Origin of the sequence: Stenotrophomonas sp. AR029, from assembly GCF_047520695.2 — a bacterium.
GTDB classification, from domain to species: domain Bacteria; phylum Pseudomonadota; class Gammaproteobacteria; order Xanthomonadales; family Xanthomonadaceae; genus Stenotrophomonas; species Stenotrophomonas sepilia.
Genome location: NZ_JAXBQQ020000003.1, coordinates 1 through 92,142, shown reverse-complemented (window position 1 = coordinate 92,142; position 92,142 = coordinate 1). Strand labels below are relative to the sequence as shown.

At 67.1% G+C, this 92,142-nt stretch carries 79 protein-coding genes; 36 read left to right on the top strand and 43 right to left on the bottom strand.

Going from position 1 to position 92,142, the window contains the following annotated elements; genetic code table 11:
* Nucleotides 1-215 precede the first annotated feature (215 nt).
* Nucleotides 216-1,208 carry a patatin-like phospholipase family protein gene (locus ACM0PB_RS12690; protein ID WP_053496711.1) on the top strand — a complete coding sequence of 331 codons (993 nt, stop codon included), beginning with the start codon at nucleotides 216-218 and terminating at the stop codon, nucleotides 1,206-1,208.
* Nucleotides 1,209-1,247: 39 nt separating this feature from the next.
* Here ACM0PB_RS12690 and ACM0PB_RS12685 read toward each other — a convergent pair whose 3' ends face one another.
* Nucleotides 1,248-1,733 (bottom strand): Lrp/AsnC family transcriptional regulator, encoded by a 486-nt coding sequence (locus ACM0PB_RS12685; RefSeq protein WP_005411782.1) that lies wholly within the window; start codon nucleotides 1,731-1,733, stop codon nucleotides 1,248-1,250.
* 125 nt (nucleotides 1,734-1,858) lie between these two features.
* On the opposite strand from ACM0PB_RS12685, the gene phhA reads away from it, so the two are divergent.
* Nucleotides 1,859-2,752: a phenylalanine 4-monooxygenase gene (phhA, locus tag ACM0PB_RS12680; RefSeq protein WP_053496712.1), complete on the top strand. Its 894-nt coding sequence runs from the start codon at nucleotides 1,859-1,861 to the stop codon at nucleotides 2,750-2,752.
* A gap of 105 nt (nucleotides 2,753-2,857) precedes the next feature.
* Here phhA and ACM0PB_RS12675 read toward each other — a convergent pair whose 3' ends face one another.
* Nucleotides 2,858-3,913, bottom strand: coding sequence for a LacI family DNA-binding transcriptional regulator (locus tag ACM0PB_RS12675; RefSeq protein ID WP_065179060.1), 1,056 nt, complete (start codon nucleotides 3,911-3,913; stop codon nucleotides 2,858-2,860).
* A gap of 239 nt (nucleotides 3,914-4,152) precedes the next feature.
* Between ACM0PB_RS12675 and ACM0PB_RS12670 the strand changes: the two genes are divergently transcribed.
* The 4 genes from ACM0PB_RS12670 to ACM0PB_RS12655 all read left to right on the top strand — a co-directional run bounded on the left by ACM0PB_RS12670 (nucleotide 4,153) and on the right by ACM0PB_RS12655 (nucleotide 7,160).
* Nucleotides 4,153-4,743, top strand: a complete 591-nt coding sequence (locus ACM0PB_RS12670) for a cysteine dioxygenase family protein (protein ID WP_065179059.1) — start codon at nucleotides 4,153-4,155, stop codon at nucleotides 4,741-4,743.
* Between the two features lie 111 nt (nucleotides 4,744-4,854).
* Entirely contained in the window at nucleotides 4,855-5,493 is a 639-nt protein-coding gene (eda, locus tag ACM0PB_RS12665) for a bifunctional 4-hydroxy-2-oxoglutarate aldolase/2-dehydro-3-deoxy-phosphogluconate aldolase (protein WP_065186797.1), read from the top strand.
* 96 nt (nucleotides 5,494-5,589) lie between these two features.
* Nucleotides 5,590-6,618 carry an alcohol dehydrogenase AdhP gene (adhP, locus tag ACM0PB_RS12660; RefSeq protein ID WP_065179057.1) on the top strand — a complete coding sequence of 343 codons (1,029 nt, stop codon included), beginning with the start codon at nucleotides 5,590-5,592 and terminating at the stop codon, nucleotides 6,616-6,618.
* A 149-nt stretch (nucleotides 6,619-6,767) separates the two neighbouring features.
* Entirely contained in the window at nucleotides 6,768-7,160 is a 393-nt protein-coding gene (locus ACM0PB_RS12655; RefSeq protein WP_065179065.1) for a hypothetical protein, read from the top strand.
* 71 nt (nucleotides 7,161-7,231) lie between these two features.
* Here ACM0PB_RS12655 and ligD read toward each other — a convergent pair whose 3' ends face one another.
* The 3 genes from ligD to ACM0PB_RS12640 all read right to left on the bottom strand — a co-directional run bounded on the left by ligD (nucleotide 7,232) and on the right by ACM0PB_RS12640 (nucleotide 11,204).
* Nucleotides 7,232-9,718: a DNA ligase D gene (ligD, locus tag ACM0PB_RS12650; RefSeq protein ID WP_065186798.1), complete on the bottom strand. Its 2,487-nt coding sequence runs from the start codon at nucleotides 9,716-9,718 to the stop codon at nucleotides 7,232-7,234.
* 3 nt (nucleotides 9,719-9,721) lie between these two features.
* Nucleotides 9,722-10,642: a non-homologous end joining protein Ku gene (gene ku / locus ACM0PB_RS12645; protein WP_065186799.1), complete on the bottom strand. Its 921-nt coding sequence runs from the start codon at nucleotides 10,640-10,642 to the stop codon at nucleotides 9,722-9,724.
* A 163-nt stretch (nucleotides 10,643-10,805) separates the two neighbouring features.
* Nucleotides 10,806-11,204, bottom strand: coding sequence for a hypothetical protein (locus ACM0PB_RS12640; protein ID WP_032954739.1), 399 nt, complete (start codon nucleotides 11,202-11,204; stop codon nucleotides 10,806-10,808).
* Between the two features lie 146 nt (nucleotides 11,205-11,350).
* Here ACM0PB_RS12640 and ACM0PB_RS12635 point away from each other — a divergent pair, with 146 nt between their 5' ends.
* Nucleotides 11,351-11,695 (top strand): hypothetical protein, encoded by a 345-nt coding sequence (locus tag ACM0PB_RS12635; protein WP_053496719.1) that lies wholly within the window; start codon nucleotides 11,351-11,353, stop codon nucleotides 11,693-11,695.
* 156 nt (nucleotides 11,696-11,851) lie between these two features.
* Here ACM0PB_RS12635 and ACM0PB_RS12630 read toward each other — a convergent pair whose 3' ends face one another.
* Nucleotides 11,852-13,945, bottom strand: coding sequence for a TonB-dependent receptor family protein (locus ACM0PB_RS12630; protein WP_414604505.1), 2,094 nt, complete (start codon nucleotides 13,943-13,945; stop codon nucleotides 11,852-11,854).
* 171 nt (nucleotides 13,946-14,116) lie between these two features.
* Here ACM0PB_RS12630 and ACM0PB_RS12625 point away from each other — a divergent pair, with 171 nt between their 5' ends.
* The 3 genes from ACM0PB_RS12625 to ACM0PB_RS12615 all read left to right on the top strand — a co-directional run bounded on the left by ACM0PB_RS12625 (nucleotide 14,117) and on the right by ACM0PB_RS12615 (nucleotide 17,497).
* Complete coding sequence (locus ACM0PB_RS12625) at nucleotides 14,117-15,319, top strand: amino acid aminotransferase (RefSeq protein ID WP_053496721.1); 1,203 nt, start codon at nucleotides 14,117-14,119, stop codon at nucleotides 15,317-15,319.
* 345 nt (nucleotides 15,320-15,664) lie between these two features.
* A complete protein-coding gene (locus ACM0PB_RS12620) occupies nucleotides 15,665-16,681 on the top strand; it encodes a class 1 fructose-bisphosphatase (protein WP_065179052.1) in 1,017 nt (338 codons plus the stop codon).
* A gap of 108 nt (nucleotides 16,682-16,789) precedes the next feature.
* Nucleotides 16,790-17,497 (top strand): 2OG-Fe(II) oxygenase, encoded by a 708-nt coding sequence (locus ACM0PB_RS12615; protein WP_414604504.1) that lies wholly within the window; start codon nucleotides 16,790-16,792, stop codon nucleotides 17,495-17,497.
* Nucleotides 17,498-17,552: 55 nt separating this feature from the next.
* Here ACM0PB_RS12615 and ACM0PB_RS12610 read toward each other — a convergent pair whose 3' ends face one another.
* From ACM0PB_RS12610 to dnaA, 15 genes are all read right to left on the bottom strand, one after another.
* Nucleotides 17,553-18,644 carry a PA0069 family radical SAM protein gene (locus tag ACM0PB_RS12610; RefSeq protein WP_005421187.1) on the bottom strand — a complete coding sequence of 364 codons (1,092 nt, stop codon included), beginning with the start codon at nucleotides 18,642-18,644 and terminating at the stop codon, nucleotides 17,553-17,555.
* A gap of 142 nt (nucleotides 18,645-18,786) precedes the next feature.
* Nucleotides 18,787-19,530, bottom strand: a complete 744-nt coding sequence (locus ACM0PB_RS12605) for a pyridoxine 5'-phosphate synthase (protein WP_005421190.1) — start codon at nucleotides 19,528-19,530, stop codon at nucleotides 18,787-18,789.
* Between the two features lie 9 nt (nucleotides 19,531-19,539).
* Nucleotides 19,540-19,809, bottom strand: a complete 270-nt coding sequence (locus ACM0PB_RS12600) for a hypothetical protein (protein ID WP_005421192.1) — start codon at nucleotides 19,807-19,809, stop codon at nucleotides 19,540-19,542.
* Nucleotides 19,810-19,849: 40 nt separating this feature from the next.
* Nucleotides 19,850-21,310 carry a cardiolipin synthase gene (gene cls, locus ACM0PB_RS12595; protein ID WP_065179064.1) on the bottom strand — a complete coding sequence of 487 codons (1,461 nt, stop codon included), beginning with the start codon at nucleotides 21,308-21,310 and terminating at the stop codon, nucleotides 19,850-19,852.
* A 182-nt stretch (nucleotides 21,311-21,492) separates the two neighbouring features.
* Nucleotides 21,493-21,906, bottom strand: a complete 414-nt coding sequence (locus tag ACM0PB_RS12590; RefSeq protein WP_005411740.1) for an ExbD/TolR family protein — start codon at nucleotides 21,904-21,906, stop codon at nucleotides 21,493-21,495.
* Nucleotides 21,907-21,909: 3 nt separating this feature from the next.
* Nucleotides 21,910-22,335, bottom strand: coding sequence for an ExbD/TolR family protein (locus ACM0PB_RS12585; protein ID WP_005421196.1), 426 nt, complete (start codon nucleotides 22,333-22,335; stop codon nucleotides 21,910-21,912).
* Nucleotides 22,336-22,396: 61 nt separating this feature from the next.
* The gene (gene exbB / locus ACM0PB_RS12580; protein WP_005411738.1) at nucleotides 22,397-23,158 is read right to left on the bottom strand and encodes a TonB-system energizer ExbB; all 762 of its coding nucleotides are present in this window, start codon (nucleotides 23,156-23,158) and stop codon (nucleotides 22,397-22,399) included.
* Between the two features lie 94 nt (nucleotides 23,159-23,252).
* A complete protein-coding gene (locus ACM0PB_RS12575) occupies nucleotides 23,253-23,921 on the bottom strand; it encodes an energy transducer TonB (protein ID WP_005421199.1) in 669 nt (222 codons plus the stop codon).
* Nucleotides 23,922-24,064: 143 nt separating this feature from the next.
* Entirely contained in the window at nucleotides 24,065-25,258 is a 1,194-nt protein-coding gene (locus ACM0PB_RS12570; RefSeq protein WP_005421200.1) for a tetratricopeptide repeat protein, read from the bottom strand.
* Nucleotides 25,259-25,390: 132 nt separating this feature from the next.
* Entirely contained in the window at nucleotides 25,391-26,197 is an 807-nt protein-coding gene (locus ACM0PB_RS12565; protein WP_005421202.1) for a M48 family metallopeptidase, read from the bottom strand.
* Between the two features lie 71 nt (nucleotides 26,198-26,268).
* A complete protein-coding gene (locus tag ACM0PB_RS12560; RefSeq protein WP_032954741.1) occupies nucleotides 26,269-27,114 on the bottom strand; it encodes a CPBP family intramembrane glutamic endopeptidase in 846 nt (281 codons plus the stop codon).
* 67 nt (nucleotides 27,115-27,181) lie between these two features.
* Nucleotides 27,182-29,641: a DNA topoisomerase (ATP-hydrolyzing) subunit B gene (gene gyrB / locus ACM0PB_RS12555; RefSeq protein WP_005421206.1), complete on the bottom strand. Its 2,460-nt coding sequence runs from the start codon at nucleotides 29,639-29,641 to the stop codon at nucleotides 27,182-27,184.
* A gap of 112 nt (nucleotides 29,642-29,753) precedes the next feature.
* The gene (recF, locus tag ACM0PB_RS12550) at nucleotides 29,754-30,848 is read right to left on the bottom strand and encodes a DNA replication/repair protein RecF (protein WP_005421208.1); all 1,095 of its coding nucleotides are present in this window, start codon (nucleotides 30,846-30,848) and stop codon (nucleotides 29,754-29,756) included.
* Between the two features lie 987 nt (nucleotides 30,849-31,835).
* Entirely contained in the window at nucleotides 31,836-32,936 is a 1,101-nt protein-coding gene (gene dnaN, locus ACM0PB_RS12545; protein ID WP_005411731.1) for a DNA polymerase III subunit beta, read from the bottom strand.
* A 275-nt stretch (nucleotides 32,937-33,211) separates the two neighbouring features.
* Nucleotides 33,212-34,543 carry a chromosomal replication initiator protein DnaA gene (gene dnaA, locus ACM0PB_RS12540; protein ID WP_014645405.1) on the bottom strand — a complete coding sequence of 444 codons (1,332 nt, stop codon included), beginning with the start codon at nucleotides 34,541-34,543 and terminating at the stop codon, nucleotides 33,212-33,214.
* A gap of 255 nt (nucleotides 34,544-34,798) precedes the next feature.
* Between dnaA and rpmH the strand changes: the two genes are divergently transcribed.
* The 6 genes from rpmH to ACM0PB_RS12510 all read left to right on the top strand — a co-directional run bounded on the left by rpmH (nucleotide 34,799) and on the right by ACM0PB_RS12510 (nucleotide 42,504).
* Nucleotides 34,799-34,939 (top strand): 50S ribosomal protein L34, encoded by a 141-nt coding sequence (rpmH, locus tag ACM0PB_RS12535; protein ID WP_005411729.1) that lies wholly within the window; start codon nucleotides 34,799-34,801, stop codon nucleotides 34,937-34,939.
* A 5-nt stretch (nucleotides 34,940-34,944) separates the two neighbouring features.
* The gene (rnpA, locus tag ACM0PB_RS12530) at nucleotides 34,945-35,439 is read left to right on the top strand and encodes a ribonuclease P protein component (RefSeq protein ID WP_072168770.1); all 495 of its coding nucleotides are present in this window, start codon (nucleotides 34,945-34,947) and stop codon (nucleotides 35,437-35,439) included.
* On the top strand, nucleotides 35,439-37,154 hold the full coding sequence (gene yidC, locus ACM0PB_RS12525) for a membrane protein insertase YidC (protein WP_005421214.1): 1,716 nt from the start codon (nucleotides 35,439-35,441) through the stop codon (nucleotides 37,152-37,154). Before rnpA ends, yidC begins: the two co-directional genes overlap by 1 nt.
* A 115-nt stretch (nucleotides 37,155-37,269) precedes the next feature.
* Nucleotides 37,270-39,939, top strand: coding sequence for a polysaccharide deacetylase family protein (locus ACM0PB_RS12520; RefSeq protein WP_065197161.1), 2,670 nt, complete (start codon nucleotides 37,270-37,272; stop codon nucleotides 39,937-39,939).
* A 3-nt stretch (nucleotides 39,940-39,942) separates the two neighbouring features.
* A complete protein-coding gene (gene mnmE / locus ACM0PB_RS12515; protein ID WP_164229743.1) occupies nucleotides 39,943-41,292 on the top strand; it encodes a tRNA uridine-5-carboxymethylaminomethyl(34) synthesis GTPase MnmE in 1,350 nt (449 codons plus the stop codon).
* A gap of 105 nt (nucleotides 41,293-41,397) precedes the next feature.
* Nucleotides 41,398-42,504: a glycerophosphodiester phosphodiesterase gene (locus ACM0PB_RS12510; protein ID WP_164093366.1), complete on the top strand. Its 1,107-nt coding sequence runs from the start codon at nucleotides 41,398-41,400 to the stop codon at nucleotides 42,502-42,504.
* A 153-nt stretch (nucleotides 42,505-42,657) separates the two neighbouring features.
* Here ACM0PB_RS12510 and ACM0PB_RS12505 read toward each other — a convergent pair whose 3' ends face one another.
* Complete coding sequence (locus tag ACM0PB_RS12505) at nucleotides 42,658-43,428, bottom strand: rhomboid family intramembrane serine protease (RefSeq protein WP_065179045.1); 771 nt, start codon at nucleotides 43,426-43,428, stop codon at nucleotides 42,658-42,660.
* Between the two features lie 106 nt (nucleotides 43,429-43,534).
* A complete protein-coding gene (locus ACM0PB_RS12500; RefSeq protein WP_065186612.1) occupies nucleotides 43,535-44,497 on the bottom strand; it encodes a TerC family protein in 963 nt (320 codons plus the stop codon).
* 346 nt (nucleotides 44,498-44,843) lie between these two features.
* Here ACM0PB_RS12500 and ACM0PB_RS12495 point away from each other — a divergent pair, with 346 nt between their 5' ends.
* Nucleotides 44,844-46,013 carry a class I SAM-dependent rRNA methyltransferase gene (locus ACM0PB_RS12495; RefSeq protein ID WP_005421231.1) on the top strand — a complete coding sequence of 390 codons (1,170 nt, stop codon included), beginning with the start codon at nucleotides 44,844-44,846 and terminating at the stop codon, nucleotides 46,011-46,013.
* Nucleotides 46,014-46,151: 138 nt separating this feature from the next.
* The gene (locus ACM0PB_RS12490; RefSeq protein WP_065179043.1) at nucleotides 46,152-47,393 is read left to right on the top strand and encodes a dipeptidase; all 1,242 of its coding nucleotides are present in this window, start codon (nucleotides 46,152-46,154) and stop codon (nucleotides 47,391-47,393) included.
* Nucleotides 47,394-47,486: 93 nt separating this feature from the next.
* Here the strand turns inward: ACM0PB_RS12490 and ACM0PB_RS12485 are convergent, their stop codons facing one another.
* The 4 genes from ACM0PB_RS12485 to ACM0PB_RS12470 form a co-directional block, all read right to left on the bottom strand.
* Nucleotides 47,487-48,914 (bottom strand): amino acid permease, encoded by a 1,428-nt coding sequence (locus tag ACM0PB_RS12485; protein WP_005421234.1) that lies wholly within the window; start codon nucleotides 48,912-48,914, stop codon nucleotides 47,487-47,489.
* A gap of 164 nt (nucleotides 48,915-49,078) precedes the next feature.
* Nucleotides 49,079-49,498 carry a hypothetical protein gene (locus tag ACM0PB_RS12480; protein ID WP_053496733.1) on the bottom strand — a complete coding sequence of 140 codons (420 nt, stop codon included), beginning with the start codon at nucleotides 49,496-49,498 and terminating at the stop codon, nucleotides 49,079-49,081.
* Nucleotides 49,495-50,124, bottom strand: coding sequence for a leucine efflux protein LeuE (gene leuE / locus ACM0PB_RS12475; RefSeq protein WP_049417162.1), 630 nt, complete (start codon nucleotides 50,122-50,124; stop codon nucleotides 49,495-49,497). Before leuE ends, ACM0PB_RS12480 begins: the two co-directional genes overlap by 4 nt.
* Before the next feature lie 14 nt (nucleotides 50,125-50,138).
* Entirely contained in the window at nucleotides 50,139-51,110 is a 972-nt protein-coding gene (locus tag ACM0PB_RS12470) for a LysR family transcriptional regulator (protein ID WP_065197167.1), read from the bottom strand.
* 91 nt (nucleotides 51,111-51,201) lie between these two features.
* On the opposite strand from ACM0PB_RS12470, the gene ACM0PB_RS12465 reads away from it, so the two are divergent.
* Nucleotides 51,202-52,209: a zinc-binding alcohol dehydrogenase family protein gene (locus tag ACM0PB_RS12465; RefSeq protein ID WP_065186609.1), complete on the top strand. Its 1,008-nt coding sequence runs from the start codon at nucleotides 51,202-51,204 to the stop codon at nucleotides 52,207-52,209.
* 70 nt (nucleotides 52,210-52,279) lie between these two features.
* Here the strand turns inward: ACM0PB_RS12465 and ACM0PB_RS12460 are convergent, their stop codons facing one another.
* A complete protein-coding gene (locus ACM0PB_RS12460; protein WP_065197168.1) occupies nucleotides 52,280-52,885 on the bottom strand; it encodes a glutathione S-transferase family protein in 606 nt (201 codons plus the stop codon).
* A gap of 45 nt (nucleotides 52,886-52,930) precedes the next feature.
* Here ACM0PB_RS12460 and ACM0PB_RS12455 point away from each other — a divergent pair, with 45 nt between their 5' ends.
* The 3 genes from ACM0PB_RS12455 (at nucleotide 52,931) to ACM0PB_RS12445 (ending at nucleotide 55,616) form a co-directional block, all read left to right on the top strand.
* Nucleotides 52,931-54,481, top strand: coding sequence for a DNA recombination protein RmuC (locus ACM0PB_RS12455; protein WP_065179038.1), 1,551 nt, complete (start codon nucleotides 52,931-52,933; stop codon nucleotides 54,479-54,481).
* Nucleotides 54,482-54,551: 70 nt separating this feature from the next.
* Entirely contained in the window at nucleotides 54,552-54,947 is a 396-nt protein-coding gene (locus ACM0PB_RS12450; RefSeq protein WP_065179037.1) for a hypothetical protein, read from the top strand.
* A gap of 123 nt (nucleotides 54,948-55,070) precedes the next feature.
* On the top strand, nucleotides 55,071-55,616 hold the full coding sequence (locus ACM0PB_RS12445) for a glutathione peroxidase (RefSeq protein ID WP_065179036.1): 546 nt from the start codon (nucleotides 55,071-55,073) through the stop codon (nucleotides 55,614-55,616).
* Nucleotides 55,617-55,701: 85 nt separating this feature from the next.
* Here ACM0PB_RS12445 and ACM0PB_RS12440 read toward each other — a convergent pair whose 3' ends face one another.
* From ACM0PB_RS12440 to ACM0PB_RS12415, 6 genes are read right to left on the bottom strand one after another with little or no spacing between them, the layout of a single operon-like run.
* On the bottom strand, nucleotides 55,702-56,715 hold the full coding sequence (locus ACM0PB_RS12440) for an MlaA family lipoprotein (protein ID WP_065179035.1): 1,014 nt from the start codon (nucleotides 56,713-56,715) through the stop codon (nucleotides 55,702-55,704).
* 1 nt (nucleotide 56,716) lies between these two features.
* The gene (locus ACM0PB_RS12435) at nucleotides 56,717-57,028 is read right to left on the bottom strand and encodes an STAS domain-containing protein (RefSeq protein WP_005421254.1); all 312 of its coding nucleotides are present in this window, start codon (nucleotides 57,026-57,028) and stop codon (nucleotides 56,717-56,719) included.
* A complete protein-coding gene (locus tag ACM0PB_RS12430; RefSeq protein WP_053496740.1) occupies nucleotides 57,018-57,680 on the bottom strand; it encodes an MlaC/ttg2D family ABC transporter substrate-binding protein in 663 nt (220 codons plus the stop codon). Before ACM0PB_RS12430 ends, ACM0PB_RS12435 begins: the two co-directional genes overlap by 11 nt.
* Nucleotides 57,677-58,201, bottom strand: coding sequence for an outer membrane lipid asymmetry maintenance protein MlaD (gene mlaD / locus ACM0PB_RS12425; protein WP_065186607.1), 525 nt, complete (start codon nucleotides 58,199-58,201; stop codon nucleotides 57,677-57,679). The genes ACM0PB_RS12430 and mlaD overlap by 4 nt, the downstream gene beginning before the upstream one ends.
* Before the next feature lie 59 nt (nucleotides 58,202-58,260).
* Nucleotides 58,261-59,010 carry an MlaE family lipid ABC transporter permease subunit gene (locus ACM0PB_RS12420; protein ID WP_005414955.1) on the bottom strand — a complete coding sequence of 250 codons (750 nt, stop codon included), beginning with the start codon at nucleotides 59,008-59,010 and terminating at the stop codon, nucleotides 58,261-58,263.
* Entirely contained in the window at nucleotides 59,010-59,798 is a 789-nt protein-coding gene (locus tag ACM0PB_RS12415) for an ABC transporter ATP-binding protein (RefSeq protein WP_065179062.1), read from the bottom strand. Before ACM0PB_RS12415 ends, ACM0PB_RS12420 begins: the two co-directional genes overlap by 1 nt.
* 189 nt (nucleotides 59,799-59,987) lie before the next feature.
* Between ACM0PB_RS12415 and recC the strand changes: the two genes are divergently transcribed.
* Genes recC through recD form a run of 3 tightly spaced genes read left to right on the top strand, consistent with a single transcriptional unit; the run spans nucleotide 59,988 to nucleotide 68,889 of the window.
* Nucleotides 59,988-63,335 carry an exodeoxyribonuclease V subunit gamma gene (gene recC, locus ACM0PB_RS12410; RefSeq protein ID WP_111126906.1) on the top strand — a complete coding sequence of 1,116 codons (3,348 nt, stop codon included), beginning with the start codon at nucleotides 59,988-59,990 and terminating at the stop codon, nucleotides 63,333-63,335.
* Nucleotides 63,332-67,012, top strand: a complete 3,681-nt coding sequence (gene recB, locus ACM0PB_RS12405; protein ID WP_414604816.1) for an exodeoxyribonuclease V subunit beta — start codon at nucleotides 63,332-63,334, stop codon at nucleotides 67,010-67,012. The genes recC and recB overlap by 4 nt, the downstream gene beginning before the upstream one ends.
* Nucleotides 67,009-68,889, top strand: a complete 1,881-nt coding sequence (gene recD / locus ACM0PB_RS12400) for an exodeoxyribonuclease V subunit alpha (RefSeq protein ID WP_414604817.1) — start codon at nucleotides 67,009-67,011, stop codon at nucleotides 68,887-68,889. Before recB ends, recD begins: the two co-directional genes overlap by 4 nt.
* Nucleotides 68,890-69,016: 127 nt before the next feature.
* Here recD and ACM0PB_RS12395 read toward each other — a convergent pair whose 3' ends face one another.
* The 6 genes from ACM0PB_RS12395 to ACM0PB_RS12370 form a co-directional block, all read right to left on the bottom strand.
* Entirely contained in the window at nucleotides 69,017-69,412 is a 396-nt protein-coding gene (locus tag ACM0PB_RS12395) for a hypothetical protein (protein WP_065186604.1), read from the bottom strand.
* A 94-nt stretch (nucleotides 69,413-69,506) separates the two neighbouring features.
* Nucleotides 69,507-71,546 carry an FUSC family protein gene (locus ACM0PB_RS12390; RefSeq protein ID WP_329844225.1) on the bottom strand — a complete coding sequence of 680 codons (2,040 nt, stop codon included), beginning with the start codon at nucleotides 71,544-71,546 and terminating at the stop codon, nucleotides 69,507-69,509.
* Nucleotides 71,547-71,549: 3 nt separating this feature from the next.
* Entirely contained in the window at nucleotides 71,550-73,019 is a 1,470-nt protein-coding gene (locus ACM0PB_RS12385) for an efflux transporter outer membrane subunit (RefSeq protein ID WP_111174917.1), read from the bottom strand.
* A complete protein-coding gene (locus ACM0PB_RS12380; RefSeq protein WP_065179028.1) occupies nucleotides 73,016-73,933 on the bottom strand; it encodes an efflux RND transporter periplasmic adaptor subunit in 918 nt (305 codons plus the stop codon). The genes ACM0PB_RS12385 and ACM0PB_RS12380 overlap by 4 nt, the downstream gene beginning before the upstream one ends.
* Nucleotides 73,930-74,139: a DUF1656 domain-containing protein gene (locus ACM0PB_RS12375; protein ID WP_025875651.1), complete on the bottom strand. Its 210-nt coding sequence runs from the start codon at nucleotides 74,137-74,139 to the stop codon at nucleotides 73,930-73,932. The genes ACM0PB_RS12380 and ACM0PB_RS12375 overlap by 4 nt, the downstream gene beginning before the upstream one ends.
* A gap of 109 nt (nucleotides 74,140-74,248) precedes the next feature.
* On the bottom strand, nucleotides 74,249-74,704 hold the full coding sequence (locus tag ACM0PB_RS12370) for a MarR family winged helix-turn-helix transcriptional regulator (protein WP_414604818.1): 456 nt from the start codon (nucleotides 74,702-74,704) through the stop codon (nucleotides 74,249-74,251).
* Between the two features lie 689 nt (nucleotides 74,705-75,393).
* Between ACM0PB_RS12370 and folE the strand changes: the two genes are divergently transcribed.
* The 4 genes from folE to ACM0PB_RS12350 all read left to right on the top strand — a co-directional run bounded on the left by folE (nucleotide 75,394) and on the right by ACM0PB_RS12350 (nucleotide 81,672).
* Nucleotides 75,394-76,005: a GTP cyclohydrolase I FolE gene (gene folE / locus ACM0PB_RS12365; protein WP_065179742.1), complete on the top strand. Its 612-nt coding sequence runs from the start codon at nucleotides 75,394-75,396 to the stop codon at nucleotides 76,003-76,005.
* Between the two features lie 112 nt (nucleotides 76,006-76,117).
* Nucleotides 76,118-77,587: a DUF3375 domain-containing protein gene (locus ACM0PB_RS12360; RefSeq protein WP_053496749.1), complete on the top strand. Its 1,470-nt coding sequence runs from the start codon at nucleotides 76,118-76,120 to the stop codon at nucleotides 77,585-77,587.
* Nucleotides 77,574-78,275, top strand: a complete 702-nt coding sequence (locus ACM0PB_RS12355) for a DUF4194 domain-containing protein (protein WP_005421303.1) — start codon at nucleotides 77,574-77,576, stop codon at nucleotides 78,273-78,275. The genes ACM0PB_RS12360 and ACM0PB_RS12355 overlap by 14 nt, the downstream gene beginning before the upstream one ends.
* A gap of 16 nt (nucleotides 78,276-78,291) precedes the next feature.
* The gene (locus tag ACM0PB_RS12350; protein ID WP_005421304.1) at nucleotides 78,292-81,672 is read left to right on the top strand and encodes an ATP-binding protein; all 3,381 of its coding nucleotides are present in this window, start codon (nucleotides 78,292-78,294) and stop codon (nucleotides 81,670-81,672) included.
* Nucleotides 81,673-81,761: 89 nt separating this feature from the next.
* Here ACM0PB_RS12350 and ACM0PB_RS12345 read toward each other — a convergent pair whose 3' ends face one another.
* Entirely contained in the window at nucleotides 81,762-82,541 is a 780-nt protein-coding gene (locus ACM0PB_RS12345) for a sulfite exporter TauE/SafE family protein (RefSeq protein ID WP_053496761.1), read from the bottom strand.
* 102 nt (nucleotides 82,542-82,643) lie between these two features.
* Here ACM0PB_RS12345 and ACM0PB_RS12340 point away from each other — a divergent pair, with 102 nt between their 5' ends.
* Nucleotides 82,644-83,036 (top strand): YchJ family metal-binding protein, encoded by a 393-nt coding sequence (locus tag ACM0PB_RS12340; RefSeq protein ID WP_032954755.1) that lies wholly within the window; start codon nucleotides 82,644-82,646, stop codon nucleotides 83,034-83,036.
* 3 nt (nucleotides 83,037-83,039) lie between these two features.
* Here the strand turns inward: ACM0PB_RS12340 and ACM0PB_RS12335 are convergent, their stop codons facing one another.
* Entirely contained in the window at nucleotides 83,040-84,320 is a 1,281-nt protein-coding gene (locus tag ACM0PB_RS12335) for a GGDEF domain-containing protein (protein ID WP_053496752.1), read from the bottom strand.
* Nucleotides 84,321-84,486: 166 nt separating this feature from the next.
* On the opposite strand from ACM0PB_RS12335, the gene egtB reads away from it, so the two are divergent.
* The 6 genes from egtB (at nucleotide 84,487) to ACM0PB_RS12305 (ending at nucleotide 90,426) form a co-directional block, all read left to right on the top strand.
* Nucleotides 84,487-85,758, top strand: a complete 1,272-nt coding sequence (gene egtB, locus ACM0PB_RS12330) for an ergothioneine biosynthesis protein EgtB (RefSeq protein ID WP_065197368.1) — start codon at nucleotides 84,487-84,489, stop codon at nucleotides 85,756-85,758.
* Nucleotides 85,755-86,729: an L-histidine N(alpha)-methyltransferase gene (gene egtD / locus ACM0PB_RS12325; protein ID WP_005421314.1), complete on the top strand. Its 975-nt coding sequence runs from the start codon at nucleotides 85,755-85,757 to the stop codon at nucleotides 86,727-86,729. The genes egtB and egtD overlap by 4 nt, the downstream gene beginning before the upstream one ends.
* An 83-nt stretch (nucleotides 86,730-86,812) precedes the next feature.
* Nucleotides 86,813-88,081, top strand: a complete 1,269-nt coding sequence (locus ACM0PB_RS12320) for a lytic murein transglycosylase (RefSeq protein WP_139728019.1) — start codon at nucleotides 86,813-86,815, stop codon at nucleotides 88,079-88,081.
* 40 nt (nucleotides 88,082-88,121) lie between these two features.
* The gene (locus ACM0PB_RS12315) at nucleotides 88,122-89,012 is read left to right on the top strand and encodes a D-hexose-6-phosphate mutarotase (protein ID WP_065186618.1); all 891 of its coding nucleotides are present in this window, start codon (nucleotides 88,122-88,124) and stop codon (nucleotides 89,010-89,012) included.
* A 26-nt stretch (nucleotides 89,013-89,038) separates the two neighbouring features.
* On the top strand, nucleotides 89,039-89,809 hold the full coding sequence (locus ACM0PB_RS12310) for a DUF2628 domain-containing protein (protein WP_065186598.1): 771 nt from the start codon (nucleotides 89,039-89,041) through the stop codon (nucleotides 89,807-89,809).
* 71 nt (nucleotides 89,810-89,880) lie between these two features.
* Nucleotides 89,881-90,426, top strand: a complete 546-nt coding sequence (locus tag ACM0PB_RS12305; RefSeq protein ID WP_065186597.1) for a DUF2628 domain-containing protein — start codon at nucleotides 89,881-89,883, stop codon at nucleotides 90,424-90,426.
* Between the two features lie 9 nt (nucleotides 90,427-90,435).
* Here ACM0PB_RS12305 and ACM0PB_RS12300 read toward each other — a convergent pair whose 3' ends face one another.
* Nucleotides 90,436-91,623, bottom strand: a complete 1,188-nt coding sequence (locus tag ACM0PB_RS12300) for a benzoate/H(+) symporter BenE family transporter (RefSeq protein ID WP_414604819.1) — start codon at nucleotides 91,621-91,623, stop codon at nucleotides 90,436-90,438.
* Nucleotides 91,624-92,142: the final 519 nt, after the last annotated feature.

The window sequence follows — 92,142 nt, the reverse complement described above, 5'->3', positions numbered from 1 at the left end:
CCAGCGGCCGGCACTACCGGGATGCGCGCCAAGGTCCATGAGGTTGCCGGCCAGCGGCCGGCAGCCCCGTGGACCGTTGCCAGTTTCCCTATGGTTGCCGGCCAGCGGCCGGCACTACCTTTATGAATGGGCGATATTTCCCACCCTGCCCGCGCCGCCGCGGCTTCGGTATGCTGGCGCCCTTTCCTGAATCCGGCGCCGCGCGCGCACTGCCGATGAGCCTGTTCCGCCCCCGCATGCTGCTGTCCGTCGCCCTGATCGGCCTGCTGGCCGGCTGCGGTGGCGATCCGGTCCGCCCCACGCCACCGCCTGCGCCGACCGTGGTCCCGCAGGCCAAGCCGGTGAAGATCGGCATCGCCCTGGGCGGCGGCGCGGCCAAAGGCTTTGCCCATATCGGCGTGATCAAGATGCTGGAGGCCAACGGCTTCGAGCCGGCCGTGGTCGCCGGCACCAGCGCCGGCAGCGTGGTCGGCGCCCTGTATGCCAGCGGCATGGATGCCTTCCAGATGCAGAGCAAGGCCGTCGCGCTGGACGAAGCCAGCATCCGCGATGTGCGCCTGTTCTCCGGTGGCCTGGTGCAGGGCCAGAAGCTGCAGGACTACGTCAACGAGCAGGTCGCCAACCGTCCCGCCGAGCGCCTGAAGAAGCCGTTCGCCGCCGTCGCCACCCAGCTCGAAACCGGCGAGCGCGCAATCTTCGTGCGCGGCAACGTCGGCCAGGCAGTGCGCGCATCGAGCAGCATCCCCGGCGTGTTCGAACCGGTGAAGATCGGCGGCCGCAACTACATCGACGGTGGCGTGGTCAGCCCGGTGCCGGTGGATGCCGCACGCCAGCTCGGCGCCGACTTCGTGATCGCCGTGGACATCTCCAGCAAGGCCAGCGGCAAGGCGCCGACCGACATGCTGGGCATCGTCAACCAGTCCATCTCGATCATGGGCCAGCGCCTGGGCGAGCAGGAACTGGCGCGCGCCGACATCGTCATCCGCCCGAAGGTACTGGACATCGGTGCCGCCGATTTCAGCCAGCGTGGCACCGCGATCCTGGAAGGCGAAAAGGCTGCGATGGCAGCGATGCCGCAGATCCGCGCCAGGATCCAGCAGCTGCAGCGCGCGCGCGCCGCAGCAGCCGCACCGGCACCGGTGGCCGCGCCGAAGTGCGAGGAAGCCTCGCGCCTGGGCAAGCTGATGGGCCGCAAGGACAAGTGCTGATCCATTGAAGTCAGGCCACCGGGCCCGCTCGGTGGTTGCTCAGGACTCCAGCTGCGACAGCGGCAACGCCTGGAAGCCCTTCACCGTGCGCAGCACGAAGCTGGAATTGGCATCGGCCACGCCACCGGCATTGAGCAGCCGGTCCAGCAGGAAGCGCGAGAAGTGCTCCAGGTCGCGCACGTAGACGTGCAGCAGGTAGTCCATGTCACCCGTCAGTGCGTGGCAGGCCACCACCTCGTCCCACGCCTGCACGCTGTCCACGAAGTGGCCGATGGCGGCCTGGTCGTGCTTTTCCAGCTGCACGCGCACGAAGGCCTGCAGGCCCAGCCGCAGCTGCCGTGGCTCCAGCCGCGCGCCATAGCCGACGATCACGCCCTCGCTTTCCAGCCGCTGCAACCGCCGCAGGCAGGCCGAAGGAGAGAGATTCACCCGCGCCGCCAGTTCGGCGTTGGTGGCGCGCCCATCCCGCTGGATTTCGGCCAGCAGGCGTATATCCGTGCGATCGAACTGGACTTCTCCGGCCATTGTTGCCCCGCAACATGGTGAGTACGCAAGGATATTGCGCCAACAAGGCCAATCGGCGCAACTTTTGCAACCCTGTTGCGCGTCCCCTGCCCTAGCATCATGGGTATCCCATCCAGGAGTGCCGCATGGACCTCGCCCAGCCCCGCCGCGTCGAACACCAGCAGACCGACAAGGGCTACGTGCCGGTGTATACCACCGCGCTCGTCGAGCAGCCATGGGACACTTACAGCGCCGACGACCACGCGACCTGGAGCACGCTTTACCAGCGCCAGCGCGAGCTGCTGGTCGGCCGTGCCTGCCAGGAGTTCCTGGATGCGCAGGACGAGATGGGCATGAGCGCACACATGATTCCGCGCTTCGACCAGCTCAACGAAGTGCTCGGCGCGGCCACTGGCTGGACCCTGGTCGGGGTTGAAGGCCTGTTGCCGGAACTGGATTTCTTCGACCATCTGGCCAACCGCCGTTTCCCGGTGACCTGGTGGATCCGCCGCCCGGACCAGATCGACTACATCGCCGAGCCGGACCTGTTCCACGATCTGTTCGGCCACGTACCGCTGCTGATGAACCCGGTGTTCGCCGACTACATGGAGGCATACGGCCGTGGCGGCGTCAAAGCCCACGCGATCGGCCCGGATGCGCTGCAGAACCTGACCCGCCTGTACTGGTACACGGTGGAGTTCGGCCTGATCGATACGCCCGAGGGCCTGCGCATCTACGGTGCCGGCATCGTCTCGTCGAAGGGCGAGTCGCTGTACTCGCTGGAATCGGCCGCGCCCAACCGCATCGGCTTCGACCTGCAGCGGATCATGCGCACGAAGTACCGCATCGATACCTTCCAGAAGACCTACTTCGTCATCGACAGCTTCGAACAGCTCATGCAGGCGACCTCGCCGGACTTCACCCCGATCTACGCGGCACTGGCCAACCAGGCGCATCTGCCGGCCGGTGAAGTGCAGGGCGACGACCGCGTGTTCCAGAAGGGCACCGGCGAAGGCTGGGCCGACGGCGGCGACGTGTAAGCACACAACGCGCACGGCTTTGCACTGAAAACGGCGCACATGGGTGCGCCGTTTTCGTTGTTGCCTGCCTGCGCCACTGCAGCGGCGCAGGCGAGGGCAGGGCACTCAGGCGTCCACGGCCCGGCAGGACCCGCGCACCATCAACTGCGGATGCACGCTGGCCGCGGTCGGCGCGTCGGGAACGTCGGCCTGGACAAGCATGGCGGCGGCGGTGCGGCCGATATCGGAGACGTGGCGACGCACCGACGTCAGCGGCGGCCACAGCCGCGATGCCAACGGGCTGTCGTCGTAGCTGACGATCGACAGCTGCTGCGGCACCGCGATGCCTGCACGCAATGCCACCTGGTACACGCCTGCGGCGATTTCGTCGTTGCCGGCGAAAATCGCACTGGGGCGTTGCTCGCCCATCAGCAGCCGTTCGGCGGCATGCACGCCGGACTCGAAGGTGTCGCCCGCTTCCAGCACGCGCTCGCCGGGCAGGGTCAGGCCGACCTGCGCCAGCCGATCAAGGAAACCATGCGTCCGTTCGCGCGCGGCACGCCGGTCACCCGGTCCGGTGATCACCGCGATGTCGCGGTGGCCAAGCGAAAGCAGGTAGCCCGCCGCAGCGGCAGCACCATCGCGGTCATGGGTGACCACGGCATGGTTCTCATCCTCCGAGGCATGCGCGTTGATGCGCACGTAGCGGCAGTCGATGTCATCGAGCATCTGCGCCAGCGCAGCCGATTCGGACGCACGCGGCCCCAGGATCACGCCGTGCAGCTTCTGCTGCTGCACGAAACGGCGCACGCCCTGCGGGCATTCCGGATCCTGGCTGTCGCAGGGGTGCACCACCAGCTCATAGCCAGTGCCGCGCAGCGCGTCCAGCGCGCCGTGCTGCAGGTCGACGATGCATTGGGCACCCGGATCGTCATACACCAGGCCGATCAGGAAGGAGCGGCGGAATGCCAGCCCGCGCGCGAGAGGATCGGGCACGTAACCGACCTCGCGCATCAACGCCTCGACCTTGTCGCGGGTGTCCTTGCGCACCAGCGGCGAGTTGTTGATGATTCTTGAAACCGTTTTCTTGGAAACTCCCGACAGTCGTGCGATGTCGTTGATCGTGGCAGCCTTGCCTTTCGATGCCGGCAACGCGGCATCGCTAATAGTTCGCACTGACATGTATAGAACCAGGTAAGTCGGAGAATTCTAGCCTTGCGCCCGTCGGGCGCGAAGTTGCGGAATGTCGCAGCGGATCTGAATCGTGTCGTGTTCGACAGGTTCTGCTGCGCAAGGTTCCATTGTGATCGCTCTACTGCTTCTGCATCTGAACCGTTCTTCCGCGCGTATTCACCCTGGATGTGGACGCGACGCGCGCGAACGCCAACATTCCCTTAACCATGCTCCGCTACATTCGAGGCATGGACCTGCAGACTTCTCCGTTTCCGCCGTTCCGCGGCCGCGACCGGTTGATCGCCGCAGTCGACGCGGCGATGAGCTCCGGTGATCCCGAGCGCATCACGGCCGACCTGCAGCTGGCGCTGCAGGAAGCCATAACCGACAACCGCATCGAGTTGCCCGAATGCGTGCATCGGCCGGTCAGTGATCATTACGCGCGACGTCCGCTGTACCACAGCCGCGAACACGGCTACAGCGTGATTGCCATGAGCTGGGGCCCAGGGCAGGGCACGCCGCTGCACGACCACGATGCCATGTGGTGTGTGGAGGGCGTGTGGTTGGGCGAGCTGGAGATCACCCGTTACGAGCTGCTGGAGTGCGCCGGCGAGCGCTGGCGCTTCCGCCGCCACGCCGCGCTGCGCGGGGGCTGCGGCAGTGCCGGCAGCCTGATCCCCCCGCATGAGTACCACACCCTGCGCAATGCCAGCGATGAGGCACTGGCGATCTCGGTACACGTGTACGAGGCGCAGATGGAGCGCTCGGCGGTGTTCGATCCGCTCGGTGGCGACTGGTACCAGCGCCGCATCCAGGCGCTGCAGGCCGACCCGGCCTGAATCCGGCGCGGTGCGGAGCAGGGCACCATCGCGGTCCGCATGGCATCATGCGCCGCTGCGCTGCCGGCACCGGCAGCATCCGCGATGCCCTGGCGGGCAAGGAGCAAGACGATGTCCAGCGCTGATCCGCGCCTGCGCGCGCTGTTGAAGCTGGCACCGGTGATCCCGGTGTACACCCCCGAAGATGTGAATGAAGCGGTCGAAGTAGCCCAGGCACTGTTCCGTGGTGGGCTGCCGGTGATCGAGGTGACCCTGCGCACGCCGCAGGCGCTGGATGCGATCAAGGCCATGGTCGAGGCCGTGCCGGACGCGGTGATCGGTGCCGGCACCGTACTCAACGCCGCGCAGATGCAGGCGGCGAAGCAGGCCGGTGCGCGTTTTGCCGTTTCCCCCGGTGCCACGCCGGCACTGTATGCGGCCGCGCGTGATGCCGATCTGCCGTACCTGCCCGGTGCTGCCACCGCTTCGGACCTGATCCAGGGCCTGGAGCACGGCGCGGACACCTTCAAGTTCTTCCCGGCCGTGCAGGCCGGCGGCGCCGCGCTGCTGGCCGCCTGGCACGGCCCGTTCGCCGATGTGCGCTTCTGCCCGACCGGCGGCATCAGCGCGCAGACCGCGCCGCAGTTCCTGCACCTGCCCAACGTGCTGTGCGTGGGCGGTTCGTGGCTGACCACCCCGGCGCTGCTGCAGACCCGCGACTGGGACGCCATCGAGCGCCTGGCCCGCGAGGCCTCGGTGCTGGCCAGCTGAACCTGCTTCGCGGATCTTCAAAGGTTTGATCGTGATCAAAGCGCCGGCCTCGCGCCGGCGTCATTCTGTGGGCAAGCGCACTACGGAGATCCGAACATGAATTCCACCATGAAGGCCGCTGTCGTGCGTGAGTTCGGCAAGCCACTGGTGATCGAGGAAGTCTCGGTACCGCGCCCGGGGGCGGGCGAGGTACTGGTCAAGATCGAGGCTTGTGGCGTCTGCCACACCGACCTGCACGCCGCCGAGGGCGACTGGCCGGTGAAACCGAACCCGCCGTTCATCCCCGGCCACGAGGGCGTGGGGCACGTCGTGGCCGTGGGAGGCGGGGTAGGGCACGTCAAGGAAGGCGACAGGGTCGGCATCCCCTGGTTGTACTCGGCGTGTGGTCATTGCGAACACTGCCTGGGTGGCTGGGAAACACTGTGCGAGACGCAGCGCAACACCGGCTACTCGGTCAACGGCGGCTTCGCCGAGTACGCACTGGCCGATGCCAACTATGTCGGCCTGCTTCCGAAGGAGGTGGGCTTCGTCGAGATCGCGCCGGTGCTGTGCGCCGGCGTGACCGTCTACAAGGGCCTGAAGGTCACCGACACCAAGCCCGGTGACTGGGTGGCGATTTCCGGCATCGGTGGCCTGGGCCACATGGCCGTGCAGTATGCCCGTGCGATGGGCCTGAACGTGGCCGCAGTGGACGTGGACGACGCCAAGCTGGCACTGGCCCGCCAGCTGGGCGCGCAGGTCACCGTCAACGCGCGCACCACCGACCCGGCCGCGTTCCTCAGGAAGGAAATCGGCGGCGCCCACGGTGCGCTGGTCACCGCGGTATCGCCGAAGGCGTTCGAGCAGGCACTGGGCATGGTGCGCCGTGGCGGCACTGTCTCGCTCAATGGCCTGCCGCCCGGCAACTTCCCGCTGGACATCTTCGGCATGGTGCTCAACGGCATTACCGTGCGCGGCTCGATCGTCGGTACCCGCCTGGACCTGCAGGAATCGCTGCAGTTCGCCGCCGAGGGCAAGGTCGCGGCCACGGTCAGCACCGACCGCCTGGAAAACATCAACGACGTGTTCGCGCGCATGCATGCGGGCACCATCGAAGGCCGCGTGGTGCTCGACTTCGCCGCCTGACCGCCTGTGCATGGCCGCCGTCGCTCCGTCCCCCTCTCCCACGGACGCGGCGGCCATGCCGATTCATCGGATCGGATCCACACACATTTCGGTAGTGCCGGCCGCTGGCCGGCATGCCGGGTTCTCCGCCGCAGCCGTACAATGCGCGCATGCCTGGCGTGCTCAAGACCCTGTTCCTGTCCCTCGTTGCCCTGATCGGCGGTGTGCTGTCGCTTGCGCTGGTCAGCAGCGTCGCCAGCTGGCTGCCACCGTTGCTGGGCCTGTCGCCGGACAACAACAGCGTGCAGCTGGGCTGGGATCTCACCTTCAGCGTGCTCGGTGGCATCGCCGGGGTTTCCTTTGCCACCTATTACGCGCCCTGCTGGCCGCGATCGCACGGCTTCTCGATCTGGTCGCTGGTCGCGCTGGGCTGTGGCTACGCCATGTGGACGGCGGGTGCGGATTTCCCGTTCTGGTTCGTCATTTCACTGCTGGCGTCGCTGCCGTTGCAACTGCTGGCCGGCTGGTGGTTCGGCCGTCGTCCCTCGCGCGATCCGCGCTGAGCGCATGCAGGTAGTGCCGGCCGCTGGCCGGCAACCTCGGCCATCCTGCCGTTGCCGGCCAGCGGCCGGCACTACCGCTTCAGCGACGGCAGCGTCTGCTTCAACTGCGCGATGCCCTGCCATGGGTCACTCTTCAGGCGTTGCGCCCTCGCCAGCGCCTTGCCCATGGGAAATGCGTCGGCGGCACTGATACGAGCCAGTTCATCCCAGCGCAGCGGTACTGCCACACCGGCGGAATCGCGCGCACGCAACGACCACGAGCACACACTGGTGGCACCCCGCGTATTGCGCAGCCAGTCGATGAAAATGACGCCGCCACGCTTGGCCTTGCTCATTGTCGCCACGTAGCGGTCGGGCGCCCGCTCCGCCATCGCCCGGGCGAACGCCTCACAGAACGCCTTGGCCTGTTCCCAGTCGGCCTTGGGCCGCAGCGGCACCACCACGTGCACGCCCTTGCCACCGGACAGCCGCACGAAACTCTTCAGGCCGACTTCCTGCAGGCGGTCACGGACATCACGCGCAGCAGCTTTCACCTCTGCCCAACCCACCCCTTCACCGGGATCGAGGTCGAACACCAAGCGATCCGGGTGCTCGGGATCGGCCACGGTCGCGCCCCACGGATGCAGCTCCAGGGTGTTCATCTGCACCAGTTGCAGCAGGCCCCGCACATCGTCGATGTAGACGTAGTCCTCGCGGCCGCTCTTCTGCTGAAGGGGCACCGCGTGCACGGCATCGCCCAGGCCGGGGCCATGGTGCTTCTGGAAGAAGCAGGCCTTGCCCACGCCATCCGGGCAGCGCAGCAGTGACAAGGGCCGCCCGACAATTTCGGGCAGGATCCAGCGCGCCACGCGCTGGTAGTAGTCCGCCACGTCGCCCTTGCTGAGCTTCTGCCTTGGGAACACCACCCGCTCTGGATGGGTGATCTGGACCTCGCCCCCGGCTTCAGCACTCGAGACGGCCACTCCCAGGTCCTCCTTCTGCTTGTCGCTGCGCAGCCGCTTGAAACTGGCCTGGCGCAGCAGGCCTTCCTTGCCCCAGCCACGGAATGCCACCTCCGCCACCGTCACCGGCTTCACCCAGCGCACGCTGGCGGCGCGGAACGGCACGTGCGCCGGCAGCTGCAGCACAGGCGTCTTCACCGCCAACGGCTGCAGCGCCTTGTGCAGCGCGCGCAGGCTTTCGTCGTCGAAGCCGGTGCCAACGCGGCCCACATAGCGCAAGGCGCCCTTGTCCGGCGTCGCCAGCAGCAGCGAGCCGAACCCCACCCGGGAGCCCTTCGGTGCCGTGTAGCCGACAATCGCGAACTCGTCGGTGTCTTCGTGCTTCACCTTCACCCAGCTGCGTGCACGGGTGTTCACGTAGGGCGCATCCACCTGCTTGCTGACGATGCCTTCGAATCCCGCCTTGCCGCTGGCATCGAATACCTGCGGGCCATGGTCGATCACGTGCTCGCTGAAGGCCAGGGTTCCGGGCGTGGGACCGATGAGATCCTTCAGCAGCGCCTTGCGCTCCAGCAGCGGTGAACGACTGATGTCCACGCCGGCCACACCCGGCAGATCGAAAACGATGTAACGCAACGGTTGCTTCGAACTCCCGTCGATCACGCGCTGCAGCGCGGCGAAGTCGCTGCGTCCATCCCGGTCCAGCACCACCAGCTCACCGTCCAGGCGCGCATCCCGCACCGGCAGTGCCTGCACGGCCTGTACCACCTCGGGGAAATCACCGGTCCAATCCAGGCCGTTGCGGGAGCGCAGCGTCACCTTGCCTTCGTGCAGATCGGCCAGCAGGCGATAGCCATCCCACTTGATCTCATGCAACCAGCGCTCGCCGTCCGGTGCACTGTCGCGATGATCGGTCAACTGTGGCTTGAAAGCACGCGGGTAGGGCGTGTCACGAGCGCCATCCAGGTTCAGCGCTCGCGCATGCCAACGCGCATCGGCCTTGCGGGTCGCCGATCGTGCAGCCGGTGCGGCGCGCGTTGACTTGCCCACCGTGCGCTTGCTCACTGCGGATGTGCGTTTCGGCATGGGGGATTGGAGCAGATCATCTGCTTCGGCATCACGCGCTTCCTCGTCGTCGCGTTTGATCAACAACCACTGTACCTGGCGTCCCTTCATCGCTGTGCGCACCAGCTTCCAGCCGCCAGCCAGACGTTGCCCATGCAGCACGAAGTCGATCTTTCCCGCTGCCAGTGCCTGCAGTGGATCGCCTTCGCAGGCCCATGTGCCGTGATCGAAGACCTCCACGTGGCCAGCGCCGTAGTGGCCTTCGGGAATATCTCCTTCGAAACCGGCGTAGGACAGCGGATGGTCTTCCACTTCCACGGCCAGCCGCTTGTCACCAGCGCGAAGCGAAGGACCCTTCGGCACCGCCCAGCTTTTCAGCACACCGTCCATCTCAAGGCGGAAGTCATAGTGCCGCGAAGTGGCATGGTGCAGCTGTATGACAAAGATCGGCCGCCGCTTCGGGTTGCCGTGTGCGGGTGTGTCGTCAGGTTCCGGTGTCTGCCCGAGGCCACCGCCAAGCCGGCGCTTTCGCCGGTACTGGTGCAACGACATGGCTCAACCTGCCTTGCGCCGTGCAGCGGTTTTCTTTGCGGCCTTCTTCGTTGCCTTCTTTGCGGCTTTCTTTACCGTCGGCTTGGTGGCTGCTTTCCGCGTTGCCGTCTTCTTCGCCGGCGTACGCTTGTTCGCGTCCAGGCTCTTCTGCAGCAGCGCCATGAAATCGACCACGTTGGTGCTGGCATCCTCGCGCGGTACAGGCTCATCCTCCACCCGGGTGGTACCGCCCTTGGACTTGATGCGCTTGTTCAGCACCTGCTGCAGGCGTTCGCGGAATTCGTCGTGGTACTGCGACGGATCCCAATCACCGGACATCGACTCGATCAACTGCTCGGCCATCGCCGTTTCCTTGCTGCTGATGCGGTAATCGGCGAGCTTTCCGGTGGGCAGCTTGTAATCTTCGGGATCCACCAGTTCCTGCGGATAGCGCAGGATCATCAGCACCAGCGCGTCCGCGTGCGGCATCACCGCGCACAGGTATTCGCGGGTACGCACCACCACCCGGGCGATGCCCACCTTGCCGGTACTGCGCAATGTCTCGCGCAGCAGCACGTAGCCCTTTTCGGCCTTCTTGCCGGGCACCAGCAGGTAGGGTTTCTCGAAGTAGCGCGGGTCGATCTGCGCGGCGTCCACGAACGATTCCACCTCCACCGCTTCGTGGCTTTCCGGTGCCGCAGACCGGATATCGCCTTCCTCCAGCACGACATAGCTGCCCTTGTCGTACTCATAGGCTTTGACGATGTCCTTCCATGGCACTTCCTCGCCGGTATCGGCGTTGACCCGCTCGAAGCGGATCGGCTTGCGGTCGCGGGAGTCGAGCATGCGGAACTGCAGATCGACCTTGCGTTCGCCTGACATCAGCGACACCGGCACGTTGAGCAGGCCAAACGACAGCGTGCCGGTCCAGATCGGGCGGGCCATGGGCGTACCTTTGGCGGGGCAGGGCATCCAGCTTCGGATGGGCGGTGTAAACCACCCGTGTCGATACCGTGCACGTGGGTTCTACGGAGAACGGCAGTGCCGGCTGCGGGCCGGCAGAGCTCGCGGCCTGAAGTTTCCTGAGGTTGCCGGCCAGCGGCCGGCACTACTGCAGCAGCGGCCTCACCGCCGCCGCAGGAATATGATCCAGCGCGCGCCAGGCGTCTTCCACCACCGGCCGTGCCTGCGACCAGCTCAACCGCGACTGCCCGCGCATCTGTTCCCAGTGTTCGGCCAGTTCCTCACAGGTATCCGCGGCGTCACCGCGCGGCCAGTCCGCAGCGTGGGTGGTCAATGCGAAGGCATAGACCGGGCATAGATCGCGCCAGTTGCGGTGGTTCTGCCCGCGACGCTCTTCGTAGTCGCTGAGCATGTACTGCAGGTAGTCCTGCGCCACCGCCTGCGGATCTTCATGGCGGCGCGTGCGGCGTTGTGCGGTGCGCTGGCCGAGCGGATCGAGCAGGGCGTTGAACACGGACGGTGCGGGTCGTTCAAGACGGGGCATGGCCGGCTCCTGCAGCGGGGGCGGGTGGGCAGGAATACGCGCGGTGCTGTTACCGGGGGGTGAGCGAGATGTTCATGACGCCGGGTTCGCGGCGGCTTTACCTGTGGCGCGGTGTAGTGGGAGCCCCGAGCGCAGGTAGCCAGACCATGAGCCGAGAGAATTCCCGAGACCCGTTGCGGGAAAACCACCCGCCCATTCCCGGTGAACAGCGCGGCAAGCGCGATGCCGACAATGCCGACTACCGCGGCACCGGCGCACCTTTCTACGACGCCGAGCACGGTGGCGACCATCTGCCGGTGAAGCACGAGGCTGAACAGGCCGCCCAGGACCGCAAGGATGGCGGCGACCGCCATCGCGGCGGCCAGGAAAGCCCGCTCAAACGTCGCGAACGCAAGCAGCGCGCCAGCGACAACCAGGACGAGGCGCTGGAGGAGACCTTCCCGGCCAGCGACCCGACCTCGCCGTTCGTACCGGCCAAGGCGCCCGACTGACGGGTAGTGCCGGCCCCTGGCCGGCAAGGTCTGGGCTGCCCTACACAGAGCGATGCCGGCCAGCGGCCCCGATTTACGGGTAGTGCCGGCCGCTGGCCGGCAACCTCCTGACGTCGTGCACGGCGCGATGCCGGCCAGCGGCCCGCACTACCCCTTTCAGCGCCACGACCATTGCAGGCCGACGTTGGCTCGCCGTCCCGGCCCCGGTTCGTAGAAGCGCCCGTTGCCGTCGTTGACGATCACCGAGCCGATGTAGGCCTGGTCCAGCACGTTCTCCAGCCGGGCGAAGGCGCGCAGCTCGCCACCTGGCAGTGTCCAGAGACGACCGGCTTCCAGGTTCAGCAACGCGTAGCCCGGCGCCCGCTCCGTGGCCACGTCGTTGACCAGGGTATCGGTGCTGGCGGCGGCCTCCAGCGCCCACTGCCAGTCGGCCGGGGTCCACTGCAGCCGGGCAAACGCCTGCTGGCGCGGTACGCCGGGCAAGCGGCTGCCAGCGGAAACCCAGGTGTTCGAGGTCAGGTACGGCGCACGCACCTGCGCCTGCAGCCAGGTCCAGGCCACCTGCAGTTCCAACTGTTCTGCCAACGGCTGCCGGTAGCGCAGTTCCACGCCCTGGCGGCGGGTGCGGCCGATGTTGCGATAGGTGCTGCGTCCGCCGATGTTGCTGGCAACTGCCAACTCATCGTCGGTATCTGCGCGGAACAGGCTGATATCGAGCTGGGTTCCGTCCTGTGCATGCCATTTGCTGCCCACCTCCAGGCTGCGGCTGCGCGCCGCCGCCAGATCCAGCGCCAGTCCCGCCTGCCCGTCGGCGCGATACCCCAGCTCGTTGAAGGTGGGCGTCTCGAAGCCACGGCCCACCGCCGCGTGCAGCCGCCACTGCGGGCTGGCCGCGAAGCTGATCCCGGCCACCGGCGTGGTGGCCTGGTAGCGGCGGTGGCCGCTGTCGTCCGGGTTGCGGGCGGTGATGTAGCGATCGTCGGATTCGAAGCGCACGGCGCTGCGACGCACGCCAGCCAGCAATGACCAGCGTGGACTCCACTGCCACCACGCCTGGGCGAACTGATCGACGTTCTGCACGGTGTCGATCTGGTCTCTGCGCAGCTGCCCACGCACGCCGAGAGCGCTGCCGATGAAGTTCTCATGGCCGGTGCGATGCTGGCGCTGGCGGTCGGCGCTGAGCCCGGCCACCAGATCCAGCGGCCGGCCGGCGAGGTCGCCGTGCCAGCCCCAGCGCGCGTCCAGCCCGCCATAGCCGCCCTCCAGGTCGATCACCCCGCCGGCATGCAACGGGCTGTTGGTCTGAGCTGCCGGCGGGATCGGCAGGTACTGGCGTACCGCGCGCTGGCCGGCATAGCCCATCAGCTGCCAACGCTGCGCCCTGGTTTCACGGGTCCAGCGCAGGCCGGCCTGCTGCTGGCGCACCGATTTACGGGTGTTGTACTGGTGCGCCACGGCGGTGGCCTGGCGCGGATCGGCCGCCACCTGGGCACGGTTCAGGCCCAGCGGGTCCTGCGCATCGGGGGCATCGAAGGCATTGAGCAGCAGCTCCAGCCGCCCCCCGCCGAGATCGCCACCGATACGCGCAGCGAGCGATTCGCGGCGGGCACGGCTGTGGTCGCGCCAGCCATCGGTGCGGAAGTGATTGGCGGCGATGTTGTAATCCAGAACACGGCCGGCACCCTTCAGTTGCGCGCCGACGCTGAGCGTGTTGTCGGCACCCGCGTTGACGCGCAGCCGCCACGGGTCGCCGGCCTGGCCCTGTGCGCTCCAGACCTGCAGCACGCCGCCGGAGGAATTGCCGTACAGCGCCGAGAACGGTCCGCGCAGCACGTCGATCCGTTCGGCACCGAGCAGGCTGGCATGCGACAGCTGGCCCTGTCCGTCGGGCATGGTCGCCGGCACCCCGTCGATCAACACCCGCACCCCACGCACACCGAAGGTCGAGCGCGCACCAAAGCCACGGATCGACAGCTGGGTGTCCTGCGCGAAGTTCTGGCGGTCACGGGCGACCAGGCCCGGGACCCCGGCCAGCGCCTCGGACAGCTGTGCGCCGGCGCCGGCGCGGCCGGCGTCGATCCAGACCGTGTCCAGGCTGGCCGGCAACGCGAACGGGTCGATGCCCGGCACCCGCGCTGCCTGCACCTGCACGCTGGGCAGGGCGGTCGGTGCGGGCCCGGCCACGGCCGCCCAGGGCGACAGCAGGAGGATGGACAACGGCAGGCAATGGCGACGTGCGGCGGGATTCATGATTCAGGTTGATGGATCAGGCGGCAACGCACGCCATGGTACGGGGCTACGGATGACGACGGCGGCGGCCAGCCCCGGCAGGCTTTGTTACGATGGGCTGTTTCCGGCTGCAAGGCCGCAGACCGCGTAGCGCACTTCCTCCCCCTTTCCGTCTACCGAACGAGTACCGCCGTGTCCTTCTTTGCAAACGTGGAACTGGTCCCAGGCGACCCGATCCTGGGCCTGACCGAGGCGTACAACGCCGACAGCCGCCCGACCAAGGTCAACCTGGGTGTGGGCATCTACTACGACGAGAGCGGCCGCATCCCGCTGCTGCGCGCCGTCAAGCAGATCGAGCAGCAGCTTGCCGCTGACGCCAAACCGCGCGGCTACCTGCCGATCGATGGCCTGCCGGCATACACGCAGGCCACGCGAGAGCTGGTGTTCGGCAAAGACTCGCCGCTGCTGGCCGCCGGCCGCGTCACCACCGCACAGACCGTCGGTGGCAGCGGTGCGCTGCGCGTCGGCGCCGACGTGCTGAAGAAGCTGCTGCCGCACGCCACCGTGGCGCTGAGCAACCCGAGCTGGGAGAACCACCGTGCGGTGTTCAGCGCGGCCGGTTTCGAGGTGCTGGATTACACCTATTTCGATCCGGCCAGCCATGGCGTCGACTTCAACGGCATGCTGGCCGACCTCGGCAAGCTGGAAGCCGGCACCGTAGTGCTGCTGCACGCCTGCTGCCACAACCCCACCGGTGCCGACCTCACGGTCAGCCAGTGGAAGCAGGTCGCGCAACTGCTGAAGGACAAGCAGCTGTTCCCCTTCATCGACATGGCCTACCAGGGCTTCGACAAGGGCATCGAGCAGGATGGCGCCGCCGTGCGCATCATCGCCGAAGCCGGCATCGACAGCTTCATCGTCGCCAACTCGTACTCCAAGTCGTTCTCGCTGTATGGCGAGCGCGTGGGTGCGTTGTCGATGGTGGCGCCGACCGCTGCTGACGCCAAGGCCGTGCAGTCGCAGGTCAAGCGTGTGATCCGCACCATCTACTCCAGCCCGTCCACCCACGGTGCCGCGCTGGTGGCCGGCGTGCTGACCAACCCGGAACTGCGCGCGATGTGGGAGCAGGAGCTGACCGAGATGCGCGAGCGCATCCACGCCCTGCGCCAGGGCCTGGTCGAAAAGCTGGCCGCTGCCGGTGCGCCGCAGTTCGGCTTCATCAACGAACAGGCTGGCATGTTCTCCTACTCGGGCCTGAGCCGTGAGCAGGTCGAACGCCTGCGCGACGAGTTCGGCATTTACGCCGTCGGCACCGGCCGCATCTGCGTGGCCGCGCTGAACCAGAACAACCTGGAATACGTCGCCAAGGCCGTGGCCACCGTCGCCAAGGGCTGAAGCAACGCACCAGTGGTTTGACAACAAAGGCGCCGAAAGGCGCCTTTGTTTTTGCTTCTGCTTTGCCTCTGCCTTTGCCACACCCTCCGCGCTCGCGGCGAACCCTGAAGCGCAGGGCGAGGTACACCGTGGCCAGGACCGTGAGGCGCATGGATGCGCCGACCGAGCCCCCATGGATGGGTTTACGGCGTGTCCTGGCCACGGTGTACCTCGCCCTGTGCCTCCATGAAGGAAGGCGCCACGAGCGCAACGCATCTGGAAACGATTACGCCTTCCCGCGCTCACGCACGCCCCCGCCAGACGGGCGACAATAGGCGTTTTCCCGCTGCCGAGACCTGCCCGACCATGTCCCGTACTTCGTTGACCCGCTTCCTGATCCAGGAACAGCACGCCGGCCGCATCAATGCCGACCTGCGCCAGCTGATCGCCGTGGTCGCCCGCGCCTGCACCAGCATTTCCATCGCCGTCAGCAAGGGCGCCCTCGGTGGCGTGCTCGGCGACGCCGGTACCGGCAACGTGCAGGGTGAAGCACAGAAGAAGCTGGACGTGATCAGCAACGAGATCCTGCTCGAAGCCAATGCCTGGGGTGGCCACCTTGCCGCCTGCGCCTCGGAGGAAATGGACCACAGCCAGCCGGTGCCGGACATCTACCCGCGCGGTGATTTCCTGCTGCTGTTCGATCCCCTCGACGGCAGCTCCAACATCGACGTCAACGTCTCCGTCGGCACCATCTTCTCCGTGCTGCGTTGCCCGACCAACGTCGAGCTGCCGGGCGATGACGCCTTCCTGCAGCCGGGCAGCAAGCAGATCGCCGCTGGCTACTGCATCTACGGGCCCAGCACCCAGCTGGTGCTGACCGTCGGCCATGGCACCCACGCCTTCACCCTGGACCGCGAGAAGGGCGAGTTCGTGCTGACCACCGAGAACATGCAGATTCCGGCGGCCACCCAGGAATTCGCCATCAACATGTCCAACCAGCGTCACTGGGAAGCGCCGATGCAGGCCTACGTCAGTGATCTGCTGGCCGGCAAGGAAGGCTCGCGCGGCAAGAACTTCAACATGCGCTGGATCGCCAGCATGGTGGCCGACGTGCATCGCATCCTGACCCGCGGCGGCATCTTCATCTACCCGTGGGACAAGAAGGATCCGTCCAAGGCCGGCAAGCTGCGCCTGATGTACGAAGCCAATCCGATGGGCCTGCTGGTCGAACAGGCCGGCGGCGCCGCCTGGACCGGCCGCGAGCGCATCCTCGACATCCAGCCCGACCAGCTGCACCAGCGCGTGCCGGTGTTCCTGGGTTCGCGCGAGGAAGTGGCCGAAGCGGTGCGTTACCACCACGCGCACGACGAAGCGCAGGGCTGACGGCTCGACGCCTGACGGCGGTCATGGCAGTTCGATGACATGACCGCAGGGTGACACCGCGGGCGGCAAACGGCACCATCAAGCCGTTGCCGCCGAAGGAATGCACGCATGCACGAGCAGGGCCCGGTCGATTTCATCGAAGTCATCCACAACGCCGTCCCCAGTGAGGTCTGCGCGGCCATCGTCGAGCGCATGCGTGCCACGCGTGGCCTGCTGCCCGGTGCGGTGGGCAGTGGCGTGTTCCCCGAACTCAAGCACAGCAAGGATCTGCGCATCAGTGGCCTGGACGGTTGGCAGGACGTCGACCAGCAGCTGCAGATCGCGGTGTTCAACGGCCTGCTGACTTATCTACGCCGTTATCCACAGGCATTGATCGCGCCGCTGATGTTGCAGATCCAGGACAGCAATAGCCAACCGCGACGCCTGTCTGCCGAGGACTTTCCCGACATGCCGCAACAGCAGCTGGCCGACCTGGCCCGCACCTGCCTTCGTCCGGGTGCGATCAACCTGCAGTGGTACGCCGCGGGCGAGGGTGGCTACCCGTACTGGCACTGCGAGCTGTACCCGAAGGATGCGCAGGCCGAGACCCTGCACCGGCATGTACTGTGGACGCTGTACCTCAATGACGACTTCGACGAGGGCGAAACCGAGTTCCTGTTCCAGGGGCGGAAGATCGCGCCGCGCACCGGCAGTTTGCTGATTGCGCCGACGGCGTTCACCCACACCCATCGCGGCAATCGGCCACAGGGTGGCGACAAGTTCATCGCCACCAGCTGGATCCTGTTCCAGAGTGCGCAGAAGTTGTTTGGGGGGTGACGCCGAACTGCTCGTCGGCCTTGATGTACAGTCGAGCCATGCTCGACTGATGGCCTCAGAACAACGACCCTTGCGGCGAATCCTTCTTCGGCGGCAACGGCTTCTGGAACCGGCTGCAATCCAGCTTCGGCCAATGGCTGTTCTGCGCATTGAATCCCAACCGCTTGCGCGCCAGCTTGAAGCGGTTGTTCAACAGATCGGCATACACGCCCTGGCCGCGCATGCGGGTGCCGAACTGGCTGTCGTAGTCCTTGCCACCACGCAGCTGCTGGATGGTACTCATCACGTGCGCGGCGCGATCGGGATGATGGGTATCGAGCCAGTCGCGGAACAGTGGCGCCACTTCCAGCGGCAGGCGCAGCAGCACGTAGCCTGCGGTACTGGCGCCTGCATCGTGCGCAGCCTCCAGCACCGCTTCAAGTTCGCTGTCGTTGATCCACGGAATCACCGGTGCCACCATCACGCCCACCGGGATACCCGCGTCATGCAGGCGCTTCATCGCGCGCAATCGTGCATGGGGTGCTGATGCGCGCGGTTCCAGCTTCGCGGAGAGATGCGGGTCCAGCGAGGTCACCGAGAAATGCACACTGACCAGGTTCTCCGCCGCCAGCGGCGCGAGCAGATCAATGTCGCGCTCGACCAGTGCGTTCTTGGTGATCAGCGAGAACGGATGCCTGGTTTCCAGCATCACTTCGATCAGCTGGCGGGTCAGCTTGAACTTGCGCTCGATCGGCTGATATGCATCGGTGTTGATGCCCAGCGCGATCGGCTGCGGCACGTAACCGGGTTTCGACAGTTCCTTGCGCAGCAGCTGAGGCGCATTGGTCTTGGCGAACAGCTTGGTCTCGAAGTCCAGGCCAGGTGACAGGTTCAGATAGGCATGGGAAGGGCGCGCGAAGCAGTAGGAACACCCATGCTCACAACCGCGATACGGATTCACCGACTGGCTGAAGCCGACGTCTGGCGAAGTGTTGCGGGTGATGATGCTGCGCGCGGTCTCGGCGCGCACCTCGGTGCGCAGGCGCGGCGCGAGGAACTCCTCGCTCTCATCGACCGCCCAGCCGTCGTCCACCGCCTCGCTGACGGTGCTTTCGAAGCGCCCAGCAAGGTGGGACGTGGAACCTCGGCCCTTGATCGCAATACCCATTGCGGCAGGGTACGTCGCCACCGTCTCAATGGCTGCGACGGCTGTCTGAAGGGTTCAGGGCAAGTCTGAGCCGAGCGTGGGCTCGGCTCTACAGTGGATACGGATACCTTGTAGAGCCGAGCCTAGGCTCGGCTGCAATGCATCAAAGCAGCGCCAAGTACCCGCGCACGGTGGCATCCAGCCCGTCATACAGTGCCTCGCCGATCAGCGCGTGGCCAATCGACACCTCCAGCACGTCCGGCACGTGGCCCAGGAAATCGCGCAGGTTGTCCTGCGACAGGTCGTGCCCGGCGTTGACGCCCAGGCCCACCGCCTGCGCCCGCCGCGCCGCAGTGGCGAACAGTTCGAGCATTGCCGCAGCGTCGCCCGCCGCATGCGCCTCTGCGTAGGGGCCGGTGTACAGCTCGATGCGGTCGGCACCGACCTCGGCAGCCTGCTCCAGCGACGGGTTGCCCGCATCCACGAACAGGCTGACCCGGCAGCCCATCGCCTTCAGTTGGGCAATCAACGGGCGCAAGCGCTCGGCGTCGCGTTCGAAGTCGAAACCGTGGTCGGAGGTGATCTGGCCATCGCCGTCGGGCACCAGGGTGGCCTGCGCCGGACGGGTCTGTTCGCACAGCGGCAGCAGCCCCGGGTACCCCTCGCGCGGCGGCGCAAATGGATTGCCCTCGATGTTGAATTCCACGCCACGCGCGCGGGTCAACGTGGACAGGGCCAGCACGTCCTCAGCGGTGATGTGGCGGCGGTCCGGCCGCGGATGCACGGTGATGCCATGCGCGCCGGCATCCAGGCAGGCCTGGGCGGCGCGCACCACGTCCGGTTCGGCACCGCCGCGCGAATTGCGCAGGACGGCGATCTTGTTGACGTTGACGCTGAGCTGGGTCATGGAACGGAACTACTTGGAAAGAGGGGACGGATCGTTGTCGTTGGCGTCATCGTTGCGGCGCGCCTGGGCCTGCTCGCGCAGGCGGCGCAGTTCCTCGGCATCGATCAGGGTGGCCGGGTCGCGCTGCAGGTCGCCGAAACGGGCCACGTAACGACCGCGTACCCAGGCCAGCAGGAAGCCGAGCGCCGCCAGCAGGCACAGGGTCATCAACCCCGCGCTCGGGGTCTTCAGCGCGAAGGCAAAGCAGCCCAGCGCCAGCAGCAGGTACAACCAGTACATAGTCGGGCTCCCCGGATGATCGCCGCAGTGTAGCGCTGCATCACAGCAGCGGCGAGGCCAGCCGGGCGAAGGCCTCGGGCAGGCGGTGCAGCCACAGCGAGCGCCCGGCCTGGTCATGCACCCGGGTGGCGCAATCGAATTCACCCTGCAGCAGCTCGGCCAGGGCCGCCACGCGGTCCCGGTCGCTGATCATCATCGACAGCTCGAAGTTCAGGCGGAAGCTGCGGTGGTCGAAGTTGGCACTGCCGACAATGCAGACGTCGTCGTCGGCGATGAACGCCTTGGTGTGCAGCATGCGCGGGCCGTACTCGTAGATCTTCACGCCGGCATGCAACAGCTCATCGAAGTACGAGCGCGCGGCCTGGGTGACGAACCACGAATCGCTCATTTTCGGTACCAGCAGGCGCACGTCCAGGCCGCCCAGCGCGGCCGAAGTCAGCGCCATCCGCGCCGCTTCACCCGGCACGAAATAGGGCGTCACCAGCCACACCCGCTCGTGCGCTTCCTGGATGGCGGCGACGTGCAGCCGGTGGATCGTCTCCCAGCCCGAATCCGGGCCGGACACCAATACCTGCGCGTTGATCGCGCCATCCCCGCGCAGCGGCATATCGGCCGGCCACAGGCGGGCGATATCCATCCGCGAGGGTTCCTGGCCACTGGCGTAGAGCCAGTCCTCGGCGAACACCAGCTGCAGACTGCGCACCACATGACCGCGGATGCGCATGTGCAGGTCGCGATAAGCGTCGGGCCTGCGGCTTTCGTCTTCCTCGTCGGTGATGTTGATGCCGCCAGTGAAGGCCAGGCGGCCATCGACAATCACCAGCTTGCGGTGCGTGCGCAGGTTCAGCCACGGGCGCTTGAACGGTTTCAGCAGCTGCCGTGGGTGGAACCAGATCGCTTCACCGCCGGCGTCGAGCAGGGGCTGCAGGAAACGGCGGGGCAGGGCGGATGAGCCCACCGCATCCAGCAGCAGGCGCACCTGCACACCGGCACGTGCGCGCTCGACCAGGGCATCGCGCAGGGCGGTGCCTGCGTGATCCGGATTGAAGATGTAGTACTCCAGATGGATGTGATCGTGCGCCTGTGCAACGGCTTCCAGCAAGGCCGCGTAGGTCGCCGCACCGTCCACCAGCCAGGTCACTTCGGTGGCACTGCTTGGGGCCAGTCCGGTCGTTGCCTGGGCAACCTTGGCCAGTTCGGTGCAGTCCGAATCGGGCGGGCAGACATCGCTGTAGTGCTCCATGCCCGAGCGTGCACGGCCACGACGCAGCCGTTGCCGCTTCACCTTCTGCGGGCCCAGCAGGTAGTAGATGAAGAGCCCCAGATAGGGGAGCAGTGCCAACGAAAGGATCCAGCTCAGCGTGGCCACCGGCTCGCGCTTCTGCAGCATGATCCAGCCCGCCAGCGCGAACAGGTACAGCAGGTAAGCCACCGCCAGGATCGTGCCGAGGTGGGCGATACCGTCGAGCCAATGGCGCAGGGAATCGAAGAGGGCAAGCATGCGCCGATCATAGCGGCGCATGCTGCCGGATGGGGTCAGATCCCTTTTCCGAAGGAAAGGCGTTCTGACCCCATCCCATGTGCCAGGACGAGATCCCATGTGCCAGGACGAGGACAAAAAAACGCCCCTGTCTCCAGGGGCGTCTGCAGTCGCGTCATGACTGTTGTGTTGCGGTGTCGCGTTTACTGCTGCACAAAACCGATCTTCTTCATCTGAGCATTCTTCGCGGCGGCCAGAACCTTGGCCATCACGTCGTACTCGGAATCCGGGCTGGCGTCGATGCGCAGTTCCGGCTGGTTGGTCGGGTCACGCTGGACCTCCTGCTCCATCCGCTGCTGCAGCTCGCTGGTATTGATCGGGCTGTTGTTCCACGAGACCTGGTTGCTGGCGTCGATCTTCAGTTCGATCGGCGGCGGCGGTTCGACCAGCTGCGGCGGTGGGTTGAGCACACGCTGCGGCAGGTCCACGGCGATCGGGTACGTCATGATCGGCGCGGTCACGATGAAGATGATCAGCAGAACCAGCATCACGTCCACGAGGGGCGTGACGTTGATGTCTGCCATGGGGCCCTTGCCACCACCACTACTGAATGCCATGGCTTATTGCCCCTTTTCTTTGGTCGCAACGAAGCCGACGTCCAGCATGCCCTGTTCCTGCGCGACCTTGGTCAGGTCGTTGATGACGCGCATCTTGGTGGTGCGGTCACCACGCAGGTTCAGCGGCGGCTGCGGGGTCTGCTGTGCGGCGGTCGCCAAGCGGGACTCGAGAGTCTGCTTGTTGATTTCTTCGTCGTTCCAGTAGATCGAGCCGTCTTCCTTGACTGCCAGCGTGATCGGGTTCGGACGCTTTTCAGCATCTTCCGGCTTCTGGATCAGGTTGGCTTCCGGCAGATCCACCTTGACCTTGTGGGACATCAGGGGCGCCGTGATGATGAAGATGATCAGCAGCACCAGCATCACGTCCACGAGGGGCGTAACGTTGATGTCGGCCATGGGGCCGCCGCTGTTACCACTACTGAAAGCCATAACGGGCTCCGTCTAGATCTTGGTGACTACTTACTTCGTCGCTGGGTGACGCGCGCCGCAATCAGCGGACGCGCGAACCGGTGGCGAAGAAGTCGTGCAGGTCGTGCGCGAAGGTATCGAACTTGCTGATGGTCGCGCTGTTGATCTTGCTGAAGAAGTTGAAGGCGAACACGGCCGGGATTGCGACGAACAGACCGATCGCGGTCATGATCAGCGCTTCACCCACCGGGCCGGCAACGGCGTCGATCGAAGCGGAGCCGGTGGCACCGATCTTGATCAGCGCGCCGTAGATGCCCCACACGGTACCCAGCAGACCGACGAACGGAGCGGTCGCGCCGACGGTAGCCAGCAGGGTCATGCCCGACTGCAGCTTGTTGCTTTCGCGGGTGACGGCCTGACGCAGAGCGCGGTCGACGAACTCCGAACGGCTCAGGTTCTCACCGACGCCGCCGGTAGCACCGCCTTCAGCGCGCTGGTGGTGGGCGGCTGCCTGGGCAGCGTCCAGGGCGATCTTCGAGAACGGCTCCGAAGCCGGCTGCTCTTCCATCGCACGGATGGCGTCCTGCGCGTTCGGGGTGTCCCAGAACAGGCTGACGACGCGATCAGCGGCGCTCTTCAGGCGGGTGGCACGGAAGATGTTGATGACGGTCCAGTACCAGGACATGGCCGACATGGCGATCAGGGTCAGCAGCACGACCCAGGAAACCGCGAAATCACCCGGCTTGGTGGTCATTTCGTGGATCAGGTGCTCGAAGCCCATCTGCGACAGGGCGTTGGACGGATTGCCCCCGGCAGCAGCGGCGATGAAAATTTCCTGCAGCATGACGCTTACCTTTGTTGTGTGTGGTGATAAAGGGTGTAGCTAAGCTAAACAATCGAACCGGGAGCGGGGGTGGCCAGGCGGACACCCGGGCGCATCAGTTCAGCGCAAAGTTGACCGGGACGCGAACGCGACCTGCCGTCTTCTTACCGCCTGCTTCAGCGGCGTTGAAGCGCCACTTGCGAGCCGCTTCCATCGCAGCACGGTCCAGGTCGCGGTTACGGCTGGACTTTTCCACCGTGACATTGGTGACGTTGCCGCTGGCATCGACATCAATGATCAGGATCACTTCGCCCTGGATACCTGCGCGGAAGGCTGCCGGCGGGTAGCGCGGCGGATTCATGGCCTTCGACGAGATGTCCACGCTGGCCTCGATCGAGGTCGGCGGTGCCGGCGGCGCCGGAGGCGACGGCGGGGTGACGATATCGTTCGGGCGCGGCTCCGGCACGTCGACAACCGGCGCCTGCGGCGGCGGCGGTACGGGCGACGGCTTCGGCGGCGACAGATTCTTCACCGGCGGTGGCGGAGTATCCTGCGGCGGCGGCGGCGGCGGCGGCGGTGGGGGCGGCGGCGGCGCGTCGACGATGGTCACCATGACGTTGCGCTCCTTCTCCGCGACGGCCTTGGGAGCCACGGCGGGAATCAGGAGCATCATGAAGGCGGCCAGATGCAGGGCAATTACAAACGCGATGCCGACGATGCGAGGCCAGCTCAGCCCCTTGTCATCGGGTTGTTCGTACCGGTGAACGACTAGTTGTTCCGTCATGCGCCAAGAGCTCAATAGTGGGGCCGGAATCCCGGGGGCGGGATCCCTGATCAGCGGTGCATGACACCGCAGGAACCTCCAAGCTTATACCAATCCTGAGCGCCTGCGCATCAACTGAGCAGGCATTCAGGCGTTATTCCTACTTACTTCAGGTTGATGATTTTTTTGGCATCAGCCTGGTTCTTCACGCCCTTCGCCAGCGCCTGCTGGGCGGCCTGCTTGGCCTCGGGGACGCGACCTTCGGCATGCAGGACGCGTGCCAGGTTCAGGTAGGTCTCACCGTCCTTGGAGAGCGGGGCGGCCTTCTGCCACGCATCGATCGCCTGCGGCACCTGGTCGGAGTAGTAGTAGGACTGGGCCAGCGCCAGGTAGACCTGGTAATCCGGCTTCAGGATGCCCTTCTGCAACCCTTCGTTGATGACCGCGATGACGTCCTTTTCCTTGTTCTCGGTGTTGGCATAGATCGAGTACAGCTGCTTGTACTCGCGCTCTTCGGTGAGCTGGCCGCTGCTGCGCAGCTTGTCCATCACCGCGGCGGCCTTCGGCATCTGGTCAGCCTGCATGTACATGTTGGCCAGATTCAGCTGGGCCTTCTTGTCCGACGGGTTCTTGGCCGCCAGCGCTTCTGCGGCCTGCACGGCCTCACCGGTCTGGCCGGCTTCGGAAAGGGCCGCCATCAGCAGCTGGTTCCAGTTGTCCTTCGGCTCGGCAGCGCCCGCGATGGCCTGCTTCAGCACCGGGATCGCTTCCTGGTAGCGCTCCAGCTGGTACAGCGCCTGGCCCTTGGCAATCAGCTCTTCCGGCTTGGTCGACTTGCTCTCGGCGAAGTACTTGTCCAGGGTGGCCAGGCCTTCGGCAGTCTGGTCTTCCTGCAGCTGCAGCTGGCCCAGCATCAGCATCGACTGGAAGTGGCCGTTGTTGTCCAGGCCGTTGAACTGGATGACCTGCTTCAGGTAGGCGATGGCGGCCGGGGTGTCGTCGGTCTGGTAGGCGGCCTGCGAGGCCAGCTGCGCGGCCAGCGACTTGTCGTACTCGTTGGAGGCGCTGTCAGCCAGGATCGCGTCAGCCTGCGTGCGCGTCTCCGGGAACTTTTCCTTGTTGTAGCTGTCGATCATTTTCTGCAGCTTGCTGCCCATCTTGGCCGAGGCCTTGGCGGTCGGCTCCTGGCGGGTCGCATTCGGGTACAGCGGTTCGGCCTTGGCCTGCTTGCTGCTGCCGCCGCGGCTGCCACGGTCGGAGGAACGCGAGGACTGCGCGAAGGCATCGGTGACCACGGCGCCGGTCAGGGCGGTCGCGACGAGGACGGAAAGCACAGCTTTGTGGTTACGGAAAATCATCGTTCACCTCGATCGAACCGCCGGATAGCGGCAAAGTCGGACTGTCAGAAAAATCTGAGCCGCCAAACGTATCAGAAACAGATGGCGTGAGAAATCGTTTTATGTGCTGCAATACAGCATAGAACTGCGCACTCATCCGCACTTTGGCCGCAGCCCGGCCGCCTGGGCCTGCTGATAGACCGGCGCCAGGCCCGGCGCGTCGCGTCGCAGCTCCTGGATCCGGTTGGCCGGATCGGGGTGGGTGGACAGCCATTGCGGGCTTCGACCGCCGCTGGCGGCCATCATGTTCTGCCACAGATCCACGGCCTGGGCCGGGTTGAATCCGGCCTGCGCCATCAGCCGCTGGCCGATCACGTCCGCCTCGCTTTCCTGGGTCCGCGAGCCGGGCAACAGGAAGGCCGCCTGCGCGCCCATGCCGCCCAGCTGATTGACCGTATTGGCGGCACCATCGCCATAGGCGGCACCGGCCAGCGCGCCCAGCACGGCCAGGCCGGTCTGCGCGCCCATCTGCCGGGTAATGCGTTCCTCGTGGTGACGCGCGATCACGTGGCCGATCTCATGACCGATCACGGCAGCCAACTGGTCCTGGTTCCTGGCGACGGTGAAGATGCCGGTGTTCACGCCCACTTTGCCGCCGGGCAGGGCAAAGGCGTTGGGTTCCTTGTCGACGAATACGGCAGTCTCCCACCGTACCCCACGGTACTGAGGCGGCAGCTGTGCGACCAGCGCATTGACCACGCACTGCACGTAGCCGTTCTGGCGGCCATCGGTGCTGATCTTCTCTTTCTGCTTGGTCTCGGCAAACGCCTGCGCACCGAGCTGGTCAAGCTGTGCCTGCGACACACCGCCCACCATCTGCCGTCGTCCGGTTGGCGAGGTGGTGGTTGCACAGGCACTGACCAAGGTGGTGATGACTAGAGCCAGCAGCAGTTGTTTCATGGGTCCGCCCCCGTGTTCATGTGCGCAGTGTGTAGCGTACCTGCTTAATCTTTCGTCAAGCGGGCACGGCGTTACGTTGACCCCAGGAACACCATCGCGGCGAGCGCAACCGCGTTGTTCAGCGCATGCGCGGCAATCGCCGCCCACAGGGTGCCGGTGCGGCGGTACAGCCAGCAGAAGGCGGCGCCCATGCCACCGTACACCAGCCACAGCTGCGCCATGCCGAGCAGCGAGTTCTTGCTGACACCGGGCACTTCATGGACCAGGGCGAACGCCAGGCTGCTGAGGATCAGGCCCAGCCAGGGGCGGCCGGCTTGCCACAGGCGCCCGAACAGGACGCGGCGAAACAGCAGCTCTTCGTAGGCGGGGGCGAGGACGACCGCAAACAGCACCAGGAACAGCGGGAAGCGAGCGATCGCGCTCTGCATCAGTTCCACGTTGGTGGGCACCGGCTCGATGCCGAACTGCTTGGAAAGGAAGGCGATGCCGTTGCTGCCGAGCACGATCAGCGTGGCCACCAGCAGGGTCCAGCCCCAGGTGGACGGCCGCAGCAACGCCTGTCGCGACGCCATGCGTTCGCCGGCGCTTGCCGGGCGTCGCCAGAAGTACAGCAGCAGCGCGGCGCCACCGGTGGCGATCAGGGCCATCAGGATCTGCGCCAGGGCACCGGGCTGGCCCACTGCCGCGCCGACAGCGTCAGGTGTCAGTCCGCCATTGGCCTCGGCGTTGGCGCGGCTGACCACGATTGCACGGTAGAAGCCCCAGAACAGGCCGGAGACCATGCTCAGGCCGACCAGGGTAACGGCGGCGATGCCCAGGTCGATGAAGAAGCCTGCCAACGGTGCCACGGCGCGCGGTGGGGTAGACACCGGCGGAACCGGGGGCGGGGCGGCGGAGACCGGGGTGGATGCGGACATCAGGTACCTGTGTTCAAGGGACGAAGGCCGGTGCAGCTCCCCGCGCACCGGCCAGGTCCCGATTGTGTCAGATATCCAGGTTGGCGACTTTCAGCGCATTGTCTTCGATGAAGTCGCGACGCGGCTCGACGACATCGCCCATCAGGGTGCTGAAGATCTGGTCGGCAGCGACCGCATCCTCGATGCGCACCTGCAGCAGGCGACGGGTCTCCGGGTTCACCGTGGTATCCCACAACTGCTCCGGATTCATTTCACCCAGACCCTTGAATCGCTGGATCTGGCGGCCGCGCTTGGCCTCCTCGAGCAGCCAGTTCTGCGCCTTCGCGAAGCTGTCGACTTCGATCGACTTGGCGCCGCGGGAAATCGTTGCACCTTCGCGCACCAGGCCGTGCAGCAGCTTGGAGGCCTGGTGGATCGCACGCAGTTCGCCACTCTCGAACGCCGACATCGGCAGCACCTGGATGTGCTCCTCGCCCATGTGGCGACGGGTCACCAGCACAGCGGCGGGGCGTTCCTCGTTGGCGTCCTGCAGTTCCAGGCTGAAACGCGGGCTGCCCAGGCTGCCCTGGTTGAGGCGCTTGGCCAGCGCATCCAGGCCTTCGCCTTCGCCCGCATTGCGCAGGCTGTCCATGTCCATCGGCACGAAATCGACCAGCGCTTCGAGCAGGTTGCGGTCATAGCGGTGCGCGTTGCGTTCGATGGAATCGAGCGCGGCGGCGTACGCCAGCAGCAGCTTCTCCAGTGCCAGGCCTTCGATGCCCGGTTCGCCGGTGGCCGGCACCAGCGCGGCGTTTTCCACCGCACTGCTGGCCAGGTAGCTGTCCAGCGCCGGATCATCCTTCAGGTACAGCTCCTGCTTGCCCTGCTTGATCTTGTACAGCGGCGGCAAGCCGATGTAGACGTAACCGCGCTCGATCAGCTCCGGCATCTGACGGTAGAAGAACGTCAGCAGCAGGGTGCGGATGTGGGCGCCGTCGACGTCGGCGTCGGTCATGATGATGATCTTGTGGTAACGCAGCTTGTCCGGGTTGTACTCGTCGCGGCCGATGCCGGTGCCCAGCGCGGTGATCAGCGTACCGACCTGGTCGGAGGACAGCATGCGGTCGAAGCGCGCGCGTTCCACGTTGAGGATCTTGCCGCGCAGCGGCAGCACCGCCTGGTTCTTTCGGTTGCGGCCCTGCTTGGCCGAGCCACCTGCCGAGTCACCCTCGACGATGAACAGTTCGGACAGCGCCGGATCCTTTTCCTGGCAGTCGGCCAGCTTGCCCGGCAGGCCGGCGATGTCCAGCGCGCCCTTGCGGCGGGTCAGGTCGCGGGCCTTGCGGGCGGCTTCACGTGCACGCGCGGCGTCGACGATCTTGCCGGCAATCGCCTTGGCTTCGTTCGGGTTTTCCTGCAGGAACTCTTCCAGGCGCGCACCGAAGGCGTTTTCCACCGCCGGACGCACGTCGGAGCTGACCAGCTTCTCCTTGGTCTGGCTGGAGAAGCTGGGATCCGGCACCTTCACCGACAGCACCGCGATCATGCCTTCGCGCATGTCGTCGCCGGTCAGGTTGATCTTGGCCTGCTTGGCGATGCCGTTCTGCTCGATGTAGTTGTTGAGCACGCGGGTCAACGCACCGCGGAAACCGGCGAGGTGGGTACCGCCGTCCTTCTGCGGGATGTTGTTGGTGAAGCAGTACATCGTCTCCTGGTAGGAGTCGGTCCACTGCAGCGCCACCTCCACGACGATGCCGTTGTGCTCGCCGGTGACGGAGATGACATTCGGGTGCAGCGGGGTCTTCAGCTGGGCCAGATGCTCCACGAAGCTGCGGATGCCGCCTTCGTAGTGGAAGTCATCGCGACGGCCGTCGCCACGCTCGTCGGCAAGGACGATCTTGACGCCGGAGTTCAGGAACGACAACTCGCGCAGACGGCGGGCCAGGATGTCGTAGTGGAATTCCACGTTGTCGTGGAAGGCGACGGTGGACGGCCAGAAGCGCACGGTGGTGCCACGCTTGGTGGTGGCTTCCAGCTTGGCGAGCGGGGTCACGGCTGCGCCGTTGCTGAATTCCTGCTGGTAGTGGGAGCCGTTCTGGAACACGTCCACCAGCAGCTTCTGCGACAGCGCGTTGACCACGCTGACGCCGACGCCGTGCAGGCCGCCGGAAACCTTGTAGCTGTTGTCGTCGAACTTGCCGCCTGCATGCAGGACGGTCATCACCACCTCGGCGGCGGAGACCTCGCGACCGAGCTTGGCGCTCATCTGCTCGTGCTTGCCGGTCGGAATGCCGCGGCCGTTGTCGGACACCGAGACCGAGCCGTCAGCGTGGATCGTCACCGCGACATGGTCGGCGTGGCCGGCCAGCGCTTCGTCAATCGAGTTGTCGACAACCTCGAACACCATGTGGTGCAGACCGGTGCCGTCATGCACGTCACCGATGTACATGCCGGGTCGCTTGCGGACAGCCTCCAGGCCTTCCAGGGCGGTAATGCTGTTGGCGTCGTAATTGCCGTTGTTTGCCGGGGTGTTCTGTTCGTCGCTCATTGCGCTTGCCGTAGGCTCCGCAGGTCGGGCACCGCTTGGGGCGATGTGCCGAGAATGAAAGGATTCCAACCCGAATTATACCAGCCGGGGTCGAGTGGCCCTGATGTGCCCACTATGGCACAGCCACGATCTGTGCATGTTCCACGTGGAACCGGGCGATCTGGGTCAATTCCTGCAGGGCCGCCGGAGGCTCAGTAGCGGTGACGAAGATCTGCGCCGGGCCGGTGAGCAGGCGCTCCAATACCCGCGCCTGGTGGGTCCGATCCAGTTCGGAGGCCAGATCGTCCAGTGCGATCACCGGCCATTCGCCGCGCTGTTCTGCATAGTCCTCGGCCTGCGCCAGCAGGCACGCCAATGCGGTCAGCTTGGCCTGACCGCGTGACAGTGCATCGCGACCAGGAATGCTGTGGAAATCCACGCTCCAGTCCGCCCGGTGCGGCCCAACCGAGGTGTACCCGGCCTGGCGGTCACGATCCCGGGCCAGAAGCAGAGCATCTGCCAGGGGAAGCTCATGCCGACGCCAGCCCGGACTGAGTTCCAGGGCCTGGATGCCGAGTTGCGGCGCCAAACTGGCAGCCAGCGCCACGGCACGCTGCTGCAGCCGCTCGAGGTAGTGCTGACGCCGGCTGGTAAGGGGCTCTCCGGCCTCAGCCAACTCGTGATCCCAGGTGTCCAGCATCCGCGACGGGCCGCCCTGCTTGAGCAGGGCATTGCGCTGCTTCAGCGCCCTTGAATAGCGGCGCCACAAGGACAGGAAATCAGGTTCCACGTGGAACAAACCCCAATCCAGAAAGCGACGGCGGGGCTCGCCACCGCCGCTGACCAGCGCATGGCTGCCGGGCTCAAACGTCACTACCGCCAGCGCTGCGCAGAGGTTGCCGAGCTGAGCCACATCTTCACCGTCCAATCGTCCCTTCCAGTCCTGCCCACTGTGGCGCAGGCCGGCCTTTCGGCGATGCGGCGCGTGGTCGGCACGCTGTTCGTCCCATTCCACGAAGATCTCCAGCGCCTCCTGGCCCTGGCGCACCAGTCCATCGCGAACCCTGCCGCGGAAGCTCCGGCCATAGGCCATCAGATGCAGGGCCTCCAGCACGCTGGTCTTGCCGGCACCGTTGTCGCCAGTGAGCAGGTTCAGCCCCGGCTGGGGCAAGAGATCCACCGCACTGAAGCGACGCAGTTGGTGCAAGGCGAGGCGGCGGATAAGCATGGGGCGCGAACGACCATCCGCTCGAGGCGGTAGAGGGGCAGGGAATCCATCAGCTTACTGCATCGGTCAAGCCGGACGCGCTGCACCCGCATCGATGCGGAGCAGAAGCTCCCGCTCACCAACTGATCGCGGGTTCCACGTGGCGCCGGTTCACCGGCATGCCCGTTTCCAGCTCCGGACGCAGCTGAAATTCCTTCAATTCTGCACAGGGTTGCGGGGCGTGGCCCGCCAGATTTCAAGATTTCAGGACCACGGCCGCAGGTGTTTGATGAGCGCTTGCCCGGCCGGGTGAGCGGGCGGGCGCCCGGATTCCTCCAAATCTGAGATCCGATGCCCCGGGAGGTTCCACAGATTTCAAAGAATCCGGACCATTCGTTTCACGCTGTCCACAGCGGGACTGTATGACTTATACACAAGGTATGGGCAATCTGTGGATAAAAAGGCCCTTTTGCCTGGGTCTGGAAACTATCCACAGGTTCCCCCCCAGCCTGAGGCGCCTCTATACAGGGGGTTTCACCCTAATAAATTCCTTTTAAATCATGCAGATAACACATTTTTCCACGAAATCTGGCTCTACCATCACCACCATGCTTTAGATTTATACCCAGATTTAGAAGCTAGGCTTGGCCCGATCTGTCCCGAATGGGTCCTGTGGACAGAGAGGATTTCAGGAACAGCGAGCACGGTCGCCGCAGCGTGGATGCGCTTCGGCACCCGACCAGACAGGTCCATAGCAACTGCGTTGAGACCCCAGGTACCGGCCCCGATCAAACATGATTCGGAGGCAGTCCCTGGCATCGACTCAAAGTCCCGTCGCCAGTTCGGCCTGGGAAGCAAAGCGCACGCAACCGGGTCCATCAAGGAAGATGGTGTCCGTTCGAATTCCGTGCTGGAAAGGGTTCAGCCCGATGATCCACGTGGAACGTAAAAAAAAACGCCCGGGAGCTTCCCGGGCGTCGTTATGTTCCACGTGGAACCGGGCTGATGTCAGAGACGCAGCGGCATGACCACGTGGCGCGACTTCTCGCTACTGGACTCACGCACCAGCGCCGAGGAGTTGGAGTCGCGCAGCTGGATGATGACTTCCTCATCGCGCAGGGCGGAGAGGGCATCCAGCAGGTAGTTCACGTTGAAGCCGATGGCCAGATCGCTGACCGTGGTATCGGCTTCGATCTCTTCCTGGGCTTCCTCCTGCTCCGGGTTGTGCGCGCTGATCTTCAGGTTGCCCGGCGACACTTCCACGCGGATGCCGCGGTACTTCTCGTTGGACAGGATCGCAGCGCGCTGCAGCGAGGCGCGCAGCGCTTCACGATCAACCTTCACTTCACGGTCGGCACCGATCGGAATCACCGCTTCGTAATCCGGGAAGCGGCCATCGATCAGCTTGGAGGTGAAGGTGACATCGTCGCGCTTGACGCGGACGTGGCTGCGGCCGACTTCCAGCTCGATCTCGCGATCACCGCTTTCCAGCAGGCGCTGCAGCTCGGTCACGCCCTTGCGCGGCACGATGATCTGGCGCTTGGAACCGCTCGGCTTGGCCAGGTCGGTTTCACACAGCGCCAGACGGTGGCCGTCGGTGGCAACGGTACGCAGGGCGTCACCGCGCAGATCGAACAGCAGGCCATTGAGGTAATAGCGCACGTCCTGCTGCGCCATCGCGAACGCGGTGCGCTCGATGAGCTCCTTCAGAGTCGCTTCGCCGATGGCCACGCGCTCAGTGGCTTCCACTTCGTCAACCGACGGGAAGTCATTGGAGGGCAGGGTTGCCAGGGTGAAGCGGCTACGACCAGCCTGCACGGTGATCTTGTCTCCGGTCTGCGAGACGGTGATCCGGCTGCCATCGGGCAGGGCACGGATGATCTCGAACAGTTTGCGGGCGGGAATGGTGGTTTCGCCGTCCTGGGCGTCTTCAACCGCGATCCGCGACACCATCTCCACTTCCAGGTCGGTACCGGTCAGCGACAGCTGGCCGTTCTGCACCTGGACCAGGAAATTGGCCAGAACCGGAAGGGTCTGGCGGCGTTCGACCACGTTGACGACCTGTGCCAACGGCTTGAGAAAGGCTTCGCGCTGCAGTGTGAAACGCATGTGGTTCCGTGCCCCTATGCTTTAAAAAATGTGGAATAAATCAAAAGCTTGGTGGTGCTGGTAGAGACAGAATCGCTGGAAAACAATGCTAAGTCTTTGTAAATAAAGGAGTTTCAGGCATCGAAACCCTCTGTATTACCGACCCCCAAGGGGTGGGGAAAGCTGTGGATAAATTCGACGGGATTTCAGACGCCATTTTTATCCACAACGTGTCCCGCGCTTGCTACCGGATTCTGCACCGTTTTGTGCGATGACGCCTCATCGGCATCCGTGCATCATTCGCTCAGCTTCCGGATCAGCTTGTCCCAGTCTTCGCGGAGCTTGCCGTCGGTTTCCATCAGGGTCCGGATCTGGCGGCAGGCATGCAGCACCGTGGTGTGATCGCGACCGGCAAAGGCGTCGCCGATCTCGGGCAGGCTGTGCTCGGTCAGTTCCTTGGTCAGGGCCATGGCGACCTGGCGGGGGCGAGCGAGCGAGCGGGTCCGACGCTTCGACAGCAGATCCTTGATCTGCAGGCCGTAGTAGTCGGCAACGGTCTTCTGGATGTTGGGAATGCTGATCGCCTGCTGCTGGGCGCGCAGCAGGTCGCGCAGGGTTTCCTGGGCGAATTCGGTGGTGATCGCGCGGCCGGTGAAGTTGGCGCGGGCGGTCAGGGTATTGAGCGCGCCCTCGAGGTCGCGCACGTTGGAGCGCATCTTCTTGGCGATCAGGAACGCAACATCATCGGGAATCTCGGCACCGCGTTCGCGCGCCTTGGCCAGCACGATCGCGGCGCGGGTCTCGAAGTCCGGCGGTTCGATCGCGACCGACAGGCCCCAGGCAAGCCGCGACTTCAGGCGCGCTTCCAGGCCTTCGACCTCGCGCGGATAGCGGTCGCAGGTCAGGATGATCTGCTGCTTGCCATCGAACAACGCGTTGAAGGTGTGGAAGAACTCTTCCTGCGTGCGGTCCTTGCCGGCGAAGAACTGGATGTCATCGATCAAGAGCGCGTCCACCTGCTGGAACTGGCGCTTGAACTGATCCATGGTCTTTTCCTGCAGGGCCCGGATCATGGCGCTGAAGAACTGTTCCGAACGCAGGTACAACACCTTTGCACCTGGATTGGCCTGGCGCATGGCGTTGCCGGCGGCGAACATCAGGTGGGTCTTGCCCAGGCCCGTGCCTCCGTACAGCAGCAGCGGGTTGTGCGCCCGGTCGCCCGGCTTCTGCGCTGCCTGGAAGGCGGCGGCCAGGCCCAGCTGGTTGCTGCGGCCTTCGACGAAGTTGGCGAACGTGTAGTGGCTGTCCAGGTTGCCGGCGAACGGCACCTGCGGTTCGCTGGACACATGCGCCGACGGCGTGGAAACCGGCGCGTTCTGCGCCTCCACGGGGCGCGGGCGCGAGCCGATTTCAAGAAAAACGTCGCTGAAACCGGCGAAATGCGCCAGCAGCTCGCGGATCCGGGCCAGGTACAGCTCGCGGACCTGGTCGACGATGAAGGCATTCGGTGCATACAGCACCAGGCTGTCCACGCGCAGATCGGCCTGCAGCGGCTTCAACCAGGTATGAACGTCTTCCGGCGGGAACTCCGCTTCGAGGCGCTCGAGACTACGGGACCAGGCATCCATCAGCAATAATCGTCCGGTGGCCGGGGCATGGACGCGACAAGGCGCCCAAACACAGGCCGGAAAGGGGGGAAATGGATGGCTCAGACTACCACCGAGCGCCCGCCTTCGGAATGCTTGTCCCCTACTTATTCACAAAAACATCCACAGCTATTGCACAGCCCGGTGAATTCGCGTAGTCCCCAGGGGTTGACGTGAGGGGGGAGACCTCTCTAGAATTTCCGGTTCTTTCCGTCCCATTCATACGAGAGGCCCCCAATGGCCACGAAGCGCACCTACCAGCCCAGCAACCTCAAGCGTAAGCGCGACCACGGCTTCCGTGCCCGTATGAAGACCGCTGACGGCCGCAAGATCCTGTCGCGTCGCCGCGCCAAGGGCCGCAAAGTCCTGAGCGCCTGATTGCCATGCCGCACCCTGCGGCAGACGCAATCCCTTCGACAGTGAATACTGCAGACCCGCGCAAGCGATTCCCTCGCTCTGCGCGGGTTCGCACGCGTGCCGAATACTCAACGGTCTTCAACGGCGCCCGCCGTGTGTCCGATCCGCTGATGACCCTGCACTGGCTGCCGGCTGACCGGCCGGCCAGGCTGGGTCTGGCGGTTTCCCGCAAGGTCGATCCGAACGCCGTTGGGCGTAACCGGATCAAGCGCGTCCTGCGCGACATCCTGCGTCAGACACGTACCGATATCCAGCCAGGCGACTTCGTCGTCGTGGCCCGTAGTGCTGCGCGTTCCGCCAGCAACGACGAGATCCGCCAGGCCTTCCTGCGCCTGCTGCGTCGCCTGCGTGCATTGCCCGCGCCGGGCGTGGACGGCACAATGCCGCCGCCTGATGGCATCGCAACTCCTTCTTTGACCGAGCCGGCATCGCGTCCCGGCCCCGCCGAGCCTGTCCGCTGATGAACCAGACCCGCGTATTCCTCATTTTTGCCTGGCTGATGGTGGCCGTGCTGCTGTGGATGGAGTGGAGCCGTGAAAAGGCTGCTCCGACCCCGCCACCGACGACCACGTCGGCCCCGGCTGCCGTACAGAGTGTTCCGGGCGCTGCCTCGGGCAGCATTCCCAGTGCACAGGTCCCGGGCGCCCCGGGCCAGGCCGCTGTGCAGGCGCAGGCCAGTGCCACCCCGGCCAGCCAGCGCGTGACCGTCACCACGGACGTGCTGCGCCTGGTGCTTGATGGTGGCCGCGTGCTCGACGCCGAGCTGCTGCAGTTCCCGCAGACCAAGGACGAAGGCAGCCCGCCGGTTCGCCTGCTGACCGAAGACCCCGCGCATCCGTACAGCGCGATCAGTGGCTGGGCCAGCGAAGACAAGAACACCCCGGTTCCCGGCGCCGACGGCTTCAAGCTGGTCGGTGACACCAAGGACTTCGTGCTGGCCAAGGGCCAGAACGAGCTGCAGATCCCGTTCGTGTGGACTGCCGACAACGGCGTGACCATCAAGCGCACCCTGACTGTCTCGCGCAACGAGTACGCCGTGCGCTTCAAGGACGAAGTCAGCAATGCCGGCGCCGCGCCGTGGAACGGCTACGTCTACCGCACCCTGGACCGCACCCCGACCATCCTGTCGCGGAGCATGACCAACCCGGACTCCTTCAGCTTCAACGGTGCCACCTGGTACGACAACGACAAGAAGTACCAGCGTCGTGCGTTCAAGGACTACCTGGAAGACGGCACGCTCAACCAGAACATCACCGGCGGCTGGCTGGCGATGCTGCAGCACCACTTCTTCACCGCCTGGATCCCGCAGAAGGACCAGACCGCACACTACGTACTGTCGCAGGTGGCCGGTCGTGACCTGATCGAAGCGCGTGGCCCGGCCTTCACCGTGGCCCCGGGCCAGTCCACCAGCACCGAAGCCCGCCTGTGGGTCGGCCCGAAGCTGGTCAACCTGATTGCCAAGGAAGACGTGCCGGGCCTGGACCGCGTGGTCGACTACAGCCGCTTCTCGATGATGGCGGTGATCGGCCAGGGCCTGTTCTGGGTGCTGAACCAGGTGCACAAGCTGGTCGGCAACTGGGGCTGGGCGATCGTCGGCCTGGTGGTGCTGCTGAAGCTGGTGCTGTACCCGCTGTCGGCGACCCAGTACAAGAGCGGTGCCAAGATGCGTCGCTTCCAGCCGCGCATCGCGCAGCTGAAGGAACGCTATGGCGATGACCGCCAGAAGTTCCAGACCGCGATGATGGAGCTGTACAAGAAGGAAAAGATCAATCCGATGGGCGGCTGCCTGCCGATCCTCATCCAGATGCCGATCTTCTTCGCCCTGTACTGGGTGCTGGTGGAATCGGTCGAACTGCGCCAGGCGCCCTGGTTCGGCTGGATCCAGGACCTCACTGCACGCGACCCGTACTTCATCCTGCCGGTGATCAACGTGGCGGTGATGTGGTTCACCCAGAAGCTGACCCCGGCACCGGGCATGGACCCGATGCAGCAGAAGATGATGCAGTTCATGCCGCTGGTGTTCGGCGTCATGATGGCCTTCATGCCGTCCGGCCTGGTCCTGTACTGGGTGGTCAACGGCGGCCTGGGCCTGCTGCAGCAGTGGTGGATGACCAAGCGCCATGGCGGCGAGCCGGTCCCGGCCACCACCGCTCCGGCCCCGGTCAAGAAGAAGTAATCGGCAGAGCCGGCCACGGGCCGGCCGACCCCAGCAGAAGCCCGCCGCAAGGCGGGCTTTTCGCATGCGGCGTTAGAATCGCCTGCATACCGTTCCTCCCATCTTCGAGTCCGCCATGCGTGCGTCGTCGTTCCGCCTGTTCCTGCCCTCGCTGCTGTTGACCCTGGCCGTAGCGGGCTGTGGCGACAAGGACGCGAAGGTGCCGGCGAGCACGGTCACCCAGGCGAGCGCGCAGGCTGCGGCCGCCGCCGATCCTGCCGCTGCGCCGTTGCTGGCGGCGCTGCAGAAGCAGCTCGATGGCTACCGCCGGATCATCGTGCTGCTGGCCGACGAGGAGCAGCAGTCGACCGCCGACCGCGGCACCTCCACGCGTGTGGGACAGCAGCTGTTCCACGATGGCCTGGAACAGCGCACGACCATCGCCGCGCAGTTCGACACCCTGCTGCGCGGTTCCAGCCCGCAGCGCTTTGCCACTCTCGGCACGGTGCTGGACTACATCGAGTCTGCGCCGGAACTGTTCGACGCCGATCGCCTGGCCTTCCGTGAAGTGCTGCGTGACCTGCATGAGCGGGTCGGCACCGATTCCTCGCTGCCGGCGGTGAAGCTGCACCAGCGCATCGGTGAGGATCTGGAAGCGCTCGATGAGATCGAGCGCAACTACAACCAGGAACTGACCCGCATCTTCAGCCGCTTCGAGCGCACCCGCGCCATCGAACTGAAGCGCGAGAAATGGGACGACTACATCGCCCACCTGCACAAGGACTACAGCCGTGAAGCGATCCTGCGCGACTACGGGGTGATCGAGCCGTATCCGATGTCGATGAAGGACAGCGACCGTGAGATCTTCGGCCGCGACCTGCCGGCCAAGACGGTGGTGCTGACCTTCGACGATGGCCCGCACAAGGCCTACACCGATGAAGTGGTGGCCATCCTCAAGCGTTACGACGTGCCGGGCGTGTTCTTCGAAGTGGGCCGCAACCTGGGCAAGGTCGAGGCCGATGGCAAGGTCAGCCTCGGCCCGATGGCGAAGATCAGCCGCAACCTGATGGAACAGGGCTATGCGGTCGGCAACCACAGCCTGACCCACGCCCAGCTGTCGCGCACCACCGGCGACGCCCTGCGCCAGCAGGTGCTGGACACCGACACGCTGCTGAAGGATGTCGACAGCAAGCGCGCGCCGCTGTTCCGCTTCCCGTACGGCGCGCGCAATGCCGAAGGCCTGCAGCTGCTCAACGAAGCCGGGCTGAAGTCGATCATGTGGAACATCGACTCGATGGACTGGGCTGACCCGGTGCCGGAATCGATCGTGCAGCGCGTACTCGACCAGGTGAACAAGGAGCAGCGCGGCATCATCCTGTTCCATGACATCCACGATCGCGCAGTGAAGGCGCTGCCGCAGATCCTCGACCGGCTGATCGCCGAGGGTTACCAGTTTGCCGGCTGGAACGGCCGCGACTTCACCGTGGCCCGTGCGCGCAAGGGTGATGCCGCTGCCGCCACCGTCACCACCGGCTACGAGAAGTCGTGGGCGATCGTGGTCGGCATCGACAACTACGCCAAGTGGCCGAAGCTGGAATACGCCAGCCATGATGCGCAGGCGGTGGCCGATACCCTGACCGGGCAGTTCGGCTTCCCGTCCTCGCAGGTGATCGTGCTGAAGAACGAGCAGGCCACGCGCAACAACATCCTCGCGGCCTTCCACGACCGCCTGGCTGACGATCGCACCGGGAAGAACGACCGCGTGTTCGTATTCTTCGCTGGCCACGGCGCGACCCGCCAGCTCGCCTCCGGGCGCGACCTCGGCTACATCATCCCGGTCGATTCGGATCCGAAGGAATTCGCCACCGACGCGATTGCGATGACCGACATCCAGAACATCGCCGAAAGCATGCAGGCCAAGCATGTGTTGTTCGTGATGGATGCCTGCTACAGCGGCCTGGGCCTGACCCGTGGCGGCCCGTCGTCGTCGTCGTTCCTGCGCGAGAACGCACGTCGCAGCGCGCGGCAGATGCTGACCGCCGGCGGCGCCGACCAGCAGGTGGCCGATGCCGGCCCCAACGGCCACTCGGTGTTCACCTGGGTGCTGCTGCAGGCGCTGGCCGGCAAGGGTGACCTCAACGGCGATGGCCTGATCACCGGTACCGAGCTGGCCGCCTACGTGGCGCCGGCCGTCTCAGCCGTTTCGCACCAGACCCCGGCCTTCGGCAGCCTGCCCGGTTCGCAGGGCGGCGAGTTCGTGTTCCAGGTGCCGGACAGCCAGGAATTCCTCAATGCCGATACGCGCCAGCTGACCGCCGATGCGATCGCGCTGAACAACAAGGTGGAGGCCGCCAGCGAGGCCAAGGGCAGCCAGGCACCGGTGACGGTGGCTGACCTGCAGGGCGGCAAGGCCAAGCTGGTAGTGCCCTCCGCCGGACCGGCGTCCGACCGCCAGCGCGCGCAGCAGGCCAACGACCGTGGCCTGCAGCTGTACCGCGAGAAGCAGTACGACGAGGCAGCCGCGCAGTTCACCGAAGCGCTGAAGCTGCGTCCGGACTTTGCCCAGGCCGCCAACAACCTCGGCTTCGTCTACTACCGTCAGCAGCGCTACGCTGAAGCCGCACGCTGGCTGGAGAACACGCTGAAGATCGATCCGTCGCGTGCGGTGGCCTATCTCAACCTGGGCGATGCCTACTTCAACGCCGGCGACAAGGCCAAGGCGAAGCAGGCCTACACGACCTACCTGGCGCTGCAGCCGCAGGGCAGTGGTGCCGCGCAGGCACGCGCGCAGCTGGAGAAACTCTGAACCATGAACGACGCGATCCGTACCGACACCATCGTGGCCATCGCCAGCGCTCCGGGCGCTGGCGGTGTCGGCCTTCTGCGCCTGTCCGGTTCGCGCGCTGCGGCGATCGCCCGCGCGCTGGGTGCGCCTGCACTGCGCCCGCGCCATGCACACTATGCGCGCCTGCGCGACGCCGATGGCGACGTCATCGACGATGGCATCGTGCTGTGGTTCCCGGCGCCGAACAGCTTCACAGGCGAAGAGGTGGTGGAACTGCAGGGGCACGGCAGCCCGGTACTGCTGCAGCAACTGGTCGCGCGCTGCATTGCGCTCGGTGCGCGCCAGGCGCGGCCGGGTGAGTTCAGCGAACGCGCGTTCCTCAACGGCAAGCTCGACCTGGCCCAGGCCGAGGCCATCGCCGACCTGATCGCGGCCGGCGACAACCGCGCCGCACGCGCCGCGCGACGTTCGCTGGATGGTGTGTTCTCGCGGCGCATCGACGCCGTGGTCGAGCAGTTGGTGCTGTTGCGCATCCACGTGGAAGCAGCCATCGACTTCGCCGACGAACCGCTGGATACCCTCGGCGGTGCGCAGGTGCGGCGTGGGCTGGAGCAGGCGCGCAGTGATCTGGCCCTGCTGCGCCGCGACGCCGAACGCGGCCGTCGCCTGCGCGATGGCCTGCACGCGGTGCTGATCGGTCCGCCGAACGCCGGCAAGAGTTCACTGCTCAATGCGCTGGCCGGCAGCGAGCGCGCCATCGTTACCGACATCGCCGGCACCACCCGCGACACGCTGCGCGAGACCATCCGCCTGGATGGCCTGGAGCTGACCCTGGTCGACACCGCCGGCCTGCGCGACGGTGGCGATGCCATCGAACGCGAAGGCATGCGCCGCGCGCACATGGAAATCGAGCGCACCGACCTGGCGTTGATCGTGCTGGATGCGCGCGATCCGGCGGCCGGGCAGGCGGCGTTGGGTGACGCCGTGGCAGCGGTGCCGCACAAGATCTACATCCACAACAAGTCGGACCTGCTCGGTGTGCTGCCGGCGCTGGACGACCCGGACCGCGTATTCGTTTCGGCAGCCACCGGCGCCGGGCTGGACGACCTGCATGCGCGCCTGCGTTCGATTGCCTCGGCCGGGGCAGGGGAGCAGGTGGATGGCGAGTTCTCCGCGCGCACGCGCCATGTGGACGCGATCGAGCGAGCGCAGGAACACGCGCAGCGCGCCGATCGCGAACTGGCGCATGAGCACCTGGAACTGGCCGCCGAGGAATTGCGGCTGGCCCATGACGCACTGGGCGAGATCACCGGGCAGATGAGTGCGGATGATCTGCTGGGAAGGATCTTCTCGAGCTTCTGCATCGGCAAGTAACTGCAGAGCCGAGCCCGTGCTCGGCTCTACAGGTGCAGGCTTCCCCCACCTGTCACATTGCCGCCGCATACTGACGGCCATCACATACCGCTTGGGGAAGTCGCAGTGAAGTCGTGGGGTTGTGCGTTGCTGTTGTCGCTGGCCGTGGCACCATCGGTAGCCATGAGTGCTGAATCCTCCACCCCGGCCGCACCCAAGGTGTCGGTCTACGGCCATCGCGGGGCAAGCGCACTGCTGCCCGAGCACACCCTGGCGTCGTACGCGCAGGCGATCGCCGATGGCGCCGACTACATCGAACCGGACCTGGTGATGACCAGGGACGGGGTGATGGTGGCCCGCCACGAGAACGAGATCGGCGGCACCACCGACGTCGCTTCGCATCCAGAGTTCGCCAGCCGCCGCACCAGCAAGGTGATCGATGGTCAGAAGGTCGACGGCTGGTTCACCGAAGACTTCACACTGGCCGAGCTGAAGACCCTCTATGCGCGCGAGCGCCTGCCGGAACTGCGCAGCACTGCCTACGACGGGCAGTTCCGCATCGCCAGCCTGGACGAGATCCTGGCCTTCCTGGTGCAGCAGGCCGGGCGTGCCAACCGCGGCATCGGCCTGGTGCCGGAGATCAAGCACCCGACCTACTTCCAGTCCATCGGCCTGCCGATGGAAGACAAGCTGCTGGCCGCACTGCGTGGCAACGCGTACACCAATGTCGGGCCGGTCACGATCCAGTCGTTCGAGACCGCCAACCTGCGCTACCTGCGCGGCAGGATCGGCCGGGGCAGCAACATCCGGCTGCTGCAGCTGCTGTGGAAGGGCGATACCCAGCCGGCCGACATCGCCAAGGCCGGCGGCACGCTGACCTATGCGCAGATGATGGCCCCGGCCGGCCTGAAGGACATTGCCGGCTACGCCGATGGCATCGGCCCCGAGCTGCGTTCGATCATTCCACTGGATGCCAAGGGCGCGCTGGGCACGCCGACCTCGCTGGTACGTGATGCGCATGCCGCTGGCCTGATGGTGGTTCCGTACACCTTCCGCCCGGAAAACCACTTCCAGCCCAGCAACCTGCGCAAGGGTGCCGACAGCGCGCGCAATGCCGAGGGATCGATCGCCGAGATGCGGGCTTACCTGGCGACGGGCATCGATGCGTTCTTCACCGATGACCCGGCGCTCGGCCGGCAAGCGGTGGATGGGATGGGCGCGGCGGGGAACTGAGCGATCCACGCGCCGGGCATGGCCCGACGCTACCCGGGGGCCGGTGTGCTCTGGTAGGTGCCAACCTTGGTTGGCACACAACAACCGCGCCGACCAAGGTCGGCCACTACCGATTCATGAGGTTGCCGGCCAGCGGCCGGCACCACCCTCACCTCAACCGCGCGGTTCGTCCGGGCGGCGGAACGGGATCACCACGTAGTCCTGGCCCTCGCGCGGCTGCCACAGTACCGGCACGCGCTGCGGTGACGGCGGCTCCAGCTCGTCGTCGGACAGCGGCTCGGCCTCGTCTTCTTCGTCTTCCCAGCTGTAGCGCTGGCGCGGTGGCAGTGGGTCGGCGTTGCGGAACAGCAGCGCGGCGATGATGCCGGCGAAGGCGCCGCCCATGTGCGACTGCCAGGACACACCATCGGCGTGCGGCAGGATGGTCATCAGCATGCCGCCGTAGAACAGCATGCCGATCAGACCGGTGGCGATCGCCGCACGGTCGCGGCGCAGCAGGCCGAGGCTGGCCAGCAGGAACATCAGGCCGTGGGTCACGCCACTGGCGCCCAGGTGCACGCTGCCCGGATTGCCCAGCATCCACGCGCCGAGGCCCGAACCCAGCCACAGCAGGGGCAGCGCGCGTACGGTGGCCTTCGGATACACGCTGCCGGCCAGCGTGCCGAGGATCAGGATGGCGATGCTGTTGGCGGCGATATGCTCGACCGAGGCATGCAGCATCGGGCCGCCGATCAGGCCGAGCAGGCCCTTGGCTTCCAGCGGTGCGACCGCCCACGGTCGCCAGTCGAACGTGCCCTGCAGGGCGAACACGGCCACCAGCACCAGCACGGCGGCCAGGCTGACATTGAACGCCCGCAGGATGCGCGAGCGATCATTGCGGGGGGCCGGCACGTCGTCGGCGGGCAGGGGAGCGTTGTTGTCCATACCTCAGCAATGGCGGTGACTGGCGCGAAACCAAGGCCACCGTAACGGGAGAGTGGAGGCGGCCGGCGGGACAATCCCACCGGCCGCACCGTTCAATGGATCACGCTCAGGCCGGGCCTTCGCCTTCCTTCGGCGGGTACTTCAGGCTCAGCACCACGGTGGCGGCGATGATCACCGCGACCACGCCCAGCGAGACCGGGGTCGGGATCTTGAACAGGTCGATGATCATCATCTTGATGCCGATGAAGCCCAGTACCAGCGCCAGGCCGTACGGCAGCAGGTGGAAGCGGTCGGCCATGCCGGCCAGCAGGAAGAACATCGCGCGCAGGCCCAGCACCGCGAACACGTTGGAGGTGAGCACGATGAACGGGTCGGTGGTGATCGCGAAGATTGCCGGGATGCTGTCCACGGCGAAGATCACGTCGGTGACCGCGATCAGGATCAGCACCGCGAACAGCGGGGTGAACCAGCGCACGCCATCACGCTTCACGCTCAGCGCGTTGCCGGCGTAGTCCGGCAGCAGGCGCAGGTGCTTGCGCATCCAGCGCAGGGCCGGATTGGTCTCCAGGTCCGGCTCCTGGCCGGCGGCGAACCACATCTTCCAGCCGGTGAACAGCAGGAAGGCACCGAACACGTAGAGCAGCCAATGGAACTGGCTGATCAGCACGCTACCAGCGAAGATCATGATCGTACGCAGCACGATCGCACCCAGGATGCCGATGATCAGCACCTTCTGGCGCTGCTCTTCCGGCACCGCGAAGTAGCTCATGATCATCAGGAAGACAAAGATGTTGTCGACCGCCAGCGCCTTTTCGACCAGATAACCGGTCAGGAACTCGAGGCCGACCTTGTTGGCCACGACCTGGCCGGCGGTCTCATTCAGGTAGTACCAGAGGCCGGCGTTGAACAGCAGGGCCAGCGCGACCCAGCCGATGGACCACCACAGGGCCTCCTTGAAGGTGACCTTGTGCGGTCCACCATGGCGCATCAACACGAGGTCGACCAGCAGGGCGATGACCACCACCGCTGCGAAGCCGCCCCACAACCACACGTTACCGATCGTCTGCATTGGGAATGTCCGTTGGAAAGATGAATGCCAGGCCGGACGGCGAGGATCTGCAACGGAGGATCGGGAGGGGATCCAGGGACAGAGCTTCGCCAGTACGGCGAAGGTCTCGCTCGCAGTTCCAGTCGGCTGGAACTGCCGTTGCACCGGAGCCTGCGGGCTCGAAATGACGGCGACAACGTCTGGGAGCTACTCCCCTTCTGGGGCCGATTCTGCCGTCTGGCCCCGCCGCCGTCAAATGGGGAGGCCAGGGGTCGGATCCCCAAAGGGACTCCGACCTCATCGTCGCCACACTGGGGTCAGAGCCCCTGCGGGGATCCGACCCCGGCGCCCGGTTTACAATGGGTGGATGAATACCCCCCTTCCCGTTGTCCGCCTCAAGAATGCGTGGCGCTCCAGCCACCCGTGGATCTTCCAGAAACTGGTCGAGAAGCCGACCGTCCGGCCCAAGCCCGGTTCCATCGTCGACGTGGTCGGCATCGATGGCGAGTTCATTGGCCGCGGGTTCTACAACGGGCACTCGCGCATTGCCGTGCGCATCCTTGAAACCGACCAGAACGTACCGGTGGATGCCGGCTGGTTCTCGCGCAAGATCGCCCAGGCAGTGTCGCTGCGCCGTGAGGTACTCAAGCTCGATGCGGTGTCCGATGCCTGGCGCGTCGTGCACAGTGAAGGCGACGGCCTGTCCGGCCTGGTGGTGGACCGCTACGGCGACCTGGTGGTGGTCGAGTTCTTCGCCGCCGGCATGTTCCGCCACCGCGAATGGATCTACGATGCGCTGCGCGAGCAGTTCCCCGGCTGCCGCTTCCACAGCTTCGCCGACGAGCACGTGCAGAAGCAGGAAAGCTTCGACTTCCACGGCAACACCACCACCGAAGCGTCGGTGATCACCGAGTACGGCATCAAGTTCCGCGCCGACCCGGCCGGTGCGCACAAGACCGGTTTCTTCGCCGACCAGCGCGAGAACCGCGAGTGGCTGAGCCAGCAGGTGGAAGGCAAGAGCGTGCTCGACCTGTGCTGCAACACCGGCGGTTTTGCCGTGTACGCGGCGGCGCGTGGTGCTTCGGAAGTGATCGGCATCGACATCGACGAGGACGTGATCCAGATCGCCAAGGGCAATTCGCGCCTGAACAACGTGCGTCCGAAGTTCATCCAGTCCGATATCTTCCCGTGGCTGCGCGACGCCGCCAACCGCGGTGAGCAGTACGACGTGGTGATCCTGGACCCGGCGAAGATGACCCGCGACCGCGACCAGGTCATCACCGCACTGAAGAAGTACCTGGACATGAACAAGCTGGCGCTGGGCGTGGTCAAGCCGGGCGGCCTGTTCGCCACCTTCTCCTGCACCGGCCTGGTGGCCGAGGACCAGTTCCTCGACATGCTGCGCCGCGCGGCCTATTTCTCCGGCCGCACGATCCAGATCCTGAAGGTGGCCGGCGCCGGTCCGGACCATCCGTTCATGGCCCACGTGCAGGAATCGCGTTACCTCAAGGCCGTGTTCTGCCGCGTGGTGGACTGACTGCGGGACGCTGTAGAGCCGAGCCCATGCTCGGCTGATCTGCCTGACAGCCTCAAGATCCGCCGGACGTGGCCCGGCGCTACCCAATGCGCGGCCACGGCGCTATGGTCGGGCTCTTCCCCATGCCGGTGAGAGCCCATGCCATCGTTGCGCCACCTGTCCGTCGTGCTCGCCCTGGCGCTGTGCGCGCCGCTGTCCGTCCACGCCATCGAGTTCAGCGCGCAGGAGCTGGCCCGCGCCAAATCCCTGCAGCAACGCCTGGTCACGCTCGACAGCCACCTGGATACGCCGGCCAACTTTGGTCGCAGCGGTTTCGACATCGAGCAACGCCACGACCGCAACGCCCTTTCGCAGGTCGACTACCCGCGCATGGTCGAAGGCGCGCTGGACGGCGGTTTCTGGGCGATCTACACCGACCAGGGCGACCGCACCGCTACCGCCCATCTGGCCGAGCGTGACCACGGCCTGCAGCGACTGATGGAAATCCGCGAGATGCTGGCGGCCAATCCCGAGCGCTTCGCGCTGGCACTGACCGCCGATGACGCAGCGCGGATCAAGGCTGCCGGCAAGCGCGTGGTCTACATCAGCATGGAAAATGCCAGCCCGCTGGTGGCTGACCCCAGCCTGCTGTCGTTCTATCACCGCGCCGGCCTGCGCCTGCTCAGCACCGTGCACTTCGCCAACAACGAGTTCGCCGATTCGGCCACCGATCCCAAGGGCGCGGAATGGAAAGGACTTAGCCCGGCCGGCAAGGAGCTGGTGCGGCAGGCGGTCAAGCTGGGCATCGTGATCGACCAGTCACATGCCTCGGATGCGGTGTTCGACGATCTGCTGGCGATGATGCCGGTGCCGTTCGTGCTGTCGCACAGCTCGGCCAAGGCGGTCTACGACCATCCGCGCAATCTTGACGACGCGCGGCTGCGCAGGCTGGCCAAGGCCGGCGGCGTGATCCAGGTGAACGCCTATGGCGGCTACCTGATCGACACCGCAAAGACGCCCGAGCGCAAGCAGGCCGAGGAAGCGCTGAGCAAGCAGCTGGGCGGCTGGGAAGGCATGGGCATCGAACAGGGCGTTGCCCTGCTGAAGGCCGAACAGGCGCTGGACCATGAGCATCCGGTTCGCCACGCCAGCCTGGACGACTTCTTCGCCCACTTCGAGCACATCCTCACGGTGGTCGGCCCCGAGCACGTGGGCATCGGCCTGGACTGGGATGGGGGTGGCGGACTGAGTGACCTGCCCGATGTCAGCCAGCTGCCGAAGATCACCGCGTGGCTGCTGCGCAAGGGCTATACCGAGAAGCAGATTGCCGGCATCTGGGGCGGCAACCTGCTGCGGGTGATGCGCCAGGCGCAGGATTACGCCGCAAAGCAGCGCGGTTGAAACGCCCTGCGGTAGTGCCGGCCGCTGGCCGGCATTGCCCCTGTCAAGAGGATGCGGGTTGCCGGCCAGCGGCCGGCACTACCGGTGATCGGTTTACTTCGCGATCAGTGCGTGGCGGCGGCTGTACAGGAAGTACAACACCAGGCCGACCACGTTCCACAGCAGGAAGTACAGCTGGGTCGTGTGCGGCAGGCTGATGAACAGGTAGATGCAGCCCAGTGCGGCCAGCGGGCCGACCACGAAAGCCACCGGCGTGCGGAAGGTGCGCTCGCGGTTCGGCTCGCGCAGGCGCAACACCACCAGACAGATGCCCACCGCAGTGAACGCGGCCAGGGTACCGGCATTGGCCAGCGCCGCGATCTCGTCCAGGCGCGCCACACCAGCCAGCGCCGACACCACCACCGCAGTGAACAGTGTGGTCGCCACCGGCGTGCCGGTGCGTGCGTTGACCTTGGACAGGCCACGCGGCAGCAGGCCATCGCGGCTCATCACAAAGAAGATGCGGCTCTGGCCGTACAGGAAGGCCAGCAGCACCGTCGGCAGGGCGATGATCGCGATCACGCCGATCACCATTGCCGCGGTCGGATGGCCCAGCTGGCGCATGATCAGCGCCAGCGGCTCGGCGCTGTGGCCGAACACCGCGTAGCTCATCGCACCGACGGCCGCCAGCGCCACCAGCACGTAGACGATGGTGCAGCCGATCATCGAACCGATGATGCCGATCGACAGGTCGCGGCCCGGGTTCTTGGTCTCCTCGGCGGCGGTGGAGATCGCATCGAAGCCGTAGAAGGCGAAGAAGATGATGGCTGCCGCCGCCATCACGCCGTGCTCGACGCCATCGGGGCCCATCGACTTGGCAAAGCCGTACGGCATGAACGGCTGCAGGTTGGCGCTATCGAAGGCGGGCAGGGCCACGGCCACGAAGATGGCCAGCGCGATCAGCTTGAACACCACCAGGATGGCGTTGAGCGTGGCGCTTTCCTTGGTGCCGGCCATCAGCATGCCGGCCACCAGCCAGGTGATGATGATCGCCGGCAGGTTGATCATGCCGCCTTCCACGTGCGGGCCGGCGGCCAGCCAGGCCGGCAGGTGCACATTCCAGCCGAACTGGGTATGGACCCATTCGAGGAAGCCGACGAAGTAGCCTGACCAGCCCACCGCCACCGTACTCACCACCAGCGAGTACTCCAGGATCAGGCTCCAGCCCACAACCCAGGCGAATACCTCGCCCAGCGCGCTGTAGCTGTAGGTGTAGGCACTGCCGGCGGCCGGCATCATCGTCGACAGTTCGGCGTAGGACAGTGCCGCGCAGGCGCAGACCGCACCGGCAATCGCGAAGGAGATCAGCACGGCCGGGCCGGCCAGGTTGGCACCCACGCCGATCAGCGTGTAGATGCCGGTACCGACGATGGCGCCGATGCCCAGCGCGATCAGGTGCGGCCAGCTGAGCGTCGGGATCAGACGCCTGCCGGCTTCGTGGACGGTGACGGAATCTAGGGACTTGCGCCGGAACAGGGACATGCAGGCCTCGGAAGGGGTGACTAAGAACGACAAGTTCCCGAGTGTGACCGAACGCAGCGCAGCATTACCACTGACGCGGGTCATACCCGACGCGCCGCGCGCTGCACCGCGATCAGGCTGCCGGAATCGGCATAAAGCAGGCCGGACCCCCGCGCCGGGCGACGTCAGGGCATGGCGGGCCAGTGGCAGCCGTCTTCCTGCCAGGCCTCGACGTCGTCGTGAAAAGAGCTCCTGCGCCCGTCACGGGCACGCTCATAGCGCAGGTCCAGCACCAGCGCGCCCTGGGTACTTAACAGGTAGCGGCCGTTGAGGCGGCCATCGATGCGCTCTTCCCAGACGCTGTCGAACTGGTACGGGCGATCTTCGGCCAGCACCGTGCTTTGCATCGAGATCCGGCGCAGGGGCAGGCGCTTGCGCTGGCCGGCGTAGCGCACGTCGGACTGTCCGTCCTCCAGCCAGCGCCATTCCAGGTGGATGCTGCCGTTGCGACCGCCGGTCAGGCAACGATGGTCCTGTACGGTGGCGCCAGAGGCGGTGCCGGCGAACAGCAGGGCCAGGCCGAGCAGCGGCAGCCGCCCGTTCATCCGTTCAGCCCCAACCGGATGCCAAACCCCACCAGGAACAGGCCGGCCACGCGGCGCAGCGCGTCGCTGATCCGCGGGTGCTGGATCAACCGGCGACGGGCCAGGTTGCCCACACCGATCAGCATCGAGCAGTAGGCGATGCTGACCACCAGGATGATGCCGGCCAGTGCCGCGAAGGTGGCGATGCCCTGGTGTGCCTTGGGATCGATGAACAACGGCAGGAAGGCCATGTAGAACAGGATCGCCTTTGGGTTGAGCAGGCTGACCAGGATCGCCTGCTGGAAGTAGCGGCCCGGCTGCATGCGGATCGGGCCGGCATCACCGCCTTCGTGCTTCGGCGTGCGCAGCAGGCCGATGCCGACCCACACCAGGTAGGCCGCACCCAGGTACTGCACGGCGTGGAACACCAGCGGGTTGGCCTTGAGCAGCGCGGCCACGCCGGCCAGCGCGAGCCACATCAGGATCTGGTCGCCGACCAGCAGGCCGGCCAGTGCGGTGTAACCGCCGCGCACGCCACCACGGCCGGTGGCGGTCAGCAGGGTGAAGGTACCGGGGCCGGGCAGGGCGAGAAACACCAGCACGGCGACCAGAAACGTCCACAGGTCCTGGATGCCCATCCACGGCATGGCGGCGTTCTCTCTTACGGGGGGCCGCCATTGTCGGCCAGCGCCGGGACTGGCGACAGGGGGCCGGCAGGACCCTCGGGCATGCCAGACAGCAGAGGTTGCAGGTGCTGGCGCAGCTGCGCGTGCAGCTGCCGCACCGCCGGCGAGAACTGCTTGCGGTGCGGGCAGACCAGCTGCAACGGTATGTGGCTGCCGATGCCGTCGAGCAGCAGCTGCAGGCGCCCTGCGAGCACATCCTCGCGCAGGTCCAGCCAGGATTTGTAGGTGATGCCTTCGCCGGCCACCGCCCAGCGCCGCACCACATCGGCGTCATCGCAGACCAGCGGGCCGCGCACCGGAATCACGCTGCGGCGCCCGTCGACCTCGAACGACCAGCGATCATAGGCGCGGCCACTGAGCTGGTAGACCAGGCAATGATGCTCGCGCAGATCGTCCAGGCGCGTGGGCGTGCCGCGCCGCTGCAGATAGTCGGGCGACGCCGCGAGTACGCGCCGATTGCCTTCCAGCAGGGGCAGGGCGACGTAGTTGGCGTCGTCGAAGTGGCCGATGCGGATGGCCACGTCGACCGGGTCGCGGAACACGTCGGCCACTTCGTCGGACAGGCGCAGGTGCAGGCGCAGCCGGGGGTGCGCGGCGCGAAAGGCGCTCAGCCAGGGCAGCAGCAGATTTCGACCGAAGTCCGACGGCGCCGACAGCTGCAGGGTGCCGTGCAGTTCGGCGTCTTCGCCCTGAACGCGCGCCTGGCCCTCGCGCAGGGTGGCCAGCACCTCCTGCGCATACGGCAGGTACAGCGCCCCCTCGCCGGTCAGGCGCAGGCTGCGCGTGGTGCGCACGAACAGGCGCAGGTCCAGCTCGCGTTCCAGCCGCGCCACCGCCGCAGCAACCTGCCCCGGCAGCAGGTCGGCTTCGCGGGCCGCCTGCGAGAAGCTGCCCAGTGCGGCAGTACGGACGAACAGCTGCAGATCGTCGAAGCGGATCATCTTCATCGCCAGAGTGAAAGTGCTGCCCGATTCTGCGCCTTTCCGAGGGACCGCGCGCGGCGCAACCTGTCGCCTCCTTCCCCACTGGACCGCTGCCATGCGCGCCATTGCCTACACCCAAGCCGGCCTGCCGATCGATGATGCCCAGGCCCTGATCGACATTGAACTGGAACTGCCGCAGCCCGGCCCGCGTGACCTGCGCGTGGCGGTACGCGCGGTGGCGGTGAACCCGGTCGACACCAAGGTCCGCCGCGGCGTGGCCACCGATGGCCCGCGCGTGCTGGGCTGGGATGCGGTCGGCATTGTTGATGCGGTGGGCAGCGAGGTGACCCTGTTCCAGCCCGGCGACGCGGTCTACTACGCCGGCGTCATCGACCGCCCGGGCAGCAATGCGCAGTACCAGCTGGTGGATGAGCGCAGCGTCGGGCGCAAGCCGGCCAGTCTCGACGATGCCGCCGCCGCAGCGTTGCCACTGACTGCAATCACCGCCTGGGAGCTGCTGTTCGACCGCCTGCGCATCCCGGAGGGTGGTGGCGAAGGCCAGACCCTGCTGGTGATCGGTGCTGCCGGTGGTGTCGGTTCGATCCTGGTGCAGCTGGCACGGAAGCTGACCAGGCTGACCGTGATCGGCACCGCCTCGCGCCCGGATACCCAGGACTGGACGTACGCAATGGGGGCACACCACGTGATCGACCACAGCCTGCCGCTGGCCGAGGGACTGGCGCGGCTCGGCATCAGCGAGGTGCAGCATGTCGCCAGCCTGACCCACTCCGACCAGTACTACGCGCAGATCGTGGAACTGCTGGCACCGCAGGGCCAACTGGGGCTGATCGATGACCCGGGCCAGGTGGACGTGATGGCGCTCAAGCGCAAGGCACTGTCACTGCACTGGGAGTCGATGTTCACGCGGCCGCTGTACCGCACCGCCGACATGCAGCGCCAGCACGACCTGTTGAACCGTGTGGCCGAGCTGATCGATACGGGCGTGCTGCAGACCACCCTGGGCGAGCACTTCGGGCGCATCGACGCGGCCAACCTGCGGCGCGCCCACGCGCTGCTGGAAAGCCAGCGCGCCAAGGGCAAGATCGTGCTGGAAGGCTGGTAACACCGGCGGTTCCCGCGCCCCCTTGGGGTCAGATCCCTTTCCCCCCAGGGAAAGGGATCTGACCCCTGCCTCAGGCCACGCCGTTGTCGACGTGGGTGGTGAAACCGGGCTGCTCGCGCAGCCGTTCGAACCACGCCGAGAGGTGTGGCAGCACGGGCTTGTTGCCGGGCGTGCTGCGCCAGCGCTGGGCCGATAGCCCGAGCACGATGTCGGCCAGGGTGAAGGCGTTGCCCGTCACGTGGCAGTGGCCACCGGCCAATTGTGTGTCGAGTACGCCCATCAAGTGGTTCCACTGCGCCAGGCTGGCCTCGGCGCGGGCATCGTCCGGGTAGTCTGGGTGCCGCCGCACGCGCGCCATGAACACGTGCCGCCAGGCGCTGTTGAGGTCGCTGGCCTGCCAGTCCATCCACTGCTCGACCCGGGCGCGATCCTGCGCCGTACCGGGCAGCAGGTCATCACGGCCAGCACGTGCGGCCAGGTAGCGGCAGATGCTGTTCGATTCCCACAGCACGAAGCCGCCATCGCGCAGGACCGGCACCTGCCGGTTCGGATTCAACGTGGCCAGCAGGTCCGCCGGTGGTTCTGGCTCGTGTTGGAGTGGCAGGTCGAGGCCGGCGCACAGCCACAGCACCTTGCGCACGTTGATGGAGGTGGGCTTTCCGTACAGAGCGAGCATGGTCCTGACGCAGCAGCTGAGACTCGGCCAGCCTACACTTGCCCCATGCAAACCGAATACCTGCTCATTGCCGGCCTTCTATTGGCCGTGCTCATCCTGCAGCTGGTCGCCCTGCTGCGCCGCCCGCCGCATGAACGCCTGGAACAGGCCGTGCGCGAGGAGGCGCGCGCCGGGCGCAGCGAACTGCGCGAACAGCTCGATGGCTTCGCCCGCGCGCTGACCGATCTGTCCACCCGCACCGATCAGCGCCTGGACCTGCTGCGCGAAGCGCTGGGCGAAGATGCCCGCAAAGCGCGCGCTGAAGTGGCCGACAGCCAGCAGCGCGGCGCAGCATTGATGGGGCAGCGGCTGCAGGAACTGCGCGGCCAGCTGGAGACCTTCGGCCAGCAGCAGGAGGCACGCATCCATGCGTTTGGCCAGCAGCTGCAGGAGCTCACTGCGCGCACCGATACCCAGCTCGGGGCGCTGCGCCAGACCCTGGTGGACGATGCACGCAAGGGCCGCGAGGAGGGCGCGCTGTCGCAGCAGCGCCTGACCGACAGTCTGGGCCTGCGCCTGCAGGAACTGACACAGCGCAACGAGCAGCGCATCGCCGAGATGCGTGCCACGCTGGAGGAACAGCTGCGCGCGCTGCAGAACGACAACGCGCAGAAGCTGGAGCAGATGCGCCACACCGTGGACGAGAAGCTGCAGTCGACGCTGGAAACGCGACTGGGCAATTCCTTCAAGCTCGTCTCCGAGCGCCTGGAACAGGTGCAGCGTGGCCTCGGCGAGATGCAGCAGCTGGCCACCGGCGTGGGCGACCTCAAGCGCGTGCTGACCAACGTCAAGAACCGCGGCAGCTGGGGCGAAGTGCAGCTGGAGAATATCCTCGAGCAGACACTCACCCAGGAGCAGTACGCGCGTGCGGTGAGGGTGCGCCCGGATAGTGGCGAGATGGTCGATATCGCCGTGCGCCTGCCGGGCCGCAGCAGCGACGACACGCCGGTGTGGCTGCCGATCGACTCCAAGTTCCCGCGCGAGGACTACGAGCGCCTGCTGGACGCACAGGAACAGGGCGATGCCGAAGGCGTGCGCCTGCAGGGCATCCAGCTGGAGCGCGCGGTGCGCGTGCAGGCCAAGTCGATCTGCGACAAGTACATCGCACCCCCGCATACCACCGATTTCGCAGTGATGTTCCTGCCCACCGAGGGGCTGTACGCCGAAGTGATCCGCCGCCCGGGACTGGTCGATCTGCTGCAGCGCGAGCACCGCGTGGTCGTGGCCGGGCCGACCACGGTCACCGCGCTGCTCAACAGCCTGCAGATGGGGTTCCGCACGCTGGCCATCGAGCAGCGCTCCAGCGAGGTATGGAGCCTGCTGGGCGCAGTGAAAAGCGAGTTCGGCAAGTTCGCCGGCATCCTGGAGAAGGCCGAGAAGCAGATCACCACCGTCGGGCGCAGCATCGGCGAGGCCAGCCGCAAGACGCGCACCATCGAACGGCGCCTGCGGGGTGTCGAGTCGCTGGCTGCCGAGCAGGCCCAGTCGCTGCTCGGCGACCTGGCCGAGGGAGATGCCACGGCCGAGGAAGAGGCGAGCGACGGCGAGGAGGCCTGACCGGCGCCGACACGCCGCCTGCATCGCCGGTGCGTATGCTGGCGGCCTGCCCGCCCGATCCGGTACCACGATGCGCCTGCCCCTTTGCACCAGCCTTGTCCTGACCGCACTGCTTGCTGCCTGCAGCAGCGCGCCACCGAGCGTGGACACGACCGCGCAGGCCACGGCCACCAGCCCTGAAGCTGCCGAGGCCTATCGCGAAGCGCGCGACGTCGACTGCCAGGCCGCCGGTGGCACCCTGCAGCGGCTCGGCCGGCTGCAGCGCGAGCAATGCGTGATTCCCTATGCCGACGCCGGCAAGGCCTGCAGCCGCAAAAGCGACTGCACGGGCCAGTGCCTGGCCGCAGGCGAGGCAATGGCCGGTGATGTGGCGTCCGGTACCTGCCAGCGTGATGCCAGCCAGAACTTCGGTTGCCGCCAGCGTATCGATGACGGCAAGGCGCAGGGCACGATCTGCGTGGATTGAGGATGCCTGTAGAGCCGAGCCCATGCTCGGCTGCCATGGCATCAGCCGAGCATGGGCTCGGCTCTACAACAGCGCGCGCGGCGCTATGCTGGTGGGCCATTCCCGCCGTAGCCGGAGCCCCGCGTGAGCACCCCGATCCAGGACATTCCCCTCACCACCATCGACGGCCAGCCGTCCTCGCTTGCCGACTACCAGGGCAAGGTGCTGCTGCTGGTCAACGTCGCCTCCAAGTGCGGCCTGACCCCGCAGTACGAAGGCCTGCAGGCGCTGTATGCGGAAAAGCACGCGCAGGGCCTGGAAGTGCTGGGCTTCCCCGCCAACAACTTCCTCGGCCAGGAGCCGGGCAGCGAGGCCGAGATCCAGCAGTTCTGCCAGCTTACCTACGACGTCAGTTTCCCGATGTTCTCCAAGATCAGCGTGGCTGGCGAGGACACCCACCCGCTGTACCAGCGGCTGACCGCCGCCCAGCCGCAGTCGATCGGCGAAGGCCCGCTGCGTGAGCGCCTGGCGAGCAAGGAGATTCCGATCCACGCAGCACCGGCGGTGCTGTGGAACTTCGAGAAGTTCCTGGTTGGCCGCGACGGCAAGGTCATCGCGCGCTTCGCCCCGGACGTGGCTGCCGATGACGCGCGCCTGCGCGAAGCCATCGAGGCCGCGCTGGCGGCCTGAGGAAAGCGTGCCAACCGAGGTTGGCACCTACCGGAAAAGAAAAACCCCGCCGAGGCGGGGTTTTTTCATGCACGGGCTGCAGCGATCAGTTGCTCCAGTTCGGCATCGGCATGGCATCGACCGGGATCGGCGAATTGGCATCATCATGGCCGCGGTCGCGCTTGCTGCGCAGGTCGTTCTCGATCTGGTAGTTGCGGCGCTGCATCCACGCATCGCGCACCAGCGAGTACTCGTCCACGGCGGTGTCGCGCAGATCATCGATCGCCAGCAGCTGTGCGCGGGTGTCGACCAGCTGCAGGCCCTGCAGGCCGATGCGGACCTTGTCTTCCTCGATGCGGCGGATCGGCGACAACGGGATGTCACCGGCCAGGCCGAACACGTCGCGCACGGTACGCGGGCCGAAGAACGGCAGTTCCACGTAGCGCGAACGACGCCAGCCCCAGGCTCCCAGGGTCTGGCCGAAATCTTCATTGCGACGCGGCACCATCGCCTTGCTGGCCGGATCGAACAGGCCACCGATGCCCAGCGTGCTGTTCATCAGGAAGCGGCCGAGGCTGTCCCACGCATCGGCACCGCGGCCCTGCAGCAGCTGGTTGGTGATGGTCACCGGCGCACGCAGGTTGCTGAAGAAGTTGCTGACGCCGGTACGCGCGAAACGCGGCACCACGTGGGTATAGGCGGTGGCCAGCGGGCGGGCCACACCGCGGTCGACCGCATTGTTGAACTTGTGGACCTTGCGGTTGAACGGTTCCCACGGATCGTAGGCCGCGGCACTGCCGGTGTTGCCGGTGCCACCATACAGGGCGTCGAAATCATCGTCGCTGGCGGCGGTGGATGCTGCGGTCTTCGGTGGGCTGGCCTCTGCGCCCTGCGGCGCAGTTGTCGGCACCGCAGCGGCAGGCGTTGCCGGGTTGGCCACGGGAGCGACCGGAGCAGTACCGACCACCCCGGTATCGGCCGTTGCGGCCGTCGCTTCGGCAGCAGGGCCGGGCGCGACCACGGTGCTGGCGACCGGTGCGTCGCTGCGCGCGGGCTTGCCGGCACAGGCGGTCAGGGCGGTGGCCAGGAGGATCAGGGGGAAAGTGCGTACGACGTTCATGTCAGCTCGCAGCAGAAGTAGCGTTGAAGTCCAGGTCGGGCGACAGCCGGTAGGCTGCGCTCAGCTCGTTGAAGCCGGCCGGCGCGCCGGAAATGGCCAGCGCATGGCCCGCCTTGCGTGCCCGGGCGGCCAGTTCGGCCAGCAGGGCCAGGCCGGCGCTGTCCACGCGCTCGACCTCGCCCAGCTCCAGCCGCGCCAGCTGGGCTGGCAGGGCCTGCAGTTGCGGCCACAGTGCAATCACCGCGGCACGGTCGAGCACCCCGCGCAGGCGCAGGGTGTCGCCTTCCAGCAGCGCCAGTGCGTTACTTGCCATTGCCCGCCGGCCCGGCCTGCAGGCTGCCGCTGTGCAGCTCGCTGGCCACCTGCTTGATGCCCTTCTGGCGCAAGGGCGTATCGAACTGGTTGCGGAAGGTCTGCACGTAGGAAATGCCTTCGATGTTGACGTCGAAGATCTTCCACTGGCCGTTCACGTTGCGCATCCAGTACTCGACCGGGGTCGGTTCGTTGCCGGCGCGCACCAGTTCGGTGCTGACGCGCACGCCACGGTTGCCCGGCAGCGGGCTTTCACCCTTCAGGCGGAAGCTCGGCTTGCCCTGGATGTTGAGCAGGGTCGAACCGTAGCGCTGCATCAGGCTGTCGGCCATCGCATCGGCGAACAGCTTGATGTCGCCGTCGGAGGCGCCGCGGGCGTGCGGGCCCAGCACCAGGCGTGCCGCATAGTCGCGGTCAAAGGTGCGGTTCAGTTCGCTGTCGATGTAGCTGCGCAGGCTGGCCGGGTTGCTGCTGAACTCGCTGCGGCGCTGCTGCAGCGTGGTGAGAATGCGCGTGCTGGCATCGATCACCACCTTGCCGGCCTGGCCCTGCGCTGCGGCAGCGGCGGGGGCGGCCGCCTGGGCCTGGGCAAGGAACGGGGTGGCCATCAGCAGCGCCGAGGCGAGCAGGGCGGGAATCAGTTTCATTTTCATGGTTGCGGTTCCGTTGCAGGCGCCTGCGCGCCATCGTTGGGCTTCTGGGCAGGGCCACCACCGGCGCCGCCACTGAACATGTACTTGCCGACCAGCTGGATCAGGTCCACCGCCGGTTGGGTGAAGACGATCTCGTCACCGGCCTTCAGCACGTCCGGGTCACCGCCCGGCTGCAGACCGATATAGCTCTCGCCGAGCAAACCACTGGTGAAGATGCCCGCCGAGGTGTCCGCCGGCAGGTCCTTGACCTTGCTGTCCATGCGCAGGGTCACGATGGATTCGAACTTCACCGGATCCAGGTCGATGGAGGCGACCTGGCCGACGGTGACGCCGCCGATCTTCACCGGCGCCTGCTTGCGCAGCTGGCCGACCTGGGAGAAGCGCGCCTTCAGCTCGTAGCCCTGGCTGCCCCAGCTCCAGCGCTGGTTGGTCGAGGCCACGGCCAGCACCATCAGCGAGGCCAGGGCCAGCAGCAGGAATGCGCCGACAGAGAATTCGAGTCTGGGACCGCGGATGGCCATGTGGATTACCTGATCGAGTCGTGGTGGCCGCGCGCGCATGCGCACCGCCGGTGGAGGGGTTAGGTGAACAACATTGCCGACAGCACGAAGTTGAACATCAGCACCAGCAGCGAGGCATTGACCACCGCACGGGTGGTCGCCACCGAGGTGCCCTCGATGGTCGGCTCGGCGTGGAAACCAACATAGGCGGCGACCAGCGCTGCGGTGCCGCCGAAGATCGCCGACTTCAGCATCGCCACGCCGAAGTCGTCCCAGAAATCGACGCTGTTGCGCAGTGCCGACCAGAACACGCCATTGTCCAGGCCCAGCACATGCACCGCTTCGAAGTAGCTGGCGCTGATCGCCAGCGAGCAGAAGATGCCGGTCAGCAGCGGCACGGTCAGCACCGCCGCCCAGAAGCGCGGCGCGACGGCCTTGGCCACCGGGTCGATCGCCATCAGCTCCAGTGCCTTGATCTGGTCGGTGGCGCGCATCAGGCCCAGTTCGGCGGCGATCGAGCTGCCGGCGCGGCCGATGAACAACAGCGCGGTCAGCACCGGCGCCAGTTCCCGGTACAGCGACAGGCCGAGCAGGGTCGACAGCGCGTCGGCCGCACCGAAGGTGGTCAGCGTGCGGTAGCCCTGCAGGGTCAGCACCAGGCCGACGAAGGCACCACCGACGGCGATGATCGGCAGCGAGCGTGCGCCGATCTTGTAGATCTCGCGGGTCAGCTCGGCCAGGAAATCACGGGTCGGCAGCGAACCACGCAGCACAGTCAGCGAGAACAGGCCGGCGCGACCCAGCGAGCGGGTGGCTTGGACGAACGGCATCAGGCGACCCTCGCGCGCGGCGCGGCATCGAACGGAATGGGGCCATCGGGCTGGCCGTGCAGGAACTGCCGAAGCAGCGGGTCCTGACTGGACTGCAGCGCCTCGGGCGTGCCCTGGAACACGATGCCGCCATTGGCGATGGCGATCACCTGGTCGCAGATCGGCAGGGTCTCGTGCACGTGGTGGCTGACAATGATGCTGGTCAGGCCCAGGCTGTGGTTGAGGCGCTGGATCAGGCTCATGATCACGCCGGAGGCGATCGGGTCCAACCCGGTCAGCGGCTCGTCGTAGATCATCAGTGGCGGATCCAGTGCCAGCGCGCGGGCCAGCGCGACGCGGCGCGCCATGCCGCCGGACAGTTCGCGCGGCCAGGCATCGGCAGCGGCCAGCAGGCCCACGGCATGCAGCTTCATTTCCACCAGGCGGCGCAGCACGGCGGTCGGCAGGCGGGTATGCGTGCGCAGTGGCAGCGCGACGTTTTCGGCGACGGTCAGATCGGTCAGCAGGCCGTTGCCCTGCAGCAGCACACCCACGCTCTTGCGCATCTCCAGCAGCGCGCCGCTGTCATGCGGAACCGGCCTGCCGAACAGGGTGACCTCGCCGGCGACCGGACGCAGTTCGCCGGTCAGTGCCGCCAGCAGGGTCGACTTGCCACTGCCCGACGGGCCCAGCACGGCCGTGATGCTGCCCTTGGGCACCTGCAGCGACACGTCACGCAGGATCGTGCGCCCGCTCCGGTCGATGCGGACGTTGGATAACTGCACCAGACTGGAGGCGGAAGCCGACATGGGCACCATTAACGTTTTTTAGACATCGAAGGATCGGGCCCATCGGCTGAACATAAGCAGACTGGACGGTCCAGTATTGTGGCACGGCATGACCCTTGCCAGGCCGGGACAATCGGCCGGCAGCGCGGAACAATCCGTACCGGCGATGGGCTGGCCATTGAATACTGCCTGCCGTGCTGCACACTGTGCATGATGAGTGACCCGGGCAGCGATTTCCGCCTCTACCATTCCAACTCCCTGGACGTGCTGGCTGCGCTGCTGGCACGCAACGTGCGTGTGCCGGTTCCGGGCCAGCCGTTGCTCGCGCCGGAGGTGGTGCTGATCCCGCAGGTGGCGATGCGGCGTTGGCTGCAAGCGACACTCGCTGCCGAGTATGGCGTGGCCGCCAACCTCGAGTTCCTGACCCCGGGCGAGTTCGTTGCCCGTGCACTCAATGCCAATGTGCCGGGCGAACGCGACGACCTGGACGCGGCGGGCCTGCACTGGAAGCTGTACCAGGCACTGCGCGACCCGGCGCTGCTGGCGCAGCCACCGATGCGCGCGCTGCAGTCCTATCTTGCCGGCGGCGACGCCCTGAAGCCGTGGGCACTGGCCGGTGAACTGGCGTCGGTGTTCGAGAAGTACCAGGCCTGGCGCCGCGACTGGTTGCTGCGCTGGGAGGCCGGCGCCGACCCGGCCGACCCGCAGGCGATCCTCTGGCGCACCATCGCCCATGGCCGCGACTACCGCGCGCGCCGCATCCAGGCGTACCTGGATCGCTTCGAGGGTGCCGGCCAGCCGCTGCCGCAGGGCCTGCCACCGCGGATGTCCGCGTTCGCGACGCTCAACATCTCGCCCGACGTGCTGCGGGTGATGGCCACCCAGGCGCGGGTGGGCGAGCTGCACTTCTATATGCCCACTCCGGTGCAGTCGTACTGGGGTGACCTGCAGACGCTGGCCGAGCGCCTGCGCAGCGGCGCGCCCGATCCCTTCGGTGAAGCGGCCGGTGAGAACCGCCTGCTGGAGGCCTGGGGTGCGGCCGGCCGCGACTTCATGGCGGTGCTGGGCAGCTACGAGGTGGTGCACCCGGCCGGCGAGATTGCCGCGTATTCGGATCCGGAAGAAGACACCCGGCCGACCCTTGACGAAGGCGGCCTGTCCGACAGCCTGCTGCATCGCCTGCAGCGCGATCTTTTCCATCGCCGCGCGTTGCCCTCGGGCGAGCTGCGCGATGGGCTGCGCAGCGACGACCCCAGCCTGCAGGTGCATGCCTGCCACACCCGGCTGCGCGAGCTTCAGGTGCTGCACGACCAGCTGCGCAGCCTGCTGCAGGACCCTCGCTTCGACCCGCCGCTGCAGGCGCGCGAGATCGCGGTGCTGGCGCCGGACATCGATCCCTATGTGCCGTACCTGGAGGCAGTGTTCGGCGGCCGCGGCGGCGAGGAGGAGCACATTCCCTACGCGCTGGCCGACAGCAGCCCACTGGCAGGAGAGCCGCTGGCCGATGTGTTCGTGCACCTGCTGGGCCTGCCGGTCTCGCGTTTCGGCCTGAACGAAGTGCTGGACCTGCTGGCCAGCGCGCCGCTGGCCGAAGCGGCCGGACTGGAGGCGGTGGACTTCGATCGCCTGCACGGCTGGCTGCAGCAGGCCGGCGCACGCTGGGGCCTGGATGCGAAGCACCGCAACCAGCACCAGGCGCCGGCCGACGACGCCTACACCTGGCAGTTCGCACTGGACCGCCTGGTGCTCGGTCACGCCACCGGCAGCGAGGCGGACCTGGCCGGCGTGGCGCCGTGGATCGAACTGGAAGGCGGCGCGCTGGAAGCACTGGACCGGCTGCTGCGGCTGCTGCGCGTGCTGGCGGTCTACCAGCGTCGCCTCGGCGAGCTGCTGACCCCGGCGCAGTGGCGGCAACGGCTGCTGTCGCTGCTGGACGCGCTGCTGCCGACCGCGCCCAGCTCGCCCAACAGCCAGCGTGCCCTCGAGCGCCTGCGCAAGCTGCTGAATCAGTTCGCCGACGATGCCGCCAAGGCCGGTTTCGAAGATGGCGTGCCGCCTGAGGTGGTGCGTTCGCACTTCGCCGGCGTACTGGGCGAGGCCGATACGCGCGCGCCGCTGCTGACCGGTGGCATCAGTTTCGGCCGCATGGTGCCGATGCGCCTGCTGCCGTTCCGGGTGATCTGCGTGCTCGGTCTCAATGACGGCGATTTCCCGCGCCGTGACCCGGCCGCGGGCCTCAACCAGCTCACCGCCGAGCTGGACACGCCACGCCGCCGCCCGGGCGATCGCTCCACCCGCGAAGACGACCGCTTCCTGTTCCTGCAGCTGTTCGCCGCCGCGCAGGAGGTGTTCTACCTCAGCTACCTCGGCGCCGATCCACGCGATGGCAGCGTGCGTGAGCCGTCGGTGCTGGTCAGTGAACTGATCGATGCCGCCGCCGCGTATCACCTCGATCCGCCTGCGGCGGTCCGCGACTTTACCGTGCGCCATGCACTGCAGCCGTTCTCACCGGCGGCGTTCGGAGAGGGTGATCCACGCCGCTTCAGCTATCGGCGGCAATGGCATCCCGCTGCCGGCCGCCTCACCGGCCAGCGTGGTGGCCTGCAGCCGTGGTTCGATGCCCCGCTGCCGCCGCCGCCCGACGATGCCGTGGAAGACGAGCTCGCGCTCGACACCCTGCGCCGCTTCCTGTGCGACCCGGCCGGGCAGTTCCTCGCACAGTCGCTGGGTCTGCGCCTGGCCGACGATGCCGGGGAAGTTGATGACCTGGAACCGCTGGTGCTGTCATCGCGCGGCCCGGAAAAGCGCAGCGTGCAGGCGGCGGTGGTGCGCGCCACGCTCAGCGGTGATACCGAGCCGTTGTACCCGCGGCTGCGCGCGCGTGGCCTGTTGCCGTCCGGTCCATTGGGCCAGCGCCAGTTCGAGGTGGAGCAGCTGAAGACGCGTCCGTATGCCAGTGCGCTGCTGGGCTGGATGCAGGGCGAGCCATTGGAAAGCCGTCGCTACGAAGTGGACATCGATGGCGTGCGCCTGCACGGCCGCGTGGCCGATCGGCATCCCGAAGGCCTGGTGCGGCTGCGCGCCGGCACGCTCAATGGCAATGCAGTGATCCGCCAGGGCCTGGACTGGCTGCTGGCCAACGCCGCCGGCGACGCACTGCCCCTTGTGCAGTTCCACGATGGCGGCGACGCCGGTCCTGGCCCGCATGTACTGCCGGCACTGAGCGCGCCTGCTGCACGCGCGGCGCTGCGCGCGCTGCTGCAGTTGCGCCAGCGCGGCCTGCGTGAGCCGCTGCGCTTTGCCCCGTATACGGGCTGGGCGCTGTACAACGCGCCGGCAGAGAAACAGCGCAGCGAGGGCTGGAAGCAGTGGCACGGCAGCGACCGCAGCTGGGGTGAATCCAGCAGCGACGCCTGGCAGCTGCTGCTGCGGGGGGCCGACCCGTTCGCCTCCGATGCCAGTTATGCCGACCTGCTGCGCAACAGCCAGGTGGTCTTCAGCGCGGTGCGCGAAGGCCGCACCCTCGGCGCCGAAACGCGCCAGGAGGGCAGCGCATGAGCCCCGCCTTCATCGATGAGCGAGCCCAGTGCATGGCGGTCGATCCCTATCTGGCCCTGCCGCTGGATGGCATCCGCCTGATCGAAGCCAGCGCCGGTACCGGCAAGACCTTCACCCTGGCCACGCTGTTTACCCGCCTGGTGGTAGAGCAGGGCCTGCGCATCGGCCAGATCCTGGCGGTGACCTTCACCGATGCGGCTACCCAGGAACTGCGCAAGCGCATCCGCGAGCGCCTGGCGCTGGCGGCGCGACTGGTCGATCTGGAACCGGTCGAAGGCGAAGCACCGGACGTGCGGCTGACCCGCGAGGTGCTGCAGCGCCATCTGCAGGGAGGTACCGAGCGCGCCACCGCACTGAAGCGCCGCCTGCAGGTCGCCGCCGATGAGATCGACCTTGCGTCCATCTTCACCATCCATGGCTTCTGCACCCGCGTGCTGCGCGAGCATGCGCTGGAGAGCGGCCACACCTTTGATCCGCCGGAGCTGCTGGCCAGCGACCGTGAGTTGCTGGAAGCGCTCGCGGCCGACCTGTGGCGGGTATATGCCAATGACCCGGCCACGCTGGAACCGCTGACCTGGCTGTGGTCCACCCCGGACGCACTGGCCGCCGATCTGCGCGCGCTGCTGGCCGCGCCGCCGCTGCACCCGTTGCCACAGGCGGTGGCGCTGCCCGATCCGCAGGCCGCCCTGCAGAGTGTTGCCGAAGAGCTGTCCGCAAGCGTGCGCGAGCATGGCGAGCAGTTCTTCATCGACCTCTGCGATGCGGTCGACAACAAATGGATCAACGGCGTGTCGTACAAGCTGGGCTGGCTGCACCCGCTGGGCCGGCAACTGCTGGGCTGGGCCGAACGCGCCGACCCGCGCGAGCTGCTGACCAGCGAGCGCCTGCCGGCACTGCTGCCGGAGGCGCTGGCAGCCAAGACCAACAAGAAATTCGCCGAGCGCACGCCATCGTCGCCATTGCAGGCGCCGTTGGCCCGCTATGTCGCGCTTCTGGCCGAACGCGATGCCTGGCTCCGTGCCACCGCGTTGAACTTCCTGCACGTGCTTCGCGACGAAGCCAGACAGCGCCTTCAGGCGCTCAAGCGCACCCGCCGGGTGCAGACCTACGACGATCTGATCGATGGCGTCGCACTGGCCCTGGAAGGCCCGCAGCGCCTGGCATTGGTCAAGCAGCTGCGCGCGCAGTACCGCATCGCGCTGGTCGATGAGTTCCAGGATACCGACGACCGTCAGTGGGGCATTTTCCACACCGTGTTCGGCGATTCACCGGAAGTGCGCGAGCTCGGCCTGGCACCGGCGCTGTTCCTGATCGGCGATCCCAAGCAGGCGATCTACGGTTTCCGCGGCGGTGATATCCACACTTACCTGAAGGCCAAGCGGGTAGCGCAACAGGCGCCGGTGCTTGACCAGAACTTCCGCTCGCGACCGGCCGTGCTGCGCGCGCTGCAGGCGCTGTACGACAACGGTGGCGAAGACGCCTTCCTCGAGCGTGGCATCCAGTTCGAGCCGGTGCGGCCCGGTGGCGTGCGCAGCGATGCGGACTACCAGCGCGACGGCCATGCTGCCCCGGCACTCACTCTGCGCGTGCTGCGCAGTGGCGGTGACAAGGCGATGAGTGCCGATGCCTCGCGCGAAGCAGCCGCCCAGGCCTGTGTGGCGGCGATCCACCAGATCCTGGTCGAGGCGCGCGCCGGCAATGCGGTGCTGCGTGGGCGCCCGGTACAGCCGGGTGACATCGCGGTGCTGGTGCGTTCGCATCGCGAGGCCACGCTGGTGCAGCGCGCGCTGGCCGCGGTCGGCATTCCTGCCGTGGCAGCGGGCAAGCAGAGCCTGTTCGCCACCAGCGAAGCGCGTGATCTGCGTGCACTGCTGCTGGCGCTGCTGCAGCCGGCTGACGAAGGTCGCCTGCGCGCAGCGCTGGCCACAGTGCTGCTCGGCCAGCGCGCCAGTGCGATCGCGGCGATGGAGCACGAGGGCGACCTGCAACGCGGGTTCCAGGCGCAGCTGCTGCATTGGCGCGAGCGCTGGCAGCGCGGCGGCCCGTTCGCGGTGATCGCCGACGTCTGCGCCGCGCAGGGCGAGCGCCTGCTGGCGCTGATCGATGGCGAGCGCCGCCTGACCAACTACCTGCAGCTGGGCGAACTGCTGCAGGAAGCCTCGGCGCAGGCGCTGGGCATGCACGGCCTGCTGGACTGGCTGCAGGGCCAGATGGCCAGCGCCGACCAGGATGACGAGCAGCAGCTGCTGCGCCTGGAATCGGATGCGCGCCGCGTGCAGATCATCACCCTGCACAAGAGCAAGGGCCTGGAGTACCCGCTGGTGTTCCTGCCCTTCGTGGGCATCGACGGCGGTGCGCCCAACACCGCCTCGCACTGCACGGTGCATGTGGGCGGCCAGCGCCAGCTGCACTGGAAGCTGGGCAAGGACGAGGCCTGGGAAGCGGCCACTGCGCAGCGCGAGCGCGAGCAGCGTGCCGAGGATGCCCGCCTGCTGTATGTCGGCCTGACCCGCGCCGAGCACGCGCTGTGGATCGCCGTGGGTGATCTGGCCGGGCTCGGCAGGACGCGGCTGGCACCGCTGCTGGGTGACCTGCAGGCGCTGCGCGCGCATGCCGATGTGCGCATCGATGACAGTGAGGTACCGGCTGCGCTGCCGCAGCTGGCGGCCGAAGTGGAAGGGGATCTTCCGGCGGTGCGTGCACTGACCCGGCGCGTTCCGCACGACTGGTGGGTGTACAGCTTCACCCAGCTGGCCCACGCCGATGCCGGCGCGGGCAGTGACATCGAAGCCGCTGCCACCGCGCTGCCGGCGCCGGCAGCCGACGAACCCACCGGCCCGGAGCTGCCGCTGGAACCGGCACTGCCGGAAGCCGCCGCGGAGGCCGAGGACAGCGCGCCGCTCGACCCGCGTTTCATGGGCAGCCGCTTCGGCAACGTGCTGCACGAGGCAATGGAAAACGTCGACTTCGCCGCATGGGCTGACTGGCAACCAGGCCGGGAAGCTCCCGAGGGCCAGGCCGAGGTGCTGCGCAAGGCGCTGCACGATGAGGGCTATGCCGACGTCGATCTGGACGATGGCGTAGCGGTGCTGGTGCCGCTGGTGGGCCACACGCTGACCGTACCGCTGCCCGAAGGCGGTGCGCTGTACAGCCTCGGTGAAGGCGAGCGCCGCGCCGAAATCGACTTCCATTTCGCCATCGAGGCGACCACCGTGCCGGCGCTGCTGCAGGTGCTGCATGCGCACGGTATTTCCAGTGGCCGCCGCGGCTTCGGCCAGCGCCGCCGCCTGGAGGGGCTGATGACCGGCATGATCGACCTGACCTACGTGCGTGATGGCCGGTGGTACGTGCTCGACTACAAGTCCAACCGCCTGCCCGGCTACAGCCCGGACCTGCTGGCCATTGCCATGCGCCACAGCGAATACGATCTGCAGGCGCTGATCTACACCGTGGCCCTGCATCGCTGGCTGCGCTTCCGCTTGGGCGCCGCCTACGACTACGAGCGCGACATGGGCGGCATCCGTTACCTGTTCTGCCGCGGCCTGGATGGCACGGGCAACGGCGTGCACGTGGATCGTTTCCCGTTCGCGCTGGTGGATGCACTCGACGCGCTGTTCGCCGGCGGCGAGCAGGCCCAGGCCCAGCTCGCCGCGCGTGCCCGTGGAGCCAGCGCATGAGCCTGCTGAAGGAACTTCATCAGAAGGGCCTGCTGCGTACCCTCGACCACGCATTGGCGACCAGCCTGCAGCGGCTGCGCGACGACACGCCCGACAGTGTGGCACTGGCGGCGGCGCTGGCTTCGCTGGCGGTGTCCCAGGGCCACGCCGCGTTCGATCCGGCACAACCGCAGCGGTTGCTGGAAGGCGTGCCCGAGTGGCCCGCCGCGCAGGCCTGGCTGGCGCAGCTGCGCGCATCGCCATGGGTGGCCACACCGGAGCAGGCTGACGCCATCGCCGGGGATGCCCCCTTGGTGCTGGAGAACGGGCTGCTGTACCTGCGCCGCTACCGCGAGTACGAGCGCCAGTTGGCCACCGGTCTGCAGCGCATCGGCCGGCATCCGCTGCCGGCGCCGGACATGGCAGCGTTGGCGCCATTGTTCGCGCAGCTGTTCCCGCACGCATCGCACGGCGAAGATCACCAGGCACGCGCAGCCGGCGTGACGCTGCGCCATCCGCTGGCGCTGGTCACCGGCGGCCCCGGCACAGGCAAGACCACCACCATCGCACGCCTCTTGCTGCTGCTGGCCGCGCAGGCCCGGCACGCCGGCCAGCCGCTGCCCGAGGTGGCGCTGGCCGCGCCCACCGGTCGCGCCGCCGAGCGGATGGCCGAGAGCCTGCGCATGGCCGTGCAACGCCTGCAGGAACAGGGACTGGATCCGACGCTGTGCGCGGCACTGCCCAGCAGCGGCACCACCCTGCATCGACTGCTCCGCGTGATTCCCGACTCACCACGCTTCCGCCACCACACCGACAATCCGCTGGCGGTGGACGTGGTGGTGGTCGACGAAGCGTCGATGATCGATCTGCCGATGATGGCCAAGCTGGTCGATGCAGTTGCCAGCGGCACCCGCCTGATCCTGCTCGGCGACCCCGATCAGTTGCCGTCGGTCGAAGCCGGTGATGTGCTCAGCGCGATCCTGCGCGCCAGCGGCGATGGCATCGGCACCCGCGCCGACGATGCGCTGGCGCTGCATGGCCTGCTGGCACCGGCCACCTTGCAGCCGCAGGCCGCACCACGCGCCTTCGCCGGCCGTCGCGTGCAGCTGCAACGCGGCTACCGGCAGAGTGATGCGCTGGACCTGGCACCGCTGGCGCATGCCGTGCGTGAAGGTGACAGCCGCACTGCATTGCAGCTGCTGCGCGGTGGTGGATTGGCTGGCGTGCACTTCCACGAAGGTGAGGCGGACCCGCTGCGTGGCCAGCGTGAGCACCTGCTGGGCCACTGGCGTGCACTGGCCGAGGCCGCGGATCCGGTACGTGCCCTGCAGCAGGCCGGTCGCCTGCGCGTGCTGACCGCGCTGCGCGAAGGCCCGCAAGGTGCGCGCGGGCTGAACAGCCGTATCGAGCAGCTGCTGGCCGGCAATACCCCGGGCTACTTCCAGGGCCGCCTTCTGCTGGTCACCGAGAACAGCTACCGGCACCGCCTGTTCAACGGCGACATCGGTATCTGCCTGCGCGACGACAGCGGCGCGATCGTGGCCTGGTTCCCGGGCGACACCGTCGAGCAGCCACGCGCCTTCCACCCGGCCGCACTGCCCGCGCACGAAAGCGCCTTTGCGATGACCGTGCACAAGGCACAGGGCTCGGAGTTCGATGAAGTGTGGCTGCAGCTGCCACGCCAGGACAGCCGCGTGCTGTCGCGCGAGCTGGTCTACACCGGCCTGACCCGCGCCCGCCAGGTACTGCATGTGGCCAGCAGCGCCGACGTGCTGCAGGCCGCACTGAAGCGGCACGCCAGCCGGTTGGGCGGCCTGGCCTGGCGGTTGGGTGCCGAAGATGTGGCCGAACAACCGGCACCCATCGAACAGCCCACGGTGCAGGGCACGTTGTTCTGACGCGGGCGTGATGCGCTGCCTGTAGAGCCGGGCCATGCTCGGCTGATGGGCCACGGAGTCGAGCGTGGCTCGACTCTACAAAAGCGCGCTTCGATCGTTCTGGTGGTCATCCACGCATGGCGTGGATCTACGCGATGAGTACCAACCCATCAGGAAACACGATCGCCGCTTCATCCGCACTCACGTCGAAGAAGCCCACGCCGTGCTTCTCGGCCAGATCCTGCACCCGCCCGTGCGCGCGCTCGGCCACCGAGTAGGCGAACGCGCCGTAGATCACCTGCCGGCCGATGCTGTACTCGGTCACCTCGGCGCGGTCGTCATCGTCGTTGCTCAGTGGTCCGTTCAACGGCGGGAATTCCTGCGCCATCTCCGTAAACCACGCCTGCAGCGCCGGGCTGCTGACTGCCGGGTCGTCGTACTCGTGGCGCTCGTTCCACTGCGTCTGCTTTTCGAACCAGGCGATGAAAGCCGCCGCCTCGCGTGGCGCGGCGCTGGCCTCGAACACCATCATGTCGTAACTCATTGGAGCTTCCTGTGCAGAGCAGGGGTCAGAGCCTTCGCCCGCGGCGAAGGATCCGACCCCGGCAACGGGGTCTGTGGACGCACAGGGTAGCGCGCTACGGCTGCGTCGCCGTGTCCATGGCCAGGCCCGGCGCCAACGCCTTGGCCTCCGGGAACAGCGCGAAGCGCAGGCCGACCAGGCCCATCAGCGCCTCGTCGCGGGCCTTGCACGCCGCCACGCTGCCAACCCGGCCCAGCGAGGTATCCAGCCGCTCGCGCAGCGCCTGGTCTGCAGCAATCGGCCTGCGCGCCGCGATCTGCCGCCGGTAGTGCCCAGCGATCTCTTCCAGGATGTGCTCGACGGCTTCGCGGCTGCGCTCGGGCAGTTCCAGCCGTGCACGACGCAGCTGCAGGATGTTCAGGCCGATGCGCGCCTCGTTGAGCATGTCCACCGAGGCAATGTCGCTGCCCTCCGGCGTCGCTGCCAGGCGCGGTGCGAGCAGGCCCAGCAGGTCGAGCATGCGTGCGGCGAAGCGCTGCCGATCCTGCTGGCCACGTCCTTCGGCGGCTTCGGCCAGCGTGGTCCAGCCCTGCCGCACCAGCCGGCGCGCGGTCCACTCGGCACCTACCGAACGGAACAGGCGGGTCATCACCACTGCAAAGCCAATGCCGATGAACATCGCGATCGACGAATTGAGGAAGGTCTGGATGTTGGCGCTGTAGGTGTTCTGCAGGCTCAGCAACGCAGCCAGATTGACTGTCAGCGGCAGCGCGAACAGCGCACTCTTGGGATGATGAAGCAGCAGTCCCAGCGGCAGGAAGGCCACCGCCAGCACAAGCGCCAGCAGGCCGAAGTCGTGCACGGCTGGGAACACGCCGAACAGGTACACGCCCGCCACCACCGAGGCGACCATCGCCCACACCAGGAACTGCACCATGCTGGGGGCCGGATCGTCCTGTGCGGCGAAAAATGCGGCCGTCACCGCCGCCATCATCGCGCCGTTGCCGCCGCCTTCCCAGCCCAGCGCGATCCACAGCACGCAGTAGCTCATCAGCGCTACGCCGGCACTGAGCGCGGAGAACAGCGCCATGCCGTAGTCGACGTGCTTGTCGGCGGCCACGCGTTCGGTGCGGATGCGGTAGTGCGCGCGATCCAACGGCGCCGTGCCCTGGTCGATCGCGTGCTGCAGGGTGCGGCAGTCCTGCCACAGGTCCACCAGTTCTTCCAGGCGCAGCAGCAGGCTGGCCAGCTGCAGGTGCTGCAGGTCGCGGTCCACCTGCGGCTTCAGCGCGCTGATGCGCGCGCGCAGCCGCGCGTACTCGCTGGCGTTGGTCGGGCCATCCAGCCACTCGCGGATGTCGTCGACCAGCGCCGGCAGCCCATCCGGCAGGGCCTGCCCATCGCTGCGCAGCGCGCTCAGGCGATCGGCGATCGACGACAACACCGGCAACAGCAACAGCATGCGCTCGCGCAGCCGCTCCATCGACACCGCAGACCCGGCATGGCGTGGATCGTCGCGGCGCAGGAACTCGATCAGTGCCTCGAACTGCACCAGGTCGGCAGCCAGCCGGTTGCGCGGCGCATGCGCGCGGCCACGCTCAAGGATCTGCCGGCACCACTGCGCAGCGTCCTCCATCCAGTTGCCGATCCGGGCGCGCAGCATCGGCCGCACCGAGGCCGGGAACAACAGCGAGGCGAACAGCACGGCCACCACCGTGCCGAGGATGATCTCCTCGCTGCGCGCCACCACGGTGTCGAAGATGGTCTCCGGCGAAGTTACCGCCGGGAAGCCGATGAAGGCGGTGGTGTAGCCGGCCAGCAGGAACGCGTAGCCGCGAGGGCCGCGATTGAGCAGGGCCATGAACAGGCAACCGGCCAGCCAGATCGACATCGCCGCACTCAGCACCAGCGGGGTTTCCACCAGCGCCGGCAGTACCAGCAGCGTGGCCAGCCCGGCCACCAGGGTGCCGACAATGCGGTACACGCCCTTGGCGCGGGTCGGGCCCAGCAGCGGCTGGCTGACGATGTACACCGTGCCCATCGCCCAGTATGGGCGCGACAGGTTGCCGGCCATGGCGATGTACAGCGCGGCCACCGCGGCCAGGTAGGTCTTGATCGAGAACAGCCAGGCCTGGCGATCGGTCAGCGCGTTCATGGCTTACTTCGCCGTGGCCTGTGCGGTGGACGGTGCAGCCGGGGCAACCGATGCCTGCCAGCCGCCACCCAGCACCAGGAACAGGTGGATCTGGTCGCGCGAGACCTGCGCTTCGGCGGCGGCCAGGGTGGCGTCGCTGCTGGCCAGGCTGCGGTCGGCATCCAGGCTGGACAGGTAGGGTGTGCGGCCGCCCTGGTAAAGCCGGCGGTTCTGCTCGGCGGCCAGCGCGGCCTGCTCCTGCGCCACGCGCAGCGATTGCAGCCGGCGCAGGTCCTGCGCATAGCGGTCCAGCGCGGTCTGGGTCTCGCGCAGTGCCTGCAGCACGGTGTGGTCGAACTCGGCCAGGGCCGCGTCGGCACCGGCTTCGGCGGCGTGGATGCGGGCATGCGTGCCCGAAGAGGGCAGTGTCCACGAGATCAGCGGGCCGATCGACCACTGCTGGGTCATCGGCGTGCCGAAGTCTTCCAGCAGGCCGGCGGCGCCCACTGAGGCACCCAGACGGATGTCCGGATACAGCTCGGCGGTGGCCACGCCAATCCGCGCCGTGGCCGAGGCCAGCTTGCGTTCGGCCTGGCGCACGTCCGGGCGGCGCTGCAGCAGCGCACGGCCATCACCGACCGGCAGCGGCTGCGCCAGGCCGGGCGCGTGCGCGCAGTCGATCACCCCGGCCGGCAGCTGGCCCGGGGTCTGGCCCAGCAGTGCGGCCAGCGAATAGGCCGCGGCCGAACGCTGCGCGCGCAGCGGCGGCAGTGCCGCCTCCAGCAGCGCCACCTGCGCATTGGCCCGGGCCAGTTCCGGCGGTGTGCCGCGGCCGGCGGCGATCAGGCGCTCGGTAACGGTGCGGCTGCGCTGCTGCAGCTGCAGCGAATGCTCGGCCACGTGCAGCTCGTGGTTGGCGTGGCAGATCTCCAGGTAGCTGTCGGCCACCTGCGCGACCACGCTGACCTGGGCCAGGTCACGTGCTGCGGCAACCGACTGTTCGTCGGCTCGCGCCGCTTCGGCGCCGCGCTTGAGCTTGCCGAACAGGTCGAACTGGTAGCTGACCGCGAACTTGCCATCGGCCAGGTTGATCACCGGCAGCTCGTGCTCCTGCAGGAACGATTCGGCCGACAACTGCGCGCGGCTGACGCCGGCCTCGGCCTCGTACTCGAAGCCGCCCGCGTCCAGCGCCTGTTCGTACACGGCGGCAGCGCGGCGCAGGTGCGCATCGGCGGCCTTCAGTTCCACGTTGTCACGCAGTGCCTGGGTGATCAGCCCGTCCAGCACCGGGTCGTTGTACAGCGACCACCAGCGGTCGGGCAGCGCCTGGTTGGCGGCAATCTGCGGGTTCTGCGTATCGATGAAGGCCGCATTGGCCTCCGGGCGCTTGAACGCCGAACCTTCCGGCAGTGCATAGTCCGGGCCGACGGTTTTGCACGCGGCCAGGCTGGCCAGTGCGACGATCAGGCCGAGACGGGGCAGGGCGGCGTTCACAGGCCCGCCTGTGTCGGCGAAGTGCCGGCCTTGCCGTTGTGCGGATGGCGGCCGGTGTCCACGGTCACCGTGGCGGTACGGCCGGCAATCAACTCAACGCCCTTGGGCACTTCGTCGATGGCGATGCGCACCGGGATGCGCTGCGCCAGCCGCACCCAGTCGAAGGCCGGGGTCACGTTCGGCAGCAGGGTGCTGCCGTTGCTGCGGTAGCGGTCCTCGATACCGGCGGCAATGCTCTCGACATGGCCGTGCAGCGGTGCCGATTCGCCCATCAGGCGGATGTCCACGCGCTGCCCCGGCGCCACGCCGCGCAGTCGGGTTTCCTCGAAATAGCCATCAATGCGGAACGAGCCGGTATCCAGCAACGCCAGCACCGGCTTGCCGGCCACCACGTAGTCGCCCACGCGCATCGTGCGGTCGTTGACGCGGCCATCGGCCGGCGCGCGCACCTCGGTGCGGCCCAGGTTGAGCTCGGCCAGGTCGACCGCGGCCTGTGCGGTGGCCAGCGCCGCCTGTGCAGCCTGCAGCTTGGCGCGGCGCACTTCGGCATCCTCGGCGGCGACCAGGTCCTGCAGGCTGCGGTCGCGGCCGATCTCGCGGCGCAGCTGTGCCACCGAGGCCTGGCGCTCGGCCAGGCTGGCCTTGGCCTGCTCCAGCGCGATGCGGTAGCGGGCGCGATCGACGACGAACAGCAGGTCGCCCTTCTTCACCGCCTGGTTGTCGGCCACGTTCACCGTTTCCACCAGCCCGGACACGTCCGGCGCCACCTGCACCACGTCGGCGCCGACGTGGGCGTCGCGGGTCCAGGGTTCATCCATGTAGTAGACCCACAGCTGGCGCAGCACCAGCAGGGCGACGATCACGGCTGCGCTGGTGAGCAGCACCGGCAGGGTCTTCTTCACGATCTTGTTCACGATTGCATCCAACGCAGGAGGTGGAACAGCAGGCCAAGCACGATCCCGTACAGCGCTAGGTTGAACAGCGCCGGGTGCCATACATGGCGGTAGGCGCCGGCACGCTGCAGCAGCGCGTGCAGGCCGCTGTTGACCAGATAGGCCAACACCATCAACCCAAGCAGGGTCGGGACGAACACTCCGTGGAGACTGAATTCACCGGGCATCGGTAGGGGGCGGGGACGAGGTGGGGGAGGGGAGGGACAACGAAACAACAGCAACGGGCAAAAGCCGCTGGCGTGTGCACGGCAGCGGCGGTGTTCGGGGGCAGCGCTCTTACGTGATGCTGTCGGCGGCCTCGGCCAGCAGGCGCCATGCCTTCAGCACGGCGTGCAGTTCATCCATGGAAAGCTCGCCGAACACGTCCTGGCGCAGGCCGATCAACTGATCTTCCAGTTCGCTGACCAGCGCATGGCCCTCGTCGGTCAGCCACAACAGATTGGCGCGGCGGTCGCTGGCGTCGCTCTCGCGGCGGACCAGGCCACTGGCACACAGCTTGTCCAGCAGGCGTACCAGCGAAGGCCCTTCCATGCCCAGCTGCTGGGCCAGCGCCACCTGGCGGATGCCACCGCCGGAGCGGCCGATCATCAGCAACGGCATGGTGCAGGCGGTGGAGATGCCGTAGCTGCCGAGCCGGCTGTCGGCAAGGCGCTGCCACTGCCGCCCTGCATAAAGCAGGCCGGAGCTGAGCTGCATCTGCAGCACGGTGCGCTCGTCGAGGGGTCGGTCCATAAGAGATAGATAGGATACTACTAATTTCATTCCTATCAATAGGTTTTTCTGAATGGGTGGGGTGTTAGGAAAGCGTTGCGCCTGCCTGGTGTCGGGTGGGGCAGCGGGCGCCGGACGGTGCAGGACACGCCGTGAACCCCCCTCCAGGGTCCGGCCCAGCCGCTGGCGGCTGTGCGTTCGGGCGCTTGCGAGGCATGCCTCGCAAGCAAAGCGCCCTCACCCTTGGGGGGCTCGGCCGCGGCATCCATGCCGCGGACGGTCCTGCCCCGCCCGGCCCCCGCTTCCCTCCCATCAGCCCGCGGACGCGGTGGGTTGGCTCTTTGGAGGCAGGAGCAGCAGCCAAAGCTGTGCGGACCAACGGTCCGCACCTACCACAGCAGTCGCGCAGTCGCGCGGCGCTTCCGAAGCCATGAACCCAAGCTTTTGACCCCGCTTTCGGGCGGTTCGGCCGCGCCCGCAGGAAACCGTCAAGGAGGGGGGAGAGGGGGCTGCGCAGGACCGTTGGCGCCATGGATGGCGCCATCGAGCCCCCATGGACGGGTTTACGGCGTGTCCTGCGCAGCCCCCTCTCCCCCTCCAAACCGATAGCAACGAGGCGCCGCAAGAACCCCCCGATGAACCGTCCCAACAGGACGACCCACCCCCCGGTCGGGTACGATGCTCGCCCCCCGTTCGGGACGCTGTACGCAATGAGCAAGAACAACGAAAAGGCCGCCCAGCAGGGCGACGTGACCCAGGACCAGGCCGAGGATGCCGTGCGCACCCTGCTGCGCTGGGCCGGTGAGGACCCGTCCCGCGAAGGCCTGCTGGATACCCCCCGCCGTGTCGCCGAAGCCTATGGCGACTGGTTCAGCGGTTACCGCGATGACCCGCGCGCCTACATGGAGCGCACCTTCGAGGAAGTGGCAGGCTATGACGAACTCATTGTCCTGCGCGACATCGAGTACGAAAGCCACTGCGAACACCACATGGCGCCGATCATCGGCCGCGTGCATGTCGGCTACCTGCCGGCCGGCAAGGTGGTGGGCATCAGCAAGCTGGCCCGCGTCGTCGAAGCCTACGCCCGCCGTTTCCAGGTGCAGGAGAAGATGACCGCGCAGATCGCCCAGTGCATCCAGGATGTGCTGCAGCCGATCGGTGTCGGCGTGGTCGTCGAAGGCGCCCACGAATGCATGACCACCCGTGGCATCCACAAGCGCGGCGTCAGCATGGTCACCTCCAAGATGCTGGGCAGCTTCCGCGACGACGCGCGTACCCGCGCCGAGTTCCTGCGCTTCATCGAAGTGGGCGGCAAGCGCTGAGCCGCCTGCCCGCACCCCGCCGGCCCCTGCGGGCCGGCATGCCCACGGATGCCGGCGCGGCCGCCGTGCGTGGCTGCCCCTCCCCGCCAGCCCTCATGACTCCTTTCGCTGCATGAAGCATCGCGAACGCATCTCCCGTTACCGCCATCTGCGCGAACAGCCCCAGTGGAAGCTGCTCGCCGCCGACCACGCTCCGGAAATCATCGGCCTGCTGCAGGGGCTGTTGATGGACGGCGAGCGCACCCTGCCTTCGTCGGTGCTCAACGAGCGCCTGCAGCGTGCGCTGGATCAGCTCAATAGCGACGAACTGTCGCGCGAGCTGCCGCGTACCGCGCAGGCCTACATCGCGCACTGGCTGGCCCAGGGCTGGCTGGAACGCCGCCTGCCCGAGGGCGCCGACCAGGAGCAGTACGAGCTTTCGACCGCGGCGCTTCAGGCGATCCGCTTTGCCGACGGCCTCGAGCAGGCCCGTGTGGCCGCCACCGAGAGCCGGCTGGCGCTGGTCATCGAACAGCTCTCGCAGCTGGCCGCGCAGACCGAATCCGATCCGGACGCCCGCCTGTCGGCGCTGCGCGACGAGCGCGACCGGATCGACGCCGAGATCGCCCGTGTCGGCGCCGGCCGTGTGATCGCGCTGGACGGCAAGCGCGCGCTGGAACGTGCGCGCCAGATCATCGGCCTGGCCGACGAGCTGACCGAGGACTTCCGCCGCGTGCGCGACGACTTCGAGCAGCTCAACCGCGAGTTCCGCGAACGCATCATCGACGACGAGGGCGAGCGCGGCGATGTGCTGTCGCAGCTGTTCGAAGGCGTGGACGTGATTGGCGAAAGTGATGCCGGGCGTAGCTTCCAGGCCTTCTGGCGCCTGCTCAACGACGCCGAGCAGAGCGCCCAGCTCGATGCCGCGCTGGAAGCGGTGCTGGCGCGTGGCTTCGCCCGCCGCCTGGACCGCAACGAACGCAACTTCCTGCGCGGCTTCACCAGCACCATGCTCGAGCGCGGTGGCCAGGTGCACGATGTGCTGCAGAACTTCGCGCGCAGCCTGCGCGGCTTCGTGCAGAGCCGTGGCTATCTGGAACAGCGTCGCCTCAACCAGCTGCTCAAGCAGGCGCAGTCCGAAGCGCTCGCTCTGCGCGACGAGTTCCCCGCACAACGCGGCATCGGCCGCGACCTGCAGCTGACCACCAGCCGCCTGCGCTCGTGGTCGCAATGGAAACTGCACGATCCGCGCAGCGCCCAGGTCGATGGCAACGTCGAATACAACGACGCAGCCGCGATCAGCCTGGAAAGCGTTGGCGATCTGGTCGCTTCGTCCGAAATCGACTTCCGTACCCTGCGCCGCGACCTGCACGACCTGCTCGATGCACAGCCGCGGCTCAGCATCGCCCAGGCCCTTTCGCAGCGCGAAGCGCCGCAGGGTCTTGGCAGCGTCATCGGCTACCTGTCGCTGGGCACGCGCTTCGGCAACGTGATCGCCGGCGAGCAGGAGCTTGCGCAATGGCGTGGTGGCGACGGCCAGATCCGTCGCGCCCGCATCCCGCTGGTTTGGTTCACCCAGGAGAGACGCCATGAGCTGGCATGAAGATCCCATCGACGCACCGCAGGCCGACGTGGCGGAAGACGCCTACGAGGCCGAGCCGGTGGCGGCCGTGGCGCAGCCCCGCCGTGGCAACGACGTGTACTACCTCGGCGATACCGGGCGCCTGCCGCTGGATGCGCGCCGTGCGCTGTGCCAGCTGCTGATCGGCCCCAGCATCGACCAGCTGCGCCACGCCAAGCTGTGGCCGGCGCTGATCCGCAGCGAGGCGGCCATCCGCTCGTCGCTGGCCGACCTGTTCCTGGAACTGGTGCTCGACCGCGACAGTGGCGTGGCGTTCACCCGCCAGGCCGATACCGAAGACGTCGATGCGCCGGTGCTGCTGCGCACCTCGCCGCTGACCTTCATCGACTCGGTGCTGCTGCTGTACCTGCGCCAGCAGCTGGCCGAGGCCGATGCGCGCGGCAACCGCGCGGTGGTCGCCGACGCCGAGATGGCCGAAGCGCTGGCCATCTACGAAAAGAACCTGTCCACCGACCGCGCCGGCTTCAACCGTCGCGTCGCATCGGCGGTGCAGAAGATGAAGGACAACCACATCCTGACCCGCCTCAGCGGCCAGGAAGACCGCCACGAAGTCTCGCCGGCGCTGAAGCTGCTGTTCTCCGCCGAAGACGTGTCCCAGCTTTCGGCGGTCTACCGCCAGCTGCGTGAAACCCCGGCCGCCGAGGCCTGAGAGACCCGACCATCGCATGGCTATCTCCAAGCACACTCCCGCCCTGTTCAACGAAGGCCTGCCGGACCCGCGCCTGCAGCAGTTCCGCATGCGCCGCCTGCAGGTGCACAACTGGGGCACCTTCAACGGCCTGACCGAAGTACCGATCGCCGAGCGCGGCTTCCTGTTCGTCGGCCGCTCCGGCTCGGGCAAGTCGACCCTGCTCGATGCCATGTCCGCGCTGCTGACGCCACCGGCCATCGTCGACTTCAACGCCGCTGCACGTGAAGCCGAGCGCAGTGGCCGCGACCGCAACCTGGTGTCCTACGTGCGCGGCGCGTGGGCCGACCAGCAGGACAGCGGCACCGGCGAAATCGCCACCCAGTACCTGCGCAAGGGCGCGACCTGGACCGCGCTGGTGCTGGAATACCGCGCCGGCGATGGCCGCGTGGTCAGCCTGGTGCGCCTGCTTTGGATCTCCGGCAACGGCACCTCGGCCGGCGATGTGCGCAAGCATTACATGATCGCCGAGCGCCCGTTCGACATCGCCAAGGACCTCGGCGGCTTCGACCTGGACCTGCGCAAGCTGAAGCAGAAGCTGCCCGACCTGCACCACTTCGACACGTTCTCCGGCTACGCCGAGCGTTTCCGCGACCTGCTCGGCATCGACAACGAGATGGCGCTGCGACTGCTGCACAAGACGCAGTCGGCGAAGAACCTGGGCGACCTCAACGTCTTCCTGCGCGACTTCATGCTCGACACGCCGAAGACCTTCGACGCCGCCGAGCGCCTGGTCAGCGACTTCGCCGAGCTTGATGGCGCGCACCAAGCGGTGGTCACTGCCCGCCGTCAGGTGGAAACCCTGTTGCCGGCGCGCGCCTACTACAACGATCTGAAGGAAATGCACCGCCGTCGTGGCGACGACGAAGCGCTGAAGCTCGGTGTTGACAGCTTCCGCGAAAGCCGGCGCCAAGCGCTGATCGAGGCGCGCCTGCGCGAGATGGACGTGCGTGACCGCGGCCTGCTTGGCGAAGAAGCCCAGCGCCGTGCCGCACTGGACAATCACACCGAGCGCCTGGCCGAACTGGAGCTGCAGCGCCGCCAGCAGGGCGGTGAGCGCATCGAGGAACTGGAACGCGAGCAGGGTCGTGCCGAAGCTGAGCGCGACCGCCGTCAGGCCAAGCGCGAGCAGGCACGCCAGGCGGCGCAGCAGCTGGGGGCCGAACTGCCGGACGACGCCCATGGCTTCGCCGAACTGGTCGAGCGCGCACAGAACGAGCTGCAGGACCGCCAGCGTGCCTCCTCGGCACTGGACGACGCGATCAGTGACCGCCTGGGCGGCAAGCGCGATGACGAGCGCCGCTTCGGCGAGGTCCGTGCCGAACTTGAAGCGATGCAGCGCACGCCCTCCAACATCCCGGCGCCGATGCAGAAGCTGCGCGCACGCCTGGCCGAGGAAACCGGCATCGCCGAGGCGGCACTGCCCTTCGTCGGCGAACTGATCCAGGTCCGCTCGGAAGAGCAGGGCTGGCAGGGTGCCATCGAGCGCGTGCTGGGTGGCTTCGCGCTGTCGCTGCTGGTCGACGACAAGCATTACAACGACGTCGCCGAATGGGTGAACCGTACCCACCTTGGCATGCGCTTCACCTACTACCGCGTGCGCCGCAACGATGATGCATTCGCCCGTGAGCCGTCGGCGAAGTCGCTGCTGCACAAGCTTGAACTGCGCGAGCATGTATTCGAAAGCTGGCTGCGCCGCGAGCTGGGCAAGCGCTTCGACTACGAATGCGTGGATGCCAGGCAGCTGCGCAACGTCGACCGCGGCATCACCCGCGAAGGCCAGGTCAAGCATCCCGGCGACCGTTTCGAGAAGGACGACCGCAGTGCGGTGGGCGACCGCCGTCGCTGGATCCTCGGCTTCAACAACCACGACAAGGTGGGCGCCTTCGAGCGCGAAGCACAGGAACTGGCCAAGCGCATCGCCAGCTGCGAGACCGACATCGCGCGCCTGCGCGGGCAGCGTGATCGCGACAACGAACGCCGCCTGGCATGCCACGAGCTGGTCAGCATCAGCTGGAACGAGATCGACATCGCCGCTCCGCAGCAGCGCCTGAGCGATATCGAAGCCACCCTGCGCGACCTGCGTGAAGGCAACGCCGATCTCGCCAAGCTGGCCAAGCAGATCGACGCCGTGCGCGCCGACATCGAGCAGTCCCGCCGCACCTATGAAGACGTCCGCGTCGAGCGCGGCCAGCTGGTCAAGGAACGTGATCGCCTTGACCGCGCACGCCAGCAGAGCCGCGCACTGGTGCTGCCGAGCCTGGCCCAGGAGCAGGAAGCCGGCCTCGCCGAGCGCCTGCAGGAACAGGGGCCGCTCAGCCTGGAAACGCTCGAAGCGCACATGCGCCAGGTCAGCAACGCGCTGAACGAGCAGTTGTCGTCCTCGCAGCAGGACCTCAACCGCATCGAGAACCAGCTGATCGGCTGCTTCCGTCGCTTCATCCAGCAGTGGCCGGAGGAGTCGGGCGACTTCACCGTGTCGGTGGCCTCGGCCGAGGACTTCCTCGCACGCCTCGAACGGCTGGAACGCGACGGCCTGCCACAGCACGAAGAGCGCTTCTTCGACCTGCTGCAGAACCAGAGCAAGAACAACCTGCTGGCCCTGCAGCGCCACAGCGCAGAGGCCCGCAAGTCGATCGGCCAGCGCCTGGACGAGGTGAACGCCAGCCTGGAGCAGGTGCCGTTCAACCGTGGCACGCTGCTGACCATCGAACTGAGCGACCGCCGCCTGCCGGAGGTCGCTGAGTTCCACCTGCAGCTGCGCGAGGTGCTGTCGCAGCAGCAGACCGAGCAGCGCGAGCTGGCCGAGTCGCAGTTCACCGTGCTGCGCCAGCTGGTCAACCGCCTCGGCTCGCAGGAAGGCGAGGACAAGCGCTGGCGCGAGCTGGTGCTGGACGTGCGCATGCACGTGGAGTTCATCGGCGTCGAGCTGGATGCGGAAACGCGCCAGCAGGTCGAGATCTACCGCAGCGGCGCCGGCAAGTCCGGTGGCCAGCGCCAGAAGCTGGCCACTACCTGCCTGGCGGCTGCGCTGCGCTACCAGCTCGGCGGCGCCGACAGCCAGCTGCCCAGCTACGCCGCGGTCGTGCTCGACGAGGCCTTCGACAAGGCCGACAACGAGTTCACCGCACTGGCAATGAACATCTTCGACAACTTCGGCTTCCAGATGGTGGTTGCCACCCCGCTGAAGTCGGTGATGACGCTGGAACCGTTCATCGGCGGCGCCTGCTTCGTCGAAATCAGCGGCCGTCACGACTCCGGCGTGCTGCTGATCGAGTACGACGAAGAGGGCAAGCGCCTGAAGCTGCCCGAGCGCAGCCGCCAGCAGGCCAACGAACCGGAAGAAGCTGAGGCCTGACCCGGCCGATTGAAGGGGAATGCCGGCCAGCGGCCGGCACTACCCATGGGCGGGGTTCGGTAGTGGCGGGCGCCGGGCGGCAACCGCATTCACGAACCGCGGAACGTATCCCACGCCATCCGCGCGATCAGCACCACCACCAGCCCCACGAACAGCTTGCGGATGAACGGCGTGCCGCCCTTCAGCGCCAGGCGCGTGCCCACCACCGAGCCGATGATGTTGGCTGTGGCCATCGGCAGCGCAAACAACCACAGGATGTTGCCGGTCGGCACGAAGAACGAGATCGCCGCCACGTTGGTCGCCAGGTTCACCACCTTCGACGCCGCCGAGGCGCGCAGGAAATCCAGGCCGAAGAAGCGCACGAACAGGAAGATCAGGAAGCTGCCGGTGCCCGGCCCGAAGAAGCCGTCGTAGAAGCCGATCGCCGCACCGATCGCCAGCGCGATCACCAGTTCACGGCGGCCGATCTCCTGGGGCCGGTGCAACGCGCCGAAGTCCTTCTTCCACAGCGTGTAGGCCAGCATCGCGATCAGCAGCACCAGCACCAGTGGGCGCACCGCGTCCTTGGGCAGCAGGCTTACCGCAGTGGCCCCGGCGAAGGAGAAGATGAAGGCCGTGCCGGCCGCGAACAGTACCGGTTTCCACGGGAAGCGCACATTGCGCGCATAGCGCCACGCAGCCGCACCGGTACCGAACATCGAACTGAACTTGTTGGTACCAAACAGCATCGCCGGCGTCTGCTGCGGCAGCACCGTGAACAGGCCGGGCAGCTGCACCAGGCCACCGCCACCCACGGCGGCATCCACAAGACCGGCGATGAAGGCGATCACCACCAGCCACCACAACTCAGGGGGAACCAGATCCAGCACGGCGATCAATCAAGGTGGGGGCGCGACAGCATACGCCTGTCCTGCTCCAGGTGACTCCCGCCGCGCGTGCATCAATCCCTGCAACCCGGCGACAATGCCGGCATGAGCCGAAAATCCGCCGATCCCTGCCCCTGTGGCCTTCCCGCCGACTATGCCGCCTGCTGTGGTCGTTTTCATGCCGGTGAAGCCGCGCCCGATGCCGAGCACCTGATGCGTTCGCGCTACAGCGCGTATGTGCGGGGCCTGGCCGACTACCTGCGCCACACCTGGCATCCGGATACGCGTCCGGCCGAGTTGTCGCTGGGCGATGCGCCAGGCCAGCGCACCCATTGGCTGGGCCTGACCGTGCACGACCACGCGGTCACCGGCGCAGACAGTGCTGAAGTGCGCTTCACCGCGCGCTACCGCATCGGCGGCGGCAGCGCGGTGAGAATGACCGAGCACAGCCGATTCCGGCGCATCGACGGCCGCTGGTATTACCTCGACGCGGTCTGAGCCCTACGCACTGGATGCAGCCAGCAGGCGCTGGCCGCCGTGCGCGCGGACCTGGTTGCGACCTCCGTCCTTGGCCATGTACAGCGCCTGGTCGGCGGCCTTGAGCACTGCCGTCGGTCGCGGATCCACGCGGCTGTCGGCCAGCCCGATACTGACCGTCACCTGCACCACCTGGCCGGTGCCGCCGCGTCCGCGCTGCTGACGGCCAGCTTCGTCGTCACGGCTGCGGGTGCTGCGGTCGCGCAGTTGCATGCGGGTGTCCTCGATGCTCTGCCGCAGTGCTTCGACGGCCTCGATGCAGGCCGCCGCTGGGCGGTCCAGGAACACCACCGCGAATTCCTCGCCGCCATAGCGGAACGCTCGGCCACCGTCGCCGACACGCGCCAGCCGCGACCCCACCAGGCGCAGCACGTCGTCGCCGGTATCGTGGCCGTGGGTGTCGTTGAACGACTTGAAGTGGTCCACGTCCACCATCGCGATGCTGTAGGTGCCGCGCGCCCGCTGCAGGGTCTCGTTGAACGCCCTTCGCCCGGGCAGGCCGGTCAGCTCATCGCGGAAGGCCATGTGGAAGGATTCCTGCAGCATCGCGCCCAGCATCAGCAGCAGGGCGGCGCTGCTCAGCGCCGGCAGCAGTACCGGCTGCAGGAAGATCCGCGGCAACATCCACCACAGGCACAGCAGGGCCAGCAGCATCGCCGTGTGCAGTGGCCGCGGATGCCGCCACGCCTGCCAGCCCAGCGCTGCGCTCGCCAGCAGGAACAGCAGCGCCGGCAGCTGCGCCAGCGCATTCCAGTCGGCGGGAATCCAGGCCCAGTGACGGCTCGACAGCAGATCGTGCATGCCCTGCGGCTGTTGTGCCGCAAGCAGCAGGAAGATCACCAGGGCCGCGCCGCAGACCACGCTGCGCAGCAGCAGGTCCTGGCGTCGGCGTCCGCGTTCCGGCCACACTGCCAGCCCGGCAAACAGCAGCGGCACCCAGGCCGAGATTGCGTGGAAGCGCAACGGAGTCAAGGCGTCGACATGGCCGCTGCGCAGGTAGCCCCCGACGTCCCGGTGCAGCAGGGCGAACACCACCGCCACGACCAGCAGCAGGCACAACGTGCGTATCTGGTGGTAGAGCAGGGCCAGGCCCGCGCCGAGGCAGGCCAGCAGCCAGGGCAGGATGCGTTGGGCGGGGCTGGCCACATCCTCGGTGCCCAGTGCCATCCACAGCACCAGGACGACCAGCACGGCGGGCAGCACGAACAGGTAATGCGCAGGCTGGCGGAGTGGATGCAGGGGCACGCAGGAAGTCCAGTGCGGTGACGATGCGGCCGCAACACTGCCGTTAGCGGCGTCCTCACCCGCTTCTTGAACACGCGCTTCTTGAAAAGGTACGCCCGCAACCATGTGAATGGGGCAGTGTGCCGCCATGACGTCGCACTCACCGCACTGCGCCGATGCTGTAGGCATGGACAGCGTACCCACCGCCGTCGCTGCCCCGCAGCACGACCTCGCCCACCACTTCGCACGTGTTCGTGCCCGCAGCCTGCAGTTGGCCGCACCGCTCAGTGCAGAGGACGCCATGCTGCAGAGCATGGCCGACGCCAGTCCCAGCAAGTGGCACCTGGCCCACACCACCTGGTTCTTCGAACGCTTCGTGCTGGCAGGATTCGCCAGTGCGCCGGCGCGTGATCCAGCCTGGGACTATCTTTTCAACAGCTACTACAAAAGCATCGGTCCGGCGCACGCGCGGCCGCAACGCGGTCTGTTGTCGCGGCCCTCGCTGCAGCAGGTGCGCGACTACCGCCAGCAGGTCGATGCACAGGTGCAATCGCGACTGGCGGCAGGCGACCTTGATGAGCAGGCGCTGCAGCACCTGCAGTTGGGCCTGCAGCACGAACAGCAGCACCAGGAACTGCTGCTGACCGACATCAAGCATGCGTTCTGGTGCAATCCGTTGCAGCCAGCCTACCGTGATGACCTGCAGCCTGCCACCAGCGCTGCCAGTGCGCAGGGCTGGATCGAATCACCCGAACGCATCATTACCATTGGCGCCGCAGCCTGGCCGCAGCACACCGCCTTCGCCTACGACAACGAATCGCCGCCGCACCGCGTGCTGCTGGCTGCACACGCACTGGCAGAGCGTCCCGTCAGCAATGGCGAGTACCTCGCCTTCATCGAGGCTGGCGGCTACCGCGAGCCGCGCTGGTGGCTGAGCGAAGGCTGGGCGTTGCGCGAAGCCGAGGGCTGGCAGCACCCGCTGTACTGGGACGATGCCCTGCAGCGCGAGTACACCCTCGGCGGTTGGCGAGAACTGGACCCGCATGCGCCGGTCTGCCATCTCAGCTATTACGAGGCCGATGCCTGCGCCCGCTGGGCTGGTGCGCGCCTGCCCAGCGAGTTCGAGTGGGAAGCCGCCGCTGCGTCGCAGCCCCTGCGTGGCCATTTTGCCGACGACGATCAGCTGCACCCTCGGGCGGGGCAGGGCAGTGGGCTGCGGCAGCTGTTCGGCGATGTATGGGAATGGACCCACAGCGCGTATGGCGCCTATCCGGGCTTTCGCCCTTTTGCCGGCAACCTCGGTGAATACAACGGCAAGTTCATGTGCGGGCAATGGGTGCTGCGCGGTGGCAGCTGCGCCACGCCGCGTGGCCACGTGCGTGCCAGCTACCGCAACTTCTTCATGCCCCCGGCGCGTTGGCAGTTCTCCGGGCTGCGCCTAGCCAGGGATCTCGCATGAGTACGGTGCAGGACGCGCTGCAGGCGCTGACCGATCTCACTCCCGGCCGCCAGCAGATCCTTGCCGACGTGGTGGCCGGGCTGTTGCGCACGCCCCGCCAGCTGCCGTCCAAGTACTTCTACGATGCACGCGGCTCGCGCCTGTTCGAGCAGATCACGCATACTCCCGAGTACTACCCCACGCGTACCGAGCTGGCCCTGCTTTCACGGGTACTGCCGGACATCGCCCGAAGCGTCGGGCCGCACCTGCACGTGGTGGAGCTGGGCAGCGGCAGTGGCCGCAAGACCGCGTTGCTGCTGGCCGCCCTGCACGACCCGGTGGCCTACACGCCGATTGAAATCTCGCGTGCCGCGCTGCTGTCCAGCATCGACCATCTGGCCCCGGCGCTGCCCGAGGTGGAGATGCTGCCGGTCTGTGCCGACTTTACCCGTCCCGTCGCCGTACCCATGCCCGAACGCGAACCCGCGCGACGGCTGCTGTTCTTCCCGGGTTCCACGCTGGGCAACTTTGAAGGCGAGGACGCGGTCGCGCTGCTGCGCGCGATGCGCCAGACCATGGGGCGTGATGGCCTGGCCCTGGTCGGCATCGACCTGCACAAGGACCCGGCGTTGATCGAGGCGGCCTACAACGATGCGCAGGGCGTCACCGCCGCATTCACCCTCAACCTGCTGGCCCGCCTGAACCGCGAAATCGGCAGCGACTTCGATCTCGATGGCTTCCGTCATCGTGCACGCTACAGCTCTGCGCGGTTGCGCATCGAGACCGATCTGGTCAGCCAGCGGGCACAGGACGTCCACCTGGATGGCCGCATTTTCCACTTCGCCGCCGGTGAACCCATCCGCGTCGAGTACAGCCACAAGTACACCGATGACAGCTTCGACGCGCTGTTGCGGCAGGCGGGCCTGCAGGTGGCGCAGCGATGGGATGCCGAAAGCCCCGCCTATGGCCTGCGCTTGCTGCGGCGCGCCTGAGGTGGTGGCCAGCCGGTGCCCCTTCAGGTTCGGCGGCATCCCTACCCCTAAGATGGCCGTGCAACGGCAACACGGAGGACGCCATGCCTGTTCTGACCACGCTCGGCCTGGCGGCCGCCCTTGCGTCGAACCCGACGCTGCCTGCGGCTTCGGCCGCCAGCACCGATCCGGCGTTCAGCCGCTGCTTGGCGGGCCTGCAGGCCACCGCCGCGACCCAGGGCATCGGCGCCGACCGCTTCAACGAGATCACCGCCGGGCTCACCCCGGACCCCAGCGTGCTCGGCCTGCTCGATGCACAGCCCGAATTCACCACGCCGATCTGGGACTATCTGGCCGCGCTGGTTGATCGCCAACGCGTCGCTGATGGTCGCGCCCTGCTGCAGCAGCACCGCGACCTGCTCGATCGCGTGTCGGCCCAGTATGGCGTCGATCCGGCCACCATCGTCGCGGTCTGGGGCGTGGAGAGCGACTACGGCCGCGTGTTCGGCAAGCGCCCGCTGCTGCAGTCATTGGCCACGCTGTCGTGCGCCGGCCGCCGCCAACCTTTCTTCCGCGGTGAGCTGCTGGCGCTGCTCACGCTGATCGACCGCGGCGACCTGCAGGCACAGGGGCTCACCGGCTCCTGGGCCGGTGCCTTCGGGCACACCCAGTTCATGCCCAGCACCTATGCACGCATCGCCGTGGATGGTGATGGCGATGGCCGCCGCGATCTGGTCGGCAGCATTCCCGATGCACTGGCCTCCACCGCCAACTATCTCAAGCGTGCCGGTTGGCGCAGTGGCGAACCATGGGGCATGGAGGTGCGTGTGCCCGCCGGCTTCAACGCCAGCCAGGCCGGCCGCACCCAGCGTCGCGCCCTGGCCGACTGGCGCGCGCAGGGCGTGACCGCGCTGGATGGCAGCGCGTTGGCTCCGGCCAACCTGCCGGCGGATGCGCGCGCCGCCCTGCTGCTGCCGGCCGGCAACAACGGCCCGGCGCTGCTGGTGTTCCGCAACTACGACGCGATCTACAGCTACAACGCTGCCGAAAGCTATGCGCTGGCGATCGCGACGCTTGCTGACCAGCTGCGTGGCGGCACCGGGTTGGCTACCGCCTGGCCGACCGACGATCCAGGCCTGGGCCGCGATGAGCGCCGCCAGCTGCAGACCCTGCTGCTGGCCCGCGGCCACGACATCGGTGCCGCCGACGGCATGATCGGTACCGCCACGCGTCGCGCGATCCAGGCCGAGCAGCAGCGCCTGGGCTGGAGCGAGGTGGACGGCCGCGCAGGCCAGCGCATCCTGCGCACGCTGCAGGAAGAGGCGGCCGCCATCGCACCCGCTGGGCAGAATGCCTTGCCGGCGGCACGTTGACCGCGACATCATCGCCGCGGTCTTCAAGGAGCGTCATCGCATGCAGTCGAATCCGGACATCAGCACCGGCCTGTATCACGGCCTGGAGGCCTGGCAGGTGCGAACCGCCAATGCCACAGCGGTCGTGAGTGTGTTTGGTGGCCAGCTGCTGTCGTTCATTCCCGATGGGCAGCCCGATCTGCTGTGGCTTTCGCCCACGCGCGCCGAGCTGCCCACGCCTATCCGCGGTGGCGTTCCGGTGTGCTGGCCGTGGTTCGGTCGCCAGGGCAAGAGCGCCGATGCACCGGCGCATGGCCTGGTACGTACCGCACGCTGGGAGCTTCTGCAGGCCACCCGGAGCGATGACGGCGAGGTAGAGCTGCAGTTGGCACCTGCGCCCTGCGCCGATCCCGGCCTGCGCCTGCAGATGCAGCTGCGCGTCGGCCGCCAGCTGCGCCAGCAGCTCGCCACCGAAAACACCGGAACCTCGCCGGTGACCTTCACCCAGGCCCTGCACAGCTACTTCCGGGTCGGCGATGCCACTCGTGTCGAGGTCGATGGCCTCGACGGCCTGCACTACCTGGACAAGTACGAGGACGGCGCGCAGCTGCGCCAGCAGCAGGGGCCCTGGTCGCTGCGTGATCCGCGCGATCCGGGGCGCAGCGACCGCATCTATACCGGTGTCGGCGGCCACTACGTGCTGCGCGATCCCGTCCTGCAGCGGCGGATCGAGATCCGCAGCGAAGGCAGCCAGACCCTGGTGGCCTGGAACCCGGGCATGGAGGCAGCGGCGAAGATGGCCGATGTCGGCGACGGTTGGCACGATTACGTGTGCCTGGAAGTGGCCAACGCCGGGCCAGAGCAGATTACCCTTGCACCCGGCGCGCGCCACCAGCTTGTGCAGGTGCTGGCCAGTGAACCGCTGCAGGCCGTGGCGGGAGTTTCAGAGTAGCGATGGGATCGACAGGAATGGATGGCATGCAGGAAGCACAGTGGTGGTACGCCAACAGCAAGCAGAGCGAAGGGCCGGTGGACCTGGCCGGGTTGCGCCGGTTGCAGCAGGACGGCACCGTAACCGCACGCACGCTGCTGTGGCGCGTAGGGATGGCATCGTGGCGGCCACTGGCCGAACTGGATCCTTCGCTGGCGCAGATGGCTCCGAACCCCTCGCCGGTTGAACCGGTGCCGGCGGTCACCGTCAGCGATACCCGGACCGCTGATCCGTCCGACCCCTACCGTGCACCCGCCGCTTCGCCCGTGGCCGCGACCGTACCGGAGCTGGAAGGCGACATCGCCTTGTACGCCGCCGTGGTCGGCGGCAACTTCCCGATCTATCGACAACGCTGGCGGCTGGACCAGGGCATCGCCGAGGGCAACGGCACCTGGCACTGGCCGGCCTTCCTGGTCGGCGTGATCTGGATGGTGTACCGGCGGATGTACCGGCTGGCGGCGATCTGGGCTGGCATGCTGGTGTTCTTCAGTATCGCCGAGGCGTTGCTGGGCGTACCGGAAGGCGTGTCGATGGTCATCACCCTTGCGATCAACGTCACCGCTGCGGTGTATGCCAATCGCTGGTACCTGGCGCATTGCCAGCGTGAGATCGCCCGCGCGCGCGCCTTGGCGGGCGATGACGAGGCACGCCTGCGCAGCGAGCTGTCCAAGCGGGGTGATACCAATGCAGCGGCCGCAGCCATGGTTGCCATCATTGTCGTTGCGGCGATGTTCGTCGGCCAGGCAATGGCAGGCTGAGACCGGAGCAGCTTCAGATTCACCGATGCCTGCCGCTACTGCGGGTTCATCCCGGGCATGGAATCGCCGACATGAATCATCTGGATACCCCGCCGGTTTCTCCGACGGATGACAATCCCTATCTCGCGCCTGTTGCAGAGGTGGACGGTGCGACCGCTCCATCCGACGCGGACGATCTGAACCTCCTCGTGGGGCCCAACGCAGCGCTCTACCGCCAGCGCTGGCACCTGGACAGCCCAGTGCCGAAGCCGCCGCGGCCGTGGCACTGGCCCGCCTTCCTGGTGCCGACCTACTGGCTGCTGCACCGGAAAATGTACCTGGCGGCCATCCTCTTCGAGCTGGTCCTGTTCGGCATCGCGCTGCTGGCGGCCCGTGCCAATCCGTTGCTCATGGTGGTGTTGCTGGCGGTGCCACGGTTTGCCATCGCGATGACCGCCAATGCCCTGTACCTGCGCTATTGCACGCGGCTGCTGGGCAAAGTGAAGGCTGCTCACGCCGGGCAGCACCACCGCATCCGTACCGAACTGCAGCGTCGTGGCGGGACCAGCGTCTGGGCGGTGGTGATCGGCATGGCGGCTGTCGGGGTGATCAACACCGTCGCCCGCATGGCGGCCTGACACGTTTGCTCAGGCTGGTGCCCGTGCCCGCAATACCAGCAGGCACAGCGCACCGGCCACCAGCCCCCAGAACGCCGAGCCGATGCCGGCCAGTGAGACGCCCGAGGCGGTGACCAGGAAGGTGACCAGTGCCGCCTCGCGGTCCCGCTCTACCGCCAGCGCACTGGCCAGGCTGTTGCCGATGGTGCCGAACAGGGCGGTACCGGCCACGCAGGCCACCAGCTCCTTGGGGAAGGCCGCGAACAGTGCGGCCACCGTGGCGCCGAACAGCCCGACGACAATGTAGAAGGCACCGGCCGCCATCGCCGCGGTATAGCGGCGTGCCGGATCCTCATGTGCATCACGGCCCATGCAGATCGCGGCGGTGATCGCGGCCAGGTTCAGCGCGTACGCACCGAACGGCGCCAGTAGTGTATTGACCACACCGATCCAGCCGATCAGCGGTGACACCGGGGCGTCGTAGCCGGATGCGCGCATCACCGCCACGCCGGGAATGTTCTGCGAGGCCATGGTGACCACGAACAGGGGCAGGGCGATGCCGGCCACGGCGGTCCATGACAGGGAGGGCGTCACCCACTGCGGGATCGCCAGCTGCAGATGCACCTGCTGGGCGTGCAGCAGGCCGTGGCTCGCGGAGACGGCGATGCCGACCAGCAACGTGGCGATCACCGCATAGCGCGGGAACAGCCTGCGCCCGGCCAGCCAAGTGGTGAACATCGCCAGTGCCAGCACCAGCTGGGTATTCATGGCCACGAACACATCCAGCCCGAAGCGCAGCAGGACACCGGCCAGCATGCCGGCGGCCAGCGCCATCGGCACCCGTTGCATCAGTCGGGCGAAGATGCCCGAGAAGCCCGCCAGCAAGCTGAGTACGGCGGCCAGCAGGAATGCGCCCGTGGCCTCGGCGAGCGACGCGCCGCCGGCACCCACCACCAGCATCGCCGCGCCCGGCGTCGACCACGCCGTCACCACCGGCACGCGATAGCGCAGTGACAGGCCAATGCAGGTCACGCCCATGCCCAGCCCCAGCGCCCACATCCAGGAGGCGATCTGCGCCTGGTCGGCGCCGACGGCCTGTGCCGCCTGGAACACGATCACGGCTGAGCTGGCGAAGCCGACCAGCACCGTAATGAAGCCAGCGACGATGGCTGGCATCGAAAGATCGCGCCACCATGCGCGCCGCACCTGCATGCTCATTGCTCTGTCTCCACTGTGCATCCCTGCATTGATAGGGGGTGCGGCGTTGACCGCGCAACGCGCGGGCAACGCCGCAGTGATCTTCGAGCGTACGTCATGCGTGATGTCGCGATGCTTCTGTCATCACCGTGCAAAAAAAAGCCTTGACGAAATCTGCAGGATCTCTAGAATTCGCCCCCTTGCTGCAGCGCATCGCTTCTCCGGAAACGACACGCGAACAGCGACGCCACCACCGACGAACGAGTTGATCGAACGAAGGTGTTGACGGACTCGAAAAGTCCGGCATAATAGGCGGCTCGCAACGACGAACGGCTCTCGGGCCCAACGACGAAGCAGCATCGGCAACAACGTCCACTCCGGTGAGACGGCCTTGAAAAAAGGTGTTGACGAAGCGGAAAAGCCGGCTATAATGGGCGGCTCGCTGCGAAGGAAACTTCGCAGCACACGGGAACGGCGCTGAGGCCACTTCCCCGGATCTTTGAAAGTATGCGCAGGTATCTTGTGAAGGCGCCTGCAGGA

Excerpts from the sequence above, each read along its gene's own strand:
- cls (WP_065179064.1), bottom strand. The coding sequence starts at position 21,310 with ATGCTTGCCCTCTTCGATTCCCTGCGCCATTGGCTCGACGGTATCGCC.
- ACM0PB_RS12575 (WP_005421199.1), bottom strand. The coding sequence starts at position 23,921 with ATGACGGAACAACTAGTCGTTCACCGGTACGAACAACCCGATGACAAG.
- ACM0PB_RS12455 (WP_065179038.1), top strand. The coding sequence starts at position 52,931 with ATGCAAACCGAATACCTGCTCATTGCCGGCCTTCTATTGGCCGTGCTC.
- eda (WP_065186797.1), top strand. The coding sequence starts at position 4,855 with ATGTCCAGCGCTGATCCGCGCCTGCGCGCGCTGTTGAAGCTGGCACCG.
- ACM0PB_RS12675 (WP_065179060.1), bottom strand. The coding sequence starts at position 3,913 with ATGTCAGTGCGAACTATTAGCGATGCCGCGTTGCCGGCATCGAAAGGC.
- ku (WP_065186799.1), bottom strand. The coding sequence starts at position 10,642 with ATGGCCCGCCCGATCTGGACCGGCACGCTGTCGTTTGGCCTGCTCAAC.
- ACM0PB_RS12415 (WP_065179062.1), bottom strand. The coding sequence starts at position 59,798 with ATGTCGGCTTCCGCCTCCAGTCTGGTGCAGTTATCCAACGTCCGCATC.
- exbB (WP_005411738.1), bottom strand. The coding sequence starts at position 23,158 with ATGCTGCAGGAAATTTTCATCGCCGCTGCTGCCGGGGGCAATCCGTCC.
- ACM0PB_RS12620 (WP_065179052.1), top strand. The coding sequence starts at position 15,665 with ATGTCCCGTACTTCGTTGACCCGCTTCCTGATCCAGGAACAGCACGCC.
- ACM0PB_RS12460 (WP_065197168.1), bottom strand. The coding sequence starts at position 52,885 with ATGCTCGCTCTGTACGGAAAGCCCACCTCCATCAACGTGCGCAAGGTG.
- ACM0PB_RS12570 (WP_005421200.1), bottom strand. The coding sequence starts at position 25,258 with ATGATTTTCCGTAACCACAAAGCTGTGCTTTCCGTCCTCGTCGCGACC.
- dnaA (WP_014645405.1), bottom strand. The coding sequence starts at position 34,543 with ATGGATGCCTGGTCCCGTAGTCTCGAGCGCCTCGAAGCGGAGTTCCCG.
- mnmE (WP_164229743.1), top strand. The coding sequence starts at position 39,943 with ATGAACGACGCGATCCGTACCGACACCATCGTGGCCATCGCCAGCGCT.
- ACM0PB_RS12355 (WP_005421303.1), top strand. The coding sequence starts at position 77,574 with ATGAGCTGGCATGAAGATCCCATCGACGCACCGCAGGCCGACGTGGCG.
- recB (WP_414604816.1), top strand. The coding sequence starts at position 63,332 with ATGAGCCCCGCCTTCATCGATGAGCGAGCCCAGTGCATGGCGGTCGAT.
- ACM0PB_RS12630 (WP_414604505.1), bottom strand. The coding sequence starts at position 13,945 with ATGAATCCCGCCGCACGTCGCCATTGCCTGCCGTTGTCCATCCTCCTG.
- ACM0PB_RS12605 (WP_005421190.1), bottom strand. The coding sequence starts at position 19,530 with ATGACCCAGCTCAGCGTCAACGTCAACAAGATCGCCGTCCTGCGCAAT.
- ACM0PB_RS12310 (WP_065186598.1), top strand. The coding sequence starts at position 89,039 with ATGCAGGAAGCACAGTGGTGGTACGCCAACAGCAAGCAGAGCGAAGGG.
- ACM0PB_RS12465 (WP_065186609.1), top strand. The coding sequence starts at position 51,202 with ATGCGCGCCATTGCCTACACCCAAGCCGGCCTGCCGATCGATGATGCC.
- ACM0PB_RS12520 (WP_065197161.1), top strand. The coding sequence starts at position 37,270 with ATGCGTGCGTCGTCGTTCCGCCTGTTCCTGCCCTCGCTGCTGTTGACC.
- ACM0PB_RS12300 (WP_414604819.1), bottom strand. The coding sequence starts at position 91,623 with ATGAGCATGCAGGTGCGGCGCGCATGGTGGCGCGATCTTTCGATGCCA.
- ACM0PB_RS12395 (WP_065186604.1), bottom strand. The coding sequence starts at position 69,412 with ATGAGTTACGACATGATGGTGTTCGAGGCCAGCGCCGCGCCACGCGAG.
- ligD (WP_065186798.1), bottom strand. The coding sequence starts at position 9,718 with ATGTCGTTGCACCAGTACCGGCGAAAGCGCCGGCTTGGCGGTGGCCTC.
- recD (WP_414604817.1), top strand. The coding sequence starts at position 67,009 with ATGAGCCTGCTGAAGGAACTTCATCAGAAGGGCCTGCTGCGTACCCTC.
- ACM0PB_RS12440 (WP_065179035.1), bottom strand. The coding sequence starts at position 56,715 with ATGAACGTCGTACGCACTTTCCCCCTGATCCTCCTGGCCACCGCCCTG.
- folE (WP_065179742.1), top strand. The coding sequence starts at position 75,394 with ATGAGCAAGAACAACGAAAAGGCCGCCCAGCAGGGCGACGTGACCCAG.
- ACM0PB_RS12505 (WP_065179045.1), bottom strand. The coding sequence starts at position 43,428 with ATGGACAACAACGCTCCCCTGCCCGCCGACGACGTGCCGGCCCCCCGC.
- ACM0PB_RS12655 (WP_065179065.1), top strand. The coding sequence starts at position 6,768 with ATGCCTGGCGTGCTCAAGACCCTGTTCCTGTCCCTCGTTGCCCTGATC.
- ACM0PB_RS12390 (WP_329844225.1), bottom strand. The coding sequence starts at position 71,546 with ATGAACGCGCTGACCGATCGCCAGGCCTGGCTGTTCTCGATCAAGACC.
- ACM0PB_RS12360 (WP_053496749.1), top strand. The coding sequence starts at position 76,118 with ATGAAGCATCGCGAACGCATCTCCCGTTACCGCCATCTGCGCGAACAG.
- rnpA (WP_072168770.1), top strand. The coding sequence starts at position 34,945 with ATGCCGCACCCTGCGGCAGACGCAATCCCTTCGACAGTGAATACTGCA.
- ACM0PB_RS12375 (WP_025875651.1), bottom strand. The coding sequence starts at position 74,139 with ATGCCCGGTGAATTCAGTCTCCACGGAGTGTTCGTCCCGACCCTGCTT.
- ACM0PB_RS12590 (WP_005411740.1), bottom strand. The coding sequence starts at position 21,906 with ATGGCATTCAGTAGTGGTGGTGGCAAGGGCCCCATGGCAGACATCAAC.
- ACM0PB_RS12480 (WP_053496733.1), bottom strand. The coding sequence starts at position 49,498 with ATGAACGGGCGGCTGCCGCTGCTCGGCCTGGCCCTGCTGTTCGCCGGC.
- adhP (WP_065179057.1), top strand. The coding sequence starts at position 5,590 with ATGAATTCCACCATGAAGGCCGCTGTCGTGCGTGAGTTCGGCAAGCCA.
- ACM0PB_RS12615 (WP_414604504.1), top strand. The coding sequence starts at position 16,790 with ATGCACGAGCAGGGCCCGGTCGATTTCATCGAAGTCATCCACAACGCC.
- ACM0PB_RS12490 (WP_065179043.1), top strand. The coding sequence starts at position 46,152 with ATGCCATCGTTGCGCCACCTGTCCGTCGTGCTCGCCCTGGCGCTGTGC.
- ACM0PB_RS12560 (WP_032954741.1), bottom strand. The coding sequence starts at position 27,114 with ATGTCCGCATCCACCCCGGTCTCCGCCGCCCCGCCCCCGGTTCCGCCG.
- ACM0PB_RS12670 (WP_065179059.1), top strand. The coding sequence starts at position 4,153 with ATGGACCTGCAGACTTCTCCGTTTCCGCCGTTCCGCGGCCGCGACCGG.
- ACM0PB_RS12315 (WP_065186618.1), top strand. The coding sequence starts at position 88,122 with ATGCAGTCGAATCCGGACATCAGCACCGGCCTGTATCACGGCCTGGAG.
- ACM0PB_RS12585 (WP_005421196.1), bottom strand. The coding sequence starts at position 22,335 with ATGGCTTTCAGTAGTGGTAACAGCGGCGGCCCCATGGCCGACATCAAC.
- ACM0PB_RS12350 (WP_005421304.1), top strand. The coding sequence starts at position 78,292 with ATGGCTATCTCCAAGCACACTCCCGCCCTGTTCAACGAAGGCCTGCCG.
- mlaD (WP_065186607.1), bottom strand. The coding sequence starts at position 58,201 with ATGGCCATCCGCGGTCCCAGACTCGAATTCTCTGTCGGCGCATTCCTG.
- ACM0PB_RS12640 (WP_032954739.1), bottom strand. The coding sequence starts at position 11,204 with ATGCCCCGTCTTGAACGACCCGCACCGTCCGTGTTCAACGCCCTGCTC.
- ACM0PB_RS12610 (WP_005421187.1), bottom strand. The coding sequence starts at position 18,644 with ATGGGTATTGCGATCAAGGGCCGAGGTTCCACGTCCCACCTTGCTGGG.
- ACM0PB_RS12420 (WP_005414955.1), bottom strand. The coding sequence starts at position 59,010 with ATGCCGTTCGTCCAAGCCACCCGCTCGCTGGGTCGCGCCGGCCTGTTC.
- dnaN (WP_005411731.1), bottom strand. The coding sequence starts at position 32,936 with ATGCGTTTCACACTGCAGCGCGAAGCCTTTCTCAAGCCGTTGGCACAG.
- ACM0PB_RS12340 (WP_032954755.1), top strand. The coding sequence starts at position 82,644 with ATGAGCCGAAAATCCGCCGATCCCTGCCCCTGTGGCCTTCCCGCCGAC.
- egtD (WP_005421314.1), top strand. The coding sequence starts at position 85,755 with ATGAGTACGGTGCAGGACGCGCTGCAGGCGCTGACCGATCTCACTCCC.
- ACM0PB_RS12450 (WP_065179037.1), top strand. The coding sequence starts at position 54,552 with ATGCGCCTGCCCCTTTGCACCAGCCTTGTCCTGACCGCACTGCTTGCT.
- ACM0PB_RS12685 (WP_005411782.1), bottom strand. The coding sequence starts at position 1,733 with ATGGCCGGAGAAGTCCAGTTCGATCGCACGGATATACGCCTGCTGGCC.
- leuE (WP_049417162.1), bottom strand. The coding sequence starts at position 50,124 with ATGCCGTGGATGGGCATCCAGGACCTGTGGACGTTTCTGGTCGCCGTG.
- egtB (WP_065197368.1), top strand. The coding sequence starts at position 84,487 with ATGGACAGCGTACCCACCGCCGTCGCTGCCCCGCAGCACGACCTCGCC.
- ACM0PB_RS12565 (WP_005421202.1), bottom strand. The coding sequence starts at position 26,197 with ATGAAACAACTGCTGCTGGCTCTAGTCATCACCACCTTGGTCAGTGCC.
- phhA (WP_053496712.1), top strand. The coding sequence starts at position 1,859 with ATGGACCTCGCCCAGCCCCGCCGCGTCGAACACCAGCAGACCGACAAG.
- ACM0PB_RS12305 (WP_065186597.1), top strand. The coding sequence starts at position 89,881 with ATGAATCATCTGGATACCCCGCCGGTTTCTCCGACGGATGACAATCCC.
- ACM0PB_RS12435 (WP_005421254.1), bottom strand. The coding sequence starts at position 57,028 with ATGGCAAGTAACGCACTGGCGCTGCTGGAAGGCGACACCCTGCGCCTG.
- ACM0PB_RS12600 (WP_005421192.1), bottom strand. The coding sequence starts at position 19,809 with ATGTACTGGTTGTACCTGCTGCTGGCGCTGGGCTGCTTTGCCTTCGCG.
- ACM0PB_RS12370 (WP_414604818.1), bottom strand. The coding sequence starts at position 74,704 with ATGGACCGACCCCTCGACGAGCGCACCGTGCTGCAGATGCAGCTCAGC.
- ACM0PB_RS12485 (WP_005421234.1), bottom strand. The coding sequence starts at position 48,914 with ATGTCCCTGTTCCGGCGCAAGTCCCTAGATTCCGTCACCGTCCACGAA.
- ACM0PB_RS12320 (WP_139728019.1), top strand. The coding sequence starts at position 86,813 with ATGCCTGTTCTGACCACGCTCGGCCTGGCGGCCGCCCTTGCGTCGAAC.
- yidC (WP_005421214.1), top strand. The coding sequence starts at position 35,439 with ATGAACCAGACCCGCGTATTCCTCATTTTTGCCTGGCTGATGGTGGCC.
- ACM0PB_RS12495 (WP_005421231.1), top strand. The coding sequence starts at position 44,844 with ATGAATACCCCCCTTCCCGTTGTCCGCCTCAAGAATGCGTGGCGCTCC.
- rpmH (WP_005411729.1), top strand. The coding sequence starts at position 34,799 with ATGGCCACGAAGCGCACCTACCAGCCCAGCAACCTCAAGCGTAAGCGC.
- gyrB (WP_005421206.1), bottom strand. The coding sequence starts at position 29,641 with ATGAGCGACGAACAGAACACCCCGGCAAACAACGGCAATTACGACGCC.
- recC (WP_111126906.1), top strand. The coding sequence starts at position 59,988 with ATGATGAGTGACCCGGGCAGCGATTTCCGCCTCTACCATTCCAACTCC.
- ACM0PB_RS12500 (WP_065186612.1), bottom strand. The coding sequence starts at position 44,497 with ATGCAGACGATCGGTAACGTGTGGTTGTGGGGCGGCTTCGCAGCGGTG.
- ACM0PB_RS12430 (WP_053496740.1), bottom strand. The coding sequence starts at position 57,680 with ATGAAAATGAAACTGATTCCCGCCCTGCTCGCCTCGGCGCTGCTGATG.
- ACM0PB_RS12635 (WP_053496719.1), top strand. The coding sequence starts at position 11,351 with ATGAGCCGAGAGAATTCCCGAGACCCGTTGCGGGAAAACCACCCGCCC.
- recF (WP_005421208.1), bottom strand. The coding sequence starts at position 30,848 with ATGCTTATCCGCCGCCTCGCCTTGCACCAACTGCGTCGCTTCAGTGCG.
- ACM0PB_RS12690 (WP_053496711.1), top strand. The coding sequence starts at position 216 with ATGAGCCTGTTCCGCCCCCGCATGCTGCTGTCCGTCGCCCTGATCGGC.
- ACM0PB_RS12470 (WP_065197167.1), bottom strand. The coding sequence starts at position 51,110 with ATGAAGATGATCCGCTTCGACGATCTGCAGCTGTTCGTCCGTACTGCC.